Below are 113761 nucleotides of genomic sequence, written 5' to 3' on the forward strand. Positions count from 1 at the left end.
CCTTCCCCTACAGCGCGCCCTCGGGGCCGGCGGGCATTGGGTCACGACCGGCTATGTCGGACCCGGCTACACGGTCGAGCGCAGCCTCGGCAGCGTGCTGACGCTCCCGGCCCCCGGGACCGCGATGCTGATGAGCTGCGTGGCCGGGCAGGACCACTTCCTCAGCCGTGACGCGCGGTGCGAGGGTCAGACACCCCTCGGGCAGACCGGGTACGTCTACGAAGCGCAAAGGCCGGGCAGCCACCCGATCTATCGCTGCATCGCCGGCAGCCGCGATCATTTCGTATCGATCGCGCCGGGATGTGAGGGGCAGACATCCGAGGGGCTGCTCGGCTACGCCCTCGACTGAGGTCCAGGCGGACCGCGCGACGCAGCGGCCCGAACGACCGGTCCGCCGGCACGGGAACGGTCGGAACGCGCCGGCTCAAGTCTCCGATGGCATCCGGCCCGCGCGAGCCTGCCGGATGCCGCGGATCACAAGCTTGCGTGCGACGGTCGTCCATGTCTCGGTAAGGCTACCGATTCACCGAAAATACTCGCGCAGTTAATTCAGACTTAACCCTAACCGGTATTCTTAGGCATCCCCGAGAATCGGGTTGCTCCGGTTGGAAAGATAGCGATCCATGTCCTCCATCACCCTGTCGGCCGCGACGCGCCAGAACCTGCTCTCGCTGCAGGACACCGCCCAGCTGATGGCGACCACCCAGAACCGCCTCGCGACCGGCAAGACGGTCAACTCCGCCCTCGACAACCCGACCAACTTCTTCACCTCCCAGGCCCTCGACGGCCGTTCCTCGAGCCTGAACACGCTCCTCGACGGCATCTCCAACGGCATCCAGTCGATCCAGGCCGCCAACCAGGGCATCACCTCGATCCAGAAGCTGGTCGACCAGGCCAAATCGATTGCCAATCAGGCGCTCTCGACCCAGCTCTCCACCACCGGCACCGCCGCCAACGCCTACAGCGCCAGCACCGCCTCCCAGACCGTGCTGCTGACCATCAACGGCAGCTCGGTCTCCGCTACGGTCGCCGCCTCCTCGAGCGTCAACGCGACGGTGGCCGCGCTCAACGCCGCGGTCAGCTCGGCCTCGACCTCGTCCAGCGGCGCCTTCGGCGCCGGCGCGATCTTCTCGGTCGACAGCTCCGGCACGAAGATCGTCCTGAATGCCCAGGCCGACGTGGAGTTCCAGAACTCCGGCAGCCAGACGGCGCTGGGCTTCACCGCCTCGGCCACCACCGCCTCGACCTACGGCACCGCCGCCAGCACCGTCGTGTCCAGCGACCTGTCGATCTCGGGCACGGCCCAGCGCGCCTCGCTGGCGAACCAGTACAACAACCTGCTCAACCAGATCACGCAGCTCGCCAGCGACGCCAGCTACAACGGCGTCAACCTCATTGCCGGTAAGGGCAATGACATGAACATCAAGTTCAACGACACCGGCAGCTCGAACCTGAACGTCGCCTCGGTGGACGCGACGTCGAACGGCCTCGGCCTGTCCTCGATCACCAGCTCGAACAGCTCGTCGAGCCAGAACGGCCTCGGCAACTTCCTGCTGAACGCGGACGTCAACAAGACCCTGGCGACCCTGACCACGGCGGGCGCGACCCTGAACTCCGCGGCGAGCACGCTGGGCTCGAACCTGTCGGTGGTGCAGAACCGTCAGGATTTCTCCAAGCAGCTGATCAACGTGCTGCAGACGGGTTCGGCCAACCTGACCAACGCCGACCTGAACCAGGAAGCGGCCAACTCGCAGGCGCTGTCGACCCGCCAGTCGATGGGCATCTCGGCCCTGTCGCTGGCCAACTCCGCCCAGCAGGGCGTCCTCCAGCTCCTGCGGTAAGAGCGGTCCCGTCGACGACGCGACGGCCGGAGCCGAGCTCCGGCCGTTCGCGTTCGCGGCGGCGCGATCCGGACCCGGCCGCCGGCCGGAACGCCGCGTCCTGGCGGCCGGACCGCGCCTGCGCCTGACCGTGTACCTGGCCCCGACTGTCTCAGGGACGGCCTGTTCGCACGCCCTGCGACGACGGGCGCCCCCATCGGCACAAGAGATCACATTCCGGTCTCGTGTCCGTGTGCCGGCACCGGTTGGACCCGGCAGCCGCACCGGATAAGACCGGGCCATGAGCATCGAGGATCTTCGGGGGGAGGTCGAGCGACTGCGCCGGCGCGAGCGCGCGCTTGTGGAGGAGAACGCGCGTCTGCGCGCGACGCAGGTCCCGGTCGCCGTCTCAACCAGCCTGGCCGGTGTCGGCACCGCCCGGTCCGACCTCCTTTTCACCGCCACCGACAAGACCCGGATGGCGATGATCGTCACCGATCCCAATCTGCCCGACAATCCGATCGTCTTCGCCAACCACGCGTTCCTGGAACTCTCCGGCTACACCGCCGAGGAGCTGATCGGGCGCAACTGCCGTTTCCTACAGAGACCGGGGACCGACCCAGCCCACATAGCCAGCATCCGCGACGCCATCGCCGCACGGCGGGACATGGTGGTGGAGTTGCTGAACTAGCGGCGCGACGGCAGCAGCTTCGTCAACGAAATCTACATCAGTCCCGTCTTCAGCCCGAACGGCGAGCTGCTGTTCTTCGGCAGCCAGCTCGACCTCACGCGCTTCCGGCAGTCGGGCATGCAGGCCGGCAATCGGGCCGCCTCCCCGCGCCGGTGGCCGACGGACGACGAGATCGGCTTCTGCGTCGTCGAGCAGCGCTTCGACGCGGAAGGCAGGGCCGGGGATGACCGCCTCGCCGAGGCCAACGCCGCCTTCGAGCGTCTGGCGGGCCGCGTTGCCACGGGGAGCCGCTGGCTGCGCGAGCTCGAGCCGGACGACGCGCGGCACTGGTTCTGCACGCTCGGCGAGGTCGCGAGATCCGGCCACAATGTCCGGTTCAGGGCGCCCGTGTCGCGCTCGGGACTCGTCCTCGACGTCCGCGCGATGCGGCTCGGCTCCGACGCGCAGAACCGTGTCGCGGTTTTCCTGCAAGGTCCCGCGGTCAGACAGGCGGCCGAGGAGCAGCGGGAGACGCTCAACCGCGACCGGCGCATCGAGCACGATTTGGTGTGGAGGACGAGCCGCGATCTCCTCGTTGTCTGCGCCCTTGACGGCACCTGTCAGGCGGTCAACCCGGCCTGGACGGAACTGCTCGGCTGGCCGGCCGGCAGCTTGGTCGGCATCCGCATCGACACACTGATCCATCCGGACGACGCCGGGACGGCGGCCGGCGCGTTCGAGACGCTGCGGACTGGCCACACCCTGTCCGACCTCGACGTCCGTTTCAGGTCCGCCGACAAAGCGTACCGCTGGATCTCGTGGCACGCGATCGCCCGCGGGGACCGTTCCCACGCGACCGGCCGGGACGTCACGGAACGCCGGATTCTCGAGGAGCAGCTGCGTCAGTCGCAGAAGATGGAGGCGGTCGGTCAGCTGACCGGCGCGTGCATCCGAGTCGCGACCGACACGGATGCCGGCACGGATGCCGACGGCCAAAGGCTGCGCTGCCACGTCGATGCCGACCCGAGCCAGTTCGACACCGCACTCGTCAACCTGGTGGTGAATGCCCGCGACGCCATGCAGGGCGAGGGCCGCCTCCTGATCAAGGTGCGCCGCGCGGACGGGATTCCCGCGCTGCGGGCGCATCCAGCCGTGCCCGGAGATTTCGTCGCCGTGTCGGTCTAGGATACCGGCTCGGGCATCGAAGCGGATCTCCTCGAACGCATCTTCGAGCCCTTCTTCACGACGAAGGGGTTCGGACACGGCACCGGGCTCGGTTTCAGCCAGGTGTTCGGCTTCGCCAAGCAGTCGGGCGGTGACGTCGCGGTCGCCAGCGTCGTCGGGGTCGGGACCACCTCCACCCTCTTCCTGCCGCGGTCTCATCAGGCGGAGGTCAAGGACGGCGCGCCGGACGAACCGGAGCCGCTCGCCGAGGGCCACGGCACGCCGGTGCTCGTGGTCGAGGACAACGCGGAGGTCGGCGCCTTCGCCCGGCAAGCCCTGATGGAGCTCGGCTACAACGCCTTCTGGGTGAAGGACGCGCGGACGGCCCTCGCCACGATCGAGGCGAGCGGCCAGGAGATCGACGTGGTGTTCTCCGACGTGGAGATGCCGGGCATGAACGGTGTCGATCTGGCCCGGGAGATAAGGCGTCGGCGCCCCTACCTGCCCGTCGTGCTGACATCCGGCTACAGCCACGTGCTGGCCTCGGAAGGCACGGACGGTTTCGAGCTCCTGTACAAGCCCTACTCTGTCGCCGACCTCAGCCGGGCCCGGCGCAGGGCCCTGCGGGAACGATCGTCGCTGACCTTCGGCTGACGAGACTGCATCCGACCGGACCGGCGCGCGTTGACCTCCGCGACCGCCCGAAGAATCGACAGGACAGCACCCCATGTCATCGGATACGCCGCGCCCCGGGGATGACCCGCTGCCACCCATCGGCGATCCGCTGCCGGAGCCGGCACCGCCCGACGGCGACCCGCCGGCCGAGCCGCCGGCCCCGCGACCGCCGGGCCCCATCGAAGCGGGCTGAGACAGGGCGATCGGCGCCGCAGGCCGGACCGGTCCGCGTCCCGAGGCGCGCCGTGCCGACGGCCCCCCGTCACCGAAGCCGACGTGAGCAGGCGATGAGCGGGGATCGGTCGGCTTCCGCGCGTCTGCACAGCCCCCCGCAACGATCGGGTGACCGGCCGTGGCGCCGAAAGCTTCTGCCCGAGGCGTGCCGGCGACGCGTGGCGATCCGCCACCGGTTCCGCGGCGATTCTCAGTGAAGCGGGTAGCGGCCGAGAAGGTCGGCGGTTCTGTCGACCGTCTTGTCATAGCGGCACGCGGGGACCGCCGGGTTCGCGCCGCTGCCGTTGGCCCACTCGCTGTAGGTCAGGTCACCACAATCCGCGTCGCGGAAGGCGATCCAGGCGCGTTGCGCCCTCTCGAGCTGCGTCTTCCAGAGCGCCTTGGCGTTCGGGTCCGCCGCGCGATCATCGTGATCGATCACCGACATCGCCTTCTTGTAGGCCGCGTTGAGCTTCGCATCCGCCTCCTGCAACGCCCGGTTCATGCAATCCGTCGTCCCGGGCGTCGAGGTCTCGTTCAGGCACAGCTTGGCCGACGGTTGATCGGCGCTGGCCGTCGTCGACCCGACGAGGCAGGCGAGCAGCCCGGCCAGGACGGAAGCCGCGGCCTGCGGCAGGCGGGAGCGCTTATGATTCATGGCGATCGGATCCGGTTCATGCGCTTCGAATCGACCCGACGGGGCGGATGCTGCGGGCGCGCTCGGTGACGATAGGTCGGCGCGGAGTTCCGCCACGGGCGTGCCGCACGGCTTCGGGCCTCGGCCGCTCAGGGACGTGATTCCGCCGGCGCAGGTCTCAGCGTGCCTCGACGATCACGGCGGTGCCGTAGGCGACGACGCCCATCATGGACTGATCGGTGTCCGCCGTGTCGAAACGCATCATGACGATGGCGTTGGCGCCGAGTTGCGCCGCGTTCTGCGCCATACGGTCAATCGCTTGGGACCGGGCCTGTTCGATCAACTGGCTGTACTCGTTGATCTCGCCGCCCATGAGGCTGCGCAGGCCGGCCGTGAAATTGCCCACCGCGCCGCGGCTGTGCACCACAGCACCGAAGCACGGGCCCCGCACCTCGCGCACATGATAATTCGGGATGTTCTCGGTCGTGACGATGATCATGGATGTCGTGCTCAGCGAGGTGGAGGGAGACAATGAGAGCCGATCAGGGCGAACAGGACAGGTCGCCGCCCGGGCACTTGATCTGAGCCGTGAGGTCTTGGATCCTCTGGCGCGTCAACGCGATCTTGCATTCGCCCAGAAGCATCGGCGCGATGCTTCCGTTGTCGTCGGGAGTCGCCGTATTGAATCCGGTCCGCAGATTGCACTCGAGATCGCGGAAGGCGATCCAGGCGCGCTCGGCGGCGACCAGATTGCGTCGGCCGTTCTCATCGAGTCGGCTCCGCAGCGCGGCGTAGCGACGGTTCAACTCGGCATCGGCCCGGTCGAATTGCTGACCCGTGCAGATGTTGGCGTCCATCTGGTTCGCAGACGTGCTGCAATCGGAGTCCGCTGCGAACCCCGCGGCCGGGACGAGGAGCAGGGCAGCGATGAGAGCGTTGCGCAACATGGCGAACTCGAAGCTCGGAAAAAGATACGAAGGCGGTCGAGCGGCAGATCATCTGTCATCGGCGGCTGAAAACGTATTGCGGACTCGAAATCCATAATATCCGCGGTCCGCGTCGTAGAGGACGTCGTAGCCGTTCAGGATGTGCAGACCCGTGTTGACGAAGGGCTGCGGGCGCGTCGTGTTGAGGACGATGCGTTCGGGCGCGAGAGGTGCGTCGCGATCGCCGACCGTGATCGCGTAGCCGGCCGCGTCGCCGAAGCGGAAGCTCAGGCGTGTTCCGGGACGAAGGACGGCGTGATCGGCCATACCGGTTCGGAGGCTGCCCATGACTTGTGCGGGCGGCAGCGTCAGGAACATGCCGGTGACGCCGGTGTCGAGGAGCGCCCGGCCGCAGGCGGCCGGGTCACGGCCGTCGACGGTGATGCAGGCGGGAACGCCGAGCCAGTCGCCCGGCACATGCGGGTGCGGATCGAGCTTCACGAAGCGGTAGCGGCCGCGCGTGTTGGCGCGCGTCAGGCCGACATGCACGCCCCGTCTGGTCAGCACGTAGCCGCGATGCACCGCACCCGGTCCGGGCGGGTCCGCGTTGAGGAGCGGATTGGTGTCCGGCGTGCTCTGGGTCTGGCTGTCGTCCTCGCGGCCGAATCCGATACCCATCATCGCCACGTGGGCCGGCGCCTCCGCGGGCGTGCAGGTGCGGGCGCGTGCGGTGCAGTCGATCCGGTCGACGGCCAGAACCCGGATGGGCTGCGTGGTCACGCTCTCGCCGTTGCGGCCCCAGAGGGTCACCGGCACGCGGACCCAGCGCCCGATCATGATCCGGCCGGAGCTCGAATAGGTCAGGCGACCGGGCTCGCCGGGCAGGGCCTGGTTGCCGGGAATGCGGCTGGCCGAAATCACGATGCCGGTCGAGCCGGTATCCACCAGGATCGGACGTACCGCACCACCGAACGACAGTCCCAGGCGCGGCGACTTGGTGATGACGTCACCGGGTCGAGGCGCGTTGAGGAAGGGCAGGAAGATGCCGCGACGGTCATCCTCGTAGCTCGGCCCATCGTCGGCTCGCGACGGCTCGGTCGGCGCGAGCAGCCCCGCGCCGATGAACCCGGCGCCCAGGAGCGCCCGCGCCGGCCGGGTGCATCGCCACCGCGACCGGGCGGGCGGGCGGACTTCTTGCGGAGAATTTGGAAACGCCTGGCGCATATCGGGCCCCGGGAGAACTCGTTACCTTGCGGGCGTCGCGTGGGAGCCGCGTCGACGCCGGGAACAGCTTCGCAGCCTGCTCGGGATCGCGCAGGCGTGGTCCATGGCGGCCGGGCGGTCGCGCGCGAGAGGCCGCCAGCGGTTCAGACCGCCTCATCCCTCATCCCTGTCCGCGGCCTGCCAATCACGGTCGGCATAGCCGAGCCCGGGCTTGGCGGCGCCGTGGAATGCGCCACGATGACGGACCTCATGATCACGGCCTTCAGGCGATGAAAGATCGTTAACGAGAACCGCCGCCGCTCAGACAAGATCTCGCCTTGCAGCCGGCATTGAACTGATCTCGATCGGCGACCAAGTCAACGAATTATGATCGATATTGTTACCGGTTCAGTAAGCCGGCACGGATTGCGTCGGATGATGAACATTTGGTGCCATCCCTCTAGCCTGGCCTGGCTCTGACGGAGCGCGGAGATCTGTCACGATCGGGGGCGACGATCGGCTCGGGGCCGCGCCGGCCGCAGTGCGGGCGCCGGCGATCCGAACGGGGCCGAGGACCGATGCCCGACTCGTCGCGCCGGGGGCGAGAAGATATTCTTGGCCGCGCGCAGAGGCTGCGCGAAACTGCGTCTGGCTGACCCCTGCCCGTGTCGAGGCGGACGGTGCGCCACCCGGCCGGGGAGAACCGATGTGACCGTGATGACGATCCTGGTGCTCGCCGCCCTCGCGCTGCTCGCGGGGCCGGCACACGCGGAGGAGAACGAGTGCCGGCGGTCGCCCTCGCTCGCTTCCGGCGCGCCTCCGACCTTCGGGCGGATTACCGCCCCGGGGCGCACGGCTTTCGTCAAGGACGGGCTCGCCCGCGCCGGCTGCCCCGACCCGAGCCCCGCCTGCCGCGAGCGCGCCTACTTGGTGACCGCCGATCCCGTCATCCTCGGCGAACGTCTCGGCGCCTATGTCTGCGCCCGCTATCGGGGCGCGGGCGAAGATACGGGCTGGACCGGCTGGGTCCCCGCCAAATCCGTCGCCGTCGCGCCGGCCGCCGCCATCTCCCCGGCGGATTGGCTCGGCACCTGGACCGGGCCGGAAGCGCGAATCCGCGTCACGCAAGCCGACAAGCCGGGGATGCTCGCCTTCGCGGGAGACGCGACCTGGGGCGCCGGAGATCCGGAGCGGGTACGCCGCGGGGGCGTGCATATCGGCGCGTTCGCCGGAACGGTCGCTCCGCAGGGCGCCGCGGCGAGCTTCGCGGTCGGCGAGAACGGAGCGCTGCCCGTCGAGACCGGGGACGCCGCCGACTGCAAGGTTTGGATGCGTCGAGTCGGTCCCTGGCTGGTCGTCGACGATAACCTCGCCTGCGGAGGCCTCAACGTCTCCTTCCGCGGCCTCTACCGCCGTCAGTCATGAGCGGCGCTGCGAGCCGCGACCACCTCGGCTCTGAGCACCCCGCGTCGCGCGGCCCCCGTGCGGAAGCCCCGCAGATCCGGGCCCGTGTGCAGGAATCCGGCCGATGAACATCCTCACGACGGCGCCGACGAGCCCATCCCGACGGCGCCCGCGCGTGATCCTCATCCTGTTGCTGATCACGTGGTTGCCGGCACTGCCCTTCGCGGTCGGCATCGCGCTGACGAGCCTGACAGGCTGCACGGTCAATGAGGCGGGCACCCGCCCGTGTCCGGTGGCCGGACACGATATCGGCGACCTGCTCTACGCGCTGACGATGACGGGCTGGCTGCTGATCCCGTTGCTGCCCTTCATGGCGCTGACACTGCTGCTCACCGTCCTGCAGGGCCTGCTCATGGTCGTCGAAGCGTGGCGGCGGCGGCAACGACGGGCTTCGCGCGGGCGCAGGTGACCGACGCCGACGGTCCCGCCCTACCCGACATCTCCGCGACCGGCCCGCCGGCCGCCACGGTGGCGCCGGCGGTGCGAGGAATTCCGGGACCGTCACGGGCTTCGGCAAAATGATCGGCCGTCGACGAGCGCCGGAGGGCGGGCGATACGCCCTCGACCGCCACCCGCTCACCAGTCCGCCGCGGATGATCGACCGGGACACGATCTTCGTGGGCGGCGACGTTTTCAGCTCGGCGGACTGACCGGGGTAACGGTGGCCAACCGCTCGGTCGACGCGCGGATGTCCGAATGCGGGCCGTCGGCGGGATCGGGCGCGAGCAGGCCGCCCCCGAACCGCGCCCAGTCCTCCAGCGTGCGACTGCCGGCGACGTAGGAGCCCTGTCGGACAGATCGCGATGTCGGCAGGGCCCCCAGGCGCCCGTAGCGCCTGTACCACGTGCGCGCCCGTTGCATCGGCAGTCCCAACGCCTTCCTCATGCCGTCCCCCTCAGGCGCGAGCGCGAATCTCCGAAGCCAAGCTAATCCGGGCCGGGCGCCCCGGCATGTCGGGCCGACCCTGACACGGTTGCCGATCTCTCCGACTGCCGATCGGAGCGCCGCGGCACAGATGAGCATGCGGGACAGCGGCCGGCGGTCTTCCGTCGTCGTCGCGCCCCCGGGTGGGCGGTCGGCCGCGATGGCTGACGGCATCGCCGCCCGGACAGACCGCGCCGCGCGGTCGGATCCAGCCTCGGGTCCGACCGGTGCGGACGTCCCTCACCGTCTCTGGAGCTCAGCCCATGAAACGTCTTGCGATCGCCCTGGCGGCGCTGTCGAGCCTCGTTCTGTTCGCGCCCTCGAGCGAGGCACGGCCCCACGGCCGCGCCCACGGCTTCCACCATGGGCACGGCCATCTGGGCCACGGCGTCTGGAGGGGTCGGCGCCACGGCCTTCACCGGTACCGGCATCACCGTCTCCATCGGCACGACCGGCGGCACCGCGGCTATCGCGGATACCGCGGTGTCCACTTCCGCCCCACCGCCTACGGCTACCGGCCCCACGCCGCTCGCTACGGTGGTTGGGACGGCTATCGTGGGGTGGGATACGCGACCGGGGCCGGCCTGGGCCTCGCGGCATCCGCCGCCCGGCCGGGTTTCCATGGCGCGGCATACGTGCGGCCCTACGGGTACGCCGCCCGCTACGCGCCGGTCGGCTACGGCTGCGCCTACTAGACATCGCGTCCGGATCGGGAGGTCGAGCCCTCAAGGCTTCCCGAGCGGCGTCTCCCGCTGAGCGAGCGTCGGCGGCGCGATCGAGAGCGGCCGACCCTCGCTCGGTCCTCCTCGCGTCCGCAAACGCGAGAATCGGAAGTCTTTCCGCAAGGCATGCCGATGCACCGGCGCGGGCGCCAGGAGGTCCGGTGCCGCTCTCCTGCAATGGTCAACAGATCATCGCGCGCACAGCGTGTCGGGATAAGCCCGACACGCGTCGGTGGGAGCGGCATTCTGATCTGAATCAGCTTGCCTGACCATTCGGACTCGGCGCTTCTGACCGGGCGGGACATGATCCCGAGCAGCCGGAGAGATCAGCGCCCATGCTCATGGACATCGTCAAACAGGGCGCCCGCGCGCGCTCCGTCGGTCGGCCCCGCGATGCTTGTCCGTATCCCGGCGAGTCGCGCGAGCGCCGTGCCTGGTTCGAGGGCTACGACGGCTCCTCCTGGGCGGTCGCCACGCGGATGCCGCATCCGGCCCGGATGCTGCCCGGATCGCCGCTCTGCGACGCCAATGCCGCGCCCGACCCCGTCTCCCCGGCCTGACGGCCGGGCATCTTTCCCGTAGGAGAGCGGCGAGCTGATGGGCCGATGCGGGGATTCGGGAGGCGAGCGGCGATGCGGTCGGGACGGCGAGACAGGCGAGTCAGGCCGTCCGGTCGATGGGCGACCCGTGCGGGCAGACGCGCAGCGTGTCCGCGCAAGGGCGCATGACCTCACGCGCCCGCGACGCCGTCATCCGGGGGACGGAGCCTCAGCTGACCCGCGGCAGCCGCCGGACCTTCATCGCCCTCGCCCTCGCGGCCGCGATTCCCGTCCTGCTCCTCAGCGGCTGGGTCGCGACGCTGATGGCCCAGCAGCAGCGCGACCTCGCTCGGAACGCCGCCGTCGCCAGCGCCACCCGCGTGGCGGAGCGCGTCGCCTCCGACATCGCCGCCCAGATCGCGGTCCTCGAGGCGGAGGCCGCCTCGGCGACCCTCGACCGGCCCGACCTCGCGGCTTTCTACGCCGAGGCCGAGCGCCTCAGGCAGGCGCATCCACTCTGGGAGACGGTGGAACTCGCCGGGCCGGACGGCGCGCAGATCGTCAACCTGCTCCGCTCCCTCGAGGAGGAACTCGGGCCGACATCCGACCGGACGAGCTTCGACGCGGTGGTGCGGACGCGGCAGCCGGTGATCGGCGGCATCGGGCCGGCCGGCTCGATCTCGGGCAAACGCCTCGTCGCCCTGCGCGTGCCGGTCATCCGGGACGGGGTCCTGCGCTACGTCCTGTCGGTCCGGCTCGCCACCAACGCGGTGAGCTCGATCCTGCGCGACGCCGGCGCGCCGGAGGGCTGGGTCGGCACCATCGTGGACGCGGAGGGGAATACGATCGCCCGGACACGCGCCGAGATCGAGGAACTCGGCCACCCGGCCAATCCGGCCCTGCAGGCGGCGATCCGCAACGCACCCAACGGCTTCTACACCGGACCGACGCTGGAGGGCGCGAATGTCGAGGTGGTCTACCGGACCCTGAAGCACACCGGCGGCTGGTCGGTGCATTTCGGGATGCCGGTCGCGACGCTCAACGCCCCGGTGGCGCGGTCCTACGTCGTTCTGGGCGGCGGCAGCTTCGTCAGCATCGGCCTCGCCCTGGCGCTGGTCGGACTGGTCGGCCGCGACATGGCGCAGCGGCGCGCGGGCGAGCAGGCCCGGTTCTCACTCGCCCTGCGCTCCAGCGAGGAGCAGGGTGCCGTCGCCGCCGAGGCCGCGGAACTCGGCACGCTGCGCTGGGACACCGTCGCGCACCGGGTCACCGGCTCGCCCCGCGCCGCCGACCTCCTCGGTTGGACAGCCGCCGCGGAGGGACACGACAGCGACGTGGACGCCGACACCGTGCTGCAGGCGGTCGATCCCCAGGATCGCGGGCGATTGAGCGAGGCCCTGCACCGGGGCCTCGCCGAGGGGATCCCGCTGGACGTCGAGTTCCGCGTGACTGAGGTCGATCGAGACCCGCGCTGGGTCCGCGTCGCCGGCCGAGTGCCGCAGCTTCACGAGGATACCCCGGCCGGACTGATCTACGGCGTGGTGTCGGACATCGAGCCGCGCAAGCGCGCGGAGGCCGAGCGCTTCGCGCTGCTGCGCCGCCTGGGCGAGGCCCAGGAGAACGAGCAGCGCCGGATCGCCCGGGAACTCCATGATCAGGTCGGTCAGACGGTGACCGGCCTGTCGCTCGGTCTCAAGAGCATGGAACGGCTCCTGGCGCGCGGGGCGACGGCCGAGGCCGGCCGGCAGGTGGAGTGGCTGCAAGCGCTCGCCGGCGAGATCGGTCGCGACATCCACCGGGCCGCCGTCGACCTGCGGCCGACAGCGCTGGACGATCTCGGCCTGCGCGAGGCCCTCGCCACCCTGCTGCGCGACTGGAGCCAGCGGCACGGGATCCGCGCCGATCTCGAGTTCCTGAGCGAGGCGGCCAGGCTGCCGGCCGCCCTCGAGACAGCCGTCTACCGGATCGTGCAGGAGGCCCTAACCAACGTCCTCAAGCATGCCCGCGCCGCGAGCGTCAGCGTCTCGGTGGAGAAGCGCGCGGGCGAGATGCGGGTCGTCATTGAGGATGACGGGATCGGCTTCAACGTCGAGGACCTGCGCGAGCGCGCCGCCGGCGAGACGCCGACCAAGCTGCGGCTGGGCCTGTCCGGCATCCGCGAGCGGTTGTCGCTGCTGAGCGGGTCGCTCACGCTGGAATCGTCCCCGGGCATCGGCACGACGCTGTTCGTCGCCATCCCGATCCCGCATCAGCCCGAGACCTGAGGAGAAGCGCATGGCGGATCGTATCCGCGTCGCCCTGGCCGACGACCATCCCATCGTCCTCGCGGGAATCCGGACGCTCCTGAACGCCGACCCGGAGATCGAGCTGGTCGGCGAGGCCACCAGCGGCAGCGAGGCGCTGCCGATGATCCACGCCGCCGAACCGGACGTCGCCGTGGTCGACGTCTCGATGCCGGGCCTCAACGGCCTCGAGCTCACCGAGCGCGTCGCCGGGTCGTGCCCGCGGACGCGCGTGCTGGTTCTGACGGTTCACGAGGACGCGGCCTACGTCCAGCCGCTGCTCAAGGCGGGCGCCCAAGGCTACCTCCTGAAGCGCTCGGCCGCGGAGGACCTGCTCCGCGCGGTCCGCGCCGTCGCCGCGGGCGGCATCTACCTCGATCCGTCGGTCGCGAGCCACGCCATGGCGCATCCCGCGGCGGCGCCGCAGGGCACGGATTCCGAGCCGTCGGCCGAGGTGCTGAGCCCCCGCGAGACCGACGTGCTCCGGCTGATCGCGCAGGGCTTCAGCAACAAGGAGATCGCGCGGCGCTTCGATCTGAGCGTGAAGTCCATCGAGACTTACAAGGCACGGGCCGCCGAGAAACTGGGCCTGCGCACGCGCGCCGAGATCATCCGCTACGCCGCCGCCCATGGCTGGCTCGACGCGCTCGCGCTGCGCTAGGCGCCGACTGAGCGATCCGCCGACACCTGTTGCTCCGAATCGCGACGGCGAGGGATCAAATCCTGCCGCGGATCGTCTGTCTGGCGGATTGATCGCGGATGAGGGGAGACGGGTGAGCGTCGGATTGATCGCCCTGCTGGACGACGTCGCCTTCATGGTCAGGGCTGCGGCGGCCTCTCTCGACGACGTCGCCGGCCAGGCGGCGCGGGCCGGCACCAAGGCCGCCGGCGTCGTCATCGACGACGCGGCCGTCACGCCGCGCTACGTCGTGGGCTTCGCGGCCGAGCGCGAACTGCCGATCGTCGGCAGGATCGCCCTAGGGTCCTTGCGTAACAAGCTTCTGTTCCTGCTCCCCGGCGCCCTCGCGCTCAGCGCCTTCGCACCCTGGGCGATCACACCGCTCCTGATGCTGGGCGGCGCGTATCTGTGCTTCGAGGGCGCCGAGAAAGTCTACGAGGCCGCGGTTCCCCATCACGGGCACGGCGACGTGGCGGAGCAGGACGGCGGTCCCGGCGGCGACCAGCTCCGGGAAGACCGCCGCGTGGCGAGCGCGATCAAGACCGACTTCATCCTCTCGGCCGAGATCATGGCCATCACCCTCGCGGCCCTGCCGGAGGGCAGCTTCTGGATGCGGGCGGCGGTGCTGGCCATCGTCGCCGTCGGCATCACCGCCGGCGTCTACGGCGTGGTCGCCCTGATCGTGAAGGCCGACGATGCGGGTCTCGCCCTCGCCCGCAGCACCGCCGGCCCGCCGCTCGGAAACCTGATCCGCGGTCTCGGGCGCGGTGTGGTCAAGGGGATGCCGGTCCTACTCAACATCCTGGCCGTCATCGGGACGGCGGCGATGATCTGGGTCGGCGGCGGGATCCTGATGCACGGGCTCGAGACCTACGGCCTCGCGGCGCCGGCCCACGCTGCCCACGCCGTGGCGGAGGCCGCGGCGGCGCGCGTGCCGTTCGCCGCGGGACTCGTCGCGTGGCTCGTCACCGCGACGGTGTCGGGCCTGATCGGTCTGGTCGTCGGCGGAGCGCTGATCCCGCTGACGACCTTCGTGCTGGCGCCGATTTGGCGGACTGTGTCAGGCCTGCGGCAGCGGCGCGCCTGACGGGAGGCCGTGTTCGGCCGGCGCCCGGATTTCCGGGGCGATCTCCGCAGCGCTGCCATGGCGCTTGAGCGGCCTGTTCCCGCTCAGCCGGCGCAGCAGGACGTAGAAGACCGGGGTCAGGAACAGACCGAAAGCGGTCACCCCGATCATGCCGGAGAACACCGCGACGCCCATCGCGCGGCGCATCTCCGATCCGGCGCCGGTGGCGGTCACCAGCGGCAGCACGCCCATGATGAAGGCCATCGACGTCATGAGGATCGGCCGCAGCCGCAGGCGGCTCGCCTCGATCGCGGCCTGGAGCGGGGTCCGACCGGCGAATTCCAGCTCGCGCGCGAATTCCACGATCAGGATGGCGTTCTTGGCCGACAGTCCGACGAGCACGATCAGGCCGATCTGCGTGAAGACGTTGTTGTCGCCCGCCGAAAGCCACACGCCGAACATGGCGGCGAGCAGGCCCATCGGCACGATCAGCAGGATCGCGAGCGGCAGGGCGAGGCTCTCGTACTGCGCGGCGAGCACGAGGAAGACCAGCAGCAGCGCGAGGGGAAAGACCCAGACCCCGGAATTGCCCGCGATGAACTCCTGGTACGTCAGGTCCGTCCACTCGAAGGCGAAGCCCCGCGGCAGCGTCTCCGCCGCGATCCGCGTCGCCGCCGCCTGGGCCTGACCCGACGAATAGCCGGGCGCCGCACCGGCGTTGATGTCGGCCGACAGGAAGCCGTTGTAGCGCATGGCCCGCTCCGGTCCGGCGGTCTGGCGGACGCGCAGCAGGGCGGAGAGCGGCACCATCTCGCCTGAGCCGGCCCGGACCTTGAGCAGACCGACATCGTCCGATCGCGCCCGGAACGGGGCGTCGGCCTGGACGCGCACCGAGTAGGTGCGGCCGAACTTGTTGAAGTCGTTGACGTAGAGCGAGCCGAGATAGATCTGCAGCGTGTCGAAGACGTCCGTCACCGGGATGTTGAGCTGACGGGCCTTCGTCCGGTCGATGTCCGCGAAGAGCTGCGGCACGTTCATCTGGAAGCTCGAGAACAGCTCGACGAGTTCTGGCGCCTGGGCGGCCTTCGCCATGAACGCCTTCGTGGCGTCGTTCAGCGCCTCGTAGCCGAGGCCGGCGCGATCCTCGATCTGCAGCTTGAAGCCGCCGATCGTCCCCAGCCCGTTCACCGGCGGCGGCGGGAACATCGCGATGAAGGCCTCGGGGATCGCGGCGTACTTCTTGTTCAGCGACTGCGCGATCGCCGCCCCGTTGAGGGACGGGTCCCTCCGCTCGTCGAACGGCTTGAGCGTCGAGAACACGATCCCCGAGTTGGAGCTGTTGGTGAAGCCGTTGATCGAGAGGCCCGGGAAGGCGACGGCGCTCTCGACGCCGGGCTCCTTGAGGGCGATCTCGCTCATGCGGCGGATGACCTCCTCCGTCCGGTCGAGGGTCGCGCCGTCGGGCAGCTGCGCGAAGCCCACGAGGTACTGCTTGTCCTGGCCCGGCACGAAGCCGCCCGGGATCTGGCGGAACAGGCCGACGGTCAGCCCGACGAGCAGGACGTATAGGGTCATCATCGCGGCCTTGCGCGACACCGCGAAGCCGACGCCGCGGCCGTAGCCGTTCGAGGCCCGCCCGAAGGCGCGGTTGAAGCGGCGGAAGAACCAGCCGAGCAGCCGGTCGAGGATGCGGGTGAGACGATCCTTCGGCGCGTGGTGATCCTTCAGCAGCAGCGCCGAGAGGGCCGGCGAGAGGGTCAGCGAGTTGATCGCCGAGATCACCGTCGAGATCGCGATGGTGAGGGCGAACTGCTTGTAGAACTGGCCCGTCAGGCCGCTGATGAAGGCCAGGGGCACGAAGACCGCGACCAGCACCAGGGCGATGGCGATGATCGGGCCCGAGACCTCGCGCATGGCCTGGTAGCTGGCGTCCCGCGGGGACAGGCCGCTCTCGATGTTGCGCTCGACGTTCTCGACGACCACGATCGCGTCGTCGACGACGATGCCGATGGCCAGCACGAGGCCGAACAGGCTCAGCGCGTTGATCGAGAATCCGAAGACGTGCATCACCGCGAAGGTACCGACGATCGAGACCGGTACGGCGAGCAGCGGGATGATCGAGGCCCGCCACGTCTGCAGGAACAGGATCACCACGAGCACGACGAGGGCGATCGCCTCCAGCAGCGTGTGGATCACGGCCTCGATGGAGGCGCGCACGAACTGCGTCGGGTCGTAGACGATCTGGTAGTCGACGCCCTCCGGCATGGTCCGCTTGATCTCCGCCATGGTGCGGCGGACCTCGTCGGAGATCTGGATCGCGTTCGAGCCCGGCGACTGCGAGATCGGGATCGCCACCGCCGACTTATTGTCGAGGAGCGAGCGCAGGGCGTAGTCGGAAGCGCCGAGCTCGATGCGCGCGACGTCGCGCAGGCGCGTGATCGCGCCGTCGACGCCGGTCTTGACCACGATGTCGCCGAACTGCTCCTCGCTGCTCAGACGCCCCTCGGCGTTGAGCGAGAGCTGCAGGTCGAGGCCCGGAACGGCCGGCGACGCGCCGATCACGCCGGCCGCGGCCTCGACGTTCTGGGCCTGGATCTCCCGCACGACGTCGCCCGCGGACAGGCCGTGCTCGGCCACCTTCTGCGGGTCGAGCCAGATCCGCATCGCGTAGTCGCCGGAGCCGAAGAGCTGGACCTGGCCGACGCCGTCGAGCCGCGCCAGGCGGTCCTTGATGTTCAGCACCGCGTAGTTGCGCAGGTAGGTCATGTCGTAGCGCCCGCTCGGCGAGACGAGATGCACCACCATGGTCAGGTCGGGGGAACTCTTCACCGTGACGATGCCGAGCTGGCGCACCACCGCCGGCAGCCGCGGCTCGGCCTGCGAGACGCGGTTCTGGACGAGCTGCTGGGCCTTGTCGGGGTCGGTGCCCAGCCGGAAGGTGACGGTCAGCGTCATGATGCCGTCCGTCGTGGCCTGGCTCGACATGTAGAGCATGCCCTCGACGCCGTTGATCTGCTCCTCGATCGGCGTCGCCACGGTCTCGACGATCACCTTGGGGTTGGCGCCCGGGAAGGTCGCGCGGACGACGACGGAGGGCGGCACCACGTCCGGGTACTCGGAGATCGGCATCGCGAAGAGCGAGAGCAGGCCGCCGATGAAGATGAGCATCGACAGCACGCCCGCGAAGATCGGGCGGTCGATGAAGAACTTGGAGAGATTCATGCCGCCCTCCGAGGGCGTGAGGCAGGGGCATCCGGGCGGCCGCGTGCGGCCGCCGTCGCCATCGCGTCGGAAACGTGAGTGGGGGAAGCGGACCGCGCCCGAGCGCCGGCCGTCAGCGCTGGGCGAGCTTGCGCGTCCCGGACGCGCTATCCTGCGGCCGCGCGCCCATCGCCACGGGTTCGGGGCGCAGGAGCGTGCCGGGCCGGACGCGCTGCAGACCGTTGACCACGATGCGCTCGCCGCCCGACAGGCCGGAGGTCACGACGCGCAGGCCGTCGACGAACCTGCCGAGCGTGACGGCGCGGAACTCCGCCCGGTTGTCCGCACCCACCGTGAGAACGAACTTCTTGTCCTGATCGGTGCCGACGGCCCGCTCGTCGACGAGGACGAGACGTTCCGGGGCGGCCTGACCGAGGCGCATCCGGGCGAACTGGCCCGGGATCAGGCGGCCGTCGCCGTTCGAGAAGGTCGCGCGCACCCGGACCGTGCCGCTGCGCGTGTCGACCTTGTTGTCGATGAACTGGAGATGTCCGCTGGCCCGCGCGCCGTCGGCGGTCGCCATCTCAACGGGAATGCGGTCGAGCTTGCCGCGTCGGCCGCCCGGCTCGGCGACCGAGGCCAGCGCCTTCAGGACCACGCCCTCGTCTGCGTCGAAGCTGGCGTAAACCGGATCGACCGAGACGAGCGTGGTCAGCACGGCGGCGCCCGCGCCGGTCGCCACGAGGTTGCCCGGGGTGATCTCGCGGCGGCCGACGCGGCCGCTGACGGCGGCCCGGACCTGCGTGTAACCGAGGTTCAGGCGCGCCGCCTCCAGCGCCGCTTTCGCCGCGTCGAGACTCGCTTTGGCCTCCTTGAACGCGTTGGCGCGGACGTCGAGGTCGCGCGCCGTGACGATATGCTGATCCGACAGCTTCTGCCCGCGCTCGAGGTCGCTCGCCGTCATGCCGACCCGCGCCTCGGCACCCGCGACCTGGGCCTCCAGCCTCCGGACCTCGGCCGCGTAGGGCGCGGGGTCGATGGTCACCAGCAGGTCCCCGGCCTTGACCGGCTCGCCCTCGGCGAAATGCGTGGCCAGGATCGCGCCGCCCACCCGGGCCCGTACGTCGATGCGGTCCACGGCCTCAAGACGTCCCGAGAACTCGTCCCAGAGGATGACGTCGCGCGGCTCGACGGTCGCGACCGGTGCCGGCATCGCCACTTCGGCCTGGGGCGTCGCGGCGACGGCCACGGTTCCCTGAAGCGGAGAGCCGGGTATGAGGGCGTAGGACGCGCCTGCCAGGAGCGCGACGGCGAAGCCCCCGGCGGCGACGCGCCGGATCGGGAGAGGATAACGAGAGGGATGACGCTGAGGATCCACGAGCGACTCCAACATCTGTATAGGTCGCTACACATGTCGGCGTGGACGCGGGGCGTCAAGTGACTTATCTACCACTCGATATAAAAGTTGGAGCCCGCAGGCAATGGTGATGGGGCGGCCCCGGTCCTTCGACACGGACAAGGCCCTCGACGAGGCGATGGAGGTGTTCTGGCGTCACGGCTACGACGGCGCGAGCCTCGCCATGTTGACGAAGGCGATGGGCATCAAGCCGCCGAGCCTCTACGCGGCCTTCGGCAGCAAGGAGGGTTTGCTCAAGGCCGCCCTCGACCGCTACGCGCAGCGGCGATCCGAGCACATGCGCTTCGTCCTGGCCGGAGCCACCGCGCACGACGTGGCCGAGCGCTTCCTGAGCAGCATCGCCGAGAGCCATACCGACCCGGCCAATCCGCCCGGCTGCCTCCTGGTCCAGGGCGGACTCGCCTGCGGCGCGGGTTCGGAGAACATCCCGTTCGAGCTGGCGGCCCGCCGGGCACAGACCGAGACCGAGCTCCGCGAGCGCTTCATCCGGGCCCGTCAGGACGGCGACCTGCCGGCCGACGCCGATCCGGCCGCCCTGGCGCGGTTCCTGTCGACCGTCGCCTCGGGCATGGGCGTGCTGGCGTCGTCGGGAGCCGACCGGGAAGCGCTGCGGGAGGTGGCGCGCGTCTCGCTGCGGGCCTTCGCGAAGGGCCGGGACGCCTGACACGCGCCTACCGGGCGCGATCCAGGGTCCCGGCCCTCTCCTTCGAGCCGGATCGGCGCCGGGCCAGAACATCGCGCAGGGCCCGCGCCACCTGCTCGGCCGAGTAGGGTTTGCGCACCAGTTCGAACCCGTGCGTGTCGTCCCGGGCCAGCGCGTCGCTGTAGCCGGTGGTCAGAACGACCGGCAGCTCGGGATGGCCGGCGCGCAACCGGCGCGCGAGCTCGACGCCGCCCATTCCCGGCATCACCACGTCCGAGAAGACGGCGTCGAACCGGGACGGCGCCTTCTCCATCTCGGACAGCGCCGCCTCGGCATTGTGCGCCCAGACGGTCGCGTGGCCGAGTTCCTCCAGGAGCTGGGTGCAGAATCGCCCGACCTCGAGATTGTCCTCCACGACCAGCACGCAGAGCGCGCGCTCCTCGATCGCCTCCGCGTCCCCTGCCGCCTCGGCGACCTCCGCCGGTGGCGGTGAATCGACCTCCGGCAGGTAGAGCGTGAAAATCGCCCCGCGGCCGTCCGCGCTCGCGACCTCCACGTCGCCGCCCGATTGCTTGGCGAAGCCGATGACCTGGGAGAGGCCGAGCCCGGTTCCCTTGCCCACCGCCTTGGTGGTGAAGAAGGGCTCGAAGATCCGTCCGAGCAGGTCCGGCGCGACGCCCGGCCCCTCGTCCGCCACAGAGACGGCGGCGAAGGGTCCGGGTGCGCCGGCATGGCCGCGAATCGGAGGCAGTTCGGTGCCGCAGCTCAGCCGGAGCGTCAGCGTGCCCTCCCCGTCCATCGCGTCGCGGGCGTTCACCGCGAGGTTGACCAGCGCCGTCTCGAACTGGCTCGGATCGGCCCGCACGTGGCAGCGCGTGTTCGGAAGCTCCCTGACGATCCGGATGCGCGCGCCCGTCACGGCGTTCAGCATGTCGGCCACGCCGCTCAGCCGCGCCCCGACGTCGAACACCTCCGGTGCGAGCGGCTGGCGACGCGCGAAGGCCAGGAGCTGGCTCGTCAGCCGGGCGGCGCGGTCGACCGTGTCGGAGACCGCTTCCAGGTAACGGGTGCGGCGCTCCTCGGCGAGGTTCGGCCGGCGCAGGAACTCGACGGACGAGCGGATGATCGTCAGCAGGTTGTTGAAGTCGTGCGCGACGCCGCCGGTGAGCTGGCCCACCGCCTCCATCTGCTGGGCGTGGCGCAGCGCCTCCTCGGCGCGTGCGAGCTGCTCCTGATGACGCAGGCGCTCGGTGATGTCCTGAGCGTACTGGAAGGCGCCGATCCGGCGGCCGCGCGCATCCCGCAAGGTGGTGAATTTCAGCTCGTAATAGGGGCGCCTGCGGCCGGGATCGCCGAACGCCTCGGCCACGGTGAACTCCTCGCCCGCGAGGGCCCGCGACCAGACCGCCCGCGCGGCGGCTCGCTGCTCGGGATAGCCGGACAGGAGGTCCAGCAGATTCGCCCCAACCGAGGGGCGCAGGCCGTAGATGTCCTCGAACTCGTCGGCGTAGGCGGCGTTCACCGCGAGGAAACGGTACTCGGTATCCAGCGCGCCCACGAGCGCGTCGGTGGTCTCGAAGACGTCCGCCCAGAGCTTGCGCTGGGCGAGCGCCTCGGCGACGCGCCGCTCCAGCGTCGCGTTCATCTCGCGCAGCCCCTCTTCCGCAAGCTTGCGGTCGTGGATGTCCTCGACAACCCCGTACCAGCGGACGATGGCGCCGTCCGCGTCCCGGCGCGGCTGCGCACGGGCGCGCATCCACCGGTACGTGCCGGTCGCCGCGACACGGATGCGGTAATCGACATCCACCGGCTTACCCGAGGCGAGGCAGTGCGTGAACACCGTGACGGTCCAGGGCAGATCCTCGGGGTGCAGCGCCTTGGTCCAGCCCGATCCCTCCGGCTCGCCGGGCGCCTGTCCCGTCAGCTCGAGCCAGCGGTTCGAGTAGGAGGTGATGTTGCCTTGCGGATCGCAGGTCCAGGGCACCTGCGGGTTGAGTTCCACCGTGTGGCGGAAGTGATCCTCGCTCTCCCGCAGGCGCGCCTCGCCGAGGACGCGCCCCGTGGTCTCGGCGGTGACGCAGAACAGTCCGCTGATCGCCCCGGCCTCGTCGAGCACGGGCGAGTAGGTGAAGGACCACCAAGCCTGCTCGGACTGTCCGTTCCGCGACAGGTCGAGCATGACGTCGGTCAGGGTCTGGCTCTCGCCCGCGAGAGTCGCCGCCACCAGGGGCGCGATCTCGTCCCATATGCTGGCCCAGACCTCGCGGAAGGGTCGCCCCAGGGCGGTGGCGAGACGATATCCGAGGATCGGCCGGTACGCGTCGTTGTAGAAGCAGAGAAGGTCCGGCCCCCAGGCCAGGAACATCGCGGTCGGGCAGGACAGCATCAGGCTGAGCGCGCTGCGCAGGGCCGGCGGCCACGCGTCCGGCGGCCCGAGCGGCGTTCCCGCCCAGTCGCCGGCGCGGATCTCCGCCCCGGTCACGCCGCCGGGCGGAAGGAACCTGAACGGATCAGCCACGGCGGGCGCGGTCCGCCGGCCGGGAGCCTCCGGGCCTCGGTGCGGTGGATCCGGTCATGAGTGCGCCAGCCGCATTGGGAGCGTCCGGCCTCGGCCGGTGCTCGGCGCTCGATGAGGTTCTGCGGGCCATGCCTTCCGTGACACCTATGGTCGCGACGCTGCCGATGATGATCCCCGGCGACGCGCGATGTTCCCAGACTGGAAACGGCGCGGGCAATGGCCGCCGAGCCCCGTGCGGCGATATGGCCGCGTCGGATTCCCGTCGGATCCCGCAGGGAAATGCCGTCGGCCGCACGATTATCGACCGCGGCCATACTTTCGCCGCCCGAGATCCCCTCACACGGAACCACCCGGATCGCGCAAACCGACCTCCCGATGGATCTCTCCCGCACACGCGAGGACGAAGCGGCACGCCTGCGCGCTCTCGACCGTTACCGCCTGCTCGACACGCCGCGCGAGCAGGATTTCGACGAGATTGCGGAGGCGGCCGCCGAGCTGTGCGAGACCCCCATTGCGGTGGTCAATCTGATCGGTGACGGGCGGCAGTTCTTCAAGGCCGAGGTCGGCCTGGGCGTCCGGGAGACGCCCCTCGACACCTCGTTCTGCCGCCAAGCCATCCTGCAGGAGGACTTCCTCTACGTGCCGGACGCGGCCCGGGATCCGCGTTTCCAGGGCAACCCGCTCGTCACGGGGGAGCCGGGGCTGCGCTTCTACGCCGGTGCTCTGCTGAAGACCGACGAGGGTCATCCGATCGGCACGGTCTGCGTGCTCGACGTCAAGCCCCATCAGCTGAGCGATCGGCAGCGCGCGGGCCTGCGCCGCCTCGCCCGCCAGACGATGGCGCAGATGGAGCTGCGCCGCGCCCTGCGCGAGCAGGCCGAGCAGCGCCTGCTGCACGAGCGTATCCTCGACAGCGCCACCGACTACGCCATCGTGGCGATGGATCCCGAAGGCCGCGTGACCCGCTGGAACGCGGGTGCCGAGCGCATCCTCGGCTGGTCGGAAGCCGAGATGCTCGGTCGGGGGATCGAGGCGTTCTTCACGCCGGAGGACCGCGAGGACGGCCGGCCCGAACATGAGATGCACGTATCTCTCGAGCGGGGCAGCGCACCCGACGAGCGCTGGCACCTGCGCAAGGACGGCAGCCGCTTCTGGGCCAGCGGCGAGGTGATGCCGCTGAGATCCGAGGACGGCGCCCTCGTCGGTTTCGTCAAGATCCTGCGCGATCGCACCGGGCAGCGCGCGGCCGACGCAGCCCTGGAAGCCAGCGAGCTGCGCTACCGTTCCCTCGTCGAGGTCAGCCCACAGGTCGTCTGGTTCGCCGATGCGGAGGGCAGCGTCACCTACTGCAATGCCTACTGGTACGAGTACACGGGCCTGCCCGCGGGCGAGACCGGCGAGCGGAGCTGGATGAGCGTCATCCATCCCGATCACCGCGAGGCGACGCGGACGGCCTGGCTCGCGGCGGCCGCCGCGGGACGTCTCTACGAGGTGGAGTTTCCGCTGCGGGGCACGGACGGGCAGTACCGCTGGTTCCTGTCCCGCGCGCATCCCGTCCGCGACAAGGAGGGCGTGCGCCGGAGCTGGATCGGCACGACCATCGACATCCACGAGCGCAAGCTCGCCGAGGAGCGCTTCCAGGTCCTGACCGAGCTGGCCCCGGCGATGATCTGGTTCGGCAACCCGGACGGCAGCCTCAGCTACTTCAATGACCGTTGGTACGCCTACACCGGCCAGACGCCCGAGGAGGCGCTGCCGATGGGCTGGGACCGTCCGGTCCATCCGGACGATCTCCCGCGGTTGCTGCAGGCCTGGGAGACGGCGCGGACGCAGGAGGTCGTGTACGACACAGAGGCCCGCCTGCGTCGCCACGACGGCGCGTATCGCTGGTTCCTGATCCGGGCCGAGCCCTTGAGGGATGCGAGCGGCGCCGTGGTGGGCTGGCTCGGCAGCAACAGCGACATCCACGATCGGCGCCGCGCCGAGCTCGAGCTGCGCGAGGCCCGCGAGCAGCTGGGCTTGGCCGTCGAGGCGACCGGAACCGGGATCTTCGACTACGATCTGGTCGGCGACGTCCTGACCTGGGATGCGCGCACGCGCGCCCTGTTCGGCCTGCTGCCCGACGCACCCGTGAACTACGACGTCTTCCTGGCCGGGCTTCACCCGGACGACCGGTCCTGGGTCGACGCGGCGGTCCAGCGGGCGATCGACCCTAAGGGGCCCGGCACCTACGACATCGCCTTCCGCGTCATCGGCTTGCAGGACGGGATCGAGCGCTGGGTTGCCGCGAAGGGGCAGGCCTTCGTGGCGGGCGGGCGGACGGTGCGCTTCATCGGCACCACGCGCGACGTCACTGAGAGCCGCCGCGCCGAGAACGCTCTGCGCGAGGCCGAGGAGCGCTACCGGTTGGCGGCCCGGGCCACCAACGACGCGATCTGGGACTGGGACCTGGCGAGCGACCACATCCTCTGGAACGAGGCCGTGCAGACTCTGTTCGGCTACGCGGCCGACGCGGTCGGCGCGAGCGGCACGTGGTGGAAGGCGCAGATCCACCCCGAGGACCGGGACCGCGTGACCACCGGGATCTACGCCGTGATCGACGACAGCATCGAGCACTGGACCGAGGAGTACCGCTTTCGGAAGGCGGACGGCAGCTACGCCCATGTCTTGGACCGCGGATACGTGCTGCGCGACGCGTCCGGGCAGGCTGTGCGGATGATCGGCGCCATGCTCGACATCACCGAGCGCAAGCGGGCCGAGGAGCACCAGCGCCTGCTCACCGGCGAGTTGCAGCACCGGGTCAAGAACACGCTGGCGATGGTACAGGCGGTCGCCAACCAGACGTTCCGCAACGCCGCCGATCTCGACGCGGCCCGCGACGCCTTCTCGGCGCGCCTGATCCTGCTGGGCCGGGCGCACGACATTCTGACCCGAGCGAGCTGGACGGAGGCACCCATCGCCGACGTGGTGGACGGCGCCCTGGCCGTGCATCAGGGCGGTGCCGGGACGCGAATCCGCGTCGTCGGGCCCGGCGTCCTGCTCGCCGCCAAGCCGGCGCTCGCCCTGGCGCTGGCCCTGCACGAACTCGCCACCAACGCGGCTAAGTACGGGGCCCTCTCGACCGCGGAGGGGAGCGTCGACCTGCGCTGGCACGTCGTCCACGAGGCTGCCGAGCCGCGCTTCTGCCTGACATGGTCGGAGATGGGCGGGCCGCCGATTCTCGCGCAGCCCACGCGGAGGGGCTTCGGCTCGCGGCTGATCGAGCGCAGCTTCGCCGCCGAGGTCGGCGGCGAGGTCCGGCTCAATTATGCCCCGACCGGCCTGATCTGCCGGCTCGAGGCGCCCCTCGCCGCGATGCAGGAGGCGTCGAGCGTCGCCGCCTGACGCGCGGCCTCAGGGCCCCTCTCCGGGACGCTGGGGCCCTACGCGCCCGGGCGGCGCCGGCCGGTCGCTCTTTGCCCGCTCCTGCGGCGCTGCGTGCGGGCGTCCTTCCGCCGAAGCGATCACCAGCGCGGCGAGGAGGGCGGCGGTCGCATCCTCGGCCAAGCCCCTGCCTCGACCAGACGCCGTGCGTGAGTCGCCGCCCCGTGCCGACCGGCCGATCAGCGTGCCCGCGAGCGCGCCGGCGGCCCCGACCAGCGCTCCCGTTTCCGGCGATGCGCGCCGACCGGCCAGCGCCCAACCCCCGACAGCGCCGATAGCCAGACGGAACGCGAAGGAGGGAGGGATGCGGCGGTCGGGCGCGAACGGCATCTTGTCGCCGGCCATCTCAGCCAGCGCGGCCGCAGTTGCCCCCGCCCGCGCGCCGATGCCGGCGGGGATCGGCGCGCGGCGCGTGCGCCCCAGGGCGGCGGCCCAGGTCAGGGCGGCGCAGGCCGACATGCTCCGCATCCCCGCGACGAATCCGATGCCGAAAGAGGTCGCATAAGCCTGCATGCTGTCCGTCCGCGAAATCTCCGTGCGAGGGCAAGGCGGCAGGGGCAGCCGGTGTTCCGAGCCTGCGGCAGGCCGCACCGCCGCCGAAACCGCGCCCGGTACCAGGGCCGCCCCGCCGACGCGCGCGGCGGCGCTTCCAGCCTGCGGCCGCGCAAGCAAGTATTTCCGGGAGAGCGTGGCCGTGAGCGCCGTGAATTTCGTCGGACGCCGCGTTCGCGTTCGGGCGGAGCGTCGTGATCGTGCCACCGCGGCGATCGTCGCCACGGCGTCGCGGCCCCGCGTTCCCGGCTTGCCGACAGCATCACCCGGCGGATTGAGGACAGTCCCGACGACCGTCTCGGCCGAGACGCCGCCCGCGGGGAGATGGGTTCGGAGCTTCACGGCCACGTCGGCCGTGCCCGTCACGCCACGCCCAAGCGCGCGGGTCGAGAACGACCAGAAACGACAAAGGCCGCAGAGCTGCGGCCTTATACGTCGTTCGTATGGTTGGGAAAACTGGAGCGGGCGAAGGGATTCGAACCCTCGACCCCAACCTTGGCAAGGTTGTGCTCTACCCCTGAGCTACACCCGCTCACTGTGCCGCGCCGCCCGGACTTTCGTGCCGACGGCCCCCGGCGCGGCTCTCTAAACACCATTCCGCCGGGCGACGCAAGCGCCCTTTTCGCGAAGCGTGACGATTTACCAGTTCGGCTCCGGCGGGAGGCCGTCGCGGATCTCGCGGAGACGGGCGCGGGTCCCCCGCGTGGTGCCCTCGGGAAGCGCGTCCACCGGGAAGAAGGCGCATTCGGCGACCTCCCGGTCCGGCGCCTTTGGGCGCAGGACCGTGAAGGCCGGCAGGACGAACACGGCGACGTGGTCTCGTGGCGCGGCGGCGACGTTCCGATAGAGGCCGTGCAGCCGCGGCGCCCCCTCGGCGACGATCTCCGCCTCCTCGCGAAATTCCCGCACCATCGCGTCGCGCGCGGTCTCCCCGCGCTCGACGCCGCCGCCGGGCAGGTGCCAGCCGCTGACGTAGGTGTGGCGCACCAGGGCGACGCGGCCCGCCCCGTCGAGGGCGACCCCGCGCACGCCGAGAGTCATGCCCCGGGACGCGAGCGCCCCGAGATGGAACAGGCGCCGCAGGAGCGGCCGGTCGAGAAGCATGCGGCTGCGCGGCTCAGACGACGTCGAGGGTGATCGCGCCGAGCCCGGCGATCGCCGCGACCATGCGCTGGCCGCGCTGGACCGGACCGACGCCGGAGGGCGTGCCGGTGAAGATGAGGTCGCCCGGCTGCAGGGCAAAGTAGCCCGACAGGTAGGCGATCTGCTCGGCGACGGACCAGATCATGTCGGCGAGGTCCCCCTTCTGACGGGTCTCGCCGTCGACCGACAGGGTGATCGCGCCCTTCGCCGGGTGGCCGATGACGGAGACCGGGTGGAGCGCGCCGATCGGCCCCGACCCGTCTGCCGCCTTAGCGGTGTCCCAGGGCCGCGACATCTTCTTGGCCTCGTCCTGGACGTCACGCCGGGTCATGTCGAGGCCGATCGCGTAGCCGTAGACGTGCTCGAGGGCGGTCTCGGCCGGGATGTCGCTGCCGCCGCTGGCGAGGGCCGCCACCATCTCCACCTCGAAATGGTAGTTGGCGGTCTTCGGCGGGTAGGTATGGGGGGTGGGTTCCGAGCCCACGATCTGCAGGGCGTCGGCGGGCTTCATGAAGAAGAAGGGCGGCTCCCGGTCCGGGTCGGCGCCCATCTCGCGGGCATGGGCGGCGTAGTTGCGCCCGACGCAGTAGACGCGTCGCACGGGGAAGAGGTCGCCGCTGCCGATGATGGGAAGCGCGATGCGGGGCGGGTTCTGGATGACGGAGAGCATCTCTGCCTCTGCGATGGATCGGCTGGTTCGCCGAGCGCGACGACGCCCGGCCCCTACATCATCGTTGTAAGGTCCACATCGGCGCGCGCCATACCGGCGCTTGCGTCCGGCCTCCGCTGGCATACAGAATCATCCCGATGACGCCGACCGCCGCCCTCGACACCCTGCTGATCGCCCTCCGGGACGGGCTCGGCGCGCGGCACGTGCTGACGGACCCGGACGCCCTGGCGCCTTACCTGACGGAGAGCCGCCGTCTGTTCAACGGGTCGGCCCTGGCCGTGCTGCGACCCGGAAACACCGAGGAGGTCGCCTTCGCGGTCCGCGCCTGCACGCAGGCCGGGGTCGCCGTGGTGCCGCTCGGCGGCAATACCGGCCTCACCGGCGCCGGTGTGCCGCGCGGCGGCGTCGTGCTGTCCCTGGAGCGCATGAACCGCCTGCGCGCGGTCGATCCGGTGGACGCCACCATCACGGTGGAGGCCGGGATGATCCTTCAGGACGTGCAGGAGGCGGCCGAGGCCGCCGGGATGCTGTTCCCGCTCTCCTACGCGTCGCGCGGCTCCGCGCGGATCGGCGGCGGCGTCAGCACCAATGCCGGAGGGATCGCGGTCCTGGCCTACGGCAACGCCCGCGACCTCGTCCTGGGGCTGGAGGTCGTGCTCGCCGACGGGCGGGTCTGGAACGGGCTGAGGGCCCTGCGCAAGGACAATGCCGGCTACGACCTGAAGCAGCTCTTCATCGGCTCGGAGGGCACGCTGGGCATCGTCACCGCGGCGGTGCTGAAGCTGTTCCCGCGCCCGCGCTCGACGAGCGTCGCCTTCGTGGCGCTCGACTCGGCCAAGGCGGCCCTGGATCTGTTCGTCTTCCTGCGGACGCGGATGGACCGCGACCTCACGGCCTTCGAGTACCTGCCGCCCTTCGCCCTGGAGATCGTCCTGCGCCACGTCCCGGGGACGGTGCGGCCGCTGGGCGGCGCGCACGGCGCCTACGCGCTGATCGAGGTCGCGTCTGCCCGGCCGGACGCCGACACGCGGGCCGAGCTGGAAGCCGCCCTCGCGCAGGCCCTGGAGGACGGGCTGATCGCCGACGCCACGATCGGGACCAGCGGGGCCCAGAACGCCGCGCTGTGGCGCCTGCGCGAGGGCGTTCCGGAGGCGCAGACCCGCGAAGGCGCGTCGATCAAGCACGACGTGTCGGTGCCCCTCTCCCGCCTGCCCGAGTTCCTGGAGCGGGCGGGCGCCGCCTGCCTCGCCGAGATGCCGGGCCTGCGGCCCTGCGGCTTCGGCCATTTCGGCGACGGCAACATCCATTTCAACCTGTCGCAGCCACCCGGCATGCCGGCGGCGGATTTCCTGGCCGCCTGGGGCCGGTTCAACCGGATCGTTCACGACCTCGTGCACGCGCTGGGGGGCTCCATCGCCGCCGAGCACGGCGTCGGCCTGATCAAGCGCGAGGAGCTCGCGCGCTACGGCGACCCGGTCGGGCTCGACCTGATGCGGCGCCTCAAGGCCGCCCTCGATCCCGAGGATCTGCTCAACCCCGGCAAGGTCATCGTTCGGACCGACGGCGGGGCACCGACGGACTGAGGAAATTTGTGCAGCGCGCCATAATTCGGCGCGGAGACGGGTGCAGGACAGCAACGTCGCGCCGCCAACCGCCGGGGTGGCCCGGCGCGTTAAGCGGCTGCTAACGCTTCGGACAGACCTTGAGCGCAGACGGCGGAGACGGGTCCGTCGGCGCCAGGCATGGCAATTGCTCTGCGGCTTCCCTATCTCGCAGGTGCGAGATCGACGACGAACCGTCACCGACGGGCTGTTTTCACATCCATCTGGAGACCGACGGAATGCCCACCTCTCAGGCCCGCGTGCAGACCACCGAGGCGAGCCGCTACCTGCAGCAGCTCTGCCGGCACTGGAGCCACAAGTTCAAGGTCGAGGCGACCCCCGTTCACGGCACCGTGCCCTTCGGCGAGGACCGCGTCTGCACCTTCGATGCCGAGCCCGACGCCCTGGTGATGCGCATCGACAGCTCCGACCCGGTGAACCTGACTCGGCTGGAGAACGTCGTGGCCGACCACCTCGCCCGCTTCGCCTTCCGCGAGAGCCTCGGCGATATCCGCTGGTCGCGCGCCGCCTGAGGCCGCGCAGCGCGAACACGTCGGGCCCGTCCGGCCCCGGGCCGGGGCGGGCTCTCTGATCCCGATCGAAGCGCGGCGGTGGCGCACCACTTGCTCGCGAACCCGGCTTGCGGCCAGATCGGACGCCGCCGTGACCGGGATCGATTCATGAAGCGACGCACCCTGCTGACCGGCGCCGGAGCCCTGATGGCCGGGGCTCTCGCCCGGCCGGCCCTGGTCCGGGCGGCCTCCGCGACGACCCTGCGGTTCGTCCCCTACGCGGACCTCGCGCTCCTCGACCCGATCATCACCACCAATTATGTCACGCGCACCCACGCGCTGATGGTGTTCGACACACTCTACAGCCTCGACTCCGCCTACCGGGCCCAGCCGCAGATGATCGCGGGCCACGAGGTCGCGTCCGACGGCCTCACGTGGCGGCTGACCCTGCGAAACGGGCTGCGTTTCCACGACGGGACGCCGGTCCTCGGACGCGACGTGGTGGCGAGCCTCAAGCGCTGGTCGCAGCGCGACGCTTATGGCGGGGCCCTGTTCGAGACGGTGCACGAACTCTCGGCCCCCACCGACACGGCGGTGCAGTTCCGCCTGAAACGGCCCTTCCCGCTCCTACCGGACGCCCTGGCCAAGCCGACCTCCTACGTCCCGGTGATCATGCCGGAGCGCCTGAGCGCCACGCCGGCGACGCAGCCCGTGCCGGAAATCGTCGGCAGCGGCCCGTACCGCTTTGACGCCGCCGAGCGTGTTCCGGGCTCCCTCAACGTCTACCGCCGCTTCGAGGCCTACCGGCCCCGCCCGGACGGCACGCCGAGCTTCACGGCCGGACCGCGGATCGCCCATTTCGACCGCGTCGAGTGGCGTACGATCCCCGACGGCGCGACCGCGGCCGGCGCCCTGCGCTCGGGCGAGATCGACTGGTGGGAGCAGCCCCTCGTGGATCTCGTACCGGACCTGATCCGACAGCCCGCCGTGCGGGTGGACCTGGTGGAGACCGCCGGGCTGATCGGCCAGATCCGGCTCAACCACACCCTGCCGCCCTTCGACAATCCCGCGATCAGCCGGGCGCTGCTCGCGGCCGTCGACCAGACCGAGATGATGGACGCCGTCGCGGGCAGCGACCCGGCGATCCGGCGCGGCCCCGTCGGCATCTTCACCGCCGGCGGACCGATGGCCTCGTCGGCCGGGATGGAGGCACTCACCGCCCCGCGCGACCTCGCTGGCGCGAAGCGGGGGCTGGCGGAGGCGGGCTACAAGGGCGAGCGCGTCGTGCTGCTCTCCGGAACCGACGTGCCGCGGATCAACGCGATCTGCGAGGTTATGGCCGATGCCTGCCGCAAGATCGGGATGAACCTCGACGTCGTCGCGACCGACTGGGGGACGGTCAATCAGCGGATCCTGAACGCCAAACCCCTGGACCAGGGCGGATGGTCGATGTTCGGCATCTTCTCCGGCGGGCTCGACCACCTCTCGCCGGCCTACCATCTGGCCGCACGCGGGAACGGCCGGGCCGGCGTGCCGAGCTGGCTGACGGACGCACCCCTGGAGGAGCTGCGCGGCGCGTGGTTCGACGCGCCGGACCTCGGCGCCCAGAAGGCCCTGGCGGCGCGGATCCAAGCGCGGGCGCTGGAGGTCGGCGCCTATCTTCCCTGCGGCCAGTATTTCCAGCCGACCGCCTACCGGCGCGACCTCGAAGGCATGCTGACCGGGCTGCCGCTGTTCTGGAACCTGCGCCGGTCGGCCTGACCGGGCGGCCGCAGGCTTACCCGAAGCTCATCAGGCTGGCATTGCCGCCGGCCGCGGCGGTGTTGATCGTCGTGGAGACCTCCTCCACCAGGCCGGCAGGATCGTAGAGGTCGCCGGCCGCCAGCGCCTCCGGGCAGCGGGCCTGGATCGGCACGATCGCGCCCTCGCGGGCCGCGACGGCCCTGTTCAGCGCCAGCAGGTCGTCGGCGTCGCCCGCGAACAGGACGCCGGCGATAGCGCCCGCGCGCCCGAGATCCGGCGCCCGGGCACTTCGCGCCGCGCACGCTTCCGGCAGATCGTCCAGGACCGGATCGCGCCCGGCCGGCCCGACGACGACGGCCGCGTTGCCCGTTCCCAGGATCGCGCCGAGCTGGAGCAGGAGCGCCGTCTCGGTCGCCGCGACGGCCGCGACGCGCCCGCGGGGTCGCAGCGCGTACAGGTTGCGCTCACCGACGGGACCGGCCAGCGCGATCGCGGCGCGGCCGGGATAGCGGACGGCTTCGAGCCTGTCCGCGAGGTCGTGCCGGTGCTGCGAGCGCAGCCACGCCGTGTAGGGGCGCAGAGCCGAATCGTCGGCGGGCAACCCGTCGCGGGCGGCGACGGGCGATCGCCGCATCAGACGGCCGAGGGCCAGCGGGCCGCCGGCCTTCGGGCCGGTCCCCGACAGCCCGGAGCCGCCGAAGGGCTGCACGCCGACCACCGCCCCGATGATGTTGCGGTTCACGTATCGGTTGCCGGCCCGCACGCGGCCGAGGACGTGGTCGATGGTCTCGTCGATCCGGCTGTGCAGGCCGAAGGTGAGCCCGTAACCGGTCGCGTCGATCGCCGTCAGGAGCGCATCGAGGGCGTCGCGGCGGTAGCGGAGCACGTGCAGCACCGGCCCGAACACCTCTTGCTCGACATCGGCGACGGCCCCGATCTCGATCAGCGTCGGCGGCACGAAGGTCCCGGTGCCGGCCTCGGTTGGAAGGGGCAGCTGCTCCACGGGGAAGCCCCGCGCGCGCATCCGCGCCACGTGCTCGTGGATCCGGTCGGCCGCCCCGGCGGTGATGACCGGCCCGACATCGACGTCGAGCTTCCGCGGGTCGCCCACCTGCAGCTCCCGCAGGGCGCCCTTCAGCATGTGCAACGTCCGGTCGGCGACCTCCTCCTGGAGGCACAGGATCCGCAGCGCCGAGCAGCGCTGGCCGGCGGAGTCGAAGGCCGAGGCGATCACGTCGGCCACCACCTGCTCGGCGAGTGCGGAGGAATCGACCACGAGCGCGTTCTGGCCGCCGGTCTCGGCCACGAACGGCACCGGCTCGCCGAAGCGGTTCAGCCGCTCCGCCAGCGCGCGCTGGATGCCCTTGGCCACCGCCGTCGAGCCGGTGAACATCACGCCCTGCACGCGCGGATCCTCGACCAGGGCAGCGCCGACCCGGCCGTCGCCCGGCAGGAGGTGCAGCGCCTCGGCCGGGATCCCGGCCGCGTGCAGCACGCGGACCGCCGCGGCGGCGATCAGCGGCGTCTCCTCCGCGGGCTTCGCCAGGACCGTGTTGCCCGCAGCCAGGGCGGCCGCGACCTGCCCGACGAAGATCGCCAGCGGGAAATTCCACGGCGCGATGCAGGCGACCGGACCGAGCGGTGCTTGCGCGTCCCGGAGAGTCCGCTCCGCCTCGGCGGCGGCGTAGCGGAGGAAGTCGACGGCCTCGCGGATCTCCGCGACCGCGCTCGCGTATGTCTTGCCCGCCTCCCGCACGATGAGCCCGATCAGCCGCGGCATCTGCGCCTCGAAGGCGTCGGCGGCCCGCCGCAGGCAGGCGGCGCGCGCGACCGCCGGCGTTGCCGCCCAGGCAGCCGCCTCCGCCCGCGCCACGGCATCCGCGACGGCGACGGCCGTCGCCGCCCTGCAGAAGCCGACGACATCCCGGTGGTCGGCGGGATTGCGCACGGGTGTGCCGTCCGCCGCGTCGCCCGCGCCGGACGGCACCGCCCGCCACGCGGTGCGGCCGCTCACCGTCAGACCCTCCGCCAGCCTGGCAAGGGCGGCCTCGTCGGCGAGGTCGAGACCGGCCGCGCTCGCGCGGTCCGGACCGTAGAGGTCCCGCGGGGCCGCGATCCCTTCGTGCGGCGCGCCGGGATCCGGCATGGACTCGACGGCGAAGACGGGGTCGGTGACCAGGGCCGCCACCGGGACATCCTCGTCGGCGACCCGGTTGACGAAGGAGGTGTTGGCGCCGTTCTCCAGCAGCCGCCGGACCAGATAGGCGAGCAGGGTCTCGTGCGTGCCCACCGGCGCGTAGACGCGGCAGGGCCGCCGCAGGATCTCGCCGGCGACCACAGCCTCGTAGAGCGGTTCGCCCATCCCGTGCAGGCACTGGAACTCGTACTGGCCGAGCCGGAAATCCGGACCGGCCATCTCGACGATGCTCGCCAGGGTCTGGGCGTTGTGGGTGGCGAATTGCGGGAAGACCGCGTCGGGCGCCGCGAGGAGCCGCCGCGCGCAGGCGAGGTACGAGACGTCGGTGTGGACCTTCCGGGTGAAAACCGGAAAGTCCGCGAGACCGTCCACCTGCGCCCGCTTGATCTCGCTGTCCCAGTAGGCGCCCTTGACGAGGCGCACCATCAGCCGCCGCCGGCAGCGGCGGGCGAGATCGATCAGAACGTCGATGACGAACGGGCAGCGCCTTCCGTAGGCCTGGACCACGAAGCCGAGACCGTCCCAGCCGGCGAGATCGGGATCGGCGGCGAGCCGCTCCAGGATGTCGAGCGACAGGTCGAGCCGATCGGCCTCCTCGGCGTCGATGTTGAGGCCGATGCCGTAGCCTCTGGCGAGCCGGGCGAGATCCTGCACGCGCGGATAGAGTTCGGCGAGGACCCGGTCGCGCTGCGAGCGGACATAGCGGGGATGGAGCGCCGACAGCTTGATCGAGATGCCGGGCCCGAGGAGCACGCCGCGCCCGGCCGATGTCGCGCCGATCGCCGCGATCGCGTCCGCGTAGGCGCGCCGGTAGCGTTCGGCATCCTCGGCGGTCACGGCGGCCTCGCCGAGCATGTCGTACGAGTAGGTGAAGCCCTTCGCCTCGAGCCGCGCGGCATTCCGCAGGGCCTCGGCGATGGTCCGCCCCGCGACGAACTGCTCGCCCATCATTCGCATGGCGAGATCGACGCCGGTGCGGATCACCGGCTCTCCGCCGCGGGCGATCAGCCGGGTGAGCGCGGCGGACAGGCCGGCCTCGTCACGGGTCGCCGCCAGCTTGCCGGTCACGAGCAGCGCCCAGGTCGCCGCGTTGACGAAGGGCGACGGGCTGTGCCCGAGATGGGCCGACCAGTCGCCGCCCGCGATCTTGTCGCGGATCAGCGCGTCCCGCGTCGGCGCGTCGGGCACGCGCAGCAGCGCCTCGGCGAGGCACATCAGCGCCACGCCCTCCTGGCTCGACAGCGCGTATTCGTGGATCAGCCCCTCGATGCCGCCGCGGCGGCCCTGGCGCCGCAGGGTCTCGACGAGGCGCCGCGCGTCCGCGGCGACGCGCCGACCGGCCTCGGGCGACAGGCGCGCCTGTTCGACGAGCGGCGCCACGCAGGCGGCTTCCGGCCGTCGGCAGGCCGCGACCACGGCCTCCCGCAGGGGCGACCGCTCCGGCAGGCCGGCCGCGAATGCGTGGAAGGGATCGCCCACCCCGGCGGCCGCATCGTCGACAACGCCGGATCCGGACATGGGCCGCCCCTCGGGTAAGGCCCGGTAGCACCGCGCCGTCGCGGCCTCAGGCTACACCGTCGGGAGTGGGCGTCGAGGCCGGAGATGCGCCGCGAGGCTGTCACCTCGCGGCCTGCGCGTGCGCGGCCTCGAGCGCGCCCGCGAGAAGGGGCTTGGCGCCCTCCCGACGCAGGGCGGCCACGGGAATCACCACCGTATCGGCGCAGGCTTGGACGACATGCGCCAGGTCGAATTGCACCGCGAGGCCGCCGGCCTTCGCGTCGAGCCACGCCATCATGGCCGGCGGCCGGCCGTCATAGGTCTCGGCGACGACCTCGCGGCACTCCTTGTCGGCGTCGTCCGCCTTCGGATCGCCCGTTCTCGGGCGGTAGCCCGCGAGGTAGAGGGCGTGCAGCGTCTTGGACGCGAGCGTCACCATCTTGGTCCCGCCAGGGCCCTCGGCCAGGGCGAGCTCTCCGGTCAGGGACGCCGGCAGCAGGGTGGTCCAATCCACCGGCGCGCCGGTGGTGAGATCGTAGACGATCGCCATCGTGTTGCTGCTCGGGTGCGGGCCGCCGCAGGACCAGCTGTCGGAGATGACGTAGCTCAGGAAGCGCGGGCCGCGCATCGGGGTGTCGACGGTCCGCTCCCAGAACCCATCCTTCCCGCCCTCGGACTTGCATTCCTGCGCCGCCTTCAGGGCGCGCGCGTCGAGGCGCTTCAGCGCCGCGTTGATCCGCCGCTCGGCCTCGGCGGCGGGCGCGGCGACCCCCGGCATGGCGGCGATGCCGGGGGCCAGGTCCGACAGCGCCTTCAGGATCACTGGCCCGTCGGCGGCCCCGGCGGGCGCGGTCAGGCTCAGGAGGACGGCGCCCAAGCTGGCGCCCCTGCGGAGGGCGCGCCTCGCACCGGGCGGGACGTTACGCTCGTACATCGTGCCTCAACTCTTGATGGCGGCCGCGGCGGGAGATTTCGGGTTGCCCGCGACGGGTCGACCGGACCGGCGCAGCCCTACGATCCGGCGCCGCTCTGCGCCGCGCGCTTTCACACGCGGGGAAGCGGTGGCAGAAACCCGGCATGACCGCGATCCTGATCTACGGCGCCACCGGCTACACCGGGCAGCTCCTGGCCGCGCACGCCGTCGGGCAGGGGCTGCGCCCGATCCTGGCGGGCCGCGATCCGGAGAAGCTGCGGCCGCTAGCGGCCCGGCTGGGCCTGGAGATGCGAGCCGCGCGCCTGGACGACGCGGCAGGCCTGCGCACCGCCCTCTCCGGCGTCGCGGCGGTGATCCACGCGGCCGGCCCGTTCTCGCGGACGGCGCGACCGATGGCCGAGGCCTGCCTCGCCGCGGGCGCGCACTACGTCGACATCACCGGCGAGATCGCGGTGCTGGAGGCGCTCGCGGCGCGGGACACGGCGGCGCGGGCGGCCGGCATCGTCCTCCTGCCCGCGGCCGGATTCGACGTGGTGCCGAGCGACTGCCTCGCCGCCCACGTGGCCGGGCGCCTGCCCGGCGCGACGCATCTGCGCATCTCCATCGGCGGGTTCGGCGGCTTCAGCCGCGGCACCGCGCGGACCATGGTGGAGGGCATTGCCTGGGGCACGCGGGTACGCCGGGACGGACGCATCGTCGAGTTGCCGAGCCCGCCCCGCGGCACCGCCGATTTCGGCGCCGGCCCGCGCCCGACCGTGGGCCTCGGCTGGGGCGACGTCTCGAGCGCGTGGTACTCGACGCGGGTCCCGAACATCGACGTCTACTTCGAGGCCTTCCCCGCCATGGCGGCGGCGGCCGGTCTGCCCGCCGGCATCAGGCGGATCATCGCGGGGGGCACCGCGCAGCGCCTGATCAACCGCGGCATCGACCGGCTGCCCGCCGGCCCCTCCGCGGCCGCGCGGGAGAAGGCCCGCAGCACTTTCCTGGCGGAGGCGTGGGACGGTACCGGTCGCCGCGCAGCGAGCCGGATGGAGACCGCCGAGGGCTACACGCTCACCGTCTGGACCGCCCTGGAGGCGGCCCGCCGCGTCGCCGCCGGCGCCGTCGCGCCCGGCTTCCACACGCCGGTCACCGCGTTCGGCCCCGACTTTATCCTGGGCTTCCCGCACGTGGTGCGGACGGACCTGTAGGTCTCCCGGCGACCGCGCGAGGCGGCGCTCCGCGGCGGATCACACCGTCGCGCCGATCTGCCAGGGGGCGAATTCCGAAGCGCCGAAATCGAACTGCTCGCTCTTCGTCCGTTCCCCGCCGGCGACCCGCAGGATCAGGTCGAAGATCCGGTGTCCGGCCTGCTCCACGCTTTCCTCGCCGTCGAGGATCGTGCCGCAATTGACGTCCATGTCCTCCTCGAGCCGCCGGTACATCGCGGAGTTCGTGGCAATCTTGATCGAGGGCGACGGCTTGCAGCCGAAGACGCTGCCGCGACCTGTCGTGAAGCAGACGAGGTTCGCCCCGCCCGCCACCTGCCCGGTGGCCGAGACCGGATCGTAGCCGGGCGTGTCCATGAACACGAAGCCCTTGGCGGTGACGGGATCGGCGTAGCGCAGCACGTCGACCAAGTTGGTGCTGCCGGCCTTCGCCATGGCGCCGAGCGACTTCTCCAAGATCGTGGTCAAGCCGCCGGCCTTGTTGCCCGGCGACGGGTTCGCGTCGATCTCGGAGCCCTCCTTGCGGGTGTACTCCTCCCACCAGTGCATCAGGTCAACGAGCCTCTGGCCGACTTCCGGGCTCACGGCGCGGCGGGTGAACAGGTGCTCGGCGCCGTAGGTCTCGGTGGTCTCCGACAGGATCACCGTGCCGCCGTTCTGAACCACGCGGTCGCTGGCGATGCCGAGCGCCGGGTTGGCCGAGACGCCGGAATACCCGTCCGAGCCGCCGCATTGCAGGGCGACGATCAGCTCGCTCGCCGGCACCGGCTCGCGGTGGATCACGTTCGCCTCGGCCAGGATGTCCTTCACGAAGTCGATGCCGGCCTCCACGGTCTTCCGGGTGCCGCCGAGGCTCTGGATGTTCATGCTGCGGATCCGGTCGCCGAGCCCCTGCTCCTCCAGGAAGGCGCCGATCTGGTTCACCTCGCAGCCGAGCCCGATCATCACGATGTGCGAGAAGTTGACGTGACGGGCGTAGCCCGCGAGCGTCCGGCGCAGGAGCCGCAGCGGCTCCCCCATCGCCATGCCGCAGCCGGTCTTGTGGGTCAGCGCCACGACGCCGTCGACATTCGGGTAGGGGGCGAGCGGGTCCAGGCCGAGGATCGGGTGCCGCCGGAACGCGTCGGCGATCAGGTCGGCGACGTGCGCGCTGCAATTCACCGAGGTGAGGATGCCGACGTAGTTGCGGGTCGCCACACGCCCGTCGGGGCGGCGGATGCCCTGGAAGGTCGCGGGCGGCTCGACGAGCCGCGTCGGCCTGGCATCGACGCCGAACGCGTAGTCCCGGGCGAACTCGCCCATCCCGAGATTGTGGACGTGGACGTGGCGGCCCGCCGCGATGTCCGCCTTGGCGAACCCGATGATCTGGCCGTACTTGGTCACCGGGTCGCCGCCGCGATGGGCCCGAACGGCGACCTTGTGGCCGGCCGGGATCCGCTCCTGCGCCGTCACGCCGTCGGCGACCGGCGTGCCCGGCTCGATGGCGCCGCGCGCCACGGCGACGCCGTCGGCCGGCCGGAGGGTGATCACGGGGTAGGTGGGCATCGGTCTCTCCTCGAATTCGGCCGGGCCGATCGCGCACGCCGCGCCGCCGTCACCGCGCCGCCTCGGGGCGCAGGGCCGGAGCGCGGGCGTCGCGGACCGGCAGCGGCGCGATCTCGCCGACCACGAACAGGTAGATGAAGGCGCCCAGCAGGCAGAACCCGCCGGCCACGATCAGGGGGATCACGAACGAGCCCTGGGTGACGGTCAGCATGACGCCCGTGAAGGTCGTCGTCACGATCCCGGCGACGTTCGACGCGAAGTTCTGGATGCCGCCGATCGAGGCCACGTGGGCCGGGGTCGGGGCCACGTCGCCGGGCAGCGCCCAGATCGACGCGGCCGTGAAGGCGAGGCTGCCGTAGGCGACCGCGAAGCAGAGGAGCGCCACGTAGACGTTCGGGGCGACGATCGACAGCGTGATGACCGACGACATCAGCATGCCGCCGACGAGGCAGGTCTTGCGAGCGGCAGTGAGGCTCCAGCCGCGGCGGTAGAGCGCGTCCGAGGCGAAGCCGCCGAGCCAGCCCGCGGGGATCGAGGCCAGGGCCGGCAGGCTGCCCAGTGTGCCGAGCTCCGCCAGCGAGAAGCCGCGCGCCTTGACCAGGTAGGTCGGGAACCACGTGATGAAGAAGTAGATCACGAAGTTCAGGCAGAAGAATCCCGCCATCATCCCCCACACCGTGCGGTAGCGGAACAGCGACAGCCACGGTACCTGCTCCTGGGCATCGGCGGCGTCGACGGTCTTCGGCCGCTCCTGCGCGGCCCGGAGCCGGGCCAGCTCCTCCGGCGAGACCTGCGGATGATCCTCCGGCTCGCGGTAGAGCCACATCCAGAACACGGCCCAGACGAAGCCCAGCACGCCGGTGACGATGAAGGATTCCCGCCAGCCGAGCGTCGCGATGACCCAGGAGACCAGGGGGATCGCGAGCGCCGAGCCCACCCGCGAGCCGCTGTCGAAGATGCTGCTGGCGAAGCTGCGCTCGCCGCGCGGAAACCACGAGGCCGCGACCTTGGCGAAGGACGGATAGGCCCCGGCCTCGCCGATGCCGAGCAGCATGCGCAGGCCGAGCAGCGACAGGAACCCCCGTCCGGCCGCGGTCAGCGCCGTGCAGGCCGACCACCAGAGCACGGCGACCACCAGCGACAGCCTCGCGCCGACCCGGTCGGCCACGTAGCCGAAGGGCAGCTGCATGATCGCGTAAGTCCAGAAGAAGCCCGACAGGATCAGCCCCATGTCGGTGGCGTCGAGACCCAGCTCCTTCGACATGGACGGCGCGGCGACGGCGAGATTGGCGCGGTCGATGTAGTTGATGGCGTTGGCGGCCATGCAGAGGCCGATCATGAGCCAGCGCAGGCGAGGCATCGCACTCTCCTCCCGTGGTCCGGGGATGGCGTCCCCGTGGCGCTGCGGCGCCCCCGTTATGCCGGGGGTCGCCGCCGAGCATGGTGCCGCGCCGGACCGCGTCCGGCTCAGTCGCGGTAGGTATTCCCGTCGAGGCCGTGCGGCCGGCCGGCCGCGAGCAGGGTCTCCCAGACGGGCTCGGGCAGCGGCACGCCCGCGGCGAGGCGCTCGGTGCGCATCCGCCGCTCCGGCTCGCCGGGCAGCAGAACTTCGGCGCCGGGCATCGGCTTGGCGCTCTTGAAGAAGTCGAGATAGGTCCGCGTCTCGGCCGCGAGCGCGTCCTCGGTGCCGAGAGCGGCCGGCGTCACGTAGATCGACAGCATGCCGTTGCAGATCCGCCGCGCCCCGGGCCCGGCCGTGCCGGATCCGGTGAGGGCGCCGGCGAGCAACTCGCACATCAGCGCGAGGCCGGAGCCCTTGTGTTCGCCGAAGGCCCGGATCGCGCCCGCGCCGCGCTGGTTGTCGCGCTCCACGCCCTCCAGCGGGCCGAACAAGGTCGCCGGGTCGGCGCTCAGGCGGCCGTCGGGCTCGATCAGCGCGCCCTCCGGGAGCGGCTTGCCGCCCCGGGAAGCGACGAGCACCTTGCCCTCGGCCACCAGCGAGGTGGCGAAGTCGAGGATGATCGGGTCCGCATCCGGGACCGGGAATCCGGCCGCGAAGGGCGCGGTCGAGAAGCGCCGCTCCACGGAGCCGAAGGGCGCCACGAGAAGGCTGCCCGCCACGTTGACGAAATGGACCGAGACGAGGCCCGCCGCCGCCGCCCGCTCGGCCCACTCGCCGATCCGGCCGAGATGCCCGGCGTGCCGGAGCGCGACGATCGCCACGCCGTTCTCCCGCGCCTTGGCGATTCCGAGATCGGTGGCGAAAGGGCCGGCCGTCTGCCCGAACCCGTAATGGGCGTCCACGAGGGCGAAGCTCGGCGCGTCGGTGACGATCTCGGGCGTGCGCCCGGCCTCGACCTCGCCGGCGCGCAGCCACTCGACGTAGCGGGTGACGCGAACGACCCCGTGGCTGTCGTGGCCCGTGAGGTTGGCGGCCACGAGGAACCGGCCGATCCGCTCGGCCTCCGGCTCGGCGCAGCCCTCGCGCACGAAGATGTCCCGCACATAGGCGGACAGCCTGTCGGCCGAAATCCGCATCCCGTCTCTCCCTCGCCGCGCTTCGGCGAGCGCGTGCGGGATTAAGCTAGCGCCCCCGGACGTGCAGGGCGAGCGCCCGGGAGTGACGGCGGACGCCACCTGTCGTCCCCGCGGGATCGCTCACCGATCAACGGGGACCGGGCCGGGCGGATCGCCGTAGGGGAAGAAGTCGGCGGCCCGCATCTGTGCGTAGCTCAGGTGATCGAGCCGCACCGTGCCGAGGAACGGCTCCGGGGGCTCCACCAGCAGGATCGTGCGGGCGTAGCCGCTGTCGTCGAAGCCGCGGCGAAAATGCACCCGCGACTTGATCGCCACGACGTCGAAATCGACCGGCTCCAGGCCGAGGCGCCACAGCTCGTCGGGCTCGACGATCTGCGCGAGTTGCGGGCTCAGCACGAGCACGTTGCTGGTCCCGAACGCGACGCAGATCCAGGAGCCGCCGCCCCCGCCGCTGCCGGCGACGCCGGGTTCGGGCGCCTCCACGACGCGCAGCACGGTTCCGGTGATCCGCACCGGATCGCCCGCGGACGGGTCGCCGCCCCCGCCGACCGCCGCGTCGAACGGGTCGCCGGCCGCGAGCGCCCCTGCCGCCGCCAGGATCTCGGGCGACGCCACGGTGGCGATCAGGGTCCGCGCGAGATCCTGCCGCAGGATCTCACGGAGCAACCACGTCGCCCGTCCGGACCGGTCGCTGTGGTCGGCGAGGACGACCGGGGCGGCACCTTCCGCGACCGCCGCGCGCGCGAGGCGAACGCCGTCGGCGATCGCATGAATCCGCGTGGCCTCCAGCAGCGATCGGCGCTGGCGCCACGCGAAATCCGCGATGTCCCGCGCCACCCGGTCGGCGAGGACCGGGTCGTCGTTGGTGATCGCCTGCACGGTCATCCCGCCGTCCGGGGCGTCGTCCCACGGGAAGCCGAAGAAGACGTTGACGAACACGTCCGGCTCCCGAGCCTCCCAGACGAGGGCCCGCTGCACGAGATCGGACCAGGGCGCGGCCCCGGTCCACTGCACGACGGTGGGCGAGAGGATCGGCACTTTGAGGGTCCGGTGCGCCGGCCGGTAATCGCCGCGCACGGCGCGGACGAGCATCCGGGCAGCCCGCTGGCCCTGGAGGTGGCCGTCGTAGTGCGGGAAGTACTTCACCGCGAACGCCATGTCGGCGTGGTCGAGGAAGGCCTGATCCTCGTTGCCGTGCAGGTCGAATGTGCCGACCAGGATCGCCCCCTCGCCGACCGCCGCGCGGACCTGCCGCGCGATGTCGGCCTCCGGCCGGGGAACGCCGCGCACCGCCATCGCGCCGTGGAGCGCGAGGTAGACGCCGTCGAACGGGCCCTGCGCCCGCAGCTCCGCCACCATCTGCCCGAGAAAATGCGCGTAGGCGTCGGCGGTGATCCAGCCCGAGGCTGTGCCGGTGCGCGGCCAGAGCGGCGAGGTGATCCCCGCCAGCTCGACGCCGTCATATTCCCGCGCGACCTGCACGAAGCCGCCCATGTAGCCCTTGGGGTCGGTCGCGAGCAGCGCGGCCCCGGCGGCCGGTGAGCCGGGATAGATGAAGTCGTCCCGGGTCGTGTCGTTCGGCAGGAACGTGACGGTCTCGTGGGTGAACTGGAGGACGGCAAGGCGCATCGATGGTCGGTCCTCTGGGATCCGGGTGACGGTCAGGAGATCTCGCGCACGAGCTTCGCGATGAGCGAGCGGCCGAAGGCCGCGAAGCTCTCGGCGGTCATCACGAAGGCGCCCTCCCCGCCGATCACGACGCTCCGGTAATACGCGGCCAGGCCGCCCGCCGGATTGGTATGCTCTTTCAGGAAGGCCGGCATCCCCTCGGGTTCGGTGAGGATGACGATGCCGTTGACCGTGATGCCGGCCGCGACGGCGGCGTCCCGGGCCTCGGCGATGGGCCGCCCGGCATTGCCGGTGCCGTCGCCGGAGATGTCGATCACCCGGCGCTCGGCGCGGAACGGCGCCCGGGCCAGCAGGTCGGCGGCGAAACCGATCGCCGAGCCGATGGCGGTGCGTCCGTAGAACGGCCGCGGCACCGCGCGGAGGCGCGCCGCGAAGGCCGCCGCGTCCTGCATCGAGCCGATCATCATCCAGTTTACCGCCACCTGCTGCTCGCCGGGGCCAGCCCAGTCGAACAGGACGACGCCGATACGCCCGGCCGGGCCGTCGCCGATAGCGCGCAGCACGCGCGGATCGCCGAAGGCCTCGGCGTAGCCGCGCCGCTCGAGATCGAAACGGGCCTCGCTGATGCTGAGCGACACGTCCACCGCCAGGACGAGCAGAAGGTCCACGCGCGGATCCGCCGCCTGGGCGCGACGGCCCGCCTGCGACAGCGCGGCGAACAACCCGGACAGGAACGGGCGTCGCCGCATGGCCGACCCTCGATCTCGAGCGCCCGCACGGAACGGCGGGCGGCCCCACCTATGCAACGAGCCTGCCGACCCTCCGGTTCGGGCCTCTCGGCCGCAGAGCAGAGGTTCCGGCTTCGGGGCCCGGATCCGCGCCGCTTTCGGCCGCATCACGGGCCGGGACGGCCGCCCTACCTGCAGCGGATCGAGGCGCCGCCGGCGCCCCTAAGCCAGAGACAGTCACCATGCCACTCATCCGCCGAATCGGTCGTGCCATCGACAACGGGATCGTCGGAGCCGTGACCGGGACCGTCGGTCTCGTCAGCCGGACGATCGACGGCCTGATCGGGCTGGTGGGCCGCCTGTCCGAGCGCCTCGACCGGCGGCTGGCGGCGCTCGGCGACGAGTCACGGGCACGCCATCGACGCGAGGGCCGCCGGCAGATCGACCCGATCTCGCTGGAGTAGCGAAGCGCGCGAAACCTGGCGCTAGAGCCCGGGCCCCTTCGCCGCTCCGAAGATGCGGCCCGGCTTTCCATCGGCCGCACCCTGGAGAAGGACGACCCAGCTGTCCGCGTCGGCGACGCGGGCCTGGGTATCGGGCACCTCGAAACGGGTTGGCTGTCCCGTCCAGGGACCCAGGCGCTGCATGCCCCGGACCACATTGACGTAGGTCGCCGTGCGGCCGCCATTCTCCCCGGCCTGGATCGCTATGGCGCGGCTGCGCAGCACGGGCACCAGCCAGACGTCGCCGCGGATCTCGGACTTGGTCTCCGGGGCCGCCCCAACCTCCACCAGGATCCGGTCGCCCTTCGCCTCCCCCCGCACGGGGACCGGCAGCCCGCCGTGCTGGCAGGCCTCGCGGATCAGGCGATCGAGAGCCGGGCGGTCCGACCCGACCGCGAAGCCGTTGCCGTCGACCACCACCTGGGGCGTGAAGACCTGTCTGGCACCGCGCCCGCGCGCGTAGGCGCGCTGGCGCTCGGTCAGCGGTCGCAGCGCCAGCGTGTCCTTCCAGCCGAGATAGTCCCAGTAGGTCACCGGCAGCGTCAGGGCGATGACCCCGGGCTTGTGGGCGAGGTCGCGCAGAACCGGGTCGGCAGACCGGCAGGCGCCGCAACCCTGGCTGGTGAAGAGTTCGACAACGGCGCGGACGGGCTCGGCCCGCGCCGGAATCGCGGCCAGCGCCGAACAGGCAAACAGGGCTGCGCGGAGCGCGCGGCGGTCGCGGGTCGGGGCGCGGTGCCGGGGCGTCATCGATCCATCAGACCGTCTGAGAGGCCGAAGGTGAAATCACGTTGGCTTGAGAGGCCTCTACCATCGGTTGAAGTGACACCGACGCCACTCTCGGCTTGGGGAGCATGTCGGGGCGCCACCGTCGATGCATCCACAGCCACTGGCCCGGATTCTCCCGTACCCAGCCCTCGACGACGGTCGTCATCGCCTGCATGGCTCCGGCAATGTCGATGGTCCCGTCGGCGGCCCTCGGCAGGTCGAGGGGCGGTGTCAGTTCGAGGCCGAAGCGGCCCTCCGGCAGGCGCACAACCCGGACGCCGTGGACCGGGCAGTCGTAGTGGCGGGCGAGCTTGGCGAGGAGCGGGTTGGCGAGGCACGGCCGGCCGAGGAAATTGACCACGACGCCGCGGGTGAAGTGCTGATCGATCAGTTGCCCGAGGTGGCCACCGTTCTCCACCACGTCGCGCATGGCGAAGACGGCACCCGGCTTGGAAGCTGCGAGCCCGCCCATGGTCCGGCGGCGGACTTCCTGGACGAGGCGCGCGGCCGCCGGGTTGTTGGGCGGCCGGAATACCGCGGTGGCGTCGAGGCCGAAGCGGGCGGCGCAGATCGCCGGCAATTCCCAGTTCGCCAGATGCGCCGAGAAGATGAGCCCCGGCCGGCCGTCGTCGCGCAGGGCGTAGAAGTGCTCGATGCCCGAGACTTCGGTCCGCGTCGGGCCGGTGGCGGCGGGATCGTAATCGAACAGGGTGTCGAGATGGGCGTACTCGGCCCCCGTCCGCCCGAGATTGTCCCAGGCCGCGAGGGCGATCCGCCTCCTCTCCGCCTCCGGCATGTCGGGGAAGGCCGCCCGGAGGTTCGTCATCGCCGTGCGATGCGCCGGCAGGAGCGGCCCGAGGGTGCGCAGCAGCGCCGCGCCGAACGCCGTGGCGCGCACCGGTCCGAGGCCGCGCGCCAGCAGCACTAGGGCGCGAATGACGGGGATCATCGCGAAACCCGCGAGGCGCGGGTACGACCGTTTGAGCAGGAGGGCGAGACGCAGCACAGTCGATTCCAGAGGTACGATCCGGGCGGCCCCCCAGCGCACCCGTACGGCGACGTTTACGCCAAGTCTCTCGCAGCGCGAAATGCGTGTCGCCGTACCCGCTGACGGTGTCGCGCCGGGCGGTTGTGCCGACGCCGACGCTACAGGCTGACGAGGATCTTGCCGAAGACTCGGCGCGATTCGAGCCGCTCCAGCCCCTGCGCGAAATCCGCCAGCGGGTACACCGTATCGACCACAGGTAGAATGCCCGCGTCCATCTTGGCGAGGGCCTGACCGATATTCGCGAGCGAGCAGCCGAACGAGCCGGTGATGCGGTACTGCTGCTGGAACAGCTGCATGAGATTCATGGTCGCCGAGACACCCGAGGTCGACCCGCATGTCACGAGGCGGCCGCCGCGCTTCAGGCAGAGCAGGGAGCCGTTCCACGTGTCGGCGCCGACATGCTCGAACACCACGTCGACGCCCTTGCGCTTCGTCAGCCGGCGGACTTCGCCCTCGAAGCGCTCGGTACGGTAGTTGATGACGTAATCGGCACCGAGTTCGGCGGCCTTGCGGCCCTTCTCGTCGTCGCCGACGGTCGTGTAGACGGTGCAGCCGATCGCCTTGGCCATGCGAATCGCCGCGGTGCCGATCCCCGAGCCGCCGGCATGGACCAGCACGCCCTCGCCGGGCTCCAGGCGGGCATTGTCGAACAGCATGTGCTGGACCGTGCCGAAGGCGATGCCCGCGCAGGCGGCGTCGGTGTCGCTGACGCCGTCCGGCACCTTCACGACGAGGCGCGCCGGCACGGTCACGAGCTCCCGGGCGAAGCCGTCGAGGTGGAAACCCATCACGCCGGACACGTCCTCGCAGAGGTTGTCGCGCCCCTCGCGGCAGGCCCGGCACCGGCCGCAGGTCATGGCCCCGTAGGGCACGACCCGGTCCCCCGCCGCGAGGCCGGTGACGCCCACCCCGACCGATTCGACGATCCCGGCCGCCTCCGCGCCGACGATCAGCGGCATCTTCCGCTTGGCGAAGGCCATGCCGCGGAAGCCCCAGACGTCGATGAAGTTGAGGCCGACCGCGCGAATGCGGATCCGGACCTCGTCGGCGCCGGGCGCGGGCGGCGGCTCGATCTCGGTCAGGCGCAGGTCGCGATCGCCGAACAGCTGGAGGGCTCGCATCGTGTCTCTCATCACTCCGGCGCCAGGTAGCGCCGCCGCGCCCAACCCAGGGCGCGTCCGGCCTTCACCCGGCACCACGTGGTGCGGCTGGGCGTGTCGTTGGTGCAGCCGAAGACCAGGGCGCGGGTGCGGATCTCACCGATCTGCTCGGCGGACGGGTCCGGCTCGGCGCGGATGCTCAGCGGCTCGCCCGGCGGCAGGCCGGAGATCCGGTAGACCTGCGGCTCCGCCCGGGCATGGCCCGGGGCCAGGAGTGCCGCCCCACAGAGAGCGGCGACGAGGGCGAGGCTGGCGCGCATCGGCAGGGTCGTCCGGTTCGGCGGCGCCACCGTCAGGTCCGGTGGACACCCATCATGGCGGTCAGGCCGCCATCGACGGGCAGCACGGTCCCGGTGATGTAGGATGCCCCCTCGCCCATCAGGAAGGCCGCCAGCGCCGCGACATCCTCGGGCCGCCCGAACCGGCCGGCGGGGAGCTGGCGCTCCATCCCGTCCCGGTAGGCGGCATAGCGCTCCATCATGGCGGTGTCGACGAAGCCCGGGGCGATGACGTTGACGGTGACCCCGCGCTTGGCGGTCTCGATCGCCAGGGTGCGGCAATAGGCGATGAGAGCGCCCTTGGTCGCCGCGTAGGCGGCGTTGCCGGCATTGGCCCGCAGGGCGGCGACGGAGCCGATCGCCACGATGCGTCCCGACCGCGCCCGGGTCATCTCCCGCACGAGCGATTTGGCGAGCCGGGTCAGCGAGAAGAAGTTGACCTGCATGGCCGCCTCGGCCCGCTCCTGATCGAGCATCGCCGCGAGGGCGTCGCAGGACTGGCCGGCGTTGTGGACCAGGCCGTAGTAGGCCGCCGTCTCGGCGGTCTCGCAGAAGGTGTCCAGACCCACCCGGTCGGCCAGATCGACGGCATGGGCCGCGAAGGGCCGGTCGGGATGCGCCGCGCGCAGATCGGCGAGCAGCGCCTGCGCGGCCTCGGCCGAGGCGCGATAGGTGAAGTCGACGCTCAGTCCGGATGCCGCGAGGGCGCGGACGATCGCCGCGCCGATCCCGGACGCGCCGCCGGTCACGAGGACGCGGCGCGGTGTGGCGGCGGCGCTCATGCGGGCTCCGCGCCGAGGACCAGGCAGGTGTTCTGGCCGCCGAAGCCGAATGAGTTCGACAGCACGGTCCGCACCGGCAGGTCGCGGGCTGTCTCAACGATGTCGAGCGCGATCGTCGGGTCCGGAACGCGGTGGTTGATGGTCGGCGGGATCCGGCCGTGGCGGATGGTCAGGAGCGAGATTGCGGCCTCGATGGCGCCGGCCGCCGTCAGGGTGTGGCCGATCATCGACTTGTTGGAGGTCACCGGCAGGGCGGCCGCGCGGTCGCCGAACACCGCGCCGAGGCCGAGGGCTTCCATCTTGTCGTTCTCCGGCGTCGAGGTGCCGTGCGCGTTCACCGTGTCGATCGCCTCGGCCGCGACTCCGGCATCGTCCAGGCTCGCCCGGATCGCCGCGATGATCGGCGCGCCGTCGGGGCTGGACCGGGTGCGGTGGAAGCCGTCGCCCTTCTCGCCGCAGCCGAGGACGTAGCCGAGGATCGCGGCGCCGCGCGCGACGGCGGCCTCGGCGTCCTCGAGCACCAGGGCGGCCGCGCCCTCGCCCATGACGAACCCGTCCCGGTCCTTCGAGAACGGTTTCGAGGCGGTCGCGGGCTCGTCGTTGCGGGTCGAGAGCGCCGAGAGCAGCGAGAAGCGGATCAGCGATTCCGGGTTCACCGAGCCGTCCGTGCCGATGCAGAGCGCCGCGGCGGTCTCGCCGCGCCGGATCGCCTCGACGCCGAGCTGGATCGCGGTGGCCCCCGACGAGCAGGCGGTCGAGAGGGAGATCGGCGAGCCCTTGGTGCCGAAGCGGTCGGCGATGCGGTCGGCGACCGTGCCGAAGATGAACAGGTCGTGCCAGGAATCGAAGCGGCGCGTCGCCGCCGCCCGCAGCAGGCCGGCGTAGTCGACCGGGCCGTCGCCGCCCGCGGCCTCGGCCAGGGCCTGCCGCTGGGGCCATTCCATCTCGACCGGCGGGACCGCGATGAACAGCGCCCCCGGAAAATCGCCCTTGGCGCCGATCCCTGCCTGCGCCACCGCCTCCTCGGCGGCGACGGCAGCGAACCGCTCGGACAGGAGCGGCGCCACGAGGGGATCGGTGTCGAGGAAATCCACCGTCCCGGCGATGCGGGTGCGCAGCGTGTCGGTGGGAAACCGCGCGATCGCGTGGATGCCCGACCGGCCCTCGGTCATGGCCGTCCACGTGTCGGCCTGTCCCTGACCGAGGGAGGAAACGACGCCGATGCCGGTGACCGCGACGAGCGGCCGGCCTTTGGCGTCGCGATAGGATCGCGCGCTCATGGAGCGGTCCTTACGGGATTTTCCGCCGCGGTACACCTCCGCGCGGGCGGCGCGGCGCGCCCGGCGCCCGGACGACGGGCGCCGTCCCGGCGGGAAGCCTCAGGCGCGCGGGGCGTTGGCGAGGCGGAGCACGGTCTGCAGCAGCACGTCGGCACCGGCCGCGCAGTCGCCCTGCGTGGCGGATTCCGACTCGTTGTGGCTGACTCCGTCCTTGCACGGCACGAAGATCATCGCGGCGGGTACCTTCGCGGCGAGGTTGCAGGCATCGTGGCCGGCGCCCGAGATGATCCGGCGCCGCGGATGGCCCAGGCTCTCGGCCGAAGCGTCGATCGCCGCCACGATGGCGGGATCGAACGGCACGGGCTCTTTCCGCCAGATCCGCGTCAGCGCGATCTTCAGGTGACGCCGCGCGGAGATCTCGGCGGCCGCCTCGCTCAGCGCCGTCGCCATCGCGTCGAGAGTCTCCGAGCGCGGATCGCGCACGTCCACCGTGAAGGCGACCCGTCCCGGCACGACGTTGCGGGACGGCGCCAGGATCGCGGCCTCGCCGATCGTCGCCACCGCGGAGGGCGCGTGGTGCAGGGCGATCCTCTCGGCGGCCAGCGCGAATTCCGAGAGCGCGAGCAGCGCGTCGCGGCGGCGCGGCATCGGCGTGGTCCCGGCATGGCTCTCGAAGCCGGTGATCACGCCGTCGAACCACATGATGCCCTGGCCGCCCTCGACCACGCCGATGGTCTTGCCCTCGGCCTCCAGGATGGGCCCCTGCTCGATGTGCAGCTCGACGAAGGCGCCGATCTCCCGCGTGCCGACGGCTTCGACCCCGCGATAGCCGATGGCGTCGAGGGCCTCCGCCACCGTGGTGCCGGCAGCGTCGCGCTTCGCCAGGATCTCGTCCGTCGTGAAGTCGCCCGCGTAGGCCGCCGAGGCCATCATGGCGGGGGCGAAGCGCGAGCCCTCCTCGTTGGTCCAGTTGACCACGAGGAGCGGCGCCTCGGTCTCGATCCCGGCATCGTTCAGGCTGCGCATCACCTCCAGCCCCGCCAGGACACCGAGGACACCGTCGAACTTGCCGCCGGTGGGCTGGGTGTCGAGGTGCGACCCGAAGGCGATCGGCTTCCGGCTCATGTCGCGGCCCGGCCGCAGGGCGTACTGCGTGCCGAGGGCGTCGACCGACACCGTCAGGCCGGCCGCCTCGCAGGCCTTTCGGAACCAGTCGCGGACCTGACCATCCTCGTTCGACAGCGTCAGACGGTTGATGCCGCCGGCCGGCGTGCCGCCGAATTCCGCGGTCTCGAGGATCGTCGCCCAGAGGCGCGCGCCGTTGGCGCGCAGGTTGTGGGTCTTGCTGAGGCTCATCTCGGCCATGCCGGTTCCTTTCACGGCGGGTCGCCGTGCGACGCAATCTTCATAGGTGGGCGCGGCCAGCTTGGCGGCGCCCCCGACGCGAGCAACCGCGATGCCAACCGAACCGTTCAGACAGGCGGGCGGCGCACCGGATTGGCGCGCAGCAGCGCGATCGCGTCGACCGCGAGGGCGACCGCGATCTCACCGAGGGCGCTCGCCTCGATATTGCTGATCCCGTCCTGGTCGGCGACGTCCGCCGCGATCAGGAAGACGTTCTCGCGCTGATTCGCCGGCCGCTCGACGACCGCCGCGACGTGGCGCAGGTTCTCGGCCCGGCCGAGGCGGGTGCGGGCCCGGGCGATGCCCTCGTAGAGCTCCGTCTCCAGCATCAGCGCGTCGTAGCCCTTCATCAGGACCGGATCGGCCTTCAGGCCGTGCAGGGCTGCGTCGAATTCCGGACCGGCGACCTCGCCGTCGGCCACGATGACGTTGGCGGCGGCCGAGACTGCCGCGAGCATCAGCGCCTTGTCACCGGCATAGGCCGTCACGGTACGGCCGACATGGCCGAAGAGATCGCGCAGGAGGCTCATTCCGGAGGGTCGGCCGCGGGGTCGAAGTGGCTGCTTGGACGCGAGGGATAGCAGAGGACGGCACGAAGGGAACCCGTCGCCCCGCCACCGGCCATAAACGCCCGCGAAACCGGCGGCCAGACATCCTTCGGCAACATGGCCATGCGACTGATGACGACGACCGCGTCCTCGAGCGCGGCCGGCGGAACGCGGCCTCGACGATCCCCCCCTCAGCCGATACCGCGCCCGTCGTCACGCCGCCGGAACGATGTTCGAGTGCCCCCCAGGCTCGGACGTCGAGCCGGCGGCGGTTTCCGCCGCGAGATGATCGACCACCGACGACAGCGCCGCGCGCTCCCGCGCGCCCGAGCGGCGGGCCGCGGCGAACACCGCCATCTGCCGGTCGGCGCTGGTCCCCTCCGAGACGATCCGACTCGCGTGCGCGCAGACCGCGCCGCAGTTCAGGGCTTCGGAATCCTCGGCGATGTCTGCGAGCAGGGTCCCGACCAGTTCGGTGACCGGCACGGCTCGCGCCCGCACCTCGTCGATGAGCGTGGCACGGACGCCGTCGCACTCGGCCCGCCAGAGATTCTCCATCACGATGCCGCGGGACGCGGCGGTCAGCCCGGCATTGAGGCGGGTGTCCCGGACGACGCGGCGGACGAGGCAGCGGAACAGGGCGGCGATGCAGAGCGCGTCGTCGAGGCGCGTGCAGCTGTCGGCGACCCGGAGTTCCAGGGTCGGATACTTCACCGAGGGGCGCACGTGCCACCAGAGATAGCTGGCATCCGCGATGGCGCCGGACCGGGTCATCACGTCGACGTAGCGGGCGTAGTCGGCGGCGTCGGCGAACAGCTCCGGCACGCCGGTGCGCGGCAGCTCGGCATAGGCGCGCATCCGGTAGCCGGCGAGGCCGGTCTGCTCGCCCTGCCAGAAGGGCGACCCGGTCGAGAGCGCGAGGAGCACCGGCAGGTACGGAAGCAACCGGTTGATCAGCCCGATCCGCGCCTCGGGGTCCGGAACCTCCACGTGCACGTGGAGGCCGCAGACGAGATTGCGCCGGCCGAGCATCCGGAGGTCGGCCATGATGCCGTGGTAGCGCGCCTTGTCGGTGGGGCGCTGGTCGCGCCACCGGGCGGTCGGATGCGTCCCGGCCGCGAAGGTCAGGATGCCGCGCTCGGCGCCGATCTCCGCCAGGCTGCCGCGCAACTCCGCGAGATGCCCCCGGGCCTCCGTGAGATCGGCGGTCGGCGGTGAGGCCACCTCCACCTGACACTGGAGCTGCTCGCGCTCGGCATCGTCGAGGCGCGCCCGGACGGCGGCGTGGAAGGCCCGGAGTCCGGCGCGGGGCGTGCCGCGCGTGCGGGCATCGGCCAGGAAGAACTCCTCCTCGATGCCGAACCTGTAGGCGTGGGCCATCCGCGCTCCCTGCCCGCGGACGGGCCGATCGTCGTCCGGCGAACGCCGCCGCACGGGCGGAGTTCCGGCCCGGGCAACGGCGCGAAAAGCCTCAGCGCCAGAACGGCTTGACGTCGAGGAGCTCGGACCGGGCGTCCGCGGCCGCATCGAGCAATTTCTGTGCCCCCGGATCGTCCGGACCCGGCATCGGCGGACCCGACAGGTTCTCGGTCATGGTCCGGGCCGTCTCCAGATCGTTGAGCGCGCCGAGATGGTCCTGCAGGTCGGAGAGCGCGGCGCCGAACTTCTCCTGCCGGCGGACCGCCTTCTTCTTCCGGTAGAGGCCGGCGAAGAACTCCGCGCCGTAACGGAGCTTCTTGGCGGCGATCCGCGCCCGGTGGCGCGTGTGCGGGTCGAGGTGCCGCAGGCCGCGCCCGCGCTTCTTGAGGCGCGCGCGCGCCTTGTCGAGCACCTGCGCCGCGAAGTGCCGCCCATCGACGGCGGCGTCGGGCCCGGCGGCCCAGGCCCCTGCCTCGACCCAGCCCGCGAAGTCGATGATGAGCGCGCGCCATTGCGGGCTGTCCAGGGTCGCCGACACCGCGTCGTACGCGGTGGTGCGCTCCGCCTCGGCGCGCGCGCGCAGGGCGTCGAGGCCGACCTCATCGGGGCGCTGCTCGGCAAGATCCGGCAGCGTGTCGCTCAGGAACACGTCGAGGTTGCGGGCGTGGCCGAAGGGCTCGGTCACGCGCTTGATCTCGTCGTTGAAGCCCGCCGCGCGCGGATCGCTCTCCAGCATCGGCCCGAACAGCGACAGCGCCGAGCGCAGGCGGCGCAGGGAGACGCGGATCTGGTGCAGGGCCTCGGGCGGGCGGCCGCCCTCCAGAAAGGCGGTCTCGTTAAGGCGCATGTGGCGCAGGCACGCGCGCGCCACCCGGCGGAAGACCTCACCGGCGCTCGCGCCCTCGGGCAGCTCGACCGGCCCGGCCTTCACGACGCCCGGCCCTTTCCCGTCGAGGAGCGCGTAGCCGACCGCGCTCTTGGCCTTCACGCCGAGGCGCAGCGGGACGGTCTCGGTCAGTTCCCGCGCCAGCGCGAACAGGTCGGCCGGATCGCCGGACTGCAGCTCGAGCTCGAGCTCGCAAAGCGGCGCGTCGCCGGACGCGGTCTCGACACGGCCCTCGTCGAGGGTGACGAGCACGCGGGACCCGCCCTGCGTCACCGGGATCTCCCGGCGCATCACCACGGTGGAGAAGAGCCGCACAAGCGGCGCGTCGGCCTCCCGCAAAACGGGCTCCGCCGCCGTGTCGGCCCAGGCCGCGGGCTCGGGCGCCTCGCCGGCGATCTCGGTCTCCCACTCGGCCCGGTCGAACAGGCCGACGCCGCCGCGCCCGGCCTTCACAGTCTGGATGTGGCGGTCGCCCTTGGCGCGGACGCGCAGGGTCAGGCCGGCCTCGCGGAGGGCACGGTCCGGCGTGTCGTAGTAGGTCGTCACCAGGAGTTCGGGCTCGGTCGCCGACGCGTCCTTCAGCCGGGGATGGGACGCGAGCGCCGTCAGGTCCGGTCCGGCGCAGTCGAGCTTCAGCTCGACCTCGCGGGGTTCCGCCGCGGCGTGGCTATCGGTGTCGCTCATACGCTCCTCTTCGTCACCTGCCCCGGCTAACGAGGCAGGGATGGGCTCCGGTTGCATCGCCTCGCGCGGCATCGGCATCGGGGCGTGACGGTCGGACGCATCCGCCACAGCAAAGGCGGCGGCGCCCCTGGCGTCAAGCCGAGGGGCCGCTTCTCGGACGCGGCGGCGCGAGACTGCGCTGCGCTAAAATCGCGCTTTCCCAAAACGGCACGGCGTGGCAAGACAAATTGTCCACAATCGATCTGCCTCGCCTGCTCCGGCCCCGACCGTCCGGCGGCTCACGGCGCGACGACGCGCCGGCGCGGCGGATTCTCCCCTCGAGCGAGCGGTGCGCCCCTTGTGGACGGCGGCACCGTGGAGATGATCCGGTCGGTGGCTGCTTCGAAGACACTTCTCGTCGGCGTGATCGGGCACGTCGATCACGGCAAGACGGCGCTCGTCCGCGCGCTCACCGGCATCGAGACCGACCGGCTCAAGGAGGAGCGTGCCCGCGGCGTTTCGATCGTGCCGGGCTTCGCGCTGCTCACTTCCGAACAGGGGGAGATCGACCTCGTGGACCTGCCCGGCCACGAGCGGTTCGTCCGCGCCATGATCTCCGGCGCCACCGGGATGCGGGCCGTCCTGCTGGCGGTGGACGCGCACGAGGGCATCAAGCCGCAGACGGTGGAGCATCTCGAGATCGCCACGCTCATCGGCGTGCGTCGCGGCGTGCTGGCCTTGACCAAGGCGGACCTCGCGACGCCCGAGACTCTGGCAGCCCGCGCCGCCGAGATCGCCGCCGCGGCCGCCCGGGCCGGGATCGAGGCCGGACCGGTCATCGCCACCTCGACGGTGACCGGCGCCGGCCTGTCGGAGCTCGTGGCCGCCCTGTCGACGCTGCTCGCCGAGACGGAGGCCGGCCGCGAGGACGGCTTCCCCTACCTGCCGGTGGACCGGGTCTTCTCCCGGCCGGGCTTCGGCACGGTCGTCACCGGCACGCTTCGGCGCGGGCCGCTCGCGGTCGGCGACACCCTCGAGATCGCCCCCGGCGGTCGCACCGCGACGGTGCGCGGCCTGCAGATCCACGGACGCGCGGTGGAGCGCGCCGAGCCCGGGCGCCGCACGGCCGTCGCCCTGCGCGGGATCGAACTCAACGAGGTCGCCCGCGGGCAGGCGCTGTCGCTGCCGGGCCTGCTCGCGCCGAGTCCGTGGCTCGACGTGGCGATCACCGCGGCCGCGAGCCTGCCGGACGCGCTGGCGGGCGGCACGGCCTGCCGTCTGCTGTTCGGCACCACCGAGGTCGAGGCGCGGCTGCGGCTACTCGACCGCGACGCCCTGGAGCCGGGCGCCAGCACCCAGGCGCAGCTTCATCTCAGCGTGCCCGTGACCGTACCGGCGCGCGAGCCGTTCGTGCTGCGGCTCGACTCGCCCTCCGTCACGGTCGCGGGCGGCCGGATCCTGGATCCGGCGAGCCGTCGCCGCCGGCGCCACGACCCCCGGGTCATGGCCGACCTCGCCGCCCTGGCGGCGGGCGGTCCCGCCGAGGCGATCGCGATCCGCCTCGGGCAGCTGGGCGCGGCCGGAGCACCGCTGATCGACCTCGCCCGGATCGCCGGCGTGGCGCCGGAGCGGGCCCGGCAAGTGCTCTCCGCGGGGGGCGCCCGCCCGATCGGCGACCGCTCCGTCGGGGCCGCGGCCTTCGAGGCGCTGCGCACCGGCACCTTGGCCGCCCTCGCCCACCACCACCGCGACTACCCGATGGAGCACGGCATCGCCCTCGAGCGCCTGGCGCGCGCCCTCGCGCTGACCGAGACGGTGACCGGCGCCGTCCTGCGCGACCTCGCGGCCGCCGGCACGGTCGCGCAGGCGGGCGCCCTGTGGCGGCGGGCGGGTCGAGCCGCAGCACGAACGGCNGCCCTGTGGCGGCGGGCGGAGTTCGACCCCGCGCGCAACGAGAGCGAGGCCGCCCGCCGGCTGGAGCAGGTCTTCCGCCGCGCGGGCCTGACGCCGCCCGACGAGGCCGAGGCCGTCGGCCGGGACCTGCGCCGCCGCGAGGCGCTGACCTACCTCGTGGGGGCCGGCACGGTGATCCGCGCCGTCGACCGGGTCCAGCGCCGCGCGGTGCTGTTCCATCGGGAGGCGGTGGCCAGCGCCAGGAGCCGCCTGGTCGACGCCTTCCCCGAGGCGCGGACGCCGGAGACCGGCTTCCTGGCCCGGGAGGCGGGCGCGACTCTCGGGATCTCGCGCAAGTTCTCGATCCCGCTGCTGGAGCACCTCGACGCGACGGGATTCACCCGTCGGGCGGGGGATCGCCGGGTCATCGTGACCCTGGAATCCGGGGGCGGGGTCCGGGGCGCGGGCTGATACAGCTCTCGGGATCGCTCGTCCCTCTCCGATCAGGCTCGAGGCGCGTCGCGCCCCACCCTCGCTCCGTGGCGCCGAAAGTGAACCCACTGGAGGGATCCGCAGGCGGCGGCCGATCCGGAACCGCGGCCCGCGCGGCACCGGACGACGGAGGCGTGCGTCGCGTCACCGGCCGGGATGACGGAGCGCGATCCGGTCCTGCGGGACGCGTTCGGCGCTAGTCATCGGCACCGAACCAGTCGCCGGGACCGGGCTCGTAGCACGTGTATCCGATCAGGCATTTCGGGTTATCGCGGGTCGGCCGGAAGGCCCGGCGCGCGATCTCGGTGGGCTCACAGAACGAGCGGTCGCGGACGAACCGGTCGTACGTCATGCCGCCGGTCCCGAGAACCAGGGCGCCCTGGGCCTGGATAAGGCGGATCGTCTGCTGGCAGGTCATCGTCGTGCTGGAGGGCCGCGTCTGCGCCGCGACGGGTGACGCGGCCAGGAACAAGGCCGCCGCAATCCGGATCATCATCGCCTGCGCCTCCGCTCGCGCCGTCGGTCCTGCGAACAACCCCGCGCGGCGATCGCCCGTTCTGCGTCGCCTCGCCGCAAAGCCTCGCGAGCGGCGCGGCCGATACACCAGGCCCCTGGCTAGTCCTCGAAGGACTCGACGTGGACGGTTCCCGGCTCCTGCCGCCGGGCGCCCTCCTCGATCCGGGCGAGCTGCGCCTGCGCGCGGCCGCAGGAGAATCCGTAGCGGGCGCGGACGCGGTCGCTGGCGATGCCCAGAGCCAGACGGCTCAGGGCGACGAACTCGTCGAGGGGGTAATCCTGCCCGACCGCGAGGTGGTCCTTGATCACGAGCGACGGCGAGTAGCAGGTTTCGCGGGTTCCGTCCGGCCAGCGGATATGGAAGCGCATCTCAGGCATCGCGAGGCATCCGCAGGGTATTCCAGGCCGCCGCACCCGTGGCCGCCGCCATCAACGGCGGTGTCCCGGGCGCGAGTTCCGCGTAGGTCGGCAGGTGGCGCGCGGCGCAGGCGTCCCAGACATGCGCCCGGGCGACCTCCAGCCCGGCATTACGCAGCCGCGCCCGCCGGCTCGGGTCCAGGCTCTCCCGCATGGCCGCCGCGATGGCGTCGGTGTCCTCGGGGTTCACCGACAGGGCTTCGCCGGGAGCGATGTACTCGGTGAACGGCGGCCGGCCCGACACGATCACCGGCGTGCCGCACGCCATGGCCTCCAGCACGCACAGGCCGTAGCCCTCCGCGAGCGACGGAGAGACTAGGGTATCGGCGAGCCGGTAGAGGCCCGGCATGTCCACCTGCGCCACGGCGCCGGTGCGGATCACCGGCCGGCCGGGCCCCACTTCGAGCCCCTCGCGTTCCAGGGCGGCACAGCAGCGGGCCTCGTAGCCGGCCTGGTCGAGGAGCGACGCGCCGCCCGCGACGACGAGTTGCGCGGTGGGGCAGCTCCGGCGCAGGGCCGCGAAGGCCTCGATGATCGCCAGCGAGTTCTTGCGCGCCTCGAAGCCGCCGGTGCTCAGGAAGACCGGCCCCCCGCCGAGGCCGAGGCGGCGGCGCAGCGCGTCGTCCTCCACCCCGGGCTCGGGCGTGAAGGCCGCTGCATCCACGCCGGTGCCGACGATGTCGGCCCGGGCGCCGTACTCGGCGGCCAGCGTCGCCGCCCAGGTCCGGCTGACGCAGAGCAGGCGTCCGGCATCGAGGATCGCCCGCTCCTCCCACTGCGCCAGACGCGGGTCGGTGAACGTGTCGATGCGGTGGACGGTGCGCGCGAAACTCGGGATGAGGCGGCGGCGGGTCAGGGTGGCGAGCGCGTTGCCGCTGATGCGGCAATGGGCGTGGAACACGTCGAAGTCGCACGCCGCGGGGGTCGAGAAATGCGCGAGGTAGTCGGCGATCCGGGCTCCGACCAGCGCGTCGGCCGGTCCCGCGACCGGCTTGGCCGCGACCGAGATCACAGGACACTGCGCGGCGCGGAAGAAGCCGCTGCCGGTCGGATCGGGCGCGTGGACGACCGCCTCGTGCCCGAGCCTGCCCAGAGCCTCTCCGAGAGCCAGAGCGTGGACCACGCCGCCGCGCGGATCGGTCGAGTGCGTGAGGATCGCGATGCGCAAGCGGCCGCCCATGGGACGGCTCGTGGAGCCCCGCGGCCGGTCGGGGACGTGCCGGAGCCCCAGACCGCGCTCTCCGCCGCCCTCTCGGAGACGCGCCACGGGCCGGTCGCATGGTTCATGCCGGTTCGAGCCCGCGGGGCCCGGAAGCGGAAACGCCGCCGCGCCCGGCCCTGGGTCGGCCCGGCCGATGTTGCCGAGAAACCTCGCGCAAGGGCTCACCTCCCGCAAACCGCCTAATTTTGTGTTACGAATTCAGTGTGTTTTCGAATCCTGCCCGGAACCGCCCTTTTCAGGATCCTGTGTCAGATTGTATCTACCGCTCACGAGAGCCGGAGCCGTCGGTCCCGTGTCCCAGTCGCTGAACACTGTCTTCCCCGCCCGCAGGATGCTGCGCCGCCTGGGTCTCCTGGGTGCTCTGCTGGTCTTGCCGACAGCGGTTCTGGCCTACGCGGACCTTCTGCCCGAGTCCCTGGACATGCTGGGTTTCGACCTGGGTGACAGTCCGGACCTGCCGCACGTGGCCCGTCAGATCGCCATCGGCGCCCCGCTCAAGATCGTGGCGTTCGGATCGTCCTCGACGGAGGGGATCGGCGCGTCGAGCCCGGCCAACGCCTATCCGGCCCGGCTGCAGATCGACCTGCGCAAGAAGCTGCACGGGCTGGACGTCGCGGTCATCAATCGCGGGATCGGCGGCGAGCACGTGGACGACATGCTGGCGCGGCTCGACCGCGACGTCATCGCGGCCGAGCCGCAGCTCGTGATCTGGCAGACCGGCAGCAACGACCCGCTGCGCGGCGTCTCGCTCGAGCATTTCCGCGAGGCCACGGTGTCGGCGATCCGCCGGATCCGTGACGCCGGGATCGACGTGGTGCTGATGGAGCCGCAATGGTGCCCGAAGCTCGAATCCACGCCGGGCGCCTCCCGGTTCCGCGACGCGGTGCGCAGTATCGGCGACGAGCTCGACGTGCCGGTCATCCGTCGGGCCGACCTGATGCATGGCTGGGTGCGCGAGGGTAAGCTGACGACCAAGCAGCTCTTCGCCTCCGACGGCCTGCACATGGCCGATCGCGGCTACGCCCTCCTGGCCGAGGCCGCCGCGCAATCGATCCTGCAGGATGCCGGCTCGGTGCGCAGCCCCGAGGCGGTCGCCGAGTAGGCGCCCGGTCCCGCACCGGCTGGACTCGGCTCGCGAAGCTCCCCATCTCGGCGCGATCGAGAGCGGAGCCGAATCTTGAGCCAGGACGCATTCAGGTACGACGACCGGGGCGCCGTCCCCCAGATGCACGCGACCACGATCCTGATGGTGCGCAAGGGCGGCCGCGTCGTCATCGGCGGCGACGGTCAGGTCAGCCTCGGCCAGACCATCGTGAAGGGGAACGCCCGCAAGGTCCGGCGCCTCGCCAAGGGCGCGGTGATCGGCGGTTTCGCCGGCGCCACCGCGGATGCCTTCACGCTGTTCGAGCGCCTCGAGGCCAAGCTGGAGCAGTATCCCGGTCAGCTGACCCGGGCATGCGTGGAACTCACCAAGGACTGGCGGACGGACCGGTACCTGCGCCGCCTCGAGGCGATGATGCTGGTCGCCGATCGCGAGGTCAGCCTGCTCCTGTCGGGCTCGGGGGACGTCCTCGAGCCGGAGAGCGGCGTCATGGCCATCGGGTCGGGCGGCAACTACGCCCTGGCGGCCGCCCGCGCGCTGGAGGACGGCGACCTCGACGCAGAGGCGATCGTGCGGCGCGCCATGGGTATCGCCGCGGAGATCTGCGTCTACACCAACGGCAATCTCGTCATCGAGGCGCTGGAGACCTGAGATCCGGTCTCGCGGGGCCGGGTCTCGCCGGCTCTGCACGCATCGTCGCGAACTCGACCCCGATCCGGAACGCGTCGCGCGCGGTCGCTCGATCCTGCTCGGCCGTCGCCTGACAGGCGCTCCGGCGCCGCCCGTCGCGTACCACCGTTGCCAGGTCATCGACGGCGTATCACTGGCTTCGTCCGGTTCAGGGCGGGACGCGACAGAGTTCGCGCGAGCCGCGTTGCGCGCGAATACGGTGGTGGGTGGACATCGAGGCACCCATTTTTTTACCGGATCGACGCCCGTAATGCCGCGCCGATACAAATATCGGCACAGCAATTCTCATCTTAGGTTGCACTCGCCGAGGACAGCAGATCGTGCGGCAATCACAGAAGCTTGATTGCGACCCCGCGTTTTCGACCGCCGTTCAGCCCGACTAGTGGCCTAAGCGCCGCCCGCTTTAAGACATAATTTACATCGTATAATTTATCACACGCCCCAGGGAACAAATTCCAATCGTCCGAATGGAACCCTGGGGACTGTCTTATGCGCTCGATCAATGACGTGCGGATCGTAACGAAGCTGACTGCCGCCTTCGGCAGCTTGGCGGCGGTCACGGTCGGGATCAGCGCGATCGGTTACAACCATTTATCTTCGATCGAGCGCGTCAATCACCTGACGGAACACTCCTATCAGGTCATCTCCGCCCTCGATGGCGTGACGCAGTCGATGGTCAACCAGGAGACCGGGCTCCGGGGCTACCTGATCGCCGGCGACCCGCGATTCCTGGAGCCGCTGCACAACGGCCAGAAAGCGTTCAAGGCTTCGCTGGAAAGCGCCGTGGCGCTCACCGCCGATAACGCCGCGCAGCAGGCGCGCTTGGAGGCCGTGCGCGGCTCGGCGGAGACGTGGTCGAACGACATCGCCGCGAAGGAGATCGCCCTCGGCGAGGCGGGGAATCTCGACAAGGCGCGGCAGATCGAGGCGAGCGGCGTCGGCAAAGCGTCCATGGACGCCCTGCGCGCGAAGATCGGCGAGGCCGAGAAGGCCGAGCGCGACCTCCTCACCGCTAGGAGCGACGAGCAGGCGCGTTCCTTCAGCGCCGCCTACCTCGCGAGCCTGCTCGGCAGCATCGCCAGCGTCGTCATCGCCGGTCTGCTGGCCTTCCTGGTCTTCGCGATGTTGACCCGGCCGCTGGGCCGTCTCGTGGCGGTCCTGCAGCGCATGGCGCGGGGCGAGATCGAGGCCGAGATCCGGGAGGCCGTGCGCGGCGACGAGATCGGCGCGGTCGGGCGCGCCGTGGAGGGCATCAAGGCGATGGTCGCCAAGAAGGCCGCCGAGGAGGCCGAGATGAAGCGGATCGCCGACGAGGCCGCCGCGGCCGAGCGGCGCCGGACCATGATCGAGTTGGCCGACCGCTTCGACCGCGCGGTCGGCGGGATCGTCGGGATGGTATCGTCCTCGGCCACCGAGTTGCAGGCGACCGCCCGGTCCATGTCGGCGACGGCGTCGCAGACGTCGAGCCAGTCGAACACGGTGGCGGCTGCCGCCGAGGAGGCCGCGTCCAACGTCAACACCGTCGCGGCGGCGGCAGAGCAGCTCGGCTCCTCCGTGCAGGAGATCGGCCGACAGGTGGACGGCTCGGCGCACCTGGCACAGAAGGCCGTCTCCGACGCCGACCAGACCGGCACCCTCGTTCAGGAATTGAGCCACTCCGTGTCGCGGATCGGCGACGTGGTCGGACTGATCTCCAACATCGCCGGCCAGACCAACCTGCTGGCCCTCAACGCCACGATCGAGGCGGCCCGCGCCGGGGCCGCCGGCAAGGGCTTCGCGGTCGTCGCCTCCGAGGTGAAGGCGCTGGCCGAGCAGACCGCCAAGGCGACCCACGAGATCTCCGCGCAGATCGCGCAGATTCAGGCTTCGACCGGTCAGGCAGTCACGTCGATCGGCGGCATCACCGAGCGCATTCGCGAGATCAGCGGCGTCGCCACCTCGATCGCCGCCGCGGTCGAGGAGCAGGGCGCGGCGACCCAGGAGATCGTCCGGAACGTCGCGCAGGCGGCGGTCGGCGCCGGCGAGGTGACGAGCAACATCTCCGGCGTCGCCGGCGCCGCCGAGGAGACCGGCGTCGCCGCCGGCCAGGTTCTCGACGCGGCCTCGGAGCTGTCGCGGCAATCCGAGCGCCTCACCGCGGAGGTCGGGCGGTTCCTCGATACCGTCCGGGCGGCCTGACCGGCTCTGGCGCGGCCCGGACCGGGCCGCGCCCCCGGACCCCAGTGCCGCCACAGGGCCAGGACAAATAATTCCGGATCGCCTCGGTTTACGACGTCTTGACGAATAACCGGCAATTTGACGCCAACCGAGCCTTGACGGTTGGATAGCGATGAAAATCGGCGGAAAACTCCTGGGCTTCGTCGGCGCCTGCAGCCTGACGACGCTCATCGTGGCGGGGGTCAGCGTCGCGACGCTGAAGAGTTTCGAGCGCTCGCTCGCGAGCGTCGAGGGCGCCTCGATCCGGGCGCTCGACGCCGCGAATTTCAACCGCCTCGCCGCCGAAGTCACCATGGACTCGCGCGGTGTCTACGCCTCCAGCGACCGCGCGGAGGCCGGCAAGTACACTGCCGGCATCCGCAAGGGTCTCGCCGAGATGGACGCGCTCCGGGCTGACTGGGCACCGCGGGTCACCGACGCCGAGCGGCCGCTCTTCGACGCCATGGTACGCAACGCCGACGCCTTCCGGACCCTCCGCAGCGCCCTCGCGGATGCCGGCGACACGACCGGCCCCAAGGCGGCCGCCGAGCTCGGATTCAACGACGCCAACCGCGCGAACCGCAAGGTCTTCCAGGCCAGCATCGACGCCCTGGTGAAGCAGGGCCGGACCGAGATGGCGGCGATCAAGGCCGACACCCAGGCGCTGTTCGAGACGCGCACGCTGCTCCTCCTCGGCCTCGCCCTGATCGGGACCGTGATCTGCTGCGCCCTCGGCCTGTTCGTCGGGCAGCGGCAGATCGCCCGGCCGCTGCGGGCGGTCTCGGACGCGATCCAGCGCCTCTCGCGCGGCGACCTCACCCTGCCCGCGATCAAGCCGGGCCGCGACGAGATCGGCGCGATCTGGACGAGCATGCAGATCTTCAGCGACACGATGCGGGAGGCCGAGACCCTGCGGCACGAGCACGAGCGGATGCAGGCCGACACGGCGACGCGCAAGCGCACCGAGATGGCAGGGCTCGCCGAGCGCTTCCAGGGCAGCATCGGCGGCCTGGTCGAGCACCTCGCCGGAGCCGCCGCCGGGCTGGAGCGCGCCGCCGCGACCATGGCGGGCAACGCCGAGCACGCGGGGACGCAGTCGCAGTCGGTGACCCGCGCCGCCGAGACCACCGCGCACAACGTCGAGGCCGTGGCCGCCGCCACCGAGGAGCTCGCCGCGACCGCCAGCGAGATCGGCGTCCAGGTCACGCAGACCTCGACGGCCGCCGAGAGCGCGGTCGAGGCGACACGGCGGACCCGGGCGAGCGTCCAGGCCCTCGCCCGCAGCGCCGACGGGATCGGGCAGGTCGTGTCCCTCATCTCGACCATCGCCGGCCAGACCAACTTGCTGGCGCTCAACGCCACGATCGAGGCCGCGCGGGCCGGCGAGGCCGGGCGCGGCTTCGCCGTCGTCGCCACCGAGGTGAAGGAGCTGGCGACGCAGACCGCCAAGGCCACGGAGGAGATCGCCGGCCAGATCGCCGCCATGCGGCACGCGACCCACGAGGCTGTCGCGGCGATCGAGGAGATCGGCGGCACGATCGAGCAGGTCCACGGCATCGCCCTCGGCGTTGCCGCGGCCGTCGAGGAGCAGCAACTGGCCACCCAGGAGATCGCGCGCAGCGTCTCCGAGGCCGCCAGCGGCACCCGCGCCGTCACCGACACGATGGCGCTGGTCCTGGGCGCGGCCCGCGAGACGGGTGCGAGCGCCGCGGAGGTTCTCGATGCCGCCGCCGACATCGCCCGCCGCTCAAGCGGTCTCGGCGGCGAGGTGGCGGGCTTCGTGGCCCAGGTGCGCGCCGCCTGACATCACCGCGGCGCCCGGTGGATGTTGCATTGCAGCGCGAGCGCCCCTAGTCTCGGGGCACTCGCAAGGACCCGGTGAAAGCCCGGGTGGCTCTTCCGGCCGCCGATCCGCCGGACCACGCATTCGAGACGCGCCTTGACCCGCCAGTGACGCGGGCACGCCGCTCGTGCGGATTCATCGATGTCAATCAATCCTACCGGAAACGCCGGATACCTCCGGTCGTGGACCTCCAGCCTGCGCGGCGACACCCTCTCGGGCCTCGTCGTCGCCCTCGCGCTGATCCCCGAAGCCATCGGCTTCTCGGTCATCGCCGGCGTCGACCCGAAGGTCGGGCTCTACGCCTCCGTGGTCATCGCCTGCACCATCGCCTTCGCGGGCGGGCGCCCGGCGATGATCTCGGCCGCCACCGCCGCCACCGCGGTGGTCATGGTCGACCTCGTGCGCGAGCACGGCGTCCAGTACCTCTTCGCCGCCACGATCCTGATGGGCCTGATCCAGATCCTGGCCGGCCTGCTCCGGCTGGGCCGGCTGATGCGCTTCGTGTCGCAATCGGTGATGACCGGTTTCGTCAACGCGCTGGCGATCCTCATCTTCCTGGCGCAGTTGCCGGAGCTGACCGGGGTCACGCCGGCGACCTACGGCCTGATCGCCCTCGGCCTCGTGATCATCTACGGATTCCCGCGGATCACCGGCGCGATCCCGGCCCCCCTCGTGGCCATCGCGGTGCTCACGGCGATCACCGCGATGTTCCACCTCGACGTGCGCACCGTCGCCCATCTGGGCGCCCTGCCGTCGGCGCTGCCGAGCTTCGCGCTGCCGGACGTGCCGCTCACCCTCGAGACCTTGCGGATCCTCCTGCCCTACGCGGCGACGCTCGCCGCCGTCGGCCTGCTGGAGAGCCTGCTCACCGCGCAGATCGTCGACGACATGACCGACACGGGCAGCGACAAGAACCGCGAGTGCATGGGCCAGGGTGTCGCCAACATGGCCTCGGCGGTGTTCGGCGGCATGGGCGGCTGCGCGATGATCGGCCAGTCGGTGATCAACGTCTCCTCGGGCGCTCGAGGGCGCCTCTCGACGTTCGTCGCGGGCGCCTTCCTGCTGCTGCTCCTCGTGGCCCTGCAGGATCTGCTGGCCGTCGTGCCGGTGGCGGCGCTGACGGCCGTGATGATCATGGTCTCGATCAACACCTTCTCGTGGCGCTCCCTGCTGCGCCTGCGCACCAACCCGCTGCCCTCATCGGCGGTGATGCTGGCAACCGTCCTGGTCGTGGTGGCCACGAAGGATCTCGCCATCGGCGTGCTGGTCGGGGTCCTGCTCTCCGGCGTGTTCTTCGCCGGCAAGGTCGCCCGGCTCAACCGGATCACCTCCGCGCTCTCGGCCGATGGCCGGACGCGAACCTACACCGTCGCCGGGCAGGTCTTCTTCGCCTCCGCGGGCACCTTCTCCGACGAGATCGACGTACTGGAGCCGGTCGACCGCCTCGTGATCGACGTCCACGCGGCGCATTTCTGGGACATCTCGGCCATCGCGGCCCTCGACCGGGTCGTCCTCAAGGCCCGTGCCCGGGGCCGCGACGTCGCGGTCATTGGCCTCAACGCGGCCAGCGCGACCCTGGTGGAGCGGTTCGGCCAGCACGACAAGGGCGGCGCCGCGGCGGTGCCGGCGTCACATTGAGGCGGCAGCGGCGCTGCGCGGGGCCCCTTGCGCGGGGCCGCGCGCGACCCCATTCCCGGCGCGGGGCCGATTTCGGGCCGGGAACAGGGATGGCAAAGCGGTGACGACGTTCTCTCCCCGCGAGATCGTGTCCGAACTCGATCGGTTCATCGTCGGGCAACACGACGCCAAGCGCGCCGTGGCGATCGCGCTGCGCAACCGCTGGCGCCGCCAGCAGCTGACCGGCCCACTCCGCGAGGAAGTCGCGCCCAAGAACATCCTGATGATCGGGCCGACCGGCTGCGGCAAGACCGAGATCGCCCGCCGCCTCGCCCGTCTCGCCAACGCGCCGTTCCTCAAGGTCGAGGCCACCAAGTTCACCGAGGTCGGCTATGTCGGCCGCGACGTCGAGCAGATCGTCCGCGACCTCGTCGAGGTGGCGATCGGCCTGACCCGGCAGGTCAAGCGCGAGGCCGTGAAGGCCAAGGCCGAGGCCGCCGCCGAGAACCGGATCCTCGACGCGCTGGTCGGCCCCACGGCGAGCCAGGCCACCCGCGACAGCTTCCGGCGCAAGCTGCGCAACAGCGAACTCGACGACAAGGAGGTGGAGCTGGAGCTCACCTCCAGCGCCCCCGCCGGCATGCCGATGTTCGAGATCCCCGGTGTTCCGGGCGCGTCCATGGGCGCGATCAACATCGGCGACATGCTCGGCAAGGCGCTGGGCGGCCAGCGCGGCAAGCCGCGTCGGGTCCTGGTGCGGGACGCCTACGCGCCGCTGATGGCCGAGGAATCCGACAAGCTCGTCGACGACGAGGCGCTGGTGCGCGAGGCGATCCGAGAGGTTGAGAACAACGGCATCGTCTTCCTCGACGAGATCGACAAGATCTGCGCCCGGGAGGGCCGCTCGTCCGGCGACGTCTCCCGCGAGGGCGTGCAGCGCGACCTGCTGCCGCTGATCGAGGGCACGACCGTCGCCACCAAGCACGGGCCGGTGAAGACCGACCACGTCCTGTTCATCGCCTCGGGCGCGTTCCACGTGTCGAAGCCAGCGGACCTCCTGCCCGAACTGCAGGGCCGCCTGCCGATCCGGGTCGAGCTGCAGCCGCTGACGGTGGACGACTTCAAGCAGATCCTGACCGCCACCGAGGCGAGCCTGATCAAGCAGACGGTCGCGCTGCTTGAGACCGAGGGGGTCACCCTGACCTTCACGGACGACGCGGTGGACGCTCTCGCCCGGGTTGCCGTGGAGGTGAATTCCTCGGTGGAGAATATCGGCGCGCGCCGGCTCCAGACCGTCCTTGAGCGGGTGATCGACGAGATCTCCTTCACGGCGACCGACCGCTCCGGCGAGACGGTCCCGATCGACGCGGCCTACGTCCGCGACCGGGTGCAGGATCTGGCATCGAACGCGGATCTGAGCCGGTTCATCCTGTAGGGCCGGGGCATCTGGGGACGAGCCAGGGCCCGACGAGCCACGCGTGAGGGTGGCGTGAGCCATGAGACCCGGCCTGGCCCGCGGCGACCGCGGCGTCTGCTATGCCCGCGCCGGGCCCCGGTCCTGAGGAATGTCGTCGCGTGTCACGCATCAGGTTCGGGCTCGGGGATACGGTTCTCTCCGTGGCGGCGCTGGTCACCGGCATGGTCTCGCTCCAGTGCGGCGCGACCTTCGCCAAGAGCCTGTTCCCGGCACTCGGCGCGGCCGGGACGTCCGCACTGCGGGTGGGATTCTCGGCGCTGATCCTGATCGCCGTCTGGCGGCCGTGGCGGCGCAGCCTCCCGGCGCGCGAGGCCGGCTGGATCGCCCTCTACGGGACGGCCCTCGGGCTGATGAACCTCCTGTTCTACCTCGCTCTGGCGCGGCTGCCCCTCGGACCGGCCGTGGCCATCGAGTTCGTCGGGCCGCTCGCTGTCGCGCTGGTCGCGTCGCGCCGCCGCTCGGATTTCCTGTGGATCGGCGTGGCGGTCGCCGGACTCGCGCTGCTGCTGCCGATCGCCAGCCACGACGGACTCGACCCGATCGGCATCCTGCTCGACCTCGGCGCGGCGCTCTGCTGGGCGCTCTACATCCTGTTCGGCCAGCGCGCCGGGCGCGTTGACGGCGGGCAGGCCGTGTCGCTCGGCATGCTCACGGCGGCGATCGTCGTGGCGCCCTTCGGCGTGGCCGAGGCCGGACCGGCCCTGCTGGCGCCCGGTATCCTCGCCGCCGGCCTCGCGGTGGCGCTGATGTCGAGCGCCCTGCCCTACTCGCTGGAGATGGTCGCCCTGCGCCGCCTCGACCGGAAGAGCTTCGGCGTGCTGATGAGCCTGGAGCCCGCCGTGGCGGCCTGCGCGGGTCTCGTGCTGCTGGGGGAGCGAATCAGCGCCGTGCAGTGGATCGCGATCGCGCTGGTAATCGCGGCATCGGTGGGAATCACCGTGAGCGCGCGGCGCTCAGCACCGCCGACGGTCGTCCTGGAAGCCTGAGCGGGGAGAACTACTTGCCCGCCAGAACCCGCGAGGCGACGTTGATGTATTTGCGGCCGGCTTCCTGGGCGTGAAGCACGGCGTCGCCGAGCTTCTCCTCGTCGCGGACGCTGGCCAGCTTGATCAGCATCGGCAGGTTGATCCCCGCCACGACCTCCACCGACCCGCCATTCATGCAGGAGAGCGCGAGGTTCGACGGGGTGCCGCCGAACATGTCGGTCAGCACCACCACACCGTCTCCGGTATTCACGCGACAGACCGCGGACATGATGTCCCGGCGTCGCAGCTCCATATCGTCCTCCGGCCCGATCGTGATCGTTTCGATCTGATCCTGCGGGCCGACCACGTGCTCCAGCGCGGCCTTGAACTCGGTCGCCAGGAGTCCGTGGGTGACGAGCACCATGCCAATCATCGACACGTGTTCCAACGTCCTGTGTGTGCCGCCATGTTGTGCATCGCACAGCCCCCCACAAGGCGAACGCGACTTTTTTGCTCGGACATTGCCGAGATCATGCCACGGTCGCCGCGTGTGCGCCATGGGGGATACCAGTCTTGGGCGAATCGAGCCGCCTGTGCGGCTGCGAAGTCACGGCCCAAGCTTTCGCAGCGCCGCACGGACGAGCAGCGGCGCGAGACCGGCCGCCCGTGCGCCGCGGTCGAGCACCAGGCGCGGCACGGCGATCCCCAGGATGTCCGCGTCCGACGGCGGCTCGGGCAGGCGCGGCGCCGCCTCGACCAGATCGACGGCGAGGTGCAGCACCGCCTCAGACCGCACCGCGAGGCCGAGATCGGCCGCCGACAGGATCCCCTGGCCGCGGACCTCCACGCGCCCGGCGAGCGCGGGATGGGGACCGGCCGTGATTCGCCCGTCGCGCACCGCGCAGGCGACCCGGTCGTCGGCCACGAAGGCCCCGTCCGGCGCGGCGGCGAGCAGGAGGGCGAGGCTGGATTTGCCCGCGCCCGACGGACCGCGAATCAGGATTCCGGCCCCGCACAGCGCGGCGCAGGCGCCGTGCAGGGTGACCATCAGGCGTGGAGCTGCCGCGGCGCCGCCGGCAGGCGCACGACGAAGCGGGCGCCGCGCACCGTCGGCTCGCCGTCCTCGTCGGGAGCACCGGGCCGGTTCTCGGCGCGGATCGTTCCGCGATGGGCCTGGACGATCTGACGGGAGATCGACAGGCCGAGGCCCGAATTCTGGCCGAAGCCCTGTTCCGGCCGGTCCGTGTAGAAGCGCTCGAAGATCCGCTCCAGGGCGTGCTCCGGGATGCCCGGGCCCTCGTCCTCGCAGATCATCTCCACCTCGCCGCGCACCCGGCGCAGCACGACGCGAACCTTCGCGTCGCTCGGGGAGAACGACCTTGCGTTGTCGAGGAGATTGTTGACCACCTGCCCGAGCCGGCTGTCGTGGCCGATGATCGTGAACGGGGCGTCCTGCTCCGTGCCGGTCGCCTCGACGTCGAGCTGGATCAGGCAGTCCTTCGGACGCCGCCGCTCGTTGGCCACCGACACGACCGTGGTGAGGAGCCGCCGGAGATCGACCCGGCGGGCCTCGGCGCGGGCGAGTTCCGCGTCCAGGCGGGAGGCGTCCGCGATGTCGCTGATCAGGCGGTCGAGGCGCTTCACGTCGTGCTGGATGATCGCCATCAGCCGGCCGCGGGACTCGTCGGTCTTGGCGAGCGGCAGCGTCTCCACCGCGCTGCGGAGCGAGGTCAGCGGGTTCTTCAGCTCGTGGCTGACATCGGCCGCGAAGCTCTCGATGGCGTCGATCCGCCGGTAGAGCGCCTGGGTCATGTCGCGCAGCGCGCCCGACAGGTGGCCGATCTCGTCGGTCCGCTCGGTGAAGTCCGGGATCTCCTCGCGGGTCTTGATGCCCATGCGGACCTTCTCGGCGGCCTCCGCGAGGCGGCGCACCGGCCCCGCGATCGCGCCCGCCAGCAGGAACGACAGCACCACCATCACCGCCGAGGCGACGAGGAACACCTGCAGCAGGCCGAAGCGCTCCGAGGCGATGACCCGGTCGATGGCGTCGCCCTGGGTCGAGATCAGCAGGGCGCCGCGAACGGAGCCGGCCCGGTGGATCGGCACCGCCACCGAGACCGTGGTCTCGCCGAGCTTGTTCCGGCGCACGAGGCTGCCGCGGTTGCCGCCGAGCGCCGCCTGGACCTCGCGGAGGGAGTGACCGTTCACCGGCCCGGTCTCCTCGGCGGTCTCGGTCCGGCCGCGGAACAGGCCGCCGAACTTGGACTGGACCGCCTCGAAGGCGGATTCGAGCATTCCGGGCTTGTGCGGCTTCGGCTCCAGCGGGTCGGGCCGACTCGCGTCGCCGCGCTTGAACAAGGTTCGGGTGTCGAAGAGGAGGCCGCCCTCCTGGTCGTAGACCCGGGCGCGGTTGCCCGTCGGCGTCACGAGGCGCGACAGGAGCGGCGCCACCTTCTCGGGGTTGAGCGAGAAGGCGAGCGGCTGCGACTCCTCCTCCGCCGCCTCGCCGGCCTGCTGCTGGAGCAGCTTGTCGGGATCGATGCGGATCGTGTCGGTGTCCACCGAGGCCGAGGCCGCGATCGCCCCCGCGATGATCTCGCCCTGGATGGCGAGACTCTGGATCCGGGCCTGGATCAGGCCCTGGCGGAACTGGTTGAGGTAGAGGAACCCGACGAGCAGCGCGATCAGCCCGACGAGGTTGAGGACGACGATGCGGCGCGTCAGACTCGACGAGGCGCGCTGGCCGATCGCCTCCCACACGGAGCGGGGCCAGCCGAGCGGTCGCGACAGGGTCTGGGCCAGGGAGGTGCGGGGCGGGGCATCCTCGGTCTGGGTCTCTGAACGGGCGGTCACGGGGCGGATCCTGGAGATCACGCCTCCTTGAATCGGTAGCCGACGCCGTAGAGCGTCTCGATCATGTCGAAGCTCTGGTCGGTGACCTTGAACTTCTTCCGCAGCCGCTTGATGTGGCTGTCGATGGTCCGGTCATCGACGTAGACCTGATCGTCGTAGGCCGCGTCCATCAGGGCGTTGCGGCTCTTCACGACACCGGGACGCTGCGCGAGGGCCTGGAGAATCAGGAACTCCGTGACCGTCAGGGTCACCGGCTCGCCCTTCCAGGTGCAGGTGTGGCGCTCGGGATCCATCATCAGCGCGCCGCGCTCGAGCGACCGGGCCGCGACCTCGGCCTCGCCGCGGGGCGTGCTGCCGGGAGCCTCCTTGGCGAAGCGCCGCAGCACCGCCTTCACCCGCTCCACCAGCAGGCGCTGCGAGAACGGCTTATGGATGAAGTCGTCCGCGCCCATCTTGAGGCCGAACAGCTCGTCGATCTCCTCGTCCTTCGAGGTCAGAAAGATCACGGGAAGGTCCGATTTCTGCCGCAGGCGTCGGAGAAGCTCCATCCCGTCCATGCGCGGCATCTTGATGTCGAAAATCGCGAGATCGGGCGGGGAGTGGCGCAGACCGTCCAGCGCGGAGGCGCCGTCCGTGTAGGTCTGGATGCGGTAGCCTTCGGTCTCCAGCGCGATCGACACAGAGGTGAGGATGTTCCGGTCGTCGTCGACGAGGGCGATGGTCGGCATGCGCGGTCCCTGACTGAACGGGCTCAGGCGCGGTCCCGGCTCTTCGCACAGGCCGCGCCACGTCCCGGCCCCCGAGGGGCAGACAAAAACGCGAACCGGGCGGTTTGGGCGCAGCCCGGCACACGCAAAGGGACAGGTGCTTTAGTACGGCCGATCGGAAAAAGCGAGCGGCGGTCATAGCTTGGCCGTAACACGGGAGCGCGGCGGCCCATCTGACGCGGCCGCGGCGCCTCGCGCAGCCCGCGCCGCGCCGCTAACGTGGCGGCGAAACAGGGTGACCACTCGAAGCCGGGGAGGAAGCGCGGATGGGCGAGACGAGCGACACGGGTCCGGGCGCGGGCGAACCGGCTCGTCCGCTGCCGGCCGAGGCGGCGCCCTTCGACGCGATCGGCCTGTCGCGCACGCTCCTGCGCAGCGTCCGCTCCGGCGCCCTCGCGACCCTTGAGCCGGACGGCACGCCCTTCGCCTCCCTCGTCACCATCGCAACGGACGCGGACGGGACGCCGCTGATGCTGCTGTCGCGGCTGTCGGCCCACACCCGCAACCTGCTGGCCGACCCGCGCTGCTCCCTGCTGTTCTCGCAGGGCGGCAAGGGCGATCCCCTCGCCCATCCCCGCCTGACCGTGGTCGGCCGCGCCGTCCAGACCACCGAGATTCGGGCCCGGGAGCGGTTCCTGGCCCGCCACCCGAAGGCCAAGCTCTACGCCGATTTCCCGGATTTCGGCTTCTTCGCCCTGGCGCCGGAGGCCGGCCACCTCAACGGCGGCTTCGCCAAGGCCGCGACTCTGACCCGCGACCAGCTCCTCCTCGACCTCTCGGACGCGCAGGCGATCGTGGCGGGCGAGCGCGGCGCCGTGGAGCACATGAACGCCGACCACGCGGACGCGCTGGCGCTCTACGCCGCCGGCGCCGGTGGCGCGGCCGACCTGCCCTGGCGACTCACGGGCCTCGACCCCGAGGGCATGGACCTGATGGCGTCCGACCGCACGGTCCGCGTCCCCTATCCGGAGCGCGTCACCGACATGGGTGCGCTGCGCAAAAGCCTCGTTGCCATGGCCGCGCGGGCGCGCGCGACCGGTGCGGACGCGTAAACGCGCAAGGACTTGGCGATCAGGCATGGCGAAAAGTCGCTGACCGCCCCATATCGGCCCCATGAGCGATACCCAGACAGATACCTACCCCTTCAGCCTCGACGTGGAGCCGGTCGGCGAGAGCGGCTCCCTGTTCCAGTGGAGCATCCGCAAGCACGGCAAGCTGCACCAGCGCTCGGACCGGAAGCATCCGACCGAGGCCAAGGCGCGCTCCCACGGCGAGGCCGAGATCGAGCGGCTGATCCGCGACCGCGGTCGCTGAGTCAGGTCGCTCTTCGGCGCAAGAGACGTCCTTGATCCGGGGGCCGGCATGTTCCGGCCCCCGTCGTTTGCGTGTCTTCGCCGACCGGATCAGATCTCGCCGTCGTCCCGGGAAGCCGCGGGGGAACATGGGATCCGGGCGTGGCGGCCTTTGGCCGGCGGAGCTTCCGGGTCCCGCGATCCCCAAATGACGGTCCGGGGCCCACAAGCCCCCTGCCCGCGTCTTCGGGCGCTCAGGCCGCGCTTGGCGCCTTCCCGTCGCGCTGCTATCTCGCGCGGGAGCCGATCCATCCGAACACGTCCCGACGTCAGACGGTGCGCGCCGGCGCGCGCCCCAACGGAATGCCGATGACAGCCCCGATCGACACCATCCGCAACTTCTCGATCGTCGCGCATATCGACCACGGCAAATCGACCTTGGCCGACCGGCTGATCCAGGCGACCGGCACCGTCGCGCTGCGCGACATGAGCGAGCAGATGCTCGACTCGATGGACATCGAGAAGGAGCGCGGCATCACCATCAAGGCGCAGACCGTGCGCCTGGAGTACAAGGCGCAGGACGGCAAGGACTACGTCCTGAACCTGATGGACACGCCCGGCCACGTGGACTTCGCCTACGAGGTCTCGCGGTCGCTCGCCGCCTGCGAGGGCTCGCTGCTGGTGGTGGATGCCTCTCAGGGCGTCGAGGCGCAGACGCTCGCGAACGTCTACCAGGCGCTCGACGCCAACCACGAGATCGTCCCGGTCCTGAACAAGGTCGACCTGCCGGCCGCGGAGCCGGACCGGGTGAAGGAGCAGATCGAGGAGGTGATCGGCCTCGACGCCTCCGACGCCGTGCCGATCTCGGCCAAGACCGGGCTCAACATCGAGGCGGTGCTGGAGGCGATCGTCACGCGCCTGCCGCCGCCGAAGGGCAACCGCGACGCGCCGCTCAAGGCGCTGCTCGTGGACAGCTGGTACGACGCCTATCTCGGCGTCGTGGTGCTGGTGCGGATCATCGACGGCACCCTCAAGAAGGGCATGACCATCCGCATGATGGGCGCCGACGCCGTCTACGGCGTCGACCGGATCGGCGTGTTCCGGCCGAAGATGGCCGATATCGACGCGCTGGGTCCGGGCGAGGTCGGCTTCTTCACCGGCTCGATCAAGGAGGTGGCTGACACCCGCGTCGGCGACACGATCACCGAGGACAAGCGCCAGACCACTCAGATGCTGCCGGGCTTCAAGGAAGTCCAGGCAGTGGTGTTCTGCGGCCTGTTCCCGGTGGACGCGGCCGAGTTCGAGAACCTGCGCTCGGCCATGGGCAAGCTCCGGCTCAACGACGCCTCGTTCTCCTACGAGATGGAGAGCTCGGCCGCCCTCGGCTTCGGCTTCCGCTGCGGCTTCCTCGGCCTGCTGCACCTGGAGATCATCCAGGAGCGGCTGGAGCGCGAGTTCAACCTCGACCTGATCTCCACGGCGCCCTCGGTGGTCTACCGCCTCAAGATGCGCGACGGCGAGATCAAGGAATTGCACAACCCGGCCGACATGCCGGACGTCATGAAGATCGAGACGGTCGAGGAGCCCTGGATCCGCGCCACGATCCTGACGCCCGACGAGTATCTCGGCGGCGTGCTCAAGCTCTGCCAGGACCGGCGCGGCGTCCAGATCGACCTCAACTACGTCGGCAAGCGCGCCATGGTGGTCTACGATCTGCCGCTGAACGAGGTGGTGTTCGACTTCTACGACAGGCTGAAATCGATCTCGAAGGGCTACGCCTCCTTCGACTACCACGTGTCGGATTACCGCGAGGGCGACCTCGTGAAGATGTCGATCCTGGTCAACGCCGAGCCGGTGGACGCCCTCTCGATGCTGGTCCACCGCACCCGCGCCGAGTCGCGCGGTCGGGCCATGTGCGAGAAGCTGAAGGACCTGATCCCCCGCCACCTGTTCCAGATCCCCGTTCAGGCGGCGATCGGCGGCAAGATCATCGCCCGCGAGACGATCAAGGCCCTGTCCAAGGACGTCACCGCCAAGTGCTACGGCGGCGACATCTCGCGCAAGCGCAAGCTCCTCGACAAGCAGAAGGAAGGCAAGAAGAAGATGCGCCAATTCGGGCGCGTCGAGATACCCCAGGAGGCGTTCATCGCCGCCCTGAAGATGGACGATTGATCCGCGTCGTCGCGAGCGAAGCGAAGCGCTCCAGTTGCGCGACGCCCGCCGACGGCGCGCTACCTTGGGTTACTTCGCTCCGCTCGCAAAGACGGTTCAGGCTATCCTGGCGGCAGCACGTCGATCTGGATGCCCGAATAGTACGCCGCCAGGTTGGCGATATCGGCGTCCGACAGCTCCTTCGCGACCACGTTCATGATCTCGTTCTGCCGCTTGCCGTCACGGTACTCGGTGAGCGCCTTCACGAGGTAGGGCTCGACCTGCCCGGCGAGGTTGGGCGCCTCCGGCAGCTTCGAGAGCCCGTCCATCCCGTGGCAGGTCTGGCAGGCGGTCGCGCGCTTCTTACCCGCGGGCGCGTCGCCGGCCTGCGCCGTCAGCGGGACCAGGGTGAAGGCGAGGAGCAGCAGCGGACGGATCATCGGGCAGGCTCGAACTCTCAAACCGGTGAAGACTGGACCGCGCGCCGCCGAACGGCGCACGGGCCCCCTCTCTCGTGCGGGAGAGGGGGCGCGCTGCGCTCGTCCGCGACAAGGGCGCCTCTCTTGGAGAAGGGCGCTCCCTCACAAAAAAACTACTTCTCGTAGGAGATCCGGTAGATCGCCCCGGCCGAATCGTCGGAGACCAGCAGCGATCCGTCGAGCATCACCGCCACGTCGACCGGGCGGCCGAGATACTCGCCGTCGCCGGTGAGCCAGCCCTCCGCGAAGGGCTTGACCGACTCGACCTTCCCGTCGGCCCCGAGCTTGGCGAACATGACGCGGGCGCCGACGGGCTCTGTCCGGTTCCACGAGCCGTGCTCGGCGATGAAGATCCCGCCCTTGTAGGCGGCCGGGAACTGCTTGCCGTTGTAGAAGGTCATGCCGAGATCGGCCGCGTGCGGCGGCAGCTCGGCCTGCGGGGCGACGGCGTCGGCCGGAGGCGTCTGGTCCTTGTACTCGACCGTCCGGACAGAGCCGCCGCCGAACCACGGGAAGCCGAAATTCTCGCCCGCCTTGGTGGCGCGGTTCAGCTCGCCCGGCGGCTTGTCGTCGCCCATGCCGTCGACCTGATTGTCGGTGAACCACAGCGACTTGTCGGTGTTGAAGTCCATCCCGACGGAGTTGCGGATGCCGGTCGCGTAGACCTCGCGGTTCTTGCCGTCGGCGTCGATGCGAATGATGCCGCCGATGCCGGTCTTATTGTAGAGGTCCATCTTCTCGGCAGGCGGCACGTTGTAGGGCTGGCCCAGCGCGATGTAGGTCTTGCCGTCCGGCCCGACCCGGCAGACCCGGGCGGTGTGGTTGAAGCTCTCCTCGGAGGCCGGGATCAGCGCGCCCTGCTTGACCAGCACGCCGGCGGCGACGTCGGGGTTCTCGTAGAAGAACTCGGCGGCCGGGAAGGCCAGGACGCGGTTCTGCTCGACCACGGTGAGCACGCCGTCCTTCGAGAAGCAGACGCCGTTTGGGATCTTGAACGTGATGCCCGGCGCGAAGGGCCGGACTTCGTCGGCGACCCGGTCCTTGTCGCGGTCGGTGACCGTGTAGATCTTGCTCTTGCGCGTGCCGACGAACAGCACCCCGGCATTGGGGCCGACCGCGATGGCGCGGGCGTCCGGCACCACGGCGTACAGGTCGATCTTGAAGCCGTCCGGCAGCTTGATCTTCGACAGGTTCTTGCGGATCGCGTCGGCGCGGCGGCCGGTCTGCGGGATCTCCGCGGCGGCCTGGGTGTCGGTGCTGTGGAAGCCCTCGAGCTTCTCGAGGTCGTCGGTCTTGGCCTTGGTCTCGGCAGGGGCCGCACCCTGCGCCAGGGCGGGCAGCACCGCCGCCGGCATGGCCACGCCCGCGAAGAGCGCGGCGAGAAGCAGAGATCGCATCGAACATTTCCTCCCGGCGGCCCTTGGACCAGGGCATTGCCGGGAGGGAACGATAGAGGCGCGGGACAGACCGGCAAGCGGCGCCGGTGACGCGGCCGGGACGCTGTCGCGCCTCAGGCGACCTTGCGCGGCACGAGGCGCTCGCTGCCGAGCGCGGCGTCGGCTCCCGACACGCCGGACTCGGTGTACTCGGCGTCCTCGTTCACCCGCCAGACGTCGTGCCGGCGCCGACCGCAGAGGATGTTCTCCACGGTCAGCATCGCGGTCATCATCGCGTGGTCCTGGTTGTTGTACTTGTGCATGCCGTTGCGGCCGACGAGGTGCAGGCTCGGGAAGTCCCGCTCCAGCTCCCGCCGAACGGTCGCGACGTGGCCGGCATACTCCTCGTCGTAGACCGGGTAGGCCTTCGGCTGGCGGACCACGCAGGCATCGACCACGTCGGCCGGGTCGATAAGGCCGATCTGCCCGATCTCGCGCTTGGCGAGTGCCACCAGCTCGGAATCGTCGGCGTTCCAGAGGCCGTCGCCCTCGAAGCAGAAATACTCGAGTCCCAGGCAGGTGTGGTCCGCGTCCGGCACCATCTCGGGCGACCAGGATCGGAAGTTTTGCACGCGACCGACCTTCACCGAGGGGTCGTGAATGTAGATCCAGTTGTCCGGGAAGTTCTTGTCGGACTTGGCGATGAGCGCCACCGTCAGGAAGTCGCGGTATCTCAGCGCCCGGGCGTTGAAGGTGCTGAGCGGCCGCGGGCGGATCGCGTCGACCAGCTCGCGGACCGGCGCGGACGAGATGACGTTGCGGGCCGTGAAGGTCTCGCGGCTGCCGTCCGAGCGGCGGGCCGCCACCGTCCAGATGCCGGTCCCGGCATCGTAGCTGAGGGAATCGACGCCGCGGTCGAGCTTCAACTGCCCGCCCTGGGCGTGGATCTTCGCGGCCGCCGCCTCCCACATCATGCCGGGGCCGCGGCGGGGATAGCGGAACGACTCGATCAGCGTCTTGATGACGGGACCGCCGACCTTCGGCGCCTTGCGCAGGCCCAGCGACCGCTTGATGCCGTCGCGGATCGCGGCGCCGAGGTCGAGCCCCTTGATGCGCTGGGCCGCCCAGTCGGCCGAGATCGCGTCGCACGACATGCCCCACACCTTCTCGGTGTAGGTCTTGAAGAAGATCGAGAACAGGCGCTCGCCGAACTGGTTGCGGACCCAGGCGTGGAAGGTCTTGGGGTCCTCGACCGGCCGCAGGCGGGCGTAGAGGTAGGAGGCGAGGCAGGCCGCGCTGGTGAGGATGCCGAGGTTGCGCAGCGCCTCGAAAGCCCTGAGCGGGTAGGCGTAGTACCGCCCCCGATAGTAGATCCGCGACAGGCGCGGGCGCTCGATGAAGTCGTTCGGCAGGATCTCGTCCCAGAGATCGACCACGGCCTGGGACTTCGAGAAGAACCGATGGCCGCCGATGTCGAACAGGTAGCCGTTGTGCGAGACGGTGCGCGAGATCCCGCCGACCTGGGCCGGATCCCGCTCCAGCACGGTCACGGAGCGCCCCTTCTTCGACAGCAGGTAGGCGGCGGTCAGACCCGCGGGCCCCGCGCCGATCACCAGCGTCTCGGTGTGGTGGCTCATACCATGCTCCGGCGATTGGTGCGGCGCGCGACGCGCAGGACGCCGACCGGTCGTGAGGATGCCCGGTCGTGGTTAAGGAATCGCTGGCGGCGGGTCGGCGCCGCGATCGGAAGGCGCGGCGGAGGCCTTTTGACCGCGCGTTAAGCGGAAGCGCGCGAGCATGAAGGCGCGGGCACCGACTGTCCGTCCTGGTGATCCGACCATGCCGGCTCCGGCGCTACCCCTCTCCCGACCGCGCGGGCGACTGGAGACCCGCACGCTCCTGTGGGTGCTCGCCGCCCTCTGCATCGCGACGATGAACGGCCCCCACGCGGTCTGGGAGACGATCCGGCACCTGCGCGTCCCGGATACCGACGACGCGATGCGGCTCGTCGAGGTCCGCGACCTGCTGGCCGGCCAGGGCTGGTACGACAACGTCCAGTACCGGTTCCTGGCCCCGACCGGCGTGCCGAGCCACTGGTCGCGCCTCGTGGACGCGCCGATCGCGGGGCTGATCCTGGCGGTCACGCCCCTGACGGGCCGCACGCTGGCCGAGGGTCTAGTCGCGGCCTTCTGGCCCCTGCTGCTCTTCGGTCTCTACGGCTGGATCCTGTATCGCGGCGTCCGGCACAGCTTCGGCAAGCGGGCCGCACTCCTGGCCCTGATCGCGGCGACGCAGACCTTCGGCGTGACGATCCAGTTCCAGGCGGGGCGGGTCGATCACCACAACCTGCAGATCGTCTCGATCCTCGGACTTGCCTTCTGCATGATCCGCGGAGGGCTCCGACCCGGCCTGGTCGGCGGGTGCCTCGCCGCGCTCTCCCTGGCGATCGGCCTGGAGGGCCTGCCCTTCGTCGCGCTCGCCGCCCTCTTTCTCGCGGGCGACTGGTGGCTGCGCGGACGCCCCGCCCTCCTGTCGCTGACGGGATTCGGCCTGGGTCTCGGCCTCGCCGCGCCCGCGCTGTTCGCCGTTCAGACGGCCCCCTCGCTCTGGGGCGTCTCCCACTGCGACGCGCTCTCGCCGCCCTGGCTCTGGCTCACCCTCGGCGGACTCGCTTTGGTCGCCGGAGCCGCCGCCGCGGGCGAGCGCCTCGCGACGGTCTCGGCGCGCCTCGCCCTCTCGGGCCTCACGGGGTGCATCCTGCTGGCCGGGTTCGCGGCCGCCTTCCCGGCCTGTCTCGGCGGCCCCTTCCCCGACATGCCGGCCCTCGTGCGGACCCACTGGCTGCTCACGGTCAACGAGATGGCGCCGCTGGCGAAGTTCGTGGCCCGCGGCCAGTGGGAGGCGCTGGTCTTCTACCCCGTCGTGATCCTCGCGAGCCTCACGGCCGCCCGTGCCGCGTGGCGCGGGCCCGACCGCCGAACCTGGTCGGTGATCGCGCTGTTCCTGTGGCCGGGTCTGATCCTCGGCGTCGTGCAGTTCCGCGGCCTCTACATCGTCTCCGGCTTCGTACCGCTGGTGGCGGGCGTCGTCCTCGATCGCGCGCTGGCGCAGGCAGACCTGCCGGAAGCGGCGCGGCGCTGGCCCGTCGCGCTGCTCGGCGCCGCGATGGTCAGCAGCCTCTGGATGATCCCGGCGCTCCTGGCGGAGGCTCTGGCGCCGGGCCTGCGCACCGCGCCCGACGCCGCCCGAACCACCGCCTGCCTCGACGACGCCGCCGTCCGGCCATTGGCGCGCCTGCCGGAAGGAACCGTGCTCGCCCCGATCTTCCTGGGGCCGTCGATCCTGCTCCGCACCCCGCACAGGATCGTCGCCGCGCCCTATCACCGGGCCATTCCCGGTCTCGCGGCGGCCATCCAGGGGCTGGGTGGCACCGAGGCCGACCTCGACCGGGTGCTGACGGCGTTCAACGTCCGCTATCTCGTCACCTGCCCGGCTCGGCCGGCCGACGACCTTCAGGCGGAGACGGCCTTCGCCACGCGCCTCGCCGAGGGCGCGATCCGGAGCACGCGCCTCGTACCGCTGGACGCGCCCGGCCCGCTCAAGGTCTGGCGCGTGGTACCCTGAGCGTCAGAGCAGGCGGCGATCGAGGCGGATGATCCGGCAGGGATCGCCGACGCGCGCGGCCGGCGCGCCCGGGTCGCGGATCAGCAGGGCCTCGGACCGCCCGAGGACGGCGAGCATCGACGAGTCCTGGCGCTGCTCGGCGGTCGCGACCGGCAGCCGGCCGGGCTCGCGGATAAGGCTCGCCCGCATGTAATCGGCCCGGCCGTCATTCTCCGGCATGTCGCGGCCCAGCGTCGCCGGCTCGCTGAGATCGGCGCCCGCCTGCGGATCGCCCAGGAGCGCGCGGATGGCCGGCACCACGAACAGCAGCCCGCACACGATGGACGAGACCGGGTTTCCCGGCAGCCCGATCACCAGCATGTCGCCGAGGCGACCGTGCATCAGCGGCTTGCCCGGCCGGAGGGCGACCCGCCAGAAGCCGAGCTCCAAACCCTGCTTGGCGAGCGCGGCCTGTACCAGATCGTGATCGCCCACCGAGGCCCCTCCGAGGGTGACCAGCAGGTCGGCCCGCGCCTCGCGGGCGCGACGGAACGCGTCCGCCAGGGCGTCGTAATCGTCCCCGGCGATGCCGAGATCGACGATGTCGGCGCCCGCCTCCGCGGCGAGAGCGCCGAGCGCGAGGCCGTTCGAGGCCACGATCTGATCCCAGCGGGGCGTCGCGCCCGGCTCGACCAGTTCGTCACCGGTGGCGAGGATCGCGACGCGCGGCCGGCGACGGACCGGGAGGCGCGGGTGACCGGCCGCCGCGGCGAGGGCCAGTCGCGTGGGATCGAGGCTCATGCCAGCCCGGATCAGGGTCTCGCCTGCCGTGAAGTCGAGGCCGGCCCGGCGGATGAACCGCGCCGGCTCCACCGGCTCCAGGACACGCACCGTGCCCGCCTCGGCGGAGGCGTTCTCCTGGATCAGGATCGCGTCCGCACCCTCCGGAACCGGCGCGCCGGTGAAGATCCGCACCGTTTCGCCGCCGCCGATGCGGCCGGGGAAGCCGTGCCCGGCCGCGCTGGTGCCGATCAGCCGCAGGCTCGCCCCCGCTTCGGCCGCGTCGGCGCTGCGCACGGCGTAGCCGTCCATGGCCGAGGCCGGGAACGGCGGCTGGGTGCGGGACGCGACGACGTCGGCGGCGAGCGTCCGGCCGGCGGCCTGGGTCAGCGGCACGGTCTCGGGCTCGACCGGGCCAGGGACGCTCGCGAGCACCCGCGCCAGCGCCTCTGCGACCGGAATCAGGCCACTCATTCGGCCGGAGCCCGGTAGGCGCCCGAGCGGCCACCGTCCTTGGCGGTCAGCCGGATTCCCTCGATCCGCATGCCGCGGTCGACCGCCTTCACCATATCGTAGACGGTCAGGCAGGCGACCGAGACGGCGGTGAGCGCCTCCATCTCGACGCCCGTGGGGCCCTGGACCCGAACCTCGGCGGCGATGCGCAGACCGGGCAGCGCGTCGTCCGGCTCGCACTCGACCCGCACCTTCGACAGCAGCAGGGGGTGACAGAGCGGGATCAGCTCGTGGGTGCGCTTGGCCGCCATGATACCGGCGAGCCGCGCCGTGCCGATCACGTCGCCCTTCTTGGCGTCACCCTCACGGATCAGCGCCAGGGTCTCGGGCCTCATCACGATCTGGCCCTCCGCCCGGGCGGTCCGGTCGGTGGCGGGCTTGTCGGTGACGTCGACCATGTTGGCCGCGCCGCTCGTGTCGAGATGGGTCAGCGTCGAGCCCGGCCGCATCGATCAACCCTTCTTCCGCGGCTTGCCGCCCTCGGACTTCGCGTCGCCGAACAGCAGGGCGCGGGCCGCCTCCGCGACGTCCGGCTGCCGCATCAGGCTCTCGCCGACCAGCACCACGCCGAGGCCGTTAGCCCGGAGCCGCACCACGTCGGCGTGGTCGCCGATGCCGCTCTCCGCGACCGCGATCCGGTCCGCCGGGATGCCCGGTGCCAGCCGGATCGCGGTCTCGAACGAGACCTCGAAGGTCTTGAGATTCCGGTTGTTGATGCCGACCAGAGCCGTTCCGAGGGGAATCGCCCGCCTGAGTTCGGCCTCGTCGTGCACCTCGACCAGGACGTCCATCCCGAGGAGATGCGCCGTGTCGACCAGGGCCTCGGCCTCGTCGTCGTCGAGGCAGGCCATGATGACGAGGATGCAGTCGGCACCCCAGGCCCGGGCCTCGTAGACCTGATAGGGCTCGAACAGGAAGTCCTTGCGCAGGACCGGAAGCCCGCAGGCCGCCCGCGCCGCCGTCAGGTACTCGGGCCGTCCCTGGAACGAGGGCTCGTCGGTCAGCACCGACAGGCAGGTGGCCCCGCCCGCCTCGTAGGCGGCGGCGAGGCTTGCCGGATCGAAATCGGCGCGGATCAGGCCTTTCGAGGGCGATGCCTTCTTCACCTCGGCGATGAGCGCCGGGCGATCCGCGGCGAGATGGGTCCGGATCGCCGCCGCGAAGCCGCGCACCGGCTCCGCCTGCGCGACCTTCCGCTCCAGCTTGGCGAGCGGCACGCGCAGCTTCGCCTCGGCGATCTCGCGGCGCTTGTAGGCCTCGATGCGGGCGAGGACGTTCGGCCGCTCGGTCGGCGTCCCGGCGCCGGTCTCCGGGGTGGCCTCGTGCGTCAGCGAGCTCATCGGCCCTCCTGCCCGTTGGAGTGGTCGTTCGAGGCCCGGACGAGGCGGGCGAGCGTCGCCCGGGCGGCCCCGGAATCGACGGCATCCTGCGCCCGCACGACGCCGTCCGCCAGGGCCTCCGCGGCGCCCGCGACCACGAGCGCCGCCCCCGCGTTGAGGACCGCGATGTCCCGGTAGGCGTTCCGCGCCCCCGCCAGGACGGCCTCGAGGGACCGCGCGTTGTCGGCCGGGTCGCCGCCGCGCAGTTCCTCGGGCGCGCGTAGCGCCAGCCCGAACTCCCGCGGGTCGATGGTGAAGTGGGACAGCCGCCCCTCGTCGAGGGCGACCACCCGCGTCGGCCCGGTGACGGTGATCTCGTCGAGCCCGTCGGATCCGTGCACGGTCCAGACCCGGCGGCTGCCGAGTTCGGCCAGGACCCGCGTCAGCGGCTCCGCGAGGGCCGCCTGGGCGACGCCGAAGAGCTGGTAGCCGACGCCGGCCGGGTTGCTCAGCGGGCCGAGCAGGTTGAAGATCGTCCGCACGGGCAACTCGGACCGGACCGCCGCAACGTGGCGCATCGCCGGATGGTGGGCCTGCGCGAACAGGAAACAGAGGCCGGCCTCGTCGAGGCAGCGGGCCTGCGCGGCGGGGTCGAGCCCGAGCCTCACGCCCAGGGCCGCGAGCACGTCGGCGGCGCCGGAGCGCGAGGTCGCGGCGCGGTTCCCGTGTTTCGCCACCGGCACGCCGCAGGCGGCCACGATGATCGCCGCCAAGGTCGAGACGTTCACGCTGCCGGAATGGTCGCCGCCGGTGCCGACGACGTCGACGGCGCTCGCCGGCGCCGCGACGCGCGTCATGCGCGCGCGCATGGCCTCCGCCGCGCCGACGATCTCCTCGACGGTCTCGCCGCGCACTTTGAGGGCGGTCAGGAAGGCGCCGGCCTGCACCGGCGTGACCTCGCCCGACAGCAGGTCGTCGAAGGCGGCGCGGGCCTCGGCACGATCGAGGGCGAGGCCCCCGGCGACCTTCGCGAGATGGGGTCTGAAACTGTCCATGGATTCTTGCGAAGGGCCGCCCCGGCCTCCCGGCGTCAATGCACGTCGGCACGCGTCCTGTCACGCGCCGTGTTCCAGGCGGCGGCGAGATCCAGGAAGTTCTTCACGATCTCCGTGCCGTGCTGAGACCGGATGCTCTCGGGGTGGAACTGGACGCCGTGCAGCGGGCGCTCGGCGTGCTCCAGGCCCATGATCAGGCCGTCCGCCTCGGCGGTGACCCGCAGGCTCGTCGGGCAGGTCGCACGATCGACCACGAGGGAGTGGTAGCGGGTCGCCTCGAAACTGTCGTTCAGGCCGCGGAACAGGCCGCGCGCCCCGTGCCGGATGGTCGAGACCTTGCCGTGGAGCGGCAGCGGCGCCCGCACGACGTCGCCGCCGAAAGCCTGACCGATCGCCTGGAGGCCGAGGCACACGCCGAAGATCGGGATCTCCTCGGACAGGTCGCGGACCACGTCGAGGCAGATCCCCGCCTCCGTGGGTGTGCAGGGACCGGGCGACAGCACGATCGCGTCGGGCGCCTTGGCGCGGATGTCGGCGATCGTGAGCGCGTCGTTGCGCGCGACATCGATCGCGCCGCAGAGCGGACCGATCAGGTGCACGAGATTCCACGTGAAGGAATCGTAGTTGTCGATGACGAGGACGTTGGGCATCGCGGCGGCACGCTCGGGCATGCAGGCGATGTGACCCCTCGCATCCGCGCGGTCAACCACCGGTGACGGGCGGCGGCCCGGACCTGGGCCGCCACGCGGTCCAGCGGCTACTGCCCGCGCTTCGCCTGCGCGGCGAAGCGCACCGCCTCCTCGGCAGCCCGGAACAGCGCCTTGGCCTTGTTGACGCATTCCTGCTGCTCGGAAGCGGGATCGGAATCGTAGACGATCCCGGCGCCGGCCTGGACATGCATCGTCCCGTCCTTCACCACGGCGGTGCGCAGGACGATGCAGGTGTCCATCTCGCCCCGCGCGCCGAAATAGCCGATGCAGCCCGCGTACGGCCCGCGCTTCTCGCGCTCCAGCTCGTCGATGATCTCCATGGCCCGCACCTTCGGGGCGCCCGAGACCGTGCCGGCCGGAAAGCCCGCCGCCAGGGCGTCCAGGGGATCGTGCCGCGGATCGAGCTCGCCCTCGACGTTCGACACGATGTGCATGACCTGGCTGTAGCGCTCGATGAAGAACGAGTCGGTCACCCGGACGCTGCCGATCCGCGACACCCGGCCGGCGTCGTTGCGGCCGAGATCGAGGAGCATCAGGTGCTCGGCCCGCTCCTTCGGGTCGGCGAGGAGTTCCTCGGCGAGGGCGGCATCTTCCGCCGGCGTCGCGCCGCGGCGGCGCGTGCCGGCGATGGGGCGGACCGTCACCGTCCCCTCGCGCACCCGCACCAGGATCTCCGGCGAGGAGCAGACGATCTGGAATTCCTCGAAATCGAGGTAGCACAGGAACGGCGCCGGGTTCGTCCGCCGCAGCGAGCGGTACAGGCTGAAGGCCGGCAGCGTGAACGGCGCCGAGAAGCGCTGGGACAGAACCACCTGGAACACGTCGCCCGCGACGATGTACTCCTTGGCGCGCGCCACCATGGCGAAGAAATCGTCCGGCGGCGTGTTCGAGACCGGCTCCGGATGGGCGACCGCCGACAGGTCCACCCGCGCCTCGATGGGCAGCGGCCCCTCGAGGGCGGCGGCGACCCGGTCGACGCGCTGCAGCGCGTCCTCGTAGGCCGCCCGGGCCGCGACGCCGGGGGCGGGCCGGACCGGCGACACGACGGTGATGACGTCGCGGATGGAATCGAAGACCACCATCACCCGCGGGCGCATCAGGATCGCGTCCGGGACGCCCAGCGGATCCGGGTTCGGCTCCGGCAGCCGCTCCATGGCGCGGACCATGTCGTAGCCGAGATAGCCGAACAGGCCGGCCGCCATCGGCGGCAGGTCCTGGCCGTCCGACTCGCCGATGGCGCTCTCGGCGATGAGGGCACGCAGGCTCGCCAGAGGCGCCCCGGCATCCGCCTCGAACCGCGTGAGATCGGATCCGCGCGCGATCGCGGGCGCGCCGTCGCGGCAGCGCCAGATCAGGTCCGGATCGAGACCAATCATCGAGTACCGGCCGCGGACGGCGCCGCCCTCGACCGATTCGAGCAGGAAGGCCGGGCCGGCATGGCCGGCGCGCAGCTTGAGAAACGCCGCCACCGGTGTTTCCAGGTCCGCGACGAGGCTCACGGCCACGAGGCTCGGCTGCCCGGCCTCGTAGCGCGCCGCGAAGGCCGCGTAATCGGGCGTCTCGGCCATGCCTCAGTACTCGCCGCCGATGGCCCGCTTCAGGGCCGCCGCGTCGACCTTCACGCCCGCGTTCTTCTGGACCTCGCTGATGTACTGGGACAGCACGTCGTCGGCGAGCGCCGCCTGGAAGCTCTGCGTGATCTGCTTGTCGCTCGGGCTGTCGGCCACGAAAGCCGGCACCGTCGCGGCCGTGACCTTGAAGACCGCGCGCGAATCGCCGGCGGCCGCCGTGCCGGCTTTGCCCACCGGAGTCGCGAAGATCAGGTTCACGACATCCGCCGTGAGCATATCCTTCGCCTGGTTGCGCGCGAGATCCTGCGCTTCCTGCAGGTTGACGCCGACCTCCTGGGCGGCGGCCTCGATGGTCTCCCCCTTGTTGATCTTCTCGACCAGCTCGCGGCCCTTGGCCTGGAGGCGCTTGGCGATCTCGGTCGCGGTCCAGCCGGCCTTCACCCCGTCCTTCACCTGATCGAGGGGCTTGTCGTGGGCGGCGTCGATCCCGGTGACGTCGTACCAGACGTAGCCGCCAGTCTTGGTCCGCAGGGGCTCGTTGTCGCCGCCGATCTCGGCGCGGAACAGGGCCGGCAGGGTGGTCTCCGCGTCGGGGATGTCGGTGATCCGCTGCCCGTCCGGTCCCTTGCCGTTCACGTCCACGGCCTTCACAGTGACGATCTTGAGGCCGCGCTCCGCGGCGATGTCGGCGAGGGGCTTGGCGCCGGCCCGCTGATCCTCGATCGCGTCGCGGGTGGTCTCCATGGCGTCGCGGGCGCGGGCCAGGGCGAGGGCCTTGCGGATCTCGCCCTCCACCGCCTCGAACGGCTTCACCGTTCCGGCCTCGATCTTGGTCACGCGCAGCAGCACCGTGCCGAAGCGACCCTGGACCGGCTCGCTCACGCCGCCCTCCGGCAGCGCGAAGGCGGCGTCGGCCACGGCCTTGTCGAACAGCTCGCCCTTGGTCAGCGTGCCGAGGGTCAGGTCCTTCTCGTCAGTGCCGCGCTCGGCAGCCACCGCGTCGAAGGTCTTGGAGCCGTCCCCGATGGCCTTGCGGGCCGCCTCGGCGGCGGCCGCGTCGGGGAACACGATCTGCTGGATGGTGCGCTTCTCGGGCGTACCGTAGCGGTCCTTGTTGAGCGCGTAGGCGGCGCGGGCATCGGCCTCGGTGATCGCGTCGGGCTTCGCCATCGACTCGGGCTCGACCACGAGGAGATTCGCCGCCCGGAACTCGGGCGCCCGGAAGCCGGACTTGTTGGCCTCGTACCAGGTCTTCAGCTCCTCGTCCGTCGGCTCGGGGATCTGGCCGGCCACCGAGGGCGTCAGCATCAGGTAGGCGGCCGCGCGGCGCTCGGTGGTGTAGCGATGCACGGCCTCCCGCATGGCGAGCGGCACGTGCAGGTCCGACGACACCGCCTCGGCCAGCTGGAGTCGGGCGATCACCGACCGCTGCTCGCGCACGAACAGGCCCTCGTTGAGGCCGGCGCGCTGCAGGGTCTGGTAGAAGAGCGCCGGCTCGAACTGACCCTGCTGGTTCTGGAAGCTCTTCTCCTCGTGGATCGCCTTGATCACCGAGGCGTCGGGCACGGCGAGGCCGAGATCGTGGGTCTTCTGATCGAGGGCGGCCTCGGTGATCAGCTGGGACATCACCTGCCGGTCCAGACCGAGCATCCGCGCCTGATCGGGCGTCAGCGGACGCTTCAGCTGCGTCTGATAGCGCTGCAGCTGGTTCTGGTAGGCCTGGCGCACCTGCTCGGCGGTGATCGGCGTACTGCCGACCGTGGCCACCTTGTTGCTCGCGCCGCCGCGGAAGAACTCCTCGACCCCGAAGATGCCGACACCGGCGATCAGCAGCGTGAAGATGATCGTCAAGACGATCTTACCGAGCCAGTGCTGGCTGGCGTTGCGGATGCCCTGAAGCATGGTCTGTGATCGAGTACCTTCGGCGGCCGCCCCGTCACCGGACCGGCGCTGTCCCTGAGAGCCGACCGCGATAGACCATTCGCGTCCACAGGCAAAGGCTCGGGCGCACCGGGCGGTTTGCGCGCTCAAGCTCGCTCTGGTAGGCCGCGGCAACTTCGGAAAAGCCGCGACGGAGCGAGGGCAGGAATGACGCAGTCTGGGCGCAAGCCGCTAGTCGCTGGCAACTGGAAGATGAACGGGACCCGGGCATCCATCCAGGTTGTCGAAGCGATTCGCGACGGGCTCTCGCCAGACCTCGCGTCCCGCATCGACGTGCTGATCTGCCCGCCCGCGACGCTGATCGGATCCTGCGTGGCGGCGGCGGCCGGATCGCCGATCGCGATCGGCGGCCAGAACCTGCACGCCCGCCCGAGCGGCGCCTTCACGGGCTCGATCTCGGCCGAGATGCTCGCCGACCTCGGCGCCAAGTACGTGATCGTCGGCCATTCCGAGCGTCGAGCCTATCACCACGAGACCGACGACGGGGTCCACGCCAAGGCGCTGGGCGCCCGGCGGGCGGGCCTGTGCGGCATCATCTGCGTCGGCGAGACCATCGAGGAGCGCGAGCAGGGCCGCGCCCTCGACATCGTCCGCGCCCAGCTCGCCATCGGCCTGCCGAAGGGCGCGACGGCGGCCGACACAGTGATCGCCTACGAGCCGGTCTGGGCGATCGGCTCGGGGCGGACGCCGACGCCGCGCGACATCGCCGAGGTCCACGCCTCCCTGCGGGAGATGCTCGACAAGCTCGTGGGCGACGAGGCGCAGAAGATCCGCATCCTCTACGGCGGCTCGGTGAAGCCCGGGAACGCCAAGGAGCTCCTGTCGGTGGACAACGTCGACGGCGCACTCGTGGGCGGCGCGAGCCTCGTGGCCGAGGACTTCCTGGGGATCTGCGCCGCCTACGCCTGAGCGCGCGACCGCGATCCTGTCCGGGCGCGGCGCCGGGGTGGCGCCGCCTCCGCGAGCGCGGCGCGACGGTCGCGCGGCCGTCAGATCTTGAAGGCCTGACGGGCCAGCAGCCGCCAGCGGCCGCCGTCGCTGTGCCAGACCTGCATCACGCCGATATGCACCGGCGAAGTCTTGCCACCCGAGACCACCTCGCCGGTGAAGACGTGGCGCGCGATGGCGTCGTCGCCGACGACCGAGACGGAACGGTCCGACAGGGTGATGCTCGGGAAGGTCGAGCGTCTGCTGGTGAGCGTCTCGATGAAGGCCGCCTTGTCCTGTACCTGTCCGCTGGAATGGCCGTAGCTAAGCCCGTCGAGGACCAGGGCGTCGAGGGCCGGCCCGTCCGCCGCCAGGAGGGCCTTTGTGAGGGCGTCGACGGCCTGCTCCACGGCGGTGCCCCGGGCGGCGGCGTCGGATCCGGCCGCGGAGCCGGGTCCCGACCGGATCACGACGGGCACGGCGATGGCTGCGGCGAGCGCCGCGCGGCGGGACACGGTCATGGCTTGCCTCCCGAATCGGGCGGCGCGTTCGGCCGGCCACCCTTCCCCGGCAGAGAGCACGATGCGCGACCGAAGGCGAGGGTCGAAGCGGACAGCCGGCCGCGCGCGTCAGGTTGGCGACGGGCGGCCGGTGGTGTATGCCGTCGCCGAATTCCGGCCGGTCCGCCCGAAGCGTCGCCCCCGAGGCTCCCGCCGCACGCTTGCGTGCCCGGGAGGTTCGTGAACGATCGCGGGCCCCGGCCCTCGTGCGTTCGTCTTCCGGTGCCCGCTGCCGGCGCGCGGCGCTGAAGAAGATCCCGGAACACCGATGCAGACCGTCCTGATCGTCGTCCACCTCATCATCGTGCTCGCGCTGATCGGCGTCGTGCTGCTCCAGCGCTCCGAGGGCGGGCTCGGGCTCGGCGGAGGCGGCGGTGGCGGCGTCGGCGGGTTCATGACCGGCCGCGGCCAGGCCAATGCCCTCACGCGGGCTACCGCGATCCTGGCGGCCCTGTTCTTTACCACCAGCATGGTCCTCGCCATCCTGTCGCACCGCTCGGCGGCGCCGAAGTCGATCCTCGATACCGGCGCCCCGCAGACGTCCGGCCAGCCGGCGAAGCAGCCGACCGGCGCCGACAACCTGCTCGACACGCTGCGCCAGCAGCAGGACCGGGCGCCCGTCACGGCGCCGGCTCAGCCGGCCCCCGCGCAGCCGGCGGTCCCGGAAGCGCCGCAGTCGCGCTGACGGCGCGCGCCGCGGGCGGCGCAGCGTCGACCCTTATCCCGACGGACCGGCCCAGGGCCGGTCCACGCCATGCGTCGCGCGATCCCCAGCCCATGCACGGGCCGGGGCCTCCGCCGTTTGGCAAATGCCAGTAGCTTCTTTATGGACCGAGGCCCATGACGCGGTACGTTTTCATCACCGGCGGCGTGGTCTCCTCCCTCGGCAAGGGCCTCGCCTCGGCGGCCCTGGCGGCGGTCCTTCAGGCCCGCGGCTACCGGGTCCGGATGCGCAAGCTCGACCCCTACCTGAACGTCGATCCGGGCACGATGAGCCCGACGCAGCACGGCGAGGTGTTCGTCACCGACGACGGCGCCGAGACCGACCTCGACCTCGGACACTACGAGCGCTTCACCGGCGTCCCGGCGAGCCGGGCCGACAACATTACCACGGGCCGGATCTACCAGGACATCATCGCCAAGGAGCGCCGCGGCGACTACCTCGGCGCCACGATCCAGGTGATCCCGCACGTCACCAACGCCATCAAGGACTTCGTCCTCGACGGCAACGACAGCTTCGACTTCGTGCTGGTGGAGATCGGCGGCACGGTCGGCGACATCGAGGGCCTGCCGTTCTTCGAGGCGATCCGGCAGCTCGGCCAGGAGCTGCCGCGGGGCACCTGCTGCTACGTTCACCTGACGCTGCTGCCCTACATCCCGTCGGCCGGCGAGCTGAAGACCAAGCCGACGCAGCACTCCGTGAAGGAGCTGCGCTCCATCGGCATCCAGCCCGACATCCTGCTCTGCCGCTGCGACCGGCCGATCCCGGTCGAGGAGCGGCGCAAGCTCGCGCTGTTCTGCAACGTGCGTGAGACCGCGGTGATCGAGGCCCTCGACGTGGCCTCGATCTACGAGGTGCCGCTCTCCTACCGGACCGCCGGTCTGGACCGGGAGGTGCTCGGCCATTTCGGCCTGGAGCACGGCGAGGAGCCGGATCTCGGCCGCTGGCAGACCATCGCCGAGCGCGTGCGCAATCCCGAGGGCGAGGTGTCGATCGCCATCGTCGGCAAGTACACGGGGCTGAAGGACGCCTACAAGTCGCTGACCGAGGCGCTGACCCACGGCGGCATCAGCCACCGGGTGAAGGTCAACCTGGAATGGATCGAGGCCGAGGTCTTCGAGCGCGAGGATCCGGCGCCCTTCCTCGAGGGCCTCAACGGGATCCTGGTGCCGGGCGGCTTCGGCCAGCGCGGGGCCGAGGGCAAGATCCGGGCGGCCCGCTACGCCCGCGAGAAGCGCATTCCCTATCTCGGCATCTGCTTCGGCATGCAGATGGCGGTGATCGAGGCCGCCCGCTCGCTGGCCGGATTGCCCGAGGCGAATTCGACGGAGTTCGGCGAGACCGCCGAGCCGGTGGTCGGCCTGCTCACCGAGTGGCTGCGCGGCAACGAGCTGGAGCGCCGCGCCGCGGCCGGCGACCTCGGCGGCACGATGCGGCTCGGCGCCTACGAGGCGAAGCTCGATCCCGAGTCCAAGATCGCCCAGATCTACGGGTCCGAGCAGATCTCGGAGCGGCACCGCCACCGCTACGAGGTCAACATGGCCTATCGCGAGCGGCTGGAGGCCAAGGGCCTGCGCTTCTCCGGCGTGTCCCCAGACGGGCTGCTGCCCGAGACGGTGGAGCATGTCGGGCACCCGTGGTTCATCGGCGTGCAGTTCCACCCCGAGCTGAAGTCCCGCCCGTTCGAGCCGCACCCGCTGTTCAAGGGCTTCGTCGGCGCAGCGATCGAGCAGAGCCGCCTGGTCTGAGGCCGCGGCGGCGCGCCGCTGCTCGCCCGGCGGACCGGAGCCCTATATCCACGGTGTCGTGACCGAGATCCTCTTCTACCACATGCAGCGGCAGCCCCTGGAGAAGGTGCTGCCGAACCTCGTCGAGCGCTCGCTGGAGCGCGGCTGGCAGGCTGCGATACAGGCGGCCAGCGAGGAGCGCCTGCAGGCGCTCGACGACCACCTCTGGACCTATTCCGACGAGAGCTTCCTGCCGCACGGCACCGACCGCGAGCCCGATGCGGCGAGCCAGCCGGTGGTGCTCACGCTTCGCGACGTGAATCCCAACACGGCCTCGATCCGCTTCCTCGTGGAGGGCGCCGACCTGCCGCCCGATGCCGGGCAGTACGAGCGGATCTGCATCCTGTTCGACGGGACCGATCAGGACGCCCTCCTGCGCGCGCGCGAGCAGTGGAAGCAGGCCAAGGACGCCGGTCACGCGGTGGCCTACTGGCAGCAGGACGAGTCCGGGCGCTGGAACAAGAAGGCTTGATGATGGCCCTCCACGGACGTCTCGCGCGCGCCGCGCTCGCCCTCGCCCTGGCGCTCGCCGCGCCCTCGGCCACCCTGGCCCAGGACGCGCCGCACACGCGTCCCGCGGACGGCAAGCCGGCCCCGCGTGGACCGGAAGGACGGCGGCTTCCTCCCGATTCGACGACGAAGCAGAGCGTCACGCTGCCGGACGGCCGGACCCTCGACTTCACCGCCACGGCCGGCAGCCTGCCCCTCGTCGACGAGGCGGGGAAGCTGCAGGCCGAGATCGCCTACGTGGCCTACACGATGGCGCCGGAGGCCGGCCGGGATCGTCCCGTCACCTTCGCGGTCAACGGCGGGCCGGGCGCGGCGTCGGCCTATCTCAACATCGGGGCGATCGGCCCCTGGCGCCTCCCCGTCGGCGCGGACAGCATCAGCCCGTCGCAGCCGGTGGCGCTGGCGCCGAACGACGGGACGTGGCTCGGCTTCACCGACCTCGTGTTCATCGACCCCGTCGGCACCGGCTACAGCCGCGCCGCGGACGGCAACGGCAAGGCCTACTGGTCGATCGAGTCCGACGCCTCGACCCTGGCGGCGTCCATCGCCCGCTACCTGCGCGTCAACGACCGCATGGCGAGCCCGAAATTCTTCGTCGGCGAGAGCTACGGCGGCTTCCGCGGTCCGCTGATCGCCGAGAAGCTCCAGGAGGAGATCGGCGTCGGCCTGTCCGGCCTGGTGCTGCTCTCGCCGGTTCTGGATTTCGCGTGGCTGGAGACGCCGCGGGCCAACCCGTGGGGCTACGTGCTGAAGCTGCCCTCCCTGGCGGCCGGCGCCCTCGAGCGCGCCGGCACGGTGCCGACGCCCGCCCTGCTCGGCGACGCGGAGGCCTATGCCTCGGGCGCGTACCTGAGCGACCTGCTGAAGGGGCCGAGCGATTCGGCCGCCGTCTCGCGGATGACCGAGAAGGTCGCGCCCCTCGTCGGCCTCGACCCCGCCCTGGTGCGCGCGCAGGCGGCGCGCCTCTCGACGCGGAGCGTCCAGCGCGAGATCGACCGCGCCGAGGGCCGCGTGACCAGCGCCTACGACACTGGCATCACCGGCTGGGACCCGAACCCGGACGCCGCCCAGTCGAGCTTCGAGGATCCGCAGCTCACGGCCCTGCAGGCGCCGCTGACCAGCGCGATGCTCGACCTCTACGCGCGCACGCTGAAATGGCCGGTGACCAACATGCGCTACGAGCTCCTGAACAACGCGGTCAATCGCGGCTGGAGCTGGGGCTCGGGCCGGCAGGCCCCGGAGGTGCTGTCGAACCTGAAGGGCGACCTGGCGCTCGACGGGCACCTGCGGGTCCTCGTGGCGCACGGCTTCACCGATCTGGTCACGCCCTACTTCGCCTCGAAGCTCCTGCTGGCGCAGGTCCCCGCCTACGCGGCCGGCCGCCTGAGCCTCGCGGTCTATCCGGGCGGGCACATGTTCTACACGCGTCCGGATTCCCGCGGCGCGTTCAGGACCGATGTCGAGCGGATGTACACCGACGCCCTGAAGGCGCGCGAGGCCGGCTCGACCCGTCCGGCCGGCGCCCCCGCCGAGCATCTCAGAACCGCTCCGTAGCGCCGCCGGCCGGCCGCACCGATCACGCGTCGTCGAACGCGAGGGCTGCGGCCGGGTAATCCACCATCGTCCGGCGCTGCGCGTCGGTGTTCTGCCACTCGCCGACCTTCATGTAGCGGCCCTCGAGATCGCGGACCTCGACGACCTTCCCGATGGTGGGAATCGACTGGAAGCCCTGCGGCCAGTTCGATGCGAAGTAGAACACCTGCTCGACGCGGTCCGAGAGGTGGCAGATCGCCGGTCCGAAGGTCCCCAGCCCGAAGACGAGGTAGCGGCCGTTCACGAGCGCGGCCACGTCGGAGATCAGCGACTCGCTCTGGATCTCCACCGGCAGGCCGCGCCGCTCCGCGTAGGCCTCCACCTCGGCGATGACCGGGTTCAGACGGTTCTCGAACACGAGCTTGACCGAGCGGATGCGGCCCTCGGCCAGAAGCCGGTCGATGACCATCCGGTAGAACGCGAAGGGCGGCTGCGGGTAGTGCGGATCGACCCAGGTGCTGAAGATGTCGCCCGAGCGGATGTGGATCAGGAGCTGATCGTCGGGCTTGGGCGGGAAGGTCTCGGGCAGACCGTTGAACAGCGGCCGGATCACGCTCTGCACGATCGCGCGCGAATCGGTCGGCCCCCGCGGCGCGGTCACGCGCTCGAACTGCGTCGGGTCGAAGTACAGGCCCGACAGGAAGTAGCCGTCCGACGGCAGCGGCTCGTCCGGCGGGATGAAGGTGATGCCGTCGCAGGTCAGCCGCCCGGTCAGGAAGATCACCTTGCTGCGGTCGACCTTGGGCACCTTTATGTATTTCAGATTGAGCGCCTTCGCGATCGACACCGCGATGACGTACTGGACGAGGCAGTTGCCGAAGGCGCCGTTCTCGAACAGCGACAGACCCACCAGGGCGTGGCTCGTGCGGTCGGGCGCCGATTGCAGGTTGTAGGTCACGTAGACGTTGGCGCCGGGCGTCTCGTTCAGGAGCGTCACGTCGAGGCCGAGCATCGCCCGGAGGGCGATCAGGTCGACCGAGGCCTCATCGGCGCGGACGGTGACGCCGACGATCCGGGCCGGTTCCGGCGCGGCGATCCGCACCGCGCGCGCCCAGGCCCGCTCGTCGGGGACGATCGCGGCCACGAGGGCGTCCGGTGTCGCGGTCCAGCCGGCGAGGTCCGGCTCGCTCCACGTCACGCCGTCCTGCGAGACCGCCACCGCGACGTCGCCGGGTTCCGGGGGGACCGCCGCCGGCCCCGGGTGCAGGGCGACGGAGTGGATCGGGAAACGGCCGCCGAGATCGACCTCGAGCCACGTCGTACCCGCCTCCGATACGATCCGCGGGTCTCGGCCGGCCGCGAGATCGACGAGGACCGGGGTCGGATCGTCTGTCAGGGCCATCGGGTCTCCGGGAACTCAGCGCCCGCGCCGGACCGGGCGGGTGTCGGGTGCGGCGGTGCCCGCTCCGGGGCGCGGCCGTCAAGCCCGCCCGTGTCGCGGGACGGGCGCGGGAATTGGCCGCGAACCGGCGCCGCTCCGTTGTGTCCCGGCGGTCATGCGTCTACAACGGCCGGGTGACGGTGCCCCGGCGACGGGGTGAAAAGGGAATGCGGTGAGGGGTTTGAGGCCCCGATTCCGCGGCTGCCCCCGCAACTGTGAGCGGCGAGCGCCCGCCATGCGCCACCGGAGCGATCCGGGAAGGCGGTGGGCGCGCCGAGCCGCGAGCCAGGAGACCTGCCGTCGCGACAGGATCCCGCAATGCCGCCGGTGGGGCGGCTGGAGACGCTTCTGATGACGACGCAAACCCTCGCCCCCGTCGCCGCCGGCACCCGCTCGTCGGAGCGCCCGATCGCCGTCGCGCTCGCGGCCGTGCTGGGCCTCGGCCTGCTGTTCATGGCGGGCTTCTCGCCGGCGATCGCGCTCCACAACGCGGCGCACGATTTCCGCCACACCCAGAACTTCCCCTGCCACTGACGTCCCCGGACCAGGGATGATCATCCGGCTCCTGTCGGCGGCCCTCGCCGCCGGCTTCTTCGCGGCTGCCGTCGTGACGGGCCTCGAACTCACGCTGACCTCGCCGCTGATCGTCGCGGCCGAGCGCTACGAGCAGCAGGAGGCGCCGAACCGGGCTGCCAAGGCGCTGCCGATCAAGGCGCTCCCGATCGTGCTGGCCCACGCCGGGCACGACCACGCCGCGCCCGACGCCGCGCCGGAATGGCAGCCCGCGCCCGGCCTGCCGCGGATGGCCTTCACCGGGCTCGCGACCCTCGTCGGCGGCGTCGGTTACGCGCTGCTGCTCGGCGCGGTGATGCTCGCCTGCGGCCGCGAACCCACGCCGCAGGTCGGGCTCGCCTTCGCGGTGGCGGGCTTCGCCAGCGTCGCCCTCGCGCCGGGCCTCGGCCTGCCGCCGGAACTGCCCGGCAGCGCGGCGGCCCCGCTCGCGACGCGCCAGGCGTGGTGGGTGATGACCGCCGCGGCGACCGGGATGGGGCTCTACCTGATCACGATCCGCCGCGCGCTGATCACGATCCTCGGCGGGCTCGTCCTGATCATCGCCCCGCACGTCGTCGGCGCCCCGCAGGCGCCCGAGGCCGCGTCCGAACTCCCGGCCGCGCTCGCAGCCCAGTTCGCCGCCCGGTCGCTCGCCATCAGCTTCGTGTTCTGGATCCTGATCGGGCTGGGAATCGGCTGGGCGTGGCAGGCCTTCGCCCGCGGCGCCGATCGAGGAGCGGCCCGTGCCTGAGACCGTGCTCTATGTCTGCACCACCTGCCGCCGCGCGGACGACGACCCCGACGGGCCCCGCGCCGGGGCCCGCCTGCTGGAAGCGCTCAGGGCGCGGAGCGGCGGCACGCCGGACCTGCGGGTCGAGGCGGTGGAGTGCCTGTCGGTCTGCAAGCGGCCCTGCACCGTGGCGGTCGCCGCGGCCGACCGCTGGACCTACGTCTACGGCGACATGGATCCGGCCGCCTCGGCCGAGATCATCCTCGGCGGGCTCGCGGCCTACGCGGCGACCCCGGACGGCATCGTGCCCTGGCGCGAGCGTCCGGAGGCGTTCCGCAAGGGCGTGATCGCCCGCATACCCCCTTTCCCAGAACCCCGCCCGCTCCCCGCCGGCACCCTGGAGGCCGCGGAATGACCCTCGTGAACAAGATCCCCTGCACCATCGTCACCGGCTTCCTCGGGGCGGGCAAGACGACCCTCGTCCGCCACGTGGTCGAGAACGCCAAGGGGCGCCGCCTCGCGATCCTGGTGAACGAGTTCGGCGACATCGGCTTCGACAAGTCCTTCCTGGCGGCCTGCGGCGTCGAGGGCTGCACCGAGGACGCCATCGTCGAGCTGCCGAACGGCTGCATCTGCTGCACGGTCGCGGACGATTTCGTGCCGGCGCTGGAGACCCTTCTCGGCCGCGCCGAGCCGCCGGAGCACATCCTGATCGAGACCTCGGGCCTCGCGCTTCCGAAGCCGCTGGTCCAGGCGTTCCAGTGGCCGGCGATCCGCTCGCGGGTGACCGTCGACGGCGTGGTCGCGGTGGTCGACGGCCCGGCGGTGGCCTCGGGCGCCTTCGCGGAGGATCCGGAGGCCCTTGCGGCCCAGCGGGCCGCCGACCAGTCGGTCGACCACGACAACCCCCTGGAGGAGGTGTTCGAGGACCAGCTCCTCTGCGCCGACCTCGTGGTGGTCAACAAGACCGACCTGATCGACGCCGCGACCCGGGCGCGGGTCCGCGCCGAGGTCGAGGGGCACCTGCCCCGCGCCGTGAAGGTGGTCGAGACCGAGAACGGCGCCATCGACCCGCGGGTGCTGCTCGGCCTCGGCGCGGCCGCCGAGGACGATCTCGACGCCCGCCCCTCGCACCACGGCGAGGGCGAGGACCACGACCACGACGATTTCGAGACCGTGGCGCTGCCGGTGCGCCCGGCGGTGACCGCGGGGGACCTCGCGGCCCGGGTCGAGACGGCCGCCGAGGCCGCCGGCGTCCTGCGCATCAAGGGTTTCGCCGAGGTGGAGGGCAAGCCGATGCGCCTCGTGGTGCAGGGCGTCGGCCGGCGCGTGACCCATCACTTCGACCGCCCCTGGCGCGCCGGGGAGGCCCGCGACGGGACGCTGGTGGTGATCGGCCTGAAGGGCTTCGACAAGGACGCCGTCGTGGCGGCGCTCGCGGGATGAGGCGCGTCGCGCACGCCCGCCCGGACTCGCTCTAGGGGCCGCCGCGGTGCATCTCGTGCGCATCGATGCCGTCTCCCTCGACGAGGGCGAGGCGGCCGTGGATCTCGGGCAGGAGCCCGGCGACCTCGTGGTGCTGTCGTTCACCGACAGCGACCTCGCGGCGGTGGGACAGGCCCACGCCGGGGAGCCCGGCCTGCCGAGTCTCCGGCTCGCGAAGCTCGCCAGGTTGCGGCATCCGCTCTCGGTCGACCTCTACGTCGAGCGCGTGGTGGCGCGCGCCAGGGTGGTGGTGATCCGCTGCCTGGGCGGGCTGGACTACTGGCGCTACGGGATCGAGCGCTGCGCCGAGGCCGCGCGGGCGCACGGCGTCGTCCTCGCGGTCCTGCCGGGCGACGACCGGCCGGATCCGCGCCTCGCCTCCTTCTCCACCGATCCCGACCTCGCCGGGCAGCTCGACGCCTATTTCCGGGCCGGCGGGCCCGACAACCTGCGGCGGATGCTGCGGAGCTTGGCGATCCGCCTGGGCGCCGACGGACCGATCGAGCCGCCCGTGCCGCTCCCGCGCGGCTTTCCCTGGTGCCCCGGTTGCGGCGTTCTTCCCCTCGGGACGGCCCTCGCCGCGGCCGGGACCGCGGTCCCGCTCGCCGGAGCGCGCGGCGCTGCGGAGCCCGTCGCGCTCCTGCTGATCTACCGCTCCGCCGTGCTCGGCGGCGACACCGGCCCGTTCGTCGCCCTCGCTGCCGCCCTGCGGGCGCGCGGGATCGGCGTGCTGCCGATGGCCGTGTCGAGCCTGAAGGAGCCGCAGGCCGCCGCCGCGGTCGCCGAGGCCGTGCGGGCGCGCAGGCCCGACCTCGTGATCGCCGCCACCGCCTTCTCGGCCCGCGAGGACGAGACCGGCTTCGTGCTCGACGGCGGCGACTGCCCGGTGCTGCAGGCCTTCACGGTCGGGTCGCCCCGCGCGGCCTGGGAGGCCTCCGCCCGCGGTCTCGGCGCCGCCGACCTCGCCATGCAGGTCGCGCTGCCGGAATTCGACGGTCGGCTCTCGGGCTTTCCGATCTCGTTCAAGGAGGAGAGTGCCGAGACCGCCGGCTTCGCCGAGCGGCGCGCCGTGCCCTACGCGACCGGCATCGCCGCGCTGGCCGACCGGGCCGCGGGGTGGCTGCGGCTGGCCGNTGCGTCTACGGGGCCGCGCCGGGTCGCTACGGGGCCGGCACCGCCGCCACCGCCCTCGACGGCGCCTGGGACGGCCGCGCCGACCTCGGCCGCGCCTACTTGGCCGCGAGCGGCCACGCCTACGGCGACCGAGAGGGGCCGGACGCCGATTTCGCAGCCCGCGTCGCGGCGGCCGACGCCTATCTCCACGCCTTCGACGTGGCCGAGCGCGACCTGTTCGACGGCGACGCCGCCGTCGACGCGATGGGCGGTTTCGCGGCGGCCGCGGCCCTGGAGGGGGCGAGCCCCACCCTCTACAGCCTCGACGTGTCGGTGCCGGAACGGCCGAAGGCGCGGACGGCCCGGGAGGATTCCGCCCGCCTGATCCGCGGGCGCCTCGCCGATCCCCGCTGGATTGCGGCCCAGCTGCGCCACGGCTATCGCGGCGCGCAGGAACTCGCCCAGGGGCTCGACGCGGTGTTCGTCCTGGCGGCCGCGAGCGACGCCGTGACGGATGCCGGCTTCGAGGCCCTCTACACCGCCTGGATCGCCGATGCCGAGGTGTTCGAGCGCCTGCGTGCCGCCAATCCCGCCGCGGCCCGGGCGATCCTGGAGCGGTTCGACGCCGCCCGGGATCGCGGCCTTTGGCACAGCCGGCGCAACGCCCTCCCGGCCGACGCCCTGCTGCGCGAGGCCGCCGAGTGAGCGCCGTCCCGCATCGGCGCGTCCTGCCCGAGACGCCCGCCCGCCGGGGCTGGTGCCCCGGTCTGGCGCGGCCCATGCCGACGGGCGACGGGTTGCTCGCGCGCGTCCACCCGCCGCTCGGAATCCTGACCCTCGATCAGGCCCGCGCCGTGGCGGAGGGCGCGCGGCGCTTCGGGAACAGGCACCTGGACCTGACCGCACGGGCGAATCTCCAGATCCGCGGCGTCTCCGAGGCGACGCGCGCGCCGCTGGCCGCCTGGCTCGCGGCCCGGGGCCTCGGCGACGTGCGCGCCGACGGCGGCCCCCAGCGCCTGACGCTCACGAGCCCGCTGGCGGGTCGTGATCCGGACGAGACGATCGACGTGCCGGCCCTCGCCCGGGCGATCGAGACCGCGGGGCTCGCGATCCCGGGGTTGCCGGCCAAGACCCTGGTCGCTGTCGAGGGCCGCCCCGGCCGGGCGCTGCCGGAAGCGGATCTCTGCGTTGTCGCCGAGGGGCCGGGCCGCGTCGCGATCACGGTCGCGCAGGGTGAGACCCAGCGGAGGCTCCTGACCTGCGCGGAGGACGCGGCGCCCGGCCACGTGGCGGCCCTGCTCGGCGCCTTCGCGCGAACCGGTCGGCGCCGGATGCGCGACTTGTCGGACGTCGAGCTGAGCGCGCTGGCCGAGGCGCTTCCGTCAGGAGAGACCCGCGCCGGACCGGCGCAGGCGTACCAGGGCTTCGCTCCGGAGCAGGAGCCGGCGCGTCCGGCGGGCGGGCACGACCTTCGGAGCGTCGCCGTCGACGCGCCCTTCGGGCGCTGCACTGCCGACGCCCTCGACCGGATCGCGGCTACGGCAGCGGCGATCGGCTCCGACGAGATCCGCCTCTCGCCCACGCGCGGCTTCGTGCTGCTGGTGCCGGCCACCGCCTCCGACGTGGCGGCGGCCGCGGCGGCGGCGCTCGCGGCGGAGTTCATCGTCGTCCCCGACGATCCGCGGCGTGCGATCGCGGCCTGCACGGGGGCCCCGGGCTGCGCCTCGGGATCGACCCCGACGCTCGCGGACGCGGCGCGCCTCGCGGCGGCGTTCGCCCCGCTGGTGGCCTCGGGCCGCGCCGCGCACGTCTCGGGCTGTGCCAAGGGCTGCGCGCGGCCGGGTCCGGCGGACCTGACCCTCGTGGGCCGGGGCGGGCTGTACGGCGTGGTGATCGGGGGCGCGCCCGGCGATGAGCCGGCGATGGATCTCCCTATCGAGGCCGTGCTGGAGCGGCTAGGAAGGGCCGAGATCGACGGGCTCTCCGCCGCCTTCGCGCCGGAGACCGCCCCTTCGGAATGCGGGAGGACCAGGAGACCGGCATGAGCGCGAGCCAGAACGCCCTGCGCCAGACAGGATCGGAGCCGGCCGCGGCCCACGAGTCCCCGTCCCGCTACGACTACATCCGCGACGGCGGCGCGATCTACGCGCGCTCCTTCGCGATGATCCGCGCCGAGTCCGATCTCGGGCGCTGGTCGGGCGCCGCCGAGCGCGTCGTCGTGCGCATGATCCACGCCTGCGGCATGACCGACCTGCCGGCCGACGTGGAGATGGCGCCGGATTTCGCCGCGGCCGGCGTCGCGGCCCTCCAGGCCGGCGCGCCGATCCTGTGCGACGTCCGCATGGTCGCCGACGGCGTCACCCGGGCGCGCCTGCCCGCCGACAACAGGGTGATCTGCACCCTGGGCGACCCGCGCGTGCCGGAGCTCGCCCGCAGCCTCGGCACGACCCGGTCCGCGGCCGCCATGGAGCTGTGGCGGGAGCATCTCCCGGGCAGCGTCGTGGCGGTGGGCAACGCCCCGACCGCCCTGTTCCGCCTCCTGGAGCTGCTCGATGCCGGCGTGGCACCGCCCGCCGCGGTGATCGGCATCCCGGTGGGCTTCGTCGGCGCGGCGGAGTCGAAGGAGGCGCTCGCCCGGGACGGCCGCGTGCCGTTCGTGGTCGTGCACGGGCGGCGCGGCGGCAGCGCCATGACGGCCGCGGCGGTCAACGCGCTCGCCAGCGAGGTCGAGTGATGGACGGTTTCGAACGCCTCGACGGCCCGACCGAGGAAATTCCCGCGGCCGCGGTGACGGGCACGCTCTACGGCGTCGGGATGGGCCCGGGCGATCCGGAGCTGCTGACCGTGAAAGCGCAGCGCATCCTGATGCGCGCGCCCGTGCTGGTGCATTTCTGCAAGCGCGGCCGGCGGGGCAACGCCCGCACCATCGCGGACGCGATCCTGCGCGACCCGGCCCGCGAGATGGCCCTTGCCTATCCCTACACGACCGAGATCCACCCCGAGCACCCGGACTACGTGGCGGCGCTGGCCGGCTTCTACGACGACGCGGCCGGGCAGCTCGCCGATCACCTGGGCGCCGGGCGGGACGTCGCGATCCTGTCGGAGGGCGACCCGTTCTTCTACGGCTCGTTCATGCACCTGTGGCGGCGCCTGAAGGACCGCTTCCCCGTGGAGGTGGTTCCGGGCGTAACCGGCATGTCGGGCTGCTGGACCCGGGCCGGCACGCCGATCACCTGGGGCGACGACGTCCTCACCGTCCTGCCGGCGACCCTGTCGCTCGACGCGCTGACCGAGCGCCTGAGCGGCACGGACGCGGCCGTGGTGATGAAGCTCGGGCGCCACCTGCCGAAGGTGCGGGCCGCCCTGTCGGCCGCCGGGCTGCTCGCGCGCGCGGTCTACGTGGAGCGCGGCACGATGGCGGGCGAGCGGGTCGTGATGCTGGCCGACAAGGCCGACGACGACGCGCCCTATTTCTCGATGGTGCTCCTGCCCGGAGAGGGCCGCCGGCCGTGAGCGGGAGCCTCACCGTCGTCGGCCTCGGGCCGGGTGACGCGGCCCTGCTGACCGAGTCGGCCCGCCGGGCGCTGGACGCGGCGGAGGACGTCGTCGGCTACTTTCCCTACGTCGCCCGCGTGCCCGAGCGTCCCGGCCTCGTCCGGCACGCCAGCGACAACCGGGTGGAGGTCGACCGGGCGCGCCACGCGCTGCAGCTCGCCGCCTCCGGGCGCCGGGTCGCGGTCGTCTCGGGCGGCGATCCGGGCGTCTTCGCCATGGCGGCGGCGGTGTTCGAGGCTGTGGAGTACGGCGAGCCGGGCTGGCGCGACCTCGCCATCACGGTGGAGCCGGGCATCACCGCGATGCTCGCCGCGGCGGCCCGGCTCGGCGCGCCGCTCGGCGGCGATTTCTGCGCACTCTCGCTCTCGGACAACCTCAAGCCCTGGCCGGTCGTGACCGCCCGGCTGGAGGCGGTGCTGCGCGCGGATTTCGTGGTCGCGCTCTACAATCCGATCTCCACCGCCCGGCCCTGGCAGCTCGGGGCGGCGCTGGAGATCGCGGCCGGGATCCGCGCGCCCGACACGCCGGTGATGTTCGCCCGTGCCGTCAGCCGACCGGACGAGGCGATCCGGGTCGCGACCCTCGCCAAGGCGCCCGCGGTGCCGGCCGACATGGCCACGATGGTGATCCTGGGCGCCTCGACGACGCGGCTGATCCCGCGGACGGGCCGGGCTCCGTTCGTCTACACCGCCCGCAAGGTCGAGGAACCGGCGTGATCGCCCGCGTCCAGCCAGCGGCGCGCGCCCGCGGCGTCCGCGACGCTCGGCACGTCGGGCTTGCCCGGCCGCCGCACCATCACGACCGGGATGCCGAGGCCGCGCGCAGCCGCAATCTTGCCGTAGGTCGCCGCGCCGCCCGCGTTCTTGCTGACCACGATCTCGATCCGGCTGGCCCGCATCAGGGCCGTCTCGGACGCGGCGTCGAACGGTCCGCGCGCCTCCAGGGCGGTCAGATGCGGCACCGGCAGGATCCCGCCCAGCGGCTCGACCGTCCGCGCCAGATAGCTGTGCTGCGGCGCCGCCGCGAAGGCCCCGGCCTCCTGCCGGCCGATCGTCAGGAACACGCGCCGGGGGTCCGGACCGAGGGCGGCGACCGCCTCCTCCATCCGGTCGACCTCGACCCAGTCGTCGCCGGGCTCCCGGCTCCAGGCCGGCCTGCGGATCGCGAGGAGCGGCACGCCCGTCAGGGCCGCCGCGCGCGCGGCGTTGGCCGAGATCCGCGCGGCGAACGGGTGGGTCGCGTCGATCAGGCGGGTGATCGCCTCGGCCTCCAGGTAGCGGGCGAGGCCCTCGGCGCCGCCGAACCCGCCGATCCGGGTCGGGACCGGCTCGGGCTTCGGCGCCGCCGTCCGGCCCGCCAGCGAGAGGGTCACGGCGCGATCCGCATGCCCCGCGAGCGACCGCACCAGGGCGCTCGCCTCGCCGGTCCCGCCGAGGATCAGGATCCGCATCGTGCCGCTCGTCGGGGGCGCCGTGTTCATGGGCGCCTTGTCCATGAGCGCTGATCCCCTGTCGAGCGTCCCGTGGCTGTCGATCGCCGGGATCGGCGAGGACGGGCGGGCCGGGCTGACGCCGGCCGCCGCCGCCGCGCTCGACGCCGCCCGAGTGGTCTACGGGGGCCGGCGCCACCTCGCCCTCGCCGGGCCGCTCGACGCGGAGACGCGGCCCTGGCCGAGCCCGATCCACGAGGCCTACCCCGAGATCCTGGCGCGGCGCGGCCGGCCGACCTGCATCCTCGCTACGGGCGACCCGTTCCACTACGGCATCGGCGCCGAGATCGCCCGGCTGGTGCCGGCGGACGAGATCCGCGCCTTCCCGCAGCCCTCGGCCTTCAGCCTCGCCTGCGCCCGGCTCGGCTGGCCGCTGGCCGAGTGCGCGCTGGTCACGCTTCACGGCCGGGCGCTGACCCGGATCGTCCCGCATCTCCAGCCTGGCGCGCGGCTGCTCGTCCTGTCCTGGGACGGCGCGACGCCCGGCGCCCTCGCCGCCCTGCTGCGCGAGCGGGGCTTCGGCGCGTCGACGCTGACGGTGCTGGAGGCGATGGGCGGGCCGCGCGAGCGCGTCCGCACGGCCCGCGCCGACGCGTTCGACGAAGCCGACATCGATCCGCTGAACACGGTCGCGATCGCGCTGTCGGGCGCCGGCTCCGCTCTGCCGCTCGCGCCGGGGCTCGACGACGGCCTGTTCGAGAATGACGGGCAGCTGACCAAGGCCGAGATCCGAGCCCTGACCCTGTCCGCATTGCGCCCGCATCCCGGGCTGCATCTCTGGGATGTCGGTGCGGGCGCCGGCTCGATCGCGATCGAGTGGATGCTGCGTCACGCGAGCCTGCGCGCCACCGCGATCGAGGGAAAACCGGACCGTGCCGAGCGAATCCGCCGCAACGCCCTCGCGCTCGGCACGCCGGACCTCGCCGTCGTCGTCGGGACGGCTCCCGGCGCGCTCGCCGGCCTCCCCGTGCCGGACGCGGTGTTCATCGGCGGCGGCGTCTCGGAGCCGGGAGTCCTGACGGCGACGCTGGCGGCGTTGCGGGCCGGCGGTCGCTGCGTGGCCAATGCCGTGACCCTCGAGGGCGAGGCCGCGCTGCTCGCGGCCTTCGCGGCGCATGGCGGCAGCCTGCGCCGCTACGGCGTGGAACGGGCGAGCCCGGTCGGGGGCATGCACGGCTGGCGCCCGGCCATGTCGGTGACCCAGTGGACCTGGACCAAGCCGTGAGCGGATCGCTGGTCGCCGGGATCGGCTTCCGCCGGGGAACCGAGGCCGAGGAGATCGCGGTGCTGATCGACCGCGCCCTCGCGCTGGTCGGCGCCGAGCGGACGAGCCTCGCGGCCGTCGCCACGGCGGCCGACCGGGCCGCGGACCCGGCGATCTGCGCGGCGACGGCGCGCTTCGGGCTGTCGCCGTGGAGGCGCGCGACGCCGAGATCGTCACCCGCTCGGCGCGCATCGAGCGCCTGCGCGGCGTCGGTTCTGTGGCCGAGGCGGCGGCGCTCGCCGGCGCGGGGTCGGGGAGCCGACTCGCTCTGCCCCGGATCGCGAGCGGCGGTGCCACTTGCGCCCTGGCCGTCCGATACGACACGACACGGGAACCATGACCGTCCACTTCATCGGCGCCGGCCCCGGCGCGGCCGACCTGATCACGGTGCGGGGGCGTGACCGCATCGCCGCCTGTCCCGTCTGCCTCTACGCGGGATCGCTCGTCGCCCCCGAGATCCTGAGTTGGTGCCCGCCCGGCGCCCGGATCGTCGACACGGCGCCGCTCGACCTCGACGCCATCGTGGCGGAGATCCGGACGGCGCACGCGGCCGGGCAGGACGTGGCGCGCCTGCATTCCGGCGACCTGTCGATCTGGAGCGCCCTGGCCGAGCAGATGCGCCGGCTCGACGCGCTCGCCATTCCCTACACGGTGACGCCGGGCGTCCCCGCCTTCGCGGCCGCGGCGGCGCTGCTCCGCCGGGAACTGACCGTTCCGGGCGTGGCGCAGAGCGTGGTCCTGACCCGCACCTCGGGGCGGGCGAGCGCCATGCCCGAGCGGGAGACGCTGGCGGCCTACGCGGCCACCGGCGCGACCCTGGCGATCCACCTGTCGATCCACGTGGTCGAGGCTGTCGCCGCCGAGCTGATCCCCTTCTACGGGCCGGCCTGCCCGGCGGCGGCGGTGTTCCGGGCCTCGTGGCCGGACGAGCGGGCGCTCGTGGGCGACCTCGCCGGGCTGCCCGGGCTCGTCGCCGAGGCCGGCCTGGAGCGCACCGCCCTGATCCTGGTCGGGCCGGCCCTCGGCGCCGCGGATTTCCGCGAGAGCGCTCTCTACGCGCCCGACTACGACCGGCGCTACCGGCCCGGCGGCACGGTGGGGAGCCGCTCGTGAGCGCCCCCGGACTCCTCGTCGCGGCGCCGCGCTCCAGTTCCGGCAAGACGACCGTCACCCTCGCGCTGATGCGCGCCCTCACCCGGCGCGGCCTGCGGGTCCGCGGCGCGAAATGCGGCCCCGACTACATCGACCCTGCCTTCCATCAGGCCGCGACCGGCCATCCGAGCTTCAACCTCGACAGCTTCGCCATGGCGACGCCGCTCCTCGACGCCCTGGCGGGCGCGACGGCGGCGGCCGATCTGGTGATCGCCGAGGGATCGATGGGCCTGTTCGACGGCGTCCAGGCGGCCGAGAACCGCACCGGGGCGAACGCCGACATCGCCGCGCGCTACGGGTGGCCGGTGGTGCTCGTGGTGGACGTGTCGGGCGCCGCGCAGTCGGCCGCCGCCGTGGCGCTCGGCTGCAGGCTCTACGATCCCCGCATCCGGATCGCCGGCGTGATCCTCAACAAGGTCGCGAGCGCCCGACACCGGCGCCTCGTCGAGGCCGGCATGGAGCGCGCCGGGCTGCCGGTGCTCGGCGCGCTGATGCGCGACGCGCAGCTCGTCCTGCCCGAACGCCACCTGGGACTCGTGCAGGCCGGTGAGACCGCGGATCTCGCCGCCCGCCTGGACCGGCTTGCCGACCTCGCCGAGGCGGGCATCGACCTCGACGCCGTGGCGGCCTGCGCGGGCGGGAGCGTGCCGGCCTCCGGCGGCCCGCTGCCACGGCCGCCCGGGCAGCGCGTGGCGGTCGCCCGAGACGCGGCGTTCAGCTTCCTCTACCCGCATCTCAAGACCGGCTGGCGGATGGCCGGCGCCGAACTCGTGCCGTTCTCACCGCTGGCCGACGAGGGACCGCCCGAGGATTGCGACGTCTGCTGGCTGCCCGGCGGCTATCCCGAACTGCACGCGGGCCGGATCGCCGGTGCGACCCGGTTCCTGGATGGACTGCGCGGCTTCGCCCGGACTCGACCCGTCCACGGGGAGTGCGGCGGCTACATGGTCCTCGGGCAGACGCTTCAGGACGCCGACGGCACCACCCATCCCATGGCGGGACTACTGCCGGTCGCAACCTCGTATCACCGGCGCAAGCTCCATCTCGGCTATCGCGTCGCGCGGCTCTGCGGATCCGGCATACTCGGAGCGGAGGGCGCGCGCCTCGTCGGACACGAATTCCACTATGCCAGCGAGCTCTCGCCGATCGCGCCGGAGGCCGCAGCGCTCGCCCGCGTGTCGGATGCCGAAGGGGTCGATCTCGGATTGGCCGGCCACCGGGTCGGGCCCGTCAGCGGCAGCTTCTTCCACCTGATCGCGACCGAGCCGTCCTGAAGCCGCCCCCGGCGGAGACGCTCCGGCGGTTCCGAGGGCGGAGCCGGTCCGCCGCGCCTGTCAGGCCGGATCCGGCGTCTGCGCGGGTGCGCGGTTCTGCGCGAGGCGCGCCGCGCTGCGGACCAGGGCCAGCACGTCGCGGCGCATCTGCTCGTCCTCGATCTGGGCGTAGGCGCGCAGCAGCTCGATGGCGCCGTGGGCGCTGAGGAAGCCGAACACGTCCTCCTGAGCGTTCTCGCGCGGCTCACTCTCCTCGAAGAACGCGGAGACCGGAACCTCGAGGAGGCGCGCGATCTCGCGCAGCCGGCCGGCACCGACCCGGTTCTGACCCTTCTCGTATTTCTGAACCTGCTGGAAGGTCACGCCGACCGCGTTACCGAGCGCGGTCTGGCTCATGCCGCGGGCCTTGCGCAGCGCCGTGATCCGGATACCGACCAGACGATCGACGTCGGTCGTCTGCTTCGGCATCGTCTGGGCGGAGGAATCTTTGTCCATGGCGTCGGCTGCATCCTCCTGCGGACGCGGTGTCTTCGCCTCGCTGTCGCGCCGCTTCACCGCCCGCCCCTTCGTCGCATGTCCTGCACGCTAGGTTGCCGGTACTCCGTGCCGCTATCTGGCTATAGCCCGGATCCCGACACAGGTGAACCGCGGTGCAGTAGGACACCAAGTTGTCAAGCTTCGCAAGTCGAAGATTACATCTTCTAGTTTAAGCCCACACATCTTTGCAACATTGTTGCTCAAATGTCGACACTGGGCGCTGGGCTGCTTTCGTGGTGCGCCTTGTCGCCGCGCGGCCGTGCCCCTTAGGAACACAGACGCTTGTAGGTTTGGTACCGCTCAGGAGACACGCATGTTCATCGCGATGAATCGCTTCAAGGTCGTTAAGGACGCGACGGCGGATTTCGAGGCTGTCTGGCTGGGGCGCGACAGCCACCTCGGCGAGATGCCCGGATTCGTGGAGTTTCACCTGCTGCGCGGCCCCGAGCACGAGGACCACGTGCTGTACGCCTCGCACACGATCTGGCGATCGCGCGCGGATTTCGAGGCCTGGACCCGGTCGGAGCAGTTCCGCAAGGCGCATGGCCGGGTGCCCTCGACCAAGCCGCTGTATCTCGGCCACCCGCAATTCGAGGGTTTCGAGACGATCCAGACGGTCGGCGGCTCCGCCGACGCGCGTCAGGATGCCGGCGCCGTCTGACCGAGTCTGGCCCCGGCCCTCCTGTGGCCGGGGTCGTCAGCACGGTCCAATACGGTTGCAACCGCAGATGAAGAATCTCGTGTGAATTGAAATATCTCGGACAAATGCGGCGCCGTTCCAGAACTGGCGCCCGCCCGATGCGCCGAACAGTCACTCAGCATTAATTATGTATTGCAACCTCCGGAGGCTGGCCCTACGTGGCAGCCCTCCTCCGTGACCGCGATCGTGAACCCGTGGGGCCCGCGGCTTGCTCCGTCACCGTCACCAGGCGGCGCTGAAACCTTTCGTGTCTCAGACTGGTACAGAGTCCGACTTAAGACGGGACGTTGCGGGTCAGATGTTTCACGATCGGCTTCCGGAGACGTTTCAGGCGCTGCCGACCTCGGCCGAGCGCCGCCGCAATGTGTGGTCGGCGCTGCTGCCGCGCCGCGGTCGCGCGCTGGCGCGCCTGGCTCTGTCCATGACGCTCGCCGCGACTGACCTCGCCGCGATCGTGGCGGTGACACTGGGCCTCGAATGCGCCTACCACGTCATCGCGCAGGACGGCACCGTCTGGACGGGCCTCGTCCGCGGCCTGCGGTTGTCGGCGCTGCTCGCGCTGGTGATCATCGCCACGAACGTCCTGCGCGAGGAGTACAGCCTCGAGAACGTCATGGCGCAGAAGCCGGGCGTTCAGCGCGTTTCCTCCCTCTGGCTGATCGCCTGGGCCGCCGTGCTCGTCGTCAGCTTCATGACCAAGACGACCAACGATTACTCGCGGCTGGTCTCGCTCGGGATCTTCGCCGCCGGCCTGCCGGTCCTGATCGGAGCGCGGGCCGCGGTGCGGCGGCTGGTGCGCGAGCGGCTGAGTGCCGGCTCGGCCACCGCCAGCCGGATCCACCTCGTGGGCTACGAGGAGGACATCGCGCGCTTCTACGCCGGCAAGGAGGTCGACCAGCTCGGCTCGCGGATCATCGGGACGAGCTACCTGCGGCGGGTCGATCCCGGCGCCGACGCAGCCGCGCGCCACGACCAGCTGCAGGAGGATCTCGACCTCGCCGTCTCGGTGGTCCGCTTCCTGCGGCCGGACGACGTCTTCGTCCTCGTGCCCTGGGCCGACACCGCTGAGGTCGAGCGCTGCATCGACGCGTTCCTGCGAGTGCCCTCGGCCCTGCACCTGCGTCCCGGCGCGGTCCTCGACCGGTTCCCCGACCTGCAGGTCGCCCGGGTCGGCGGCGTCTCGGGGATCAACATCGGCCGCCGGCCGCTCAACATGGGCGAGGTGATGCTGAAGCGGACGCTCGACCTGACGGTCGCGACCATCGCCCTCGTCTCGCTGTCGCCGCTGCTCGCCGCGATCGCGGTAGCGATCAAACTCGACAGCCCCGGTCCGGTCTTCTTCCGGCAGAAGCGCTACGGCTTCAACCAGCAACCGTTCGGCGTCTTCAAGTTCCGGTCGATGCGTGCGGACGCGAACGCCGCCTTCCGGCAGGCCACCCGCAACGACAGCCGGATCACCCGGATCGGCGCGATCCTCCGCCGGACGAACCTCGACGAGCTGCCCCAGCTGATCAACGTCCTGCGCGGGGAGATGTCGCTGGTCGGTCCCCGCCCGCACGCGCTGGCCCATGACCGGAGCTTCGAGCGTCGCATCGCCCTCTACGCCCGCCGCCACAACGTGAAGCCCGGGATCACCGGCTGGGCCCAGGTCAACGGCTACCGCGGCGAGACGCAGACCGACCTCGCCATGGAGCGGCGCGTCGCCTGCGACCTGCACTACATCGACAACTGGTCGATCTGGTTCGACATCCAGATCATGATCCAGACGGTCGTCTCGCGGCGCGCCTACCAGAACGCGTTCTGACCCGCGGCCGGCGCCCTTCCGGCGCTGCCGCCCGCGCGGGCGGGGCGCAGCGAACCGGGACGGCGCATCGTCGGGCCGGCAGCGGCGCGACCGGTATCGCTCCGCCCGCACGCACGGCAGGATGGCTCGGTCCGGACCGGGCGGCTCAGGGGGCCTGCTTCCGCTCCCGGCAGGCGCCGCAATCGCCCTCGACCTCCAGAATGCTGTGGGTCGGGGTGAAACCGGCCCGCTCGAGCGTGCGCCCGAGGCTGCCCTCGACCTCCTCCGAAGAGGCCTCGTCGACGCCCCCGCAGGTGCGGCAGATCAGGAAGATGACGCCCTCGCCGGGCGCGTGGCCGTGCGCGCAGGGGATGAAGGCGTTCCGG

The 113761-nt window shown here is 71.7% G+C and carries 97 protein-coding genes, 1 tRNA gene, 3 pseudogenes, 1 riboswitch and 1 other annotated feature (2 of these 103 cut by a window edge); of the genes and pseudogenes, 50 read left to right on the forward strand and 51 right to left on the reverse strand.

The genetic code is table 11. The annotated features are described in order from the left end of the window. From MOTC310_RS07160 to MOTC310_RS07170, 3 genes and pseudogenes are all read left to right on the forward strand, one after another. On the forward strand, window positions 1–349 hold the final stretch of the coding sequence (locus tag MOTC310_RS07160; protein ID WP_331301284.1) for a hypothetical protein. It extends 1091 nt beyond the left edge of the window; the window shows 349 of its 1440 coding nt (coding positions 1092–1440); the start codon falls outside the window, past its left edge; it ends in the stop codon at window positions 347–349. Between the two features lie 274 nt (window positions 350–623). Further along, window positions 624–1841, forward strand: coding sequence for a flagellin N-terminal helical domain-containing protein (locus MOTC310_RS07165; RefSeq protein ID WP_331290792.1), 1218 nt, complete (start codon window positions 624–626; stop codon window positions 1839–1841). 280 nt (window positions 1842–2121) lie between these two features. Then, window positions 2122–4308: pseudogene (locus MOTC310_RS07170) on the forward strand (PAS domain-containing protein). A gap of 445 nt (window positions 4309–4753) precedes the next feature. On the opposite strand, the gene MOTC310_RS07175 reads toward MOTC310_RS07170, so the two are convergent. The 4 genes from MOTC310_RS07175 to MOTC310_RS07190 form a co-directional block, all read right to left on the reverse strand. Next, window positions 4754–5296 (reverse strand): lysozyme inhibitor LprI family protein, encoded by a 543-nt coding sequence (locus MOTC310_RS07175; RefSeq protein WP_331301285.1) that lies wholly within the window; start codon window positions 5294–5296, stop codon window positions 4754–4756. A gap of 61 nt (window positions 5297–5357) precedes the next feature. After that, entirely contained in the window at window positions 5358–5678 is a 321-nt protein-coding gene (locus MOTC310_RS07180) for a YbjQ family protein (RefSeq protein WP_331301286.1), read from the reverse strand. A 43-nt stretch (window positions 5679–5721) separates the two neighbouring features. Further along, on the reverse strand, window positions 5722–6126 hold the full coding sequence (locus MOTC310_RS07185; RefSeq protein ID WP_331301287.1) for a lysozyme inhibitor LprI family protein: 405 nt from the start codon (window positions 6124–6126) through the stop codon (window positions 5722–5724). A gap of 48 nt (window positions 6127–6174) precedes the next feature. Further along, window positions 6175–7329, reverse strand: coding sequence for a hypothetical protein (locus tag MOTC310_RS07190; protein ID WP_331301288.1), 1155 nt, complete (start codon window positions 7327–7329; stop codon window positions 6175–6177). A gap of 696 nt (window positions 7330–8025) precedes the next feature. Between MOTC310_RS07190 and MOTC310_RS07195 the strand changes: the two genes are divergently transcribed. Next, the gene (locus MOTC310_RS07195) at window positions 8026–8733 is read left to right on the forward strand and encodes a hypothetical protein (RefSeq protein WP_331301477.1); all 708 of its coding nucleotides are present in this window, start codon (window positions 8026–8028) and stop codon (window positions 8731–8733) included. Window positions 8734–8836: 103 nt separating this feature from the next. After that, complete coding sequence (locus MOTC310_RS07200) at window positions 8837–9181, forward strand: hypothetical protein (protein ID WP_331301289.1); 345 nt, start codon at window positions 8837–8839, stop codon at window positions 9179–9181. 224 nt (window positions 9182–9405) lie between these two features. On the opposite strand, the gene MOTC310_RS07205 is transcribed toward MOTC310_RS07200, so the two are convergent. After that, a complete protein-coding gene (locus MOTC310_RS07205; RefSeq protein ID WP_331301290.1) occupies window positions 9406–9657 on the reverse strand; it encodes a hypothetical protein in 252 nt (83 codons plus the stop codon). Between the two features lie 302 nt (window positions 9658–9959). On the opposite strand from MOTC310_RS07205, the gene MOTC310_RS07210 reads away from it, so the two are divergent. From MOTC310_RS07210 to MOTC310_RS07230, 5 genes are all read left to right on the forward strand, one after another. After that, complete coding sequence (locus MOTC310_RS07210; RefSeq protein ID WP_331301291.1) at window positions 9960–10391, forward strand: hypothetical protein; 432 nt, start codon at window positions 9960–9962, stop codon at window positions 10389–10391. Between the two features lie 362 nt (window positions 10392–10753). Then, on the forward strand, window positions 10754–10978 hold the full coding sequence (locus MOTC310_RS07215) for a ribosome modulation factor (protein ID WP_331301292.1): 225 nt from the start codon (window positions 10754–10756) through the stop codon (window positions 10976–10978). A gap of 164 nt (window positions 10979–11142) precedes the next feature. Continuing rightward, window positions 11143–13221, forward strand: a complete 2079-nt coding sequence (locus tag MOTC310_RS07220) for a sensor histidine kinase (protein WP_331301293.1) — start codon at window positions 11143–11145, stop codon at window positions 13219–13221. Window positions 13222–13231: 10 nt separating this feature from the next. After that, complete coding sequence (locus MOTC310_RS07225; RefSeq protein WP_331290802.1) at window positions 13232–13900, forward strand: response regulator transcription factor; 669 nt, start codon at window positions 13232–13234, stop codon at window positions 13898–13900. A 112-nt stretch (window positions 13901–14012) separates the two neighbouring features. Then, window positions 14013–15005: a DUF808 domain-containing protein gene (locus tag MOTC310_RS07230; RefSeq protein ID WP_331301294.1), complete on the forward strand. Its 993-nt coding sequence runs from the start codon at window positions 14013–14015 to the stop codon at window positions 15003–15005. Here the strand turns inward: MOTC310_RS07230 and MOTC310_RS07235 are convergent. Both MOTC310_RS07235 and MOTC310_RS07240 read right to left on the reverse strand, forming a co-directional pair. Continuing rightward, complete coding sequence (locus tag MOTC310_RS07235; RefSeq protein ID WP_331301295.1) at window positions 14979–18206, reverse strand: efflux RND transporter permease subunit; 3228 nt, start codon at window positions 18204–18206, stop codon at window positions 14979–14981. The two genes, MOTC310_RS07230 and MOTC310_RS07235, sit on opposite strands and share 27 nt — an antisense overlap. A 112-nt stretch (window positions 18207–18318) precedes the next feature. After that, window positions 18319–19578, reverse strand: coding sequence for an efflux RND transporter periplasmic adaptor subunit (locus MOTC310_RS07240; protein WP_331301296.1), 1260 nt, complete (start codon window positions 19576–19578; stop codon window positions 18319–18321). Window positions 19579–19666: 88 nt separating this feature from the next. Here MOTC310_RS07240 and MOTC310_RS07245 point away from each other — a divergent pair, with 88 nt between their 5' ends. Next, window positions 19667–20266, forward strand: a complete 600-nt coding sequence (locus MOTC310_RS07245; protein ID WP_331290806.1) for a TetR/AcrR family transcriptional regulator — start codon at window positions 19667–19669, stop codon at window positions 20264–20266. Between the two features lie 7 nt (window positions 20267–20273). Here the strand turns inward: MOTC310_RS07245 and MOTC310_RS07250 are convergent, their stop codons facing one another. After that, a complete protein-coding gene (locus MOTC310_RS07250; RefSeq protein ID WP_331301297.1) occupies window positions 20274–22763 on the reverse strand; it encodes a PAS domain-containing protein in 2490 nt (829 codons plus the stop codon). Between the two features lie 375 nt (window positions 22764–23138). On the opposite strand from MOTC310_RS07250, the gene MOTC310_RS07255 reads away from it, so the two are divergent. Then, the gene (locus tag MOTC310_RS07255) at window positions 23139–26147 is read left to right on the forward strand and encodes a PAS domain S-box protein (RefSeq protein ID WP_331301298.1); all 3009 of its coding nucleotides are present in this window, start codon (window positions 23139–23141) and stop codon (window positions 26145–26147) included. Between the two features lie 9 nt (window positions 26148–26156). Here the strand turns inward: MOTC310_RS07255 and MOTC310_RS07260 are convergent, their stop codons facing one another. The 4 genes from MOTC310_RS07260 to MOTC310_RS07275 form a co-directional block, all read right to left on the reverse strand. After that, window positions 26157–26699 (reverse strand): hypothetical protein, encoded by a 543-nt coding sequence (locus MOTC310_RS07260; RefSeq protein WP_331301478.1) that lies wholly within the window; start codon window positions 26697–26699, stop codon window positions 26157–26159. Window positions 26700–27195: 496 nt separating this feature from the next. Next, window positions 27196–27270 (reverse strand) — tRNA-Gly (locus MOTC310_RS07265). A gap of 107 nt (window positions 27271–27377) precedes the next feature. After that, window positions 27378–27842 (reverse strand): NUDIX domain-containing protein, encoded by a 465-nt coding sequence (locus MOTC310_RS07270; protein ID WP_331301299.1) that lies wholly within the window; start codon window positions 27840–27842, stop codon window positions 27378–27380. A gap of 13 nt (window positions 27843–27855) precedes the next feature. Then, on the reverse strand, window positions 27856–28551 hold the full coding sequence (locus tag MOTC310_RS07275; protein WP_331290811.1) for a fumarylacetoacetate hydrolase family protein: 696 nt from the start codon (window positions 28549–28551) through the stop codon (window positions 27856–27858). Window positions 28552–28688: 137 nt separating this feature from the next. Here MOTC310_RS07275 and MOTC310_RS07280 point away from each other — a divergent pair, with 137 nt between their 5' ends. The 3 genes from MOTC310_RS07280 to MOTC310_RS07290 all read left to right on the forward strand — a co-directional run bounded on the left by MOTC310_RS07280 (window position 28689) and on the right by MOTC310_RS07290 (window position 32425). Next, window positions 28689–30134, forward strand: coding sequence for an FAD-binding oxidoreductase (locus tag MOTC310_RS07280; protein WP_331301300.1), 1446 nt, complete (start codon window positions 28689–28691; stop codon window positions 30132–30134). A 257-nt stretch (window positions 30135–30391) separates the two neighbouring features. Continuing rightward, a complete protein-coding gene (locus MOTC310_RS07285) occupies window positions 30392–30685 on the forward strand; it encodes a DUF2218 domain-containing protein (protein ID WP_012320003.1) in 294 nt (97 codons plus the stop codon). Window positions 30686–30832: 147 nt separating this feature from the next. After that, complete coding sequence (locus MOTC310_RS07290) at window positions 30833–32425, forward strand: ABC transporter substrate-binding protein (protein ID WP_331301301.1); 1593 nt, start codon at window positions 30833–30835, stop codon at window positions 32423–32425. 16 nt (window positions 32426–32441) lie between these two features. Here the strand turns inward: MOTC310_RS07290 and putA are convergent, their stop codons facing one another. Beyond that, the gene (gene putA / locus MOTC310_RS07295; RefSeq protein WP_331301302.1) at window positions 32442–36122 is read right to left on the reverse strand and encodes a trifunctional transcriptional regulator/proline dehydrogenase/L-glutamate gamma-semialdehyde dehydrogenase; all 3681 of its coding nucleotides are present in this window, start codon (window positions 36120–36122) and stop codon (window positions 32442–32444) included. 100 nt (window positions 36123–36222) lie between these two features. Beyond that, entirely contained in the window at window positions 36223–36978 is a 756-nt protein-coding gene (locus MOTC310_RS07300; protein WP_331301303.1) for a hypothetical protein, read from the reverse strand. 200 nt (window positions 36979–37178) lie between these two features. Between MOTC310_RS07300 and MOTC310_RS07305 the strand changes: the two genes are divergently transcribed. Then, window positions 37179–38225 (forward strand): saccharopine dehydrogenase family protein, encoded by a 1047-nt coding sequence (locus tag MOTC310_RS07305; RefSeq protein ID WP_331301304.1) that lies wholly within the window; start codon window positions 37179–37181, stop codon window positions 38223–38225. A gap of 39 nt (window positions 38226–38264) precedes the next feature. Here the strand turns inward: MOTC310_RS07305 and MOTC310_RS07310 are convergent, their stop codons facing one another. From MOTC310_RS07310 to MOTC310_RS07330, 5 genes are all read right to left on the reverse strand, one after another. Beyond that, window positions 38265–39788 (reverse strand): UxaA family hydrolase, encoded by a 1524-nt coding sequence (locus MOTC310_RS07310; protein ID WP_331290817.1) that lies wholly within the window; start codon window positions 39786–39788, stop codon window positions 38265–38267. A gap of 49 nt (window positions 39789–39837) precedes the next feature. Further along, a complete protein-coding gene (locus tag MOTC310_RS07315; RefSeq protein WP_331290818.1) occupies window positions 39838–41148 on the reverse strand; it encodes an MFS transporter in 1311 nt (436 codons plus the stop codon). A gap of 107 nt (window positions 41149–41255) precedes the next feature. After that, a complete protein-coding gene (locus MOTC310_RS07320; RefSeq protein ID WP_331301305.1) occupies window positions 41256–42326 on the reverse strand; it encodes a malate/lactate/ureidoglycolate dehydrogenase in 1071 nt (356 codons plus the stop codon). Between the two features lie 120 nt (window positions 42327–42446). Further along, the gene (locus MOTC310_RS07325) at window positions 42447–43955 is read right to left on the reverse strand and encodes a M81 family metallopeptidase (protein WP_331301306.1); all 1509 of its coding nucleotides are present in this window, start codon (window positions 43953–43955) and stop codon (window positions 42447–42449) included. A 32-nt stretch (window positions 43956–43987) separates the two neighbouring features. Further along, window positions 43988–44704, reverse strand: coding sequence for a DUF1194 domain-containing protein (locus tag MOTC310_RS07330; RefSeq protein ID WP_331301307.1), 717 nt, complete (start codon window positions 44702–44704; stop codon window positions 43988–43990). A gap of 221 nt (window positions 44705–44925) precedes the next feature. On the opposite strand from MOTC310_RS07330, the gene MOTC310_RS07335 reads away from it, so the two are divergent. Continuing rightward, complete coding sequence (locus tag MOTC310_RS07335; protein WP_331301308.1) at window positions 44926–45147, forward strand: hypothetical protein; 222 nt, start codon at window positions 44926–44928, stop codon at window positions 45145–45147. 21 nt (window positions 45148–45168) lie between these two features. Here MOTC310_RS07335 and MOTC310_RS07340 read toward each other — a convergent pair whose 3' ends face one another. The 10 genes from MOTC310_RS07340 to MOTC310_RS07385 form a co-directional block, all read right to left on the reverse strand. After that, complete coding sequence (locus MOTC310_RS07340; RefSeq protein ID WP_331290824.1) at window positions 45169–45936, reverse strand: DUF1223 domain-containing protein; 768 nt, start codon at window positions 45934–45936, stop codon at window positions 45169–45171. A 7-nt stretch (window positions 45937–45943) separates the two neighbouring features. Further along, a complete protein-coding gene (locus MOTC310_RS07345; protein WP_331301309.1) occupies window positions 45944–46960 on the reverse strand; it encodes a lipid A biosynthesis lauroyl acyltransferase in 1017 nt (338 codons plus the stop codon). A 140-nt stretch (window positions 46961–47100) separates the two neighbouring features. Continuing rightward, window positions 47101–48123, reverse strand: a complete 1023-nt coding sequence (locus MOTC310_RS07350) for a zinc-binding dehydrogenase (RefSeq protein ID WP_331301310.1) — start codon at window positions 48121–48123, stop codon at window positions 47101–47103. 11 nt (window positions 48124–48134) lie between these two features. After that, window positions 48135–48452, reverse strand: coding sequence for an SH3 domain-containing protein (locus tag MOTC310_RS07355; RefSeq protein ID WP_331290827.1), 318 nt, complete (start codon window positions 48450–48452; stop codon window positions 48135–48137). A gap of 2 nt (window positions 48453–48454) precedes the next feature. Then, window positions 48455–49222, reverse strand: coding sequence for an SDR family oxidoreductase (locus MOTC310_RS07360; RefSeq protein WP_331290828.1), 768 nt, complete (start codon window positions 49220–49222; stop codon window positions 48455–48457). Beyond that, on the reverse strand, window positions 49219–50502 hold the full coding sequence (locus MOTC310_RS07365) for a beta-ketoacyl-ACP synthase (protein ID WP_331290829.1): 1284 nt from the start codon (window positions 50500–50502) through the stop codon (window positions 49219–49221). Before MOTC310_RS07365 ends, MOTC310_RS07360 begins: the two co-directional genes overlap by 4 nt. A gap of 99 nt (window positions 50503–50601) precedes the next feature. Beyond that, the gene (locus MOTC310_RS07370) at window positions 50602–51867 is read right to left on the reverse strand and encodes a Zn-dependent hydrolase (protein ID WP_419539867.1); all 1266 of its coding nucleotides are present in this window, start codon (window positions 51865–51867) and stop codon (window positions 50602–50604) included. A 107-nt stretch (window positions 51868–51974) separates the two neighbouring features. After that, complete coding sequence (locus tag MOTC310_RS07375; protein ID WP_331301311.1) at window positions 51975–52436, reverse strand: tellurite resistance TerB family protein; 462 nt, start codon at window positions 52434–52436, stop codon at window positions 51975–51977. Between the two features lie 231 nt (window positions 52437–52667). Then, the gene (locus tag MOTC310_RS07380; protein WP_331301312.1) at window positions 52668–53834 is read right to left on the reverse strand and encodes a carboxylate-amine ligase; all 1167 of its coding nucleotides are present in this window, start codon (window positions 53832–53834) and stop codon (window positions 52668–52670) included. 91 nt (window positions 53835–53925) lie between these two features. Then, a complete protein-coding gene (locus tag MOTC310_RS07385) occupies window positions 53926–55443 on the reverse strand; it encodes a CYTH and CHAD domain-containing protein (protein WP_331301313.1) in 1518 nt (505 codons plus the stop codon). A gap of 360 nt (window positions 55444–55803) precedes the next feature. Between MOTC310_RS07385 and selB the strand changes: the two genes are divergently transcribed. Then, the gene (selB, locus tag MOTC310_RS07390) at window positions 55804–57786 is read left to right on the forward strand and encodes a selenocysteine-specific translation elongation factor (protein WP_331301480.1); all 1983 of its coding nucleotides are present in this window, start codon (window positions 55804–55806) and stop codon (window positions 57784–57786) included. A 217-nt stretch (window positions 57787–58003) separates the two neighbouring features. Here selB and MOTC310_RS07395 read toward each other — a convergent pair whose 3' ends face one another. From MOTC310_RS07395 to MOTC310_RS07405, 3 genes are all read right to left on the reverse strand, one after another. Then, complete coding sequence (locus MOTC310_RS07395; protein ID WP_331290839.1) at window positions 58004–58303, reverse strand: hypothetical protein; 300 nt, start codon at window positions 58301–58303, stop codon at window positions 58004–58006. Window positions 58304–58422: 119 nt separating this feature from the next. Continuing rightward, window positions 58423–58701 (reverse strand): MSMEG_0570 family nitrogen starvation response protein, encoded by a 279-nt coding sequence (locus MOTC310_RS07400; RefSeq protein WP_331301314.1) that lies wholly within the window; start codon window positions 58699–58701, stop codon window positions 58423–58425. Beyond that, window positions 58694–59920, reverse strand: a complete 1227-nt coding sequence (locus tag MOTC310_RS07405) for an MSMEG_0565 family glycosyltransferase (protein ID WP_331301315.1) — start codon at window positions 59918–59920, stop codon at window positions 58694–58696. Before MOTC310_RS07405 ends, MOTC310_RS07400 begins: the two co-directional genes overlap by 8 nt. Before the next feature lie 334 nt (window positions 59921–60254). On the opposite strand from MOTC310_RS07405, the gene MOTC310_RS07410 reads away from it, so the two are divergent. The 7 genes from MOTC310_RS07410 to MOTC310_RS07440 all read left to right on the forward strand — a co-directional run bounded on the left by MOTC310_RS07410 (window position 60255) and on the right by MOTC310_RS07440 (window position 69873). Beyond that, window positions 60255–61064, forward strand: coding sequence for an SGNH/GDSL hydrolase family protein (locus MOTC310_RS07410; protein ID WP_331290843.1), 810 nt, complete (start codon window positions 60255–60257; stop codon window positions 61062–61064). A gap of 123 nt (window positions 61065–61187) precedes the next feature. Then, entirely contained in the window at window positions 61188–61715 is a 528-nt protein-coding gene (gene hslV / locus MOTC310_RS07415; protein WP_331290927.1) for an ATP-dependent protease subunit HslV, read from the forward strand. 528 nt (window positions 61716–62243) lie between these two features. After that, on the forward strand, window positions 62244–63932 hold the full coding sequence (locus MOTC310_RS07420; protein ID WP_331301316.1) for a methyl-accepting chemotaxis protein: 1689 nt from the start codon (window positions 62244–62246) through the stop codon (window positions 63930–63932). Window positions 63933–64083: 151 nt separating this feature from the next. Beyond that, complete coding sequence (locus tag MOTC310_RS07425) at window positions 64084–65754, forward strand: methyl-accepting chemotaxis protein (protein ID WP_331301317.1); 1671 nt, start codon at window positions 64084–64086, stop codon at window positions 65752–65754. Between the two features lie 64 nt (window positions 65755–65818). Then, window positions 65819–65874: a sequence feature (sul1 is cis-regulatory element that is thought to sense ions involved in sulfur or methionine metabolism; They are found in Alphaproteobacteria), on the forward strand. Between the two features lie 60 nt (window positions 65875–65934). After that, a complete protein-coding gene (locus MOTC310_RS07430; RefSeq protein WP_331301318.1) occupies window positions 65935–67431 on the forward strand; it encodes a SulP family inorganic anion transporter in 1497 nt (498 codons plus the stop codon). A 100-nt stretch (window positions 67432–67531) separates the two neighbouring features. Then, window positions 67532–68845: an ATP-dependent protease ATPase subunit HslU gene (gene hslU, locus MOTC310_RS07435; protein ID WP_331290847.1), complete on the forward strand. Its 1314-nt coding sequence runs from the start codon at window positions 67532–67534 to the stop codon at window positions 68843–68845. Between the two features lie 140 nt (window positions 68846–68985). After that, on the forward strand, window positions 68986–69873 hold the full coding sequence (locus MOTC310_RS07440) for a DMT family transporter (protein WP_331301319.1): 888 nt from the start codon (window positions 68986–68988) through the stop codon (window positions 69871–69873). Window positions 69874–69883: 10 nt separating this feature from the next. On the opposite strand, the gene MOTC310_RS07445 is transcribed toward MOTC310_RS07440, so the two are convergent. From MOTC310_RS07445 to MOTC310_RS07460, 4 genes are all read right to left on the reverse strand, one after another. Beyond that, the gene (locus tag MOTC310_RS07445) at window positions 69884–70285 is read right to left on the reverse strand and encodes a PTS sugar transporter subunit IIA (protein WP_010682249.1); all 402 of its coding nucleotides are present in this window, start codon (window positions 70283–70285) and stop codon (window positions 69884–69886) included. 174 nt (window positions 70286–70459) lie between these two features. Continuing rightward, window positions 70460–70900: an HPr kinase/phosphorylase gene (locus tag MOTC310_RS07450; protein ID WP_331301320.1), complete on the reverse strand. Its 441-nt coding sequence runs from the start codon at window positions 70898–70900 to the stop codon at window positions 70460–70462. Further along, window positions 70900–72654: a stimulus-sensing domain-containing protein gene (locus MOTC310_RS07455; RefSeq protein ID WP_419539122.1), complete on the reverse strand. Its 1755-nt coding sequence runs from the start codon at window positions 72652–72654 to the stop codon at window positions 70900–70902. Before MOTC310_RS07455 ends, MOTC310_RS07450 begins: the two co-directional genes overlap by 1 nt. Window positions 72655–72722: 68 nt before the next feature. Then, a complete protein-coding gene (locus MOTC310_RS07460) occupies window positions 72723–73433 on the reverse strand; it encodes a response regulator transcription factor (RefSeq protein ID WP_020094607.1) in 711 nt (236 codons plus the stop codon). 305 nt (window positions 73434–73738) lie between these two features. Here MOTC310_RS07460 and MOTC310_RS07465 point away from each other — a divergent pair, with 305 nt between their 5' ends. From MOTC310_RS07465 to lepA, 3 genes are all read left to right on the forward strand, one after another. Continuing rightward, entirely contained in the window at window positions 73739–74524 is a 786-nt protein-coding gene (locus tag MOTC310_RS07465) for a HugZ family pyridoxamine 5'-phosphate oxidase (RefSeq protein ID WP_331301321.1), read from the forward strand. A 61-nt stretch (window positions 74525–74585) separates the two neighbouring features. After that, a complete protein-coding gene (locus MOTC310_RS07470; protein WP_010682254.1) occupies window positions 74586–74786 on the forward strand; it encodes a hypothetical protein in 201 nt (66 codons plus the stop codon). A 347-nt stretch (window positions 74787–75133) separates the two neighbouring features. Further along, entirely contained in the window at window positions 75134–76936 is a 1803-nt protein-coding gene (gene lepA, locus MOTC310_RS07475) for a translation elongation factor 4 (protein WP_331301322.1), read from the forward strand. Between the two features lie 101 nt (window positions 76937–77037). Here the strand turns inward: lepA and MOTC310_RS07480 are convergent, their stop codons facing one another. The 3 genes from MOTC310_RS07480 to MOTC310_RS07490 all read right to left on the reverse strand — a co-directional run bounded on the left by MOTC310_RS07480 (window position 77038) and on the right by MOTC310_RS07490 (window position 80407). Further along, a complete protein-coding gene (locus MOTC310_RS07480) occupies window positions 77038–77355 on the reverse strand; it encodes a c-type cytochrome (RefSeq protein WP_331301323.1) in 318 nt (105 codons plus the stop codon). A 152-nt stretch (window positions 77356–77507) separates the two neighbouring features. Next, on the reverse strand, window positions 77508–78791 hold the full coding sequence (locus tag MOTC310_RS07485; protein ID WP_331301324.1) for a PQQ-dependent sugar dehydrogenase: 1284 nt from the start codon (window positions 78789–78791) through the stop codon (window positions 77508–77510). Between the two features lie 113 nt (window positions 78792–78904). Next, the gene (locus tag MOTC310_RS07490; RefSeq protein ID WP_331301325.1) at window positions 78905–80407 is read right to left on the reverse strand and encodes an NAD(P)/FAD-dependent oxidoreductase; all 1503 of its coding nucleotides are present in this window, start codon (window positions 80405–80407) and stop codon (window positions 78905–78907) included. 202 nt (window positions 80408–80609) lie between these two features. On the opposite strand from MOTC310_RS07490, the gene MOTC310_RS07495 reads away from it, so the two are divergent. Further along, a complete protein-coding gene (locus tag MOTC310_RS07495; RefSeq protein ID WP_331301326.1) occupies window positions 80610–82394 on the forward strand; it encodes a hypothetical protein in 1785 nt (594 codons plus the stop codon). Between the two features lie 3 nt (window positions 82395–82397). Here MOTC310_RS07495 and MOTC310_RS07500 read toward each other — a convergent pair whose 3' ends face one another. The 7 genes from MOTC310_RS07500 to MOTC310_RS07530 form a co-directional block, all read right to left on the reverse strand. Then, complete coding sequence (locus MOTC310_RS07500) at window positions 82398–83627, reverse strand: molybdopterin molybdotransferase MoeA (RefSeq protein ID WP_331301327.1); 1230 nt, start codon at window positions 83625–83627, stop codon at window positions 82398–82400. After that, entirely contained in the window at window positions 83624–84115 is a 492-nt protein-coding gene (gene moaC / locus MOTC310_RS07505; protein ID WP_024829527.1) for a cyclic pyranopterin monophosphate synthase MoaC, read from the reverse strand. The genes MOTC310_RS07500 and moaC overlap by 4 nt, the downstream gene beginning before the upstream one ends. 3 nt (window positions 84116–84118) lie before the next feature. After that, window positions 84119–85006: an indole-3-glycerol phosphate synthase TrpC gene (gene trpC / locus MOTC310_RS07510; RefSeq protein WP_331301328.1), complete on the reverse strand. Its 888-nt coding sequence runs from the start codon at window positions 85004–85006 to the stop codon at window positions 84119–84121. After that, window positions 85003–86040, reverse strand: coding sequence for an anthranilate phosphoribosyltransferase (trpD, locus tag MOTC310_RS07515; protein ID WP_331301329.1), 1038 nt, complete (start codon window positions 86038–86040; stop codon window positions 85003–85005). The genes trpC and trpD overlap by 4 nt, the downstream gene beginning before the upstream one ends. Window positions 86041–86075: 35 nt before the next feature. Continuing rightward, the gene (locus tag MOTC310_RS07520; protein WP_331301481.1) at window positions 86076–86690 is read right to left on the reverse strand and encodes an anthranilate synthase component II; all 615 of its coding nucleotides are present in this window, start codon (window positions 86688–86690) and stop codon (window positions 86076–86078) included. 107 nt (window positions 86691–86797) lie between these two features. Then, on the reverse strand, window positions 86798–88318 hold the full coding sequence (gene trpE / locus MOTC310_RS07525) for an anthranilate synthase component I (protein ID WP_331301330.1): 1521 nt from the start codon (window positions 88316–88318) through the stop codon (window positions 86798–86800). 3 nt (window positions 88319–88321) lie between these two features. After that, window positions 88322–90223, reverse strand: a complete 1902-nt coding sequence (locus tag MOTC310_RS07530) for a peptidylprolyl isomerase (RefSeq protein ID WP_331301331.1) — start codon at window positions 90221–90223, stop codon at window positions 88322–88324. A 186-nt stretch (window positions 90224–90409) separates the two neighbouring features. Between MOTC310_RS07530 and tpiA the strand changes: the two genes are divergently transcribed. Then, complete coding sequence (gene tpiA / locus MOTC310_RS07535) at window positions 90410–91171, forward strand: triose-phosphate isomerase (RefSeq protein ID WP_331301332.1); 762 nt, start codon at window positions 90410–90412, stop codon at window positions 91169–91171. Window positions 91172–91251: 80 nt separating this feature from the next. On the opposite strand, the gene MOTC310_RS07540 is transcribed toward tpiA, so the two are convergent. Further along, a complete protein-coding gene (locus MOTC310_RS07540) occupies window positions 91252–91710 on the reverse strand; it encodes a nuclear transport factor 2 family protein (RefSeq protein WP_331301333.1) in 459 nt (152 codons plus the stop codon). A 307-nt stretch (window positions 91711–92017) separates the two neighbouring features. Between MOTC310_RS07540 and secG the strand changes: the two genes are divergently transcribed. From secG to MOTC310_RS07560, 4 genes are all read left to right on the forward strand, one after another. Next, window positions 92018–92434 carry a preprotein translocase subunit SecG gene (gene secG / locus MOTC310_RS07545; RefSeq protein WP_331301334.1) on the forward strand — a complete coding sequence of 139 codons (417 nt, stop codon included), beginning with the start codon at window positions 92018–92020 and terminating at the stop codon, window positions 92432–92434. Between the two features lie 155 nt (window positions 92435–92589). After that, window positions 92590–94218: a CTP synthase gene (locus MOTC310_RS07550; protein ID WP_331301335.1), complete on the forward strand. Its 1629-nt coding sequence runs from the start codon at window positions 92590–92592 to the stop codon at window positions 94216–94218. A gap of 58 nt (window positions 94219–94276) precedes the next feature. Next, a complete protein-coding gene (locus tag MOTC310_RS07555) occupies window positions 94277–94729 on the forward strand; it encodes a DNA polymerase III subunit chi (RefSeq protein WP_331290833.1) in 453 nt (150 codons plus the stop codon). A gap of 2 nt (window positions 94730–94731) precedes the next feature. Beyond that, window positions 94732–96321, forward strand: a complete 1590-nt coding sequence (locus MOTC310_RS07560; protein ID WP_331301482.1) for a S10 family peptidase — start codon at window positions 94732–94734, stop codon at window positions 96319–96321. A gap of 22 nt (window positions 96322–96343) precedes the next feature. On the opposite strand, the gene MOTC310_RS07565 is transcribed toward MOTC310_RS07560, so the two are convergent. Next, window positions 96344–97702, reverse strand: a complete 1359-nt coding sequence (locus MOTC310_RS07565; protein ID WP_331301336.1) for a discoidin domain-containing protein — start codon at window positions 97700–97702, stop codon at window positions 96344–96346. A gap of 160 nt (window positions 97703–97862) precedes the next feature. Continuing rightward, a riboswitch (cobalamin riboswitch) is annotated at window positions 97863–98057 on the forward strand. Window positions 98058–98092: 35 nt separating this feature from the next. On the opposite strand from MOTC310_RS07565, the gene MOTC310_RS07570 reads away from it, so the two are divergent. The 10 genes and pseudogenes from MOTC310_RS07570 to cobJ all read left to right on the forward strand — a co-directional run bounded on the left by MOTC310_RS07570 (window position 98093) and on the right by cobJ (window position 105892). After that, window positions 98093–98275 carry a CbtB domain-containing protein gene (locus MOTC310_RS07570; RefSeq protein WP_331290836.1) on the forward strand — a complete coding sequence of 61 codons (183 nt, stop codon included), beginning with the start codon at window positions 98093–98095 and terminating at the stop codon, window positions 98273–98275. A 16-nt stretch (window positions 98276–98291) separates the two neighbouring features. After that, window positions 98292–99044, forward strand: coding sequence for a CbtA family protein (locus MOTC310_RS07575; RefSeq protein WP_331301337.1), 753 nt, complete (start codon window positions 98292–98294; stop codon window positions 99042–99044). Further along, entirely contained in the window at window positions 99037–99438 is a 402-nt protein-coding gene (locus tag MOTC310_RS07580) for a DUF1636 domain-containing protein (RefSeq protein ID WP_331301338.1), read from the forward strand. The genes MOTC310_RS07575 and MOTC310_RS07580 overlap by 8 nt, the downstream gene beginning before the upstream one ends. Further along, complete coding sequence (gene cobW / locus MOTC310_RS07585) at window positions 99435–100469, forward strand: cobalamin biosynthesis protein CobW (RefSeq protein ID WP_331301339.1); 1035 nt, start codon at window positions 99435–99437, stop codon at window positions 100467–100469. Before MOTC310_RS07580 ends, cobW begins: the two co-directional genes overlap by 4 nt. Before the next feature lie 496 nt (window positions 100470–100965). Further along, window positions 100966–101567: pseudogene (locus tag MOTC310_RS32760) on the forward strand (cobaltochelatase subunit CobN); the annotation flags it as partial. A 57-nt stretch (window positions 101568–101624) separates the two neighbouring features. Next, a complete protein-coding gene (locus MOTC310_RS32765; protein ID WP_419539869.1) occupies window positions 101625–102326 on the forward strand; it encodes a cobaltochelatase subunit CobN in 702 nt (233 codons plus the stop codon). A gap of 74 nt (window positions 102327–102400) precedes the next feature. Next, window positions 102401–103666: a precorrin-3B synthase gene (locus MOTC310_RS07595; RefSeq protein WP_419539877.1), complete on the forward strand. Its 1266-nt coding sequence runs from the start codon at window positions 102401–102403 to the stop codon at window positions 103664–103666. After that, window positions 103663–104355 (forward strand): precorrin-8X methylmutase, encoded by a 693-nt coding sequence (locus MOTC310_RS07600; RefSeq protein ID WP_331301341.1) that lies wholly within the window; start codon window positions 103663–103665, stop codon window positions 104353–104355. The genes MOTC310_RS07595 and MOTC310_RS07600 overlap by 4 nt, the downstream gene beginning before the upstream one ends. Continuing rightward, on the forward strand, window positions 104355–105134 hold the full coding sequence (locus MOTC310_RS07605; RefSeq protein ID WP_331301342.1) for a precorrin-2 C(20)-methyltransferase: 780 nt from the start codon (window positions 104355–104357) through the stop codon (window positions 105132–105134). Before MOTC310_RS07600 ends, MOTC310_RS07605 begins: the two co-directional genes overlap by 1 nt. After that, complete coding sequence (cobJ, locus tag MOTC310_RS07610; protein ID WP_331301343.1) at window positions 105131–105892, forward strand: precorrin-3B C(17)-methyltransferase; 762 nt, start codon at window positions 105131–105133, stop codon at window positions 105890–105892. The genes MOTC310_RS07605 and cobJ overlap by 4 nt, the downstream gene beginning before the upstream one ends. Here cobJ and MOTC310_RS07615 read toward each other — a convergent pair. Continuing rightward, on the reverse strand, window positions 105859–106671 hold the full coding sequence (locus MOTC310_RS07615) for a cobalt-precorrin-6A reductase (protein ID WP_331301344.1): 813 nt from the start codon (window positions 106669–106671) through the stop codon (window positions 105859–105861). The two genes, cobJ and MOTC310_RS07615, sit on opposite strands and share 34 nt — an antisense overlap. Here MOTC310_RS07615 and cbiE point away from each other — a divergent pair. The 4 genes and pseudogenes from cbiE to MOTC310_RS07635 all read left to right on the forward strand — a co-directional run bounded on the left by cbiE (window position 106670) and on the right by MOTC310_RS07635 (window position 110355). After that, window positions 106670–107890 carry a precorrin-6y C5,15-methyltransferase (decarboxylating) subunit CbiE gene (cbiE, locus tag MOTC310_RS07620; RefSeq protein ID WP_331301345.1) on the forward strand — a complete coding sequence of 407 codons (1221 nt, stop codon included), beginning with the start codon at window positions 106670–106672 and terminating at the stop codon, window positions 107888–107890. The genes MOTC310_RS07615 and cbiE overlap by 2 nt on opposite strands. Beyond that, window positions 107869–108269, forward strand: a pseudogene (locus MOTC310_RS07625) (cobalamin biosynthesis protein). The gene cbiE and the pseudogene MOTC310_RS07625 overlap by 22 nt, the downstream one beginning before the upstream one ends. Beyond that, on the forward strand, window positions 108266–109042 hold the full coding sequence (gene cobM / locus MOTC310_RS07630; RefSeq protein ID WP_331301346.1) for a precorrin-4 C(11)-methyltransferase: 777 nt from the start codon (window positions 108266–108268) through the stop codon (window positions 109040–109042). The pseudogene MOTC310_RS07625 and the gene cobM overlap by 4 nt, the downstream one beginning before the upstream one ends. Next, complete coding sequence (locus MOTC310_RS07635; RefSeq protein WP_331301347.1) at window positions 109039–110355, forward strand: cobyrinic acid a,c-diamide synthase CobB; 1317 nt, start codon at window positions 109039–109041, stop codon at window positions 110353–110355. Before cobM ends, MOTC310_RS07635 begins: the two co-directional genes overlap by 4 nt. A 60-nt stretch (window positions 110356–110415) precedes the next feature. On the opposite strand, the gene MOTC310_RS07640 is transcribed toward MOTC310_RS07635, so the two are convergent. Further along, complete coding sequence (locus MOTC310_RS07640) at window positions 110416–110850, reverse strand: helix-turn-helix domain-containing protein (protein ID WP_331290878.1); 435 nt, start codon at window positions 110848–110850, stop codon at window positions 110416–110418. 355 nt (window positions 110851–111205) lie between these two features. Between MOTC310_RS07640 and hmuQ the strand changes: the two genes are divergently transcribed. Together hmuQ and MOTC310_RS07650 are read left to right on the forward strand one after the other, a co-directional pair. Beyond that, window positions 111206–111553, forward strand: a complete 348-nt coding sequence (gene hmuQ / locus MOTC310_RS07645) for a heme-degrading protein HmuQ (protein ID WP_331290879.1) — start codon at window positions 111206–111208, stop codon at window positions 111551–111553. Window positions 111554–111890: 337 nt separating this feature from the next. After that, entirely contained in the window at window positions 111891–113396 is a 1506-nt protein-coding gene (locus MOTC310_RS07650; protein ID WP_331301348.1) for an undecaprenyl-phosphate glucose phosphotransferase, read from the forward strand. Window positions 113397–113541: 145 nt separating this feature from the next. Here the strand turns inward: MOTC310_RS07650 and MOTC310_RS07655 are convergent, their stop codons facing one another. Further along, window positions 113542–113761, reverse strand: partial view of a transcriptional repressor gene (locus tag MOTC310_RS07655; RefSeq protein ID WP_331290881.1) — the 3' portion only. Its footprint extends 266 nt past the window's final position; 220 of the gene's 486 nt are visible here — the last part of the coding sequence; its start codon lies beyond the right edge, outside the window — the gene reads right to left on this strand; the stop codon is at window positions 113542–113544.

The organism is Methylobacterium oryzae, from assembly GCF_036441375.1.
Classification (GTDB): domain Bacteria; phylum Pseudomonadota; class Alphaproteobacteria; order Rhizobiales; family Beijerinckiaceae; genus Methylobacterium; species Methylobacterium oryzae_A.

What these genes read in the sequence shown, in the direction of transcription:
- MOTC310_RS07395 (WP_331290839.1), bottom strand. Translation starts at nt 58,303, where the DNA reads ATGATGATCCGGATTGCGGCGGCCTTGTTCCTGGCCGCGTCACCCGTC.
- MOTC310_RS07385 (WP_331301313.1), bottom strand. Translation starts at nt 55,443, where the DNA reads ATGAGCGACACCGATAGCCACGCCGCGGCGGAACCCCGCGAGGTCGAG.
- MOTC310_RS07445 (WP_010682249.1), bottom strand. Translation starts at nt 70,285, where the DNA reads ATGATTGGCATGGTGCTCGTCACCCACGGACTCCTGGCGACCGAGTTC.
- MOTC310_RS07560 (WP_331301482.1), top strand. Translation starts at nt 94,732, where the DNA reads ATGGCCCTCCACGGACGTCTCGCGCGCGCCGCGCTCGCCCTCGCCCTG.
- MOTC310_RS07550 (WP_331301335.1), top strand. Translation starts at nt 92,590, where the DNA reads ATGACGCGGTACGTTTTCATCACCGGCGGCGTGGTCTCCTCCCTCGGC.
- MOTC310_RS07210 (WP_331301291.1), top strand. Translation starts at nt 9,960, where the DNA reads ATGAAACGTCTTGCGATCGCCCTGGCGGCGCTGTCGAGCCTCGTTCTG.
- MOTC310_RS07400 (WP_331301314.1), bottom strand. Translation starts at nt 58,701, where the DNA reads ATGCCTGAGATGCGCTTCCATATCCGCTGGCCGGACGGAACCCGCGAA.
- MOTC310_RS07430 (WP_331301318.1), top strand. Translation starts at nt 65,935, where the DNA reads ATGTCAATCAATCCTACCGGAAACGCCGGATACCTCCGGTCGTGGACC.
- MOTC310_RS07565 (WP_331301336.1), bottom strand. Translation starts at nt 97,702, where the DNA reads ATGGCCCTGACAGACGATCCGACCCCGGTCCTCGTCGATCTCGCGGCC.
- MOTC310_RS07460 (WP_020094607.1), bottom strand. Translation starts at nt 73,433, where the DNA reads ATGCCGACCATCGCCCTCGTCGACGACGACCGGAACATCCTCACCTCT.
- moaC (WP_024829527.1), bottom strand. Translation starts at nt 84,115, where the DNA reads ATGCGGCCGGGCTCGACGCTGACCCATCTCGACACGAGCGGCGCGGCC.
- secG (WP_331301334.1), top strand. Translation starts at nt 92,018, where the DNA reads ATGCAGACCGTCCTGATCGTCGTCCACCTCATCATCGTGCTCGCGCTG.
- MOTC310_RS07540 (WP_331301333.1), bottom strand. Translation starts at nt 91,710, where the DNA reads ATGACCGTGTCCCGCCGCGCGGCGCTCGCCGCAGCCATCGCCGTGCCC.
- trpC (WP_331301328.1), bottom strand. Translation starts at nt 85,006, where the DNA reads ATGAGCTCGCTGACGCACGAGGCCACCCCGGAGACCGGCGCCGGGACG.
- lepA (WP_331301322.1), top strand. Translation starts at nt 75,134, where the DNA reads ATGACAGCCCCGATCGACACCATCCGCAACTTCTCGATCGTCGCGCAT.
- MOTC310_RS07305 (WP_331301304.1), top strand. Translation starts at nt 37,179, where the DNA reads ATGACCGCGATCCTGATCTACGGCGCCACCGGCTACACCGGGCAGCTC.
- MOTC310_RS07485 (WP_331301324.1), bottom strand. Translation starts at nt 78,791, where the DNA reads ATGCGATCTCTGCTTCTCGCCGCGCTCTTCGCGGGCGTGGCCATGCCG.
- MOTC310_RS07640 (WP_331290878.1), bottom strand. Translation starts at nt 110,850, where the DNA reads ATGGACAAAGATTCCTCCGCCCAGACGATGCCGAAGCAGACGACCGAC.
- cobM (WP_331301346.1), top strand. Translation starts at nt 108,266, where the DNA reads ATGACCGTCCACTTCATCGGCGCCGGCCCCGGCGCGGCCGACCTGATC.
- MOTC310_RS07260 (WP_331301478.1), bottom strand. Translation starts at nt 26,699, where the DNA reads ATGCAGGCTTATGCGACCTCTTTCGGCATCGGATTCGTCGCGGGGATG.
- MOTC310_RS07240 (WP_331301296.1), bottom strand. Translation starts at nt 19,578, where the DNA reads ATGTTGGAGTCGCTCGTGGATCCTCAGCGTCATCCCTCTCGTTATCCT.
- MOTC310_RS07290 (WP_331301301.1), top strand. Translation starts at nt 30,833, where the DNA reads ATGAAGCGACGCACCCTGCTGACCGGCGCCGGAGCCCTGATGGCCGGG.
- MOTC310_RS07315 (WP_331290818.1), bottom strand. Translation starts at nt 41,148, where the DNA reads ATGCCTCGCCTGCGCTGGCTCATGATCGGCCTCTGCATGGCCGCCAAC.
- hmuQ (WP_331290879.1), top strand. Translation starts at nt 111,206, where the DNA reads ATGTTCATCGCGATGAATCGCTTCAAGGTCGTTAAGGACGCGACGGCG.
- MOTC310_RS07215 (WP_331301292.1), top strand. Translation starts at nt 10,754, where the DNA reads ATGCTCATGGACATCGTCAAACAGGGCGCCCGCGCGCGCTCCGTCGGT.
- MOTC310_RS07380 (WP_331301312.1), bottom strand. Translation starts at nt 53,834, where the DNA reads ATGGCCCACGCCTACAGGTTCGGCATCGAGGAGGAGTTCTTCCTGGCC.
- MOTC310_RS07220 (WP_331301293.1), top strand. Translation starts at nt 11,143, where the DNA reads ATGACCTCACGCGCCCGCGACGCCGTCATCCGGGGGACGGAGCCTCAG.
- MOTC310_RS07255 (WP_331301298.1), top strand. Translation starts at nt 23,139, where the DNA reads ATGGATCTCTCCCGCACACGCGAGGACGAAGCGGCACGCCTGCGCGCT.
- trpD (WP_331301329.1), bottom strand. Translation starts at nt 86,040, where the DNA reads ATGGACAGTTTCAGACCCCATCTCGCGAAGGTCGCCGGGGGCCTCGCC.
- MOTC310_RS07245 (WP_331290806.1), top strand. Translation starts at nt 19,667, where the DNA reads ATGGTGATGGGGCGGCCCCGGTCCTTCGACACGGACAAGGCCCTCGAC.
- MOTC310_RS07350 (WP_331301310.1), bottom strand. Translation starts at nt 48,123, where the DNA reads ATGCGAGCCCTCCAGCTGTTCGGCGATCGCGACCTGCGCCTGACCGAG.
- MOTC310_RS07615 (WP_331301344.1), bottom strand. Translation starts at nt 106,671, where the DNA reads ATGGACAAGGCGCCCATGAACACGGCGCCCCCGACGAGCGGCACGATG.
- MOTC310_RS07520 (WP_331301481.1), bottom strand. Translation starts at nt 86,690, where the DNA reads ATGCCCAACGTCCTCGTCATCGACAACTACGATTCCTTCACGTGGAAT.
- MOTC310_RS07425 (WP_331301317.1), top strand. Translation starts at nt 64,084, where the DNA reads ATGAAAATCGGCGGAAAACTCCTGGGCTTCGTCGGCGCCTGCAGCCTG.
- MOTC310_RS07225 (WP_331290802.1), top strand. Translation starts at nt 13,232, where the DNA reads ATGGCGGATCGTATCCGCGTCGCCCTGGCCGACGACCATCCCATCGTC.
- hslV (WP_331290927.1), top strand. Translation starts at nt 61,188, where the DNA reads ATGCACGCGACCACGATCCTGATGGTGCGCAAGGGCGGCCGCGTCGTC.
- MOTC310_RS07275 (WP_331290811.1), bottom strand. Translation starts at nt 28,551, where the DNA reads ATGCTCTCCGTCATCCAGAACCCGCCCCGCATCGCGCTTCCCATCATC.
- MOTC310_RS07405 (WP_331301315.1), bottom strand. Translation starts at nt 59,920, where the DNA reads ATGGGCGGCCGCTTGCGCATCGCGATCCTCACGCACTCGACCGATCCG.
- MOTC310_RS07270 (WP_331301299.1), bottom strand. Translation starts at nt 27,842, where the DNA reads ATGCTTCTCGACCGGCCGCTCCTGCGGCGCCTGTTCCATCTCGGGGCG.
- tpiA (WP_331301332.1), top strand. Translation starts at nt 90,410, where the DNA reads ATGACGCAGTCTGGGCGCAAGCCGCTAGTCGCTGGCAACTGGAAGATG.
- MOTC310_RS07375 (WP_331301311.1), bottom strand. Translation starts at nt 52,436, where the DNA reads ATGAGCCTCCTGCGCGATCTCTTCGGCCATGTCGGCCGTACCGTGACG.
- MOTC310_RS07530 (WP_331301331.1), bottom strand. Translation starts at nt 90,223, where the DNA reads ATGCTTCAGGGCATCCGCAACGCCAGCCAGCACTGGCTCGGTAAGATC.
- MOTC310_RS07465 (WP_331301321.1), top strand. Translation starts at nt 73,739, where the DNA reads ATGGGCGAGACGAGCGACACGGGTCCGGGCGCGGGCGAACCGGCTCGT.
- MOTC310_RS07575 (WP_331301337.1), top strand. Translation starts at nt 98,292, where the DNA reads ATGATCATCCGGCTCCTGTCGGCGGCCCTCGCCGCCGGCTTCTTCGCG.
- MOTC310_RS07490 (WP_331301325.1), bottom strand. Translation starts at nt 80,407, where the DNA reads ATGAGCCACCACACCGAGACGCTGGTGATCGGCGCGGGGCCCGCGGGT.
- MOTC310_RS07235 (WP_331301295.1), bottom strand. Translation starts at nt 18,206, where the DNA reads ATGAATCTCTCCAAGTTCTTCATCGACCGCCCGATCTTCGCGGGCGTG.
- MOTC310_RS07320 (WP_331301305.1), bottom strand. Translation starts at nt 42,326, where the DNA reads ATGCGGATTTCGGCCGACAGGCTGTCCGCCTATGTGCGGGACATCTTC.
- MOTC310_RS07480 (WP_331301323.1), bottom strand. Translation starts at nt 77,355, where the DNA reads ATGATCCGTCCGCTGCTGCTCCTCGCCTTCACCCTGGTCCCGCTGACG.
- MOTC310_RS07570 (WP_331290836.1), top strand. Translation starts at nt 98,093, where the DNA reads ATGACGACGCAAACCCTCGCCCCCGTCGCCGCCGGCACCCGCTCGTCG.
- MOTC310_RS07165 (WP_331290792.1), top strand. Translation starts at nt 624, where the DNA reads ATGTCCTCCATCACCCTGTCGGCCGCGACGCGCCAGAACCTGCTCTCG.
- MOTC310_RS07470 (WP_010682254.1), top strand. Translation starts at nt 74,586, where the DNA reads ATGAGCGATACCCAGACAGATACCTACCCCTTCAGCCTCGACGTGGAG.
- MOTC310_RS07285 (WP_012320003.1), top strand. Translation starts at nt 30,392, where the DNA reads ATGCCCACCTCTCAGGCCCGCGTGCAGACCACCGAGGCGAGCCGCTAC.
- MOTC310_RS07365 (WP_331290829.1), bottom strand. Translation starts at nt 50,502, where the DNA reads ATGAGCGCGCGATCCTATCGCGACGCCAAAGGCCGGCCGCTCGTCGCG.
- MOTC310_RS07370 (WP_419539867.1), bottom strand. Translation starts at nt 51,867, where the DNA reads ATGGCCGAGATGAGCCTCAGCAAGACCCACAACCTGCGCGCCAACGGC.
- cobW (WP_331301339.1), top strand. Translation starts at nt 99,435, where the DNA reads ATGACCCTCGTGAACAAGATCCCCTGCACCATCGTCACCGGCTTCCTC.
- MOTC310_RS07450 (WP_331301320.1), bottom strand. Translation starts at nt 70,900, where the DNA reads ATGGTCACCCTGCACGGCGCCTGCGCCGCGCTGTGCGGGGCCGGAATC.
- MOTC310_RS07205 (WP_331301290.1), bottom strand. Translation starts at nt 9,657, where the DNA reads ATGAGGAAGGCGTTGGGACTGCCGATGCAACGGGCGCGCACGTGGTAC.
- MOTC310_RS07605 (WP_331301342.1), top strand. Translation starts at nt 104,355, where the DNA reads ATGGACGGTTTCGAACGCCTCGACGGCCCGACCGAGGAAATTCCCGCG.
- MOTC310_RS07340 (WP_331290824.1), bottom strand. Translation starts at nt 45,936, where the DNA reads ATGACGCCCCGGCACCGCGCCCCGACCCGCGACCGCCGCGCGCTCCGC.
- MOTC310_RS07200 (WP_331301289.1), top strand. Translation starts at nt 8,837, where the DNA reads ATGAACATCCTCACGACGGCGCCGACGAGCCCATCCCGACGGCGCCCG.
- MOTC310_RS07190 (WP_331301288.1), bottom strand. Translation starts at nt 7,329, where the DNA reads ATGCGCCAGGCGTTTCCAAATTCTCCGCAAGAAGTCCGCCCGCCCGCC.
- MOTC310_RS07360 (WP_331290828.1), bottom strand. Translation starts at nt 49,222, where the DNA reads ATGAGCGCCGCCGCCACACCGCGCCGCGTCCTCGTGACCGGCGGCGCG.
- trpE (WP_331301330.1), bottom strand. Translation starts at nt 88,318, where the DNA reads ATGGCCGAGACGCCCGATTACGCGGCCTTCGCGGCGCGCTACGAGGCC.
- MOTC310_RS07335 (WP_331301308.1), top strand. Translation starts at nt 44,926, where the DNA reads ATGCCACTCATCCGCCGAATCGGTCGTGCCATCGACAACGGGATCGTC.
- MOTC310_RS07325 (WP_331301306.1), bottom strand. Translation starts at nt 43,955, where the DNA reads ATGCGCCTTGCCGTCCTCCAGTTCACCCACGAGACCGTCACGTTCCTG.
- MOTC310_RS07420 (WP_331301316.1), top strand. Translation starts at nt 62,244, where the DNA reads ATGCGCTCGATCAATGACGTGCGGATCGTAACGAAGCTGACTGCCGCC.
- MOTC310_RS07280 (WP_331301300.1), top strand. Translation starts at nt 28,689, where the DNA reads ATGACGCCGACCGCCGCCCTCGACACCCTGCTGATCGCCCTCCGGGAC.
- MOTC310_RS07495 (WP_331301326.1), top strand. Translation starts at nt 80,610, where the DNA reads ATGCCGGCTCCGGCGCTACCCCTCTCCCGACCGCGCGGGCGACTGGAG.
- MOTC310_RS07310 (WP_331290817.1), bottom strand. Translation starts at nt 39,788, where the DNA reads ATGCCCACCTACCCCGTGATCACCCTCCGGCCGGCCGACGGCGTCGCC.
- putA (WP_331301302.1), bottom strand. Translation starts at nt 36,122, where the DNA reads ATGTCCGGATCCGGCGTTGTCGACGATGCGGCCGCCGGGGTGGGCGAT.
- MOTC310_RS07180 (WP_331301286.1), bottom strand. Translation starts at nt 5,678, where the DNA reads ATGATCATCGTCACGACCGAGAACATCCCGAATTATCATGTGCGCGAG.
- MOTC310_RS07500 (WP_331301327.1), bottom strand. Translation starts at nt 83,627, where the DNA reads ATGAGTGGCCTGATTCCGGTCGCAGAGGCGCTGGCGCGGGTGCTCGCG.
- MOTC310_RS07595 (WP_419539877.1), top strand. Translation starts at nt 102,401, where the DNA reads ATGCCGACGGGCGACGGGTTGCTCGCGCGCGTCCACCCGCCGCTCGGA.
- MOTC310_RS07185 (WP_331301287.1), bottom strand. Translation starts at nt 6,126, where the DNA reads ATGTTGCGCAACGCTCTCATCGCTGCCCTGCTCCTCGTCCCGGCCGCG.
- MOTC310_RS07650 (WP_331301348.1), top strand. Translation starts at nt 111,891, where the DNA reads ATGTTTCACGATCGGCTTCCGGAGACGTTTCAGGCGCTGCCGACCTCG.
- MOTC310_RS07330 (WP_331301307.1), bottom strand. Translation starts at nt 44,704, where the DNA reads ATGCGGCGACGCCCGTTCCTGTCCGGGTTGTTCGCCGCGCTGTCGCAG.
- MOTC310_RS07600 (WP_331301341.1), top strand. Translation starts at nt 103,663, where the DNA reads ATGAGCGCGAGCCAGAACGCCCTGCGCCAGACAGGATCGGAGCCGGCC.
- cbiE (WP_331301345.1), top strand. Translation starts at nt 106,670, where the DNA reads ATGAGCGCTGATCCCCTGTCGAGCGTCCCGTGGCTGTCGATCGCCGGG.
- MOTC310_RS07195 (WP_331301477.1), top strand. Translation starts at nt 8,026, where the DNA reads ATGACGATCCTGGTGCTCGCCGCCCTCGCGCTGCTCGCGGGGCCGGCA.